This window comes from Janthinobacterium sp. 344 (genome assembly GCF_900112025.1).
GTDB lineage: Bacteria > Pseudomonadota > Gammaproteobacteria > Burkholderiales > Burkholderiaceae_D > Janthinobacterium.
In genome coordinates this window covers 288078-401170 of record NZ_FOKL01000007.1, presented here as the reverse complement: position 1 = coordinate 401170, position 113093 = coordinate 288078, and the positions used below count along the sequence as shown (strand labels likewise).

At 65.0% G+C, this 113093-nt stretch carries 107 protein-coding genes and 2 tRNA genes (2 of these 109 cut by a window edge); 53 read left to right on the top strand and 56 right to left on the bottom strand.

Features of this window, described 5'->3' with window-relative positions; translation table 11 throughout:
* A protein-coding gene (locus BM193_RS20290; RefSeq protein WP_254786330.1) for a FecR domain-containing protein crosses the window boundary here: on the bottom strand, positions 1-259 show its 5' portion. It extends 737 nt beyond the left edge of the window; only the first 259 of its 996 coding nucleotides appear in the window; it begins with the start codon at positions 257-259; the stop codon falls past the left edge of the window.
* Positions 260-266: 7 nt separating this feature from the next.
* Positions 267-779 (bottom strand): sigma-70 family RNA polymerase sigma factor, encoded by a 513-nt coding sequence (locus BM193_RS20285; RefSeq protein WP_092799258.1) that lies wholly within the window; start codon positions 777-779, stop codon positions 267-269.
* A 315-nt stretch (positions 780-1094) separates the two neighbouring features.
* Here BM193_RS20285 and BM193_RS20280 point away from each other — a divergent pair, with 315 nt between their 5' ends.
* The 4 genes from BM193_RS20280 (at position 1095) to BM193_RS20275 (ending at position 4990) form a co-directional block, all read left to right on the top strand.
* Positions 1095-3638, top strand: a complete 2544-nt coding sequence (locus tag BM193_RS20280) for a PepSY domain-containing protein (protein WP_092799260.1) — start codon at positions 1095-1097, stop codon at positions 3636-3638.
* Between the two features lie 127 nt (positions 3639-3765).
* Entirely contained in the window at positions 3766-3951 is a 186-nt protein-coding gene (locus tag BM193_RS28485) for a hypothetical protein (RefSeq protein WP_139176193.1), read from the top strand.
* Between the two features lie 163 nt (positions 3952-4114).
* Entirely contained in the window at positions 4115-4270 is a 156-nt protein-coding gene (locus BM193_RS28830; protein WP_175533361.1) for a hypothetical protein, read from the top strand.
* A 321-nt stretch (positions 4271-4591) separates the two neighbouring features.
* Positions 4592-4990 (top strand): bacteriohemerythrin, encoded by a 399-nt coding sequence (locus BM193_RS20275; RefSeq protein ID WP_092799262.1) that lies wholly within the window; start codon positions 4592-4594, stop codon positions 4988-4990.
* Between the two features lie 15 nt (positions 4991-5005).
* On the opposite strand, the gene BM193_RS20270 is transcribed toward BM193_RS20275, so the two are convergent.
* A complete protein-coding gene (locus BM193_RS20270) occupies positions 5006-5899 on the bottom strand; it encodes a hypothetical protein (RefSeq protein WP_175533360.1) in 894 nt (297 codons plus the stop codon).
* Positions 5900-6233: 334 nt separating this feature from the next.
* On the opposite strand from BM193_RS20270, the gene BM193_RS20265 reads away from it, so the two are divergent.
* Both BM193_RS20265 and BM193_RS20260 read left to right on the top strand, forming a co-directional pair.
* Positions 6234-8480: a TonB-dependent siderophore receptor gene (locus BM193_RS20265; protein WP_092799266.1), complete on the top strand. Its 2247-nt coding sequence runs from the start codon at positions 6234-6236 to the stop codon at positions 8478-8480.
* A 182-nt stretch (positions 8481-8662) separates the two neighbouring features.
* Entirely contained in the window at positions 8663-10498 is a 1836-nt protein-coding gene (locus BM193_RS20260; protein ID WP_092799268.1) for a carbohydrate binding domain-containing protein, read from the top strand.
* 3 nt (positions 10499-10501) lie between these two features.
* Here the strand turns inward: BM193_RS20260 and BM193_RS20255 are convergent, their stop codons facing one another.
* Positions 10502-11263 (bottom strand): nucleotidyltransferase domain-containing protein, encoded by a 762-nt coding sequence (locus BM193_RS20255; protein WP_139176197.1) that lies wholly within the window; start codon positions 11261-11263, stop codon positions 10502-10504.
* A 110-nt stretch (positions 11264-11373) separates the two neighbouring features.
* On the opposite strand from BM193_RS20255, the gene BM193_RS20250 reads away from it, so the two are divergent.
* On the top strand, positions 11374-11940 hold the full coding sequence (locus BM193_RS20250; RefSeq protein ID WP_092799272.1) for a methylated-DNA--[protein]-cysteine S-methyltransferase: 567 nt from the start codon (positions 11374-11376) through the stop codon (positions 11938-11940).
* A gap of 59 nt (positions 11941-11999) precedes the next feature.
* Complete coding sequence (locus tag BM193_RS20245) at positions 12000-12374, top strand: DUF1294 domain-containing protein (protein WP_092799274.1); 375 nt, start codon at positions 12000-12002, stop codon at positions 12372-12374.
* Positions 12375-12387: 13 nt separating this feature from the next.
* Here BM193_RS20245 and BM193_RS20240 read toward each other — a convergent pair whose 3' ends face one another.
* Positions 12388-13110 carry a hypothetical protein gene (locus BM193_RS20240; RefSeq protein ID WP_092799276.1) on the bottom strand — a complete coding sequence of 241 codons (723 nt, stop codon included), beginning with the start codon at positions 13108-13110 and terminating at the stop codon, positions 12388-12390.
* A gap of 175 nt (positions 13111-13285) precedes the next feature.
* Between BM193_RS20240 and BM193_RS20235 the strand changes: the two genes are divergently transcribed.
* On the top strand, positions 13286-13465 hold the full coding sequence (locus BM193_RS20235; RefSeq protein WP_092799278.1) for a hypothetical protein: 180 nt from the start codon (positions 13286-13288) through the stop codon (positions 13463-13465).
* Positions 13466-13596: 131 nt separating this feature from the next.
* Here BM193_RS20235 and BM193_RS20230 read toward each other — a convergent pair whose 3' ends face one another.
* Complete coding sequence (locus BM193_RS20230; RefSeq protein ID WP_092832477.1) at positions 13597-14565, bottom strand: IS1595 family transposase; 969 nt, start codon at positions 14563-14565, stop codon at positions 13597-13599.
* 181 nt (positions 14566-14746) lie between these two features.
* On the opposite strand from BM193_RS20230, the gene BM193_RS20225 reads away from it, so the two are divergent.
* A complete protein-coding gene (locus tag BM193_RS20225; protein ID WP_034757471.1) occupies positions 14747-14971 on the top strand; it encodes a hypothetical protein in 225 nt (74 codons plus the stop codon).
* Between the two features lie 70 nt (positions 14972-15041).
* On the opposite strand, the gene cydX is transcribed toward BM193_RS20225, so the two are convergent.
* The 5 genes from cydX to cydD all read right to left on the bottom strand — a co-directional run bounded on the left by cydX (position 15042) and on the right by cydD (position 21424).
* The gene (gene cydX / locus BM193_RS20220; protein ID WP_034757467.1) at positions 15042-15158 is read right to left on the bottom strand and encodes a cytochrome bd-I oxidase subunit CydX; all 117 of its coding nucleotides are present in this window, start codon (positions 15156-15158) and stop codon (positions 15042-15044) included.
* Between the two features lie 20 nt (positions 15159-15178).
* A complete protein-coding gene (cydB, locus tag BM193_RS20215; protein WP_092799282.1) occupies positions 15179-16333 on the bottom strand; it encodes a cytochrome d ubiquinol oxidase subunit II in 1155 nt (384 codons plus the stop codon).
* A gap of 13 nt (positions 16334-16346) precedes the next feature.
* Positions 16347-17924: a cytochrome ubiquinol oxidase subunit I gene (locus BM193_RS20210; RefSeq protein WP_092799284.1), complete on the bottom strand. Its 1578-nt coding sequence runs from the start codon at positions 17922-17924 to the stop codon at positions 16347-16349.
* A 120-nt stretch (positions 17925-18044) separates the two neighbouring features.
* Positions 18045-19727, bottom strand: a complete 1683-nt coding sequence (locus tag BM193_RS20205; protein ID WP_092799286.1) for an amino acid ABC transporter ATP-binding/permease protein — start codon at positions 19725-19727, stop codon at positions 18045-18047.
* The gene (gene cydD, locus BM193_RS20200; protein WP_092799288.1) at positions 19724-21424 is read right to left on the bottom strand and encodes a thiol reductant ABC exporter subunit CydD; all 1701 of its coding nucleotides are present in this window, start codon (positions 21422-21424) and stop codon (positions 19724-19726) included. The genes BM193_RS20205 and cydD overlap by 4 nt, the downstream gene beginning before the upstream one ends.
* Positions 21425-21563: 139 nt before the next feature.
* On the opposite strand from cydD, the gene BM193_RS20195 reads away from it, so the two are divergent.
* From BM193_RS20195 to BM193_RS29135, 4 genes are all read left to right on the top strand, one after another.
* The gene (locus tag BM193_RS20195) at positions 21564-22115 is read left to right on the top strand and encodes a GbsR/MarR family transcriptional regulator (protein WP_170909696.1); all 552 of its coding nucleotides are present in this window, start codon (positions 21564-21566) and stop codon (positions 22113-22115) included.
* 305 nt (positions 22116-22420) lie between these two features.
* Positions 22421-22987, top strand: a complete 567-nt coding sequence (locus BM193_RS29140; RefSeq protein WP_092799290.1) for a PEP-CTERM sorting domain-containing protein — start codon at positions 22421-22423, stop codon at positions 22985-22987.
* Positions 22988-23146: 159 nt separating this feature from the next.
* Positions 23147-23317, top strand: a complete 171-nt coding sequence (locus BM193_RS28825) for a hypothetical protein (RefSeq protein WP_175533359.1) — start codon at positions 23147-23149, stop codon at positions 23315-23317.
* 90 nt (positions 23318-23407) lie between these two features.
* A complete protein-coding gene (locus BM193_RS29135) occupies positions 23408-24280 on the top strand; it encodes a PEP-CTERM sorting domain-containing protein (protein ID WP_254786329.1) in 873 nt (290 codons plus the stop codon).
* A gap of 52 nt (positions 24281-24332) precedes the next feature.
* Here BM193_RS29135 and BM193_RS20180 read toward each other — a convergent pair.
* The 6 genes from BM193_RS20180 to BM193_RS20155 form a co-directional block, all read right to left on the bottom strand.
* A tRNA-Arg gene (locus BM193_RS20180) sits at positions 24333-24407 on the bottom strand.
* A gap of 94 nt (positions 24408-24501) precedes the next feature.
* Positions 24502-24578: transfer RNA gene (locus tag BM193_RS20175), tRNA-Pro, on the bottom strand.
* Positions 24579-24659: 81 nt separating this feature from the next.
* Positions 24660-25997 carry a phosphoglucosamine mutase gene (gene glmM, locus BM193_RS20170; RefSeq protein WP_092799294.1) on the bottom strand — a complete coding sequence of 446 codons (1338 nt, stop codon included), beginning with the start codon at positions 25995-25997 and terminating at the stop codon, positions 24660-24662.
* 40 nt (positions 25998-26037) lie between these two features.
* Positions 26038-26871, bottom strand: coding sequence for a dihydropteroate synthase (folP, locus tag BM193_RS20165; RefSeq protein ID WP_092799296.1), 834 nt, complete (start codon positions 26869-26871; stop codon positions 26038-26040).
* A gap of 114 nt (positions 26872-26985) precedes the next feature.
* Complete coding sequence (ftsH, locus tag BM193_RS20160; protein ID WP_092799298.1) at positions 26986-28866, bottom strand: ATP-dependent zinc metalloprotease FtsH; 1881 nt, start codon at positions 28864-28866, stop codon at positions 26986-26988.
* 202 nt (positions 28867-29068) lie between these two features.
* Positions 29069-29752, bottom strand: a complete 684-nt coding sequence (locus tag BM193_RS20155) for an RlmE family RNA methyltransferase (protein WP_092799300.1) — start codon at positions 29750-29752, stop codon at positions 29069-29071.
* Positions 29753-29794: 42 nt separating this feature from the next.
* Here BM193_RS20155 and BM193_RS20150 point away from each other — a divergent pair, with 42 nt between their 5' ends.
* The gene (locus tag BM193_RS20150) at positions 29795-30265 is read left to right on the top strand and encodes a YhbY family RNA-binding protein (protein WP_010397237.1); all 471 of its coding nucleotides are present in this window, start codon (positions 29795-29797) and stop codon (positions 30263-30265) included.
* Positions 30266-30387: 122 nt separating this feature from the next.
* On the opposite strand, the gene BM193_RS20145 is transcribed toward BM193_RS20150, so the two are convergent.
* From BM193_RS20145 to BM193_RS20120, 6 genes are all read right to left on the bottom strand, one after another.
* Positions 30388-30831, bottom strand: coding sequence for a DUF4149 domain-containing protein (locus BM193_RS20145; protein WP_175533358.1), 444 nt, complete (start codon positions 30829-30831; stop codon positions 30388-30390).
* Positions 30831-31307: a transcription elongation factor GreA gene (gene greA / locus BM193_RS20140; RefSeq protein ID WP_034757428.1), complete on the bottom strand. Its 477-nt coding sequence runs from the start codon at positions 31305-31307 to the stop codon at positions 30831-30833. Before greA ends, BM193_RS20145 begins: the two co-directional genes overlap by 1 nt.
* 168 nt (positions 31308-31475) lie before the next feature.
* On the bottom strand, positions 31476-34712 hold the full coding sequence (gene carB / locus BM193_RS20135) for a carbamoyl-phosphate synthase large subunit (RefSeq protein WP_092799304.1): 3237 nt from the start codon (positions 34710-34712) through the stop codon (positions 31476-31478).
* Positions 34705-35883 (bottom strand): glutamine-hydrolyzing carbamoyl-phosphate synthase small subunit, encoded by a 1179-nt coding sequence (gene carA / locus BM193_RS20130; protein ID WP_092799306.1) that lies wholly within the window; start codon positions 35881-35883, stop codon positions 34705-34707. Before carA ends, carB begins: the two co-directional genes overlap by 8 nt.
* Before the next feature lie 459 nt (positions 35884-36342).
* Complete coding sequence (locus BM193_RS20125) at positions 36343-36747, bottom strand: GlcG/HbpS family heme-binding protein (protein WP_092799308.1); 405 nt, start codon at positions 36745-36747, stop codon at positions 36343-36345.
* Between the two features lie 74 nt (positions 36748-36821).
* Entirely contained in the window at positions 36822-37730 is a 909-nt protein-coding gene (locus BM193_RS20120; RefSeq protein ID WP_092799310.1) for a patatin-like phospholipase family protein, read from the bottom strand.
* 173 nt (positions 37731-37903) lie between these two features.
* On the opposite strand from BM193_RS20120, the gene BM193_RS20115 reads away from it, so the two are divergent.
* The 4 genes from BM193_RS20115 to BM193_RS20100 all read left to right on the top strand — a co-directional run bounded on the left by BM193_RS20115 (position 37904) and on the right by BM193_RS20100 (position 42671).
* A complete protein-coding gene (locus BM193_RS20115) occupies positions 37904-38566 on the top strand; it encodes a hypothetical protein (protein ID WP_092799312.1) in 663 nt (220 codons plus the stop codon).
* On the top strand, positions 38563-38850 hold the full coding sequence (locus BM193_RS20110) for a barstar family protein (protein WP_092799314.1): 288 nt from the start codon (positions 38563-38565) through the stop codon (positions 38848-38850). The genes BM193_RS20115 and BM193_RS20110 overlap by 4 nt, the downstream gene beginning before the upstream one ends.
* Positions 38851-39202: 352 nt before the next feature.
* Complete coding sequence (leuA, locus tag BM193_RS20105; RefSeq protein ID WP_092799316.1) at positions 39203-40909, top strand: 2-isopropylmalate synthase; 1707 nt, start codon at positions 39203-39205, stop codon at positions 40907-40909.
* 169 nt (positions 40910-41078) lie between these two features.
* Positions 41079-42671 (top strand): methyl-accepting chemotaxis protein, encoded by a 1593-nt coding sequence (locus tag BM193_RS20100; RefSeq protein ID WP_254786328.1) that lies wholly within the window; start codon positions 41079-41081, stop codon positions 42669-42671.
* On the opposite strand, the gene egtB is transcribed toward BM193_RS20100, so the two are convergent.
* Positions 42668-43909 carry an ergothioneine biosynthesis protein EgtB gene (gene egtB / locus BM193_RS20095; RefSeq protein ID WP_092799320.1) on the bottom strand — a complete coding sequence of 414 codons (1242 nt, stop codon included), beginning with the start codon at positions 43907-43909 and terminating at the stop codon, positions 42668-42670. The genes BM193_RS20100 and egtB overlap by 4 nt on opposite strands.
* Before the next feature lie 150 nt (positions 43910-44059).
* Positions 44060-45013, bottom strand: coding sequence for an L-histidine N(alpha)-methyltransferase (gene egtD / locus BM193_RS20090; protein WP_254786336.1), 954 nt, complete (start codon positions 45011-45013; stop codon positions 44060-44062).
* A gap of 399 nt (positions 45014-45412) precedes the next feature.
* Here egtD and BM193_RS20085 point away from each other — a divergent pair, with 399 nt between their 5' ends.
* The 3 genes from BM193_RS20085 (at position 45413) to BM193_RS20075 (ending at position 52272) form a co-directional block, all read left to right on the top strand.
* On the top strand, positions 45413-46105 hold the full coding sequence (locus BM193_RS20085) for an ABC transporter ATP-binding protein (protein ID WP_092799324.1): 693 nt from the start codon (positions 45413-45415) through the stop codon (positions 46103-46105).
* A gap of 182 nt (positions 46106-46287) precedes the next feature.
* On the top strand, positions 46288-46575 hold the full coding sequence (locus BM193_RS20080) for a hypothetical protein (protein ID WP_092799326.1): 288 nt from the start codon (positions 46288-46290) through the stop codon (positions 46573-46575).
* A gap of 300 nt (positions 46576-46875) precedes the next feature.
* Complete coding sequence (locus BM193_RS20075; RefSeq protein WP_092799328.1) at positions 46876-52272, top strand: CHAT domain-containing protein; 5397 nt, start codon at positions 46876-46878, stop codon at positions 52270-52272.
* Positions 52273-52289: 17 nt separating this feature from the next.
* Here BM193_RS20075 and BM193_RS20070 read toward each other — a convergent pair whose 3' ends face one another.
* The 5 genes from BM193_RS20070 to BM193_RS20050 all read right to left on the bottom strand — a co-directional run bounded on the left by BM193_RS20070 (position 52290) and on the right by BM193_RS20050 (position 57606).
* Positions 52290-53054 (bottom strand): GNAT family N-acetyltransferase, encoded by a 765-nt coding sequence (locus BM193_RS20070; protein WP_092799330.1) that lies wholly within the window; start codon positions 53052-53054, stop codon positions 52290-52292.
* A 153-nt stretch (positions 53055-53207) separates the two neighbouring features.
* A complete protein-coding gene (fdhD, locus tag BM193_RS20065; RefSeq protein WP_092799849.1) occupies positions 53208-54026 on the bottom strand; it encodes a formate dehydrogenase accessory sulfurtransferase FdhD in 819 nt (272 codons plus the stop codon).
* A 75-nt stretch (positions 54027-54101) separates the two neighbouring features.
* Positions 54102-54797, bottom strand: a complete 696-nt coding sequence (locus BM193_RS20060) for a hypothetical protein (protein ID WP_092799332.1) — start codon at positions 54795-54797, stop codon at positions 54102-54104.
* Positions 54798-54890: 93 nt separating this feature from the next.
* A complete protein-coding gene (locus BM193_RS20055; RefSeq protein ID WP_092799334.1) occupies positions 54891-56348 on the bottom strand; it encodes a Ppx/GppA phosphatase family protein in 1458 nt (485 codons plus the stop codon).
* Positions 56349-56523: 175 nt separating this feature from the next.
* Positions 56524-57606, bottom strand: a complete 1083-nt coding sequence (locus BM193_RS20050; RefSeq protein ID WP_092799851.1) for a calcium:cation antiporter — start codon at positions 57604-57606, stop codon at positions 56524-56526.
* A gap of 280 nt (positions 57607-57886) precedes the next feature.
* On the opposite strand from BM193_RS20050, the gene BM193_RS20045 reads away from it, so the two are divergent.
* Positions 57887-58261, top strand: a complete 375-nt coding sequence (locus BM193_RS20045) for a hypothetical protein (RefSeq protein WP_139176199.1) — start codon at positions 57887-57889, stop codon at positions 58259-58261.
* A gap of 4 nt (positions 58262-58265) precedes the next feature.
* Here the strand turns inward: BM193_RS20045 and BM193_RS20040 are convergent, their stop codons facing one another.
* Positions 58266-59417 (bottom strand): GGDEF domain-containing protein, encoded by a 1152-nt coding sequence (locus BM193_RS20040; RefSeq protein ID WP_092799338.1) that lies wholly within the window; start codon positions 59415-59417, stop codon positions 58266-58268.
* A 37-nt stretch (positions 59418-59454) separates the two neighbouring features.
* On the bottom strand, positions 59455-59730 hold the full coding sequence (locus BM193_RS20035; protein WP_092799853.1) for a hypothetical protein: 276 nt from the start codon (positions 59728-59730) through the stop codon (positions 59455-59457).
* A 218-nt stretch (positions 59731-59948) separates the two neighbouring features.
* On the opposite strand from BM193_RS20035, the gene BM193_RS20030 reads away from it, so the two are divergent.
* The gene (locus BM193_RS20030) at positions 59949-60719 is read left to right on the top strand and encodes a spermine/spermidine synthase domain-containing protein (RefSeq protein ID WP_092799340.1); all 771 of its coding nucleotides are present in this window, start codon (positions 59949-59951) and stop codon (positions 60717-60719) included.
* A gap of 153 nt (positions 60720-60872) precedes the next feature.
* Positions 60873-63752: a bifunctional diguanylate cyclase/phosphodiesterase gene (locus tag BM193_RS20025; RefSeq protein WP_092799342.1), complete on the top strand. Its 2880-nt coding sequence runs from the start codon at positions 60873-60875 to the stop codon at positions 63750-63752.
* Between the two features lie 61 nt (positions 63753-63813).
* On the opposite strand, the gene BM193_RS20020 is transcribed toward BM193_RS20025, so the two are convergent.
* The 6 genes from BM193_RS20020 to BM193_RS19995 form a co-directional block, all read right to left on the bottom strand.
* Complete coding sequence (locus BM193_RS20020; RefSeq protein WP_254786327.1) at positions 63814-66255, bottom strand: membrane-bound PQQ-dependent dehydrogenase, glucose/quinate/shikimate family; 2442 nt, start codon at positions 66253-66255, stop codon at positions 63814-63816.
* Between the two features lie 519 nt (positions 66256-66774).
* Complete coding sequence (locus BM193_RS20015; RefSeq protein WP_139176201.1) at positions 66775-66999, bottom strand: hypothetical protein; 225 nt, start codon at positions 66997-66999, stop codon at positions 66775-66777.
* A 24-nt stretch (positions 67000-67023) separates the two neighbouring features.
* Entirely contained in the window at positions 67024-67905 is an 882-nt protein-coding gene (locus BM193_RS20010) for a LysR family transcriptional regulator (RefSeq protein WP_092799346.1), read from the bottom strand.
* Positions 67906-67995: 90 nt separating this feature from the next.
* The gene (locus BM193_RS20005; protein WP_092799348.1) at positions 67996-68613 is read right to left on the bottom strand and encodes a PAQR family membrane homeostasis protein TrhA; all 618 of its coding nucleotides are present in this window, start codon (positions 68611-68613) and stop codon (positions 67996-67998) included.
* Positions 68614-68713: 100 nt separating this feature from the next.
* Positions 68714-70195, bottom strand: coding sequence for an NYN domain-containing protein (locus BM193_RS20000; protein WP_092799350.1), 1482 nt, complete (start codon positions 70193-70195; stop codon positions 68714-68716).
* Between the two features lie 112 nt (positions 70196-70307).
* Entirely contained in the window at positions 70308-71402 is a 1095-nt protein-coding gene (locus BM193_RS19995; protein ID WP_254786326.1) for a dienelactone hydrolase family protein, read from the bottom strand.
* 261 nt (positions 71403-71663) lie between these two features.
* Here BM193_RS19995 and BM193_RS19990 point away from each other — a divergent pair, with 261 nt between their 5' ends.
* Positions 71664-72035, top strand: a complete 372-nt coding sequence (locus BM193_RS19990) for a flagellar basal body protein (RefSeq protein ID WP_092799354.1) — start codon at positions 71664-71666, stop codon at positions 72033-72035.
* Between the two features lie 25 nt (positions 72036-72060).
* Here BM193_RS19990 and BM193_RS19985 read toward each other — a convergent pair whose 3' ends face one another.
* The gene (locus tag BM193_RS19985; protein WP_092799356.1) at positions 72061-72660 is read right to left on the bottom strand and encodes a TetR/AcrR family transcriptional regulator; all 600 of its coding nucleotides are present in this window, start codon (positions 72658-72660) and stop codon (positions 72061-72063) included.
* 140 nt (positions 72661-72800) lie between these two features.
* Between BM193_RS19985 and BM193_RS19980 the strand changes: the two genes are divergently transcribed.
* The 3 genes from BM193_RS19980 to BM193_RS19970 are packed head-to-tail and all read left to right on the top strand — an operon-like array spanning position 72801 to position 75708.
* Complete coding sequence (locus tag BM193_RS19980; protein WP_092799358.1) at positions 72801-73862, top strand: sugar phosphate isomerase/epimerase family protein; 1062 nt, start codon at positions 72801-72803, stop codon at positions 73860-73862.
* Positions 73863-73897: 35 nt separating this feature from the next.
* A complete protein-coding gene (locus BM193_RS19975; protein WP_092799360.1) occupies positions 73898-74782 on the top strand; it encodes an alpha/beta fold hydrolase in 885 nt (294 codons plus the stop codon).
* Positions 74779-75708 (top strand): alpha/beta hydrolase, encoded by a 930-nt coding sequence (locus BM193_RS19970; RefSeq protein WP_092799362.1) that lies wholly within the window; start codon positions 74779-74781, stop codon positions 75706-75708. Before BM193_RS19975 ends, BM193_RS19970 begins: the two co-directional genes overlap by 4 nt.
* A gap of 57 nt (positions 75709-75765) precedes the next feature.
* On the opposite strand, the gene BM193_RS19965 is transcribed toward BM193_RS19970, so the two are convergent.
* Positions 75766-76305, bottom strand: coding sequence for a molybdopterin-dependent oxidoreductase (locus tag BM193_RS19965; protein ID WP_092799364.1), 540 nt, complete (start codon positions 76303-76305; stop codon positions 75766-75768).
* A gap of 30 nt (positions 76306-76335) precedes the next feature.
* Positions 76336-78330 carry a TonB-dependent receptor plug domain-containing protein gene (locus tag BM193_RS19960; RefSeq protein ID WP_092799366.1) on the bottom strand — a complete coding sequence of 665 codons (1995 nt, stop codon included), beginning with the start codon at positions 78328-78330 and terminating at the stop codon, positions 76336-76338.
* 270 nt (positions 78331-78600) lie between these two features.
* Here BM193_RS19960 and BM193_RS19950 point away from each other — a divergent pair, with 270 nt between their 5' ends.
* The 8 genes from BM193_RS19950 (at position 78601) to BM193_RS19915 (ending at position 86793) form a co-directional block, all read left to right on the top strand.
* Positions 78601-79425, top strand: a complete 825-nt coding sequence (locus tag BM193_RS19950) for an IclR family transcriptional regulator (RefSeq protein WP_092799857.1) — start codon at positions 78601-78603, stop codon at positions 79423-79425.
* Between the two features lie 44 nt (positions 79426-79469).
* Positions 79470-80624 (top strand): acyl-CoA dehydrogenase family protein, encoded by a 1155-nt coding sequence (locus BM193_RS19945; protein ID WP_092799370.1) that lies wholly within the window; start codon positions 79470-79472, stop codon positions 80622-80624.
* Positions 80625-80635: 11 nt separating this feature from the next.
* Entirely contained in the window at positions 80636-82174 is a 1539-nt protein-coding gene (locus BM193_RS19940; protein ID WP_092799372.1) for a class I adenylate-forming enzyme family protein, read from the top strand.
* Between the two features lie 104 nt (positions 82175-82278).
* Positions 82279-83445 (top strand): ABC transporter substrate-binding protein, encoded by a 1167-nt coding sequence (locus BM193_RS19935; RefSeq protein WP_092799374.1) that lies wholly within the window; start codon positions 82279-82281, stop codon positions 83443-83445.
* A 110-nt stretch (positions 83446-83555) separates the two neighbouring features.
* Positions 83556-84428 carry a branched-chain amino acid ABC transporter permease gene (locus BM193_RS19930; RefSeq protein ID WP_092799376.1) on the top strand — a complete coding sequence of 291 codons (873 nt, stop codon included), beginning with the start codon at positions 83556-83558 and terminating at the stop codon, positions 84426-84428.
* Positions 84425-85393 (top strand): branched-chain amino acid ABC transporter permease, encoded by a 969-nt coding sequence (locus BM193_RS19925; protein ID WP_092799378.1) that lies wholly within the window; start codon positions 84425-84427, stop codon positions 85391-85393. Before BM193_RS19930 ends, BM193_RS19925 begins: the two co-directional genes overlap by 4 nt.
* Complete coding sequence (locus BM193_RS19920) at positions 85386-86099, top strand: ABC transporter ATP-binding protein (RefSeq protein ID WP_092799380.1); 714 nt, start codon at positions 85386-85388, stop codon at positions 86097-86099. The genes BM193_RS19925 and BM193_RS19920 overlap by 8 nt, the downstream gene beginning before the upstream one ends.
* The gene (locus BM193_RS19915; RefSeq protein ID WP_092799382.1) at positions 86092-86793 is read left to right on the top strand and encodes an ABC transporter ATP-binding protein; all 702 of its coding nucleotides are present in this window, start codon (positions 86092-86094) and stop codon (positions 86791-86793) included. The genes BM193_RS19920 and BM193_RS19915 overlap by 8 nt, the downstream gene beginning before the upstream one ends.
* A 41-nt stretch (positions 86794-86834) precedes the next feature.
* Here the strand turns inward: BM193_RS19915 and BM193_RS19910 are convergent, their stop codons facing one another.
* A complete protein-coding gene (locus tag BM193_RS19910; RefSeq protein ID WP_092799384.1) occupies positions 86835-87818 on the bottom strand; it encodes an HDOD domain-containing protein in 984 nt (327 codons plus the stop codon).
* 161 nt (positions 87819-87979) lie between these two features.
* Here BM193_RS19910 and BM193_RS19905 point away from each other — a divergent pair, with 161 nt between their 5' ends.
* Positions 87980-88564, top strand: coding sequence for a DinB family protein (locus tag BM193_RS19905; RefSeq protein ID WP_092799386.1), 585 nt, complete (start codon positions 87980-87982; stop codon positions 88562-88564).
* A gap of 1 nt (position 88565) precedes the next feature.
* Here BM193_RS19905 and BM193_RS19900 read toward each other — a convergent pair whose 3' ends face one another.
* Positions 88566-88958 carry a VOC family protein gene (locus BM193_RS19900; protein ID WP_092799388.1) on the bottom strand — a complete coding sequence of 131 codons (393 nt, stop codon included), beginning with the start codon at positions 88956-88958 and terminating at the stop codon, positions 88566-88568.
* 84 nt (positions 88959-89042) lie between these two features.
* On the opposite strand from BM193_RS19900, the gene BM193_RS19895 reads away from it, so the two are divergent.
* The 6 genes from BM193_RS19895 to fghA all read left to right on the top strand — a co-directional run bounded on the left by BM193_RS19895 (position 89043) and on the right by fghA (position 92910).
* Entirely contained in the window at positions 89043-89582 is a 540-nt protein-coding gene (locus tag BM193_RS19895; protein ID WP_092799390.1) for a GNAT family N-acetyltransferase, read from the top strand.
* 147 nt (positions 89583-89729) lie between these two features.
* Complete coding sequence (locus tag BM193_RS19890) at positions 89730-89981, top strand: hypothetical protein (protein ID WP_092799392.1); 252 nt, start codon at positions 89730-89732, stop codon at positions 89979-89981.
* Positions 89978-90223, top strand: coding sequence for a hypothetical protein (locus BM193_RS19885; protein ID WP_092799394.1), 246 nt, complete (start codon positions 89978-89980; stop codon positions 90221-90223). Before BM193_RS19890 ends, BM193_RS19885 begins: the two co-directional genes overlap by 4 nt.
* 177 nt (positions 90224-90400) lie before the next feature.
* On the top strand, positions 90401-91072 hold the full coding sequence (lepB, locus tag BM193_RS19880) for a signal peptidase I (RefSeq protein ID WP_092799396.1): 672 nt from the start codon (positions 90401-90403) through the stop codon (positions 91070-91072).
* Positions 91073-91120: 48 nt separating this feature from the next.
* Positions 91121-91984 (top strand): NAD-dependent protein deacetylase, encoded by an 864-nt coding sequence (locus BM193_RS19875; protein WP_092799398.1) that lies wholly within the window; start codon positions 91121-91123, stop codon positions 91982-91984.
* Between the two features lie 56 nt (positions 91985-92040).
* Positions 92041-92910, top strand: coding sequence for an S-formylglutathione hydrolase (gene fghA, locus BM193_RS19870; RefSeq protein ID WP_092799400.1), 870 nt, complete (start codon positions 92041-92043; stop codon positions 92908-92910).
* 9 nt (positions 92911-92919) lie between these two features.
* Here fghA and BM193_RS19865 read toward each other — a convergent pair whose 3' ends face one another.
* The 4 genes from BM193_RS19865 to BM193_RS19850 all read right to left on the bottom strand — a co-directional run bounded on the left by BM193_RS19865 (position 92920) and on the right by BM193_RS19850 (position 97882).
* On the bottom strand, positions 92920-93585 hold the full coding sequence (locus BM193_RS19865) for a dienelactone hydrolase family protein (protein WP_092799402.1): 666 nt from the start codon (positions 93583-93585) through the stop codon (positions 92920-92922).
* A 179-nt stretch (positions 93586-93764) separates the two neighbouring features.
* The gene (locus BM193_RS19860) at positions 93765-96086 is read right to left on the bottom strand and encodes a xanthine dehydrogenase family protein molybdopterin-binding subunit (RefSeq protein WP_092799404.1); all 2322 of its coding nucleotides are present in this window, start codon (positions 96084-96086) and stop codon (positions 93765-93767) included.
* Positions 96079-96546: a (2Fe-2S)-binding protein gene (locus BM193_RS19855; RefSeq protein WP_092799406.1), complete on the bottom strand. Its 468-nt coding sequence runs from the start codon at positions 96544-96546 to the stop codon at positions 96079-96081. Before BM193_RS19855 ends, BM193_RS19860 begins: the two co-directional genes overlap by 8 nt.
* Positions 96547-96571: 25 nt before the next feature.
* The gene (locus tag BM193_RS19850) at positions 96572-97882 is read right to left on the bottom strand and encodes a cytochrome c (RefSeq protein WP_092799408.1); all 1311 of its coding nucleotides are present in this window, start codon (positions 97880-97882) and stop codon (positions 96572-96574) included.
* A 199-nt stretch (positions 97883-98081) separates the two neighbouring features.
* Between BM193_RS19850 and BM193_RS19845 the strand changes: the two genes are divergently transcribed.
* The 7 genes from BM193_RS19845 to BM193_RS19815 all read left to right on the top strand — a co-directional run bounded on the left by BM193_RS19845 (position 98082) and on the right by BM193_RS19815 (position 104137).
* A complete protein-coding gene (locus tag BM193_RS19845; protein WP_092799410.1) occupies positions 98082-99734 on the top strand; it encodes a Na+/H+ antiporter in 1653 nt (550 codons plus the stop codon).
* 182 nt (positions 99735-99916) lie between these two features.
* Positions 99917-100522, top strand: coding sequence for a regulatory sequestration protein YfiR (locus tag BM193_RS19840; RefSeq protein ID WP_254786325.1), 606 nt, complete (start codon positions 99917-99919; stop codon positions 100520-100522).
* A gap of 8 nt (positions 100523-100530) precedes the next feature.
* Positions 100531-101784 carry a diguanylate cyclase DgcN/YfiN gene (locus BM193_RS19835; protein ID WP_254786324.1) on the top strand — a complete coding sequence of 418 codons (1254 nt, stop codon included), beginning with the start codon at positions 100531-100533 and terminating at the stop codon, positions 101782-101784.
* A gap of 17 nt (positions 101785-101801) precedes the next feature.
* Positions 101802-102305, top strand: a complete 504-nt coding sequence (locus tag BM193_RS19830) for an outer membrane lipoprotein YfiB (RefSeq protein ID WP_092799414.1) — start codon at positions 101802-101804, stop codon at positions 102303-102305.
* Positions 102302-102808, top strand: a complete 507-nt coding sequence (locus BM193_RS19825) for a gluconokinase (RefSeq protein WP_254786323.1) — start codon at positions 102302-102304, stop codon at positions 102806-102808. The genes BM193_RS19830 and BM193_RS19825 overlap by 4 nt, the downstream gene beginning before the upstream one ends.
* Before the next feature lie 70 nt (positions 102809-102878).
* Positions 102879-103196: a DUF3144 domain-containing protein gene (locus tag BM193_RS19820; protein ID WP_092799418.1), complete on the top strand. Its 318-nt coding sequence runs from the start codon at positions 102879-102881 to the stop codon at positions 103194-103196.
* Complete coding sequence (locus BM193_RS19815; protein ID WP_139176203.1) at positions 103196-104137, top strand: acyl-CoA desaturase; 942 nt, start codon at positions 103196-103198, stop codon at positions 104135-104137. Before BM193_RS19820 ends, BM193_RS19815 begins: the two co-directional genes overlap by 1 nt.
* On the opposite strand, the gene BM193_RS19810 is transcribed toward BM193_RS19815, so the two are convergent.
* From BM193_RS19810 to BM193_RS19790, 5 genes are all read right to left on the bottom strand, one after another.
* Positions 104110-104652 carry a gamma carbonic anhydrase family protein gene (locus BM193_RS19810; RefSeq protein WP_092799863.1) on the bottom strand — a complete coding sequence of 181 codons (543 nt, stop codon included), beginning with the start codon at positions 104650-104652 and terminating at the stop codon, positions 104110-104112. The genes BM193_RS19815 and BM193_RS19810 overlap by 28 nt on opposite strands.
* A gap of 31 nt (positions 104653-104683) precedes the next feature.
* On the bottom strand, positions 104684-105415 hold the full coding sequence (locus tag BM193_RS19805; RefSeq protein WP_092799420.1) for a CPBP family intramembrane glutamic endopeptidase: 732 nt from the start codon (positions 105413-105415) through the stop codon (positions 104684-104686).
* Between the two features lie 84 nt (positions 105416-105499).
* A complete protein-coding gene (locus BM193_RS19800; protein ID WP_092799422.1) occupies positions 105500-106678 on the bottom strand; it encodes a benzoate/H(+) symporter BenE family transporter in 1179 nt (392 codons plus the stop codon).
* Between the two features lie 135 nt (positions 106679-106813).
* Positions 106814-108289, bottom strand: a complete 1476-nt coding sequence (locus BM193_RS19795; RefSeq protein ID WP_092799424.1) for a MocR-like pyridoxine biosynthesis transcription factor PdxR — start codon at positions 108287-108289, stop codon at positions 106814-106816.
* Positions 108286-109227 carry a hypothetical protein gene (locus tag BM193_RS19790; RefSeq protein WP_092799426.1) on the bottom strand — a complete coding sequence of 314 codons (942 nt, stop codon included), beginning with the start codon at positions 109225-109227 and terminating at the stop codon, positions 108286-108288. The genes BM193_RS19795 and BM193_RS19790 overlap by 4 nt, the downstream gene beginning before the upstream one ends.
* Before the next feature lie 150 nt (positions 109228-109377).
* Between BM193_RS19790 and BM193_RS19785 the strand changes: the two genes are divergently transcribed.
* Positions 109378-109833: an META domain-containing protein gene (locus BM193_RS19785; RefSeq protein ID WP_175533357.1), complete on the top strand. Its 456-nt coding sequence runs from the start codon at positions 109378-109380 to the stop codon at positions 109831-109833.
* A gap of 19 nt (positions 109834-109852) precedes the next feature.
* Here the strand turns inward: BM193_RS19785 and BM193_RS19780 are convergent, their stop codons facing one another.
* Positions 109853-110272 carry a hypothetical protein gene (locus tag BM193_RS19780; RefSeq protein ID WP_139176205.1) on the bottom strand — a complete coding sequence of 140 codons (420 nt, stop codon included), beginning with the start codon at positions 110270-110272 and terminating at the stop codon, positions 109853-109855.
* A 124-nt stretch (positions 110273-110396) separates the two neighbouring features.
* Between BM193_RS19780 and BM193_RS19775 the strand changes: the two genes are divergently transcribed.
* Complete coding sequence (locus BM193_RS19775) at positions 110397-111107, top strand: HAD-IA family hydrolase (protein ID WP_092799432.1); 711 nt, start codon at positions 110397-110399, stop codon at positions 111105-111107.
* Here the strand turns inward: BM193_RS19775 and BM193_RS19770 are convergent.
* The 3 genes in view from BM193_RS19770 to ssuD are tightly spaced (at most 17 nt apart) and all read right to left on the bottom strand, a layout consistent with a single transcriptional unit that may run on beyond the window.
* Entirely contained in the window at positions 111067-111894 is an 828-nt protein-coding gene (locus BM193_RS19770) for an ATP-binding cassette domain-containing protein (protein WP_092799865.1), read from the bottom strand. The two genes, BM193_RS19775 and BM193_RS19770, sit on opposite strands and share 41 nt — an antisense overlap.
* Before the next feature lie 17 nt (positions 111895-111911).
* Positions 111912-112712: an aliphatic sulfonate ABC transporter permease SsuC gene (ssuC, locus tag BM193_RS19765; protein WP_092799434.1), complete on the bottom strand. Its 801-nt coding sequence runs from the start codon at positions 112710-112712 to the stop codon at positions 111912-111914.
* A gap of 1 nt (position 112713) precedes the next feature.
* Positions 112714-113093 carry the final stretch of an FMNH2-dependent alkanesulfonate monooxygenase gene (gene ssuD, locus BM193_RS19760; protein ID WP_092799436.1) on the bottom strand. 781 nt of this gene lie beyond the right edge of the window, so the window shows 380 of its 1161 coding nt (coding positions 782-1161); the start codon falls outside the window, past its right edge; it ends in the stop codon at positions 112714-112716.

The following is a 113093-nucleotide window of genomic DNA, read 5'->3' as shown; positions in this document are numbered from 1 at the left end:
GGCGGCGGCGCGCGGCGGCGCTCTGGCGCGGACCCGCATCGTCGAGCGCCTGGCGCGCCGGCTCGCCGGGCAAGTGCCGGAATTCGGCGCTGACGGCTTCCACCCGGCGCCAGGCGGCGCGATGCGCGGGCGACATGGCGTGCCAGCGCTCCCAGGCCTGCTGCTCGGCAGGCCCCGCGTCGTCGCCGCGCAGCACGGCGAACCATTCGGCCGCCTCCTGCAAGATGGCGTAGTCGGCGGAACGCTGCGCTTGCGGCATGGCTGGATCAGCCCGCATCATCCATGCACAGCATGCATTGCAACATCGCTTGCGCCATGTATTTCTTCACCATGCGTTCGGACACCTCCAGCTGGCCGGCGATCTGCGCATACGTCAGGCCGTCGATCTGCGCCAGCAGGAAGGCCTGGCGCGCGCGCGGCGACAGGGTATCGAGCATGGCGTCGATGCGGCACAGCGCTTCGACCACCAGCGCCCGCTCTTCCGGCGATGGCGCCGTCAGTTCGGGCCGGCTGGCCAGGGCGGCAAGAAAGGTGCGCTCCAGCGTCAGACGGCGCCAGTGATTGACCAGCAAGCCATTGGCGACCGTGCTCAGGTAGGCGCGCGGCTCGCGCAGGCTGTCCGCCGACTGCGTGGCCAACATGCGCACGAAGGTGTCCTGCGCCAGGTCCGCCGCGCCGTCGCGGCAGCCCAGCTTGCGCCACAGCCAGTGGTATAGCCAGCCATGGTGGCTGCTATATAGATCACTGAAAACGTCGAGGGAGGGAGAAATGGTGGACACGGGCGCACGAGCAAAGTGGCTGCCAAACTTGCCTGCCAAGTGGGTCAGCCTGTATCAGGATAGATCAAGGATTCTTGTTCCAGCATGCATGATCAAACCGCAGGATCACGAATGAGAATGATTTTCATTTTCACACAATTTTACTGCGATGTAAATTATCAAGCGCATCATTTTTGAATTCCGTGGTCATTTTGCGCAACAAATGATGGCCGACCATCATTTGCGAATGATTCTCGTTTGCGATACTATGTCAGCCTTCCCTCTTCCCCGCCATGCCTGACACGCCTGCATGGCGGCGCACTCGAAAGCCGATTCATGACGATCTCCTCTCTTCCACAAGCCCACCTGCGCGCCAGCGCCGACGAGGCATCGGCACCCCATCAGCAACGCCAGCGCGCCGCCACGCCACGGCGCTGGCACTGGTGCTGGAAGCAAGTCTGGTTCCAGCTGCACTGGTTCATCGGCATCACGGCCGGAACGGTGCTGGTGATCATTGGCTTGAGCGGCGCCACGCTGGCCTTCAAGGATGAATTGCTGGACGTCATGAACCCCGGCGTGCGCCATGTGCCCGTGGAAACGCGCGCGCCGCTGACGCCTGGGCAGCTGGCTGGCATCGCGGCGGCCGAGCACGGCCAGCGCGTCGCCTCCATCACCGTGTACGCCGAGGCGGGCGCGGCGCCCCGTTTATTCTTCGCGCCAACTGCAGGCGAGCGGCGCGGCGTATCCATTTATATGCACCCGTACACGGGCGCCACCCAGCCCGCATTGGTGGGCGCGGCATTTTTCGAGTGGACGGAGTCGCTGCACCGCTGGCTGCTGCTGCCCCGCGATCCGGGCCGGCAAGTGGCGGGCGCGCTGGCCCTGTGCCTGCTGGGCCTGGCATTGTCCGGCCTGTACCTGCGCTGGCCGCGCCGCCCGCTGGACTGGCGCACCTGGCTGACCTTTGATCCTGTCTTGAAAGGCCGCTCCTTCCTGTGGAACCTGCACGCCGTGGCCGGGACCTGGTGCCTGGTGGTGTACGTGGCGCTGACCCTGACGGGGATTTACTGGAGCTATGACGTGGTGCGCGACCACATCGACGCGTGGGCCGGCAAGCCGCCGCGCACGGCGCAGGCGCCAGGCAAGAAAGGCCCATCGAGGGAGAAACAGGCCACACCGGCCGTCGACATCAGCCTGGCCTGGAGCAGCTTCCAGCAGCACGCCCCCGGCTGGACCCTGGCCAGCGTGCGCCTGCCCACGCGCCCCGGCGAAGCCGTGCAATTCACGTGGCTGGCCAGCGACGCGCCGCATGAACGGGCGCGCAGCCGCCTGTCGATCGCACCGGCCGACGGCAGCATCACGGAAAACGCCCCGTACAGCCAGCAGGGCCTCGGTGCGCGCCTCGTCAACATCATTTATCCGCTGCACATGGGCACGTATTTCGGCTTGCCAGGCCGCATCATCGTCACCCTTGCCAGCCTGGGCCTGCCCCTGTTCGCCATCACGGGCTGGATGCTGTACCTGGGCCGCCGCAAGGCGAAACGCGCTGTAATGGCGCAGCGGGCCATGCTGGGCGCCGGCGCGCCGGGCACGGCGGATGCAGGCTTGCCGACGCTGGTGGCCTACGCCAGCCAGTCGGGCCAGGCCGAGCGCCTGGCGCTGGAAAGCGCGCGGGCCCTGCAGCAGGCGGGCGTGGCCGTCGACGTGCAGTCGCTGGACCAGTTCGACCCCGCGCAATTGCGCCAGTATGAACGGGCCCTGATCGTCGCCAGCACCTTTGGCGAAGGCGAGGCGCCGGACGGCACGCGCCGCTTCGCGCGCCTGCTGCAAGCCACGCCGGGCACGCCGCTGGCCGGCGTGGAAGTCGGCATGCTGGCCCTGGGCGACCGCCAATACAGCGCGTTTTGCGGCTTTGGCCATGCGCTGGAGCGCCAGCTGCGCGCGCTGGGCGCCACGCCGCTGTTCCCGCTGATCGAGGTCGACAAGCACGATCCCGCCGCCCTGGCCGCCTGGTCGCAGGCGCTGGCGCGCTGCAGCGGCAGCGCCATCGACGCCATCGGCGTGCAGGAAGTCGCGTCGTATGAGAGCTGGCGCCTGACGCGCCGCGTGCTGCTCAATCCGGGCAGCCTGGGCGGCGAACTGCATGAAATCACCCTGGCCGGCCCCGCCGGCGCAACGTGGGAAGCGGGCGCGCTGGCCGAGATCATTCCCTGCAATGCCGATGGCAGCGATGGCGAGGGTGGCAGCCCAGGCAGCGCCCAGCATGCGCCGCGCAGCTATTCGATCGCCTCGCTGCCGTCCGATGGCGAGCTGCAATTGCTGGTGCGCCAGGAGCGCCATGCGGGCGTGGAGAATCAGGGCCATGGCCTCGGCTCCGGCTGGCTCACGCGCTTCGCCCCGCTGGGCGACAGCATCCGTTTGCGCCTGCAAGCCAATCCCGCCTTCGCGCCCGCCCTGCGGGACGTGCCCTGCATTTATATCGGCAACGGTTCCGGCCTGGCCGGCCTGCGTTCGCACTTGCGCGCGCGCCAGCGGGCGGGGCTGGCCCGCAACTGGCTGCTGTTCGGCGAGCGCCAGCAAGCGTTTGACAGCGTCTGCGACGCGGAGTTGCAAGGCTGGCTCGACGCCGGCCACCTGGCGCGCCTGGACCGCGTCTTTTCGCGCGATGGCGAACCTGGCCAGCGCGAATACGTGCAGGATCGCCTGCGCGCCAGTGCCGGCGAGCTGCGCGCCTGGCTGGAACTGGGCGCCATCGTCTATGTGTGCGGCAGCCTGCACGGCATGGCGGCCGGCGTCGATGCTGTGCTGCAAGAATTGCTGGGCCAGGATGGCGTCGACGCCTTGCTGGCAGCGGGACGCTATCGCCGCGACGTGTATTGATACGCATCAAAGTGTCTTGCATACCGCCGCCCTGTGTGCGGCGGCGAACGGTCAGCAACAGCCAAGCGCTTACAGTGGGGACATGGCGGCAAACGCGCCATCCCACTCACACACTGCGAGGCTTCCCATGAAAAACCCCTGGATGAGCATGTACCTGAGCGCCGCCAACCGCATCGCCAACACGGCGCGCGGCCACGCCACAGCCGCCGTCAAGCGCGAAGCGGCGAAAAATACGCGGCAGTTGACGCAAGTCTGGTTCGACTCCTTTCTGCCTGCGGCGGGCCAGCCGCGCAAGCGCAGGAAGGCCAAATAAGGCCATGCCGCAAGGCGTGCTGGTGCAGTGCACCACAGCAACTAGTTGAAATTTCAAACAAGTGGGCTAAACTGCAAGCATGGTAATAAAGATATGTGTACGTGATTGAGTGACCGGCAGGCGCCGCATCCCCGCGCCGCCACCGGCTCATCAGGAGACGACCATGTTGACGCTCAAAGTGCTGACCTGCCTTGCCCTCTCGGCCCTGCTGCTCGTCCCGCTGATCCTGCGCGACGCGATGCAGACGTCGGCCGGACAAACGCTGCAAGTGCCGAATGTGGACGGCCAGGCGCTGTGGGCCCATTGGCCCAAGCACTGATACGCGCGGCTGAGGGCAGTTGAACAAGCGCAGCGCTGGGCGGCCTTGCAGTGACTTGCCGCACCAGAATACGGTCAGCGTCAACGACGCCTCGCCAGCGGCGTTTGTCAGCGGCGCCCGGTAACTGCCCGCATCGTGTAACAACCGTTTTTTGACGGGAGGGAAACCGTTCCCTTATTTATCACTTCCCCGCCAACATTAGCCAAGCAGCGTTCCCCCTCTTCACCACACTCTTGATCCAGATCATGGATTTACCGCTTCGCTGCGCCCACACTGGAACAGCCTGCTTCGCATCGGGGCGGGCTTAACGGGGAGTTCGGTATGCATGACTCATATTGGAAAGAGGAGATGGCGCTGGGGGTGCCCGCCATCGACGAGGCGCATGAGGCGCTGTTTCTGGAACTGGCGCGGCTGTCGCAATTGAGCGACCAGCATTTCAGCGTGGGCTTCCGCGACCTGATCGCGGCCGTCGAGCGCGATTTCCGCGAGGAGGAAGAGTTGATGGAGGAAATCGGCTTTCCCTCCTTGGCCAACCACCGCGAACAGCATGCGCGCGTGCTCAGCGGTTTGCACCACGCCTGGGCCGCCGTCGATGAAGGCGACCTGGAGCAGGGACGCCACGCGCTGTCGCTATTGCCGCAATGGCTGGTGTTCCACCAGGCCACCATGGACCTGGCCCTGGCGGCGGCACTGGAGATGCTGCAGCGCCAGCCCAACTAAGCGCAGCTAACGCAACTACAGCAGCAGCACGGTGGCCTGTTCGGGCAGCACCACGCGGTAGTGGCCCGGGTATTTGTCTTCGCCATCGAAGATCTTGCAAAACACGGGCTGGTTGATATCATTGACGGCCGGCTCGCTCATGGGCAGGGTGGCGATCAATTGCTCGCCATCCATCAAGCGCAGCGCGCTCCCCGTTTCCGCAGCGCAAAAAGCCAACGACTGCACTTCGTTGGCGAAAGGCCGCTTGTACCATGGCGTGATGGCCCGCACGGCGCGCCGCGCATCGCGCAAGACCTGGCCCACGCGCGTGACATTCCACGCATCGCGCGCCACGGCGGGCTGGATGACGATATTCGCCGTCAGTTCGCCCTTGCCCTTGTTCACCAGAAACGTGCCATCCTGCGCGGCGATATCGTCATTGAGCGGCACGACAAAGACGCCCCCTTCCGATACCTTGATGGGGATCGGCGCGCCATTGCCCTGCAGCGCCACGCGCACATCGTCGATGGTGGCGCTGAGCTTGGCAGGGATCAGGCGCAAGGCCATGACCACGCTGCCACTCGACACTTGCCAGACTTTCTTGGCCGTCAGATAGCTTTCACGATAGGCCGTAAAGCGCACGCGGGGCGGCTTGGCATCGGCATTCGCCGTGATCGTCACCGTTTGCGGCGGCAACGGCTCCGCTGCCGGGGCTGGCGCAGGAACGGAGGTGGCGGCGGCGGGCGGCGGCGTGGCATCGGTCGCGGCAACCTGTGGGGACGCTGCCACGGCAGACGGGGCGGCGGTGGCCGCCGCCGGTGCGCTGGCGCTGTGCTGCGGCGCGGGAACAGCCGGCGGCGGCGCGTGCTCCTGGGCCTGGCCCAGCGAGACGACACACCACCACCCTGCACAGGCTATCCATGTACGCATGCATTTCTTTCAATTAGGAAAATATTTTATCAGCTGCATTATCGCAGAAGCCTGCAAAAAACGCCGCGACCGGCCTGGCCCCCGGCCCATGCACTCAATTGGTGCGCACGCTTGCCAAATTGGCAAAGACGCCTTATATTGATAATGATTCTTATTCACGATGCCAGCATCAGGACGTGACAGGAATCGCATGCCCCACTTTTCCATCCTGGCAACTCGGTGGAACTGCTATCCGAGCCAGACCACGGGCCAGCCGCACGCCATCCCTCCAGCCACTGCGCCATCCGCGAGACGAGATAGGAATACTCACGACTAAAAATATTTCAGGATAATAATGCAATCGACTCCAGAACGCCTCTTCGCCGGCCAAGCCACCTTGCGCCCCCTGCCCCGCTTGTTACACATTGCCCTGCTGAACCTTGCCGCTGGCGTGGCCGGCGCCTGCCTGTCCCTGCCGGCCCAGGCGGCCGAGGCCGTTGCAGCCGACGTGACCATGCCCGCCGTCACCGTGCTGGGCCAGTCCACGGCCAGTCAAGGCACGGGCTCCTACACGGCGGGCGAGGCGCGCAGCGCCACGCGCATGGACCTGTCGCTGCGCGAGACGCCGCAATCGGTCAGCATCATCACGCGCCAGCTGCTCGATGACCTGGGCGCCGTGCGCCTGGACCAGGCGCTGGCGCAGGCGACGGGCATCCAGGTCGGCCAGAACGATACGGAACGCACGCGCTTTTATGCGCGCGGCTTCGGCATCGACAATCTCCAGATCGATGGCATGGCGCGGGGCGGCAATGCGCCGCTGCAAGACACCATCCTGTATGACCGCATCGAAGTCGTGCGCGGCGCCACCGGCCTGATGGGCGGCAAGGGCGACCCGTCGGCCACCATCAACATGATACGCAAGCGTCCGACGAAGACATTCCAGGCCAGCGCCGGCCTCAGCATGGGCCGCTGGGATGACCAGCGCCTGGAAGCGGATATCTCCACGCCGCTGAACGCGGAAGGCAGCGTGCGCGCCCGCGCCGCCCTGGCCTGGCAAAGACGCGATTCCTACCTGGACATGTATCACGAGCGCAAGACGGTGGGCATGGTCATCCTGGAGGCCGATGTGCGCCCAGGCAGCACGCTGACGGCCGGCGTCGACTTCCAGGACAACCAGCCCACGGGCGCCACCTGGGGCGCCGTGCCCTACTGGAATGCGGATGGCAGCCTGGCGAACTTGCCGCGCAACACCAGTCTCACGACGCCGTGGAGCACCTGGGCCAACAAGCAGCACACGGTGTTTACCTCGCTGGAGCAGCGCCTGCCCGGCAACTGGAATATGCACCTGGGCTACGCGCGCACGGAAAGCACCAACCGCACCACGGTCGCCTATGCGGGGGGCGGCCACCCCGACCCGGCCACCGGCGAAGGCATGCTGCTGTGGACGGGTGCCTATGGCCCGGGCAAGACCACGAATGACAACTTCGACCTGTACGCCAGCGGCCCATTTACCTTGCTGGGTCGCAAGCACACGGCCATCGTCGGCTGGAACGGCGGCAACCAGCGCGCCCGTTCGCTCGGTGGCGAAGCGGAAATCGCCTACCCCAGCTTCGTTCCCGACTACCGCAGCTGGACAGGCAGCATTCCCCGCCCCGTCTTTCATCCTGACGGCTCGCACACGGAAACCGTCACGCGCCTGGCGGGCGGCTATGTCGCCACGCGCCTGAGCCTGGCCGATCCGCTGCACCTGATCATCGGCGCGCGCAGCAGCACCTACCGCACGGAGACGCGCAACTACGATACGCAGGGCGTGTACACGGGCAGCGGCGACTTTGCCGAGACGCGCAATGAAGTGACGCCCTACGTGGGCGCCGTCTTCGATATCAACAAACAATATTCCGCGTATGCCAGTTTCACGCAGCTGTTCAACCCGCAGACGAGCAAGGACCGCAATGACAAGTTCCTGCCGCCGGAAACAGGCGACAATGCCGAACTGGGCGTCAAGGGTGAATTCTATGAAGGCAAGCTGAACGCGTCGGTGGCCCTGTTCCACACGAAGAAAAAGAACCTGGCCGAACTGGACCGCACGGTGCCGCCCGGCTTCCTGCTGCCCGACGGCGGCCAGGCCATGGTGGCCAACGGCGCCGGCATCACGGCCAAGGGCATCGAATTCGATGTCGCCGGCCAGATCACGCCAGCGTGGGAAGCGAATGGCGGCTACACCTATCTGCATGCGGCCGAGGCCGATGGCCGCCGCGCCGCCACCACGCAGCCGCGCCATTTGCTGCGCCTGGCCACCAGCTACCGTTTCGACGGCCAGCTGGCGGGACTGAAGGTGGGCGGCAGCATGACGGCGCAAAGCGCCACCTACAGCGAATCGTGGTACGGCCGCCCGCCATCGGGCGCGATCACCGACATCCCGCAGGCGGGCTACGCGCTGTACAACGCCATGGCGGTATATGCGCTCAACAAGCATGCCAGCGTGCAACTGAACGTGAACAACTTGCTGGACAAGAAGTACTACCGCAACGTGGGCTTCTTCGACGGCGTCTTCTGGGGCGAACCGCGCAACATCAGCCTGGCCGTGCGCGCGGCGTTTTAAATAATCTCATCACAAGTGCCAGCACGGCGGACGAGGCCATATCCGCCGTGCCTTCAGTGGTAATGAGCTGCGCGATAGCGCGTTCATCGAAATGGAATGGACATCGGCAACAATCATCGATGAAGATGTCCCTGCATTAATGTTTTTTTGATATTATCAAAAATTTAAAACAGGGATACCCGATGAACATGAAAAGGACGACGCTGTGGACGGCACTCGCGCTGTTTTGCGCCAGCGTGCTGCCCCTGGTTTCCGCAAACGCGGCAACGCCAGCTTGCACGAACTGCTTTGAAAAACGCTGGATTTATTTTGGCGGCAATATCACGACGGCGCCAGCTTCCGCGGATGCCCGTTACAAGAAGCTGATCGAGCTGATCCACGTCGCCAAGGCAGAAGGCTACAATGGCATTGCCTTCAATCCTGGTGCCAACGGGTCGTTCGCCAGCATGCTGAGCGAAACAGCCCTTCCCCCTGATTATTATCCGAACTATGCCGAAATCGTGCGAGTCGCCAAAGAAAACGGCATTGAACTGATACCGGTGGGCGGTGGACTGGAAATGCCTGTCACCCTCGCTCCCGAGCTGATCGAGGCATTGCCTGTCAACGACACCCTCTTCATCGTGCAGGATGGGGTCGCCGTGCCAACGGGACAGGCCTTGATCAGCGACAGCAGCTTTGAAAACCAGGATACGGCATGGCAACTGATCGAGGAAAAGCAGGGCGGCCTCGCTTACGACACGGAAAACAAGCATTCTGGCCATAGCTCCATCAAATTCAAGCAGAAAAGTAGCACCGGGAACGCGCGCCTGCGGCGCACATTGTCGAATCTGCGGCCGCATGCGGCATATCGCCTGTCGTTCTGGATGGCATCAAAAGATTACGATGCGCCACTTGGCATCCGCATTTATGGCGAAGGGGCGACGCCCATGTACCTGAATGTGAATGCGCGCCTGGGATGGGGCACCACTGGCGGGACCTGGAATAGCAAGCCGAATGTTCTGGAAACAACGCAAGAATGGAAACAATACAATCTTGATTTCAATACAGGAAATAATTCAACGTTAAACCTGTATTTCATGAGCGAAGGCAATGGCAAAAATCCCGAAGGCACTGCCTGGCTGGATGACGTGGAACTCAGGGAAATCGGCCTTGCGCATACCATCCGGCGCAAGCCGCAAACGCTGCCGATATCGGTAAAATCGGCCGACGGCAGCATCAGCTACGCAGAATGGCAGGACGATCAGCGGATGCCGGCCGATTACATCGTCGGCGTGGAATCGTTGACGATTCCTGCCACCAGTATGATACGCGAAGGCCAGGTTCTGCGGGTTTCCTCCTATCAATCAGGTGAAAACATGACTTCGCGGTGGTCGACGCCGGCCAGCGCCTGCCACGAGAAATTCTTTGATATTCAAAAAAAATACTTCGACAAGACTTACGCGCTCTTGTCGGCGCCACAAAAGTTCTTTCTTTATTACGATGAGAACCGGGTCATGAACTGGGACCCCGCTTGCGGCAATATCACAGCCGGAAGGTATCTGGCCAATACGGTCGCACGGCATCAGCAAGTACTGCAAGATGCCTACCCCAACGTCGAGCTGTACGTCTGGAATGACATGTTTGACAGAAAAATGAATGCCGTCCCGAACTATTGGGTAGTCAACGGGGATTTGACCGAGTCGTGGAAAGGATTAAAACCCAGCACCGTCGTGGTCAACTGGACAGGAGGCTCGAATACAGAATATACGAAAATGCTGGCACTGAAAAAAGCGTCGCTGGAATTTTTCCATGCCTTGGGCCACCAGCAAATGATTGCTGGCTACTATGATGACAAAAGCACGGAACTCGATAGCATCACATCATGGCTCGATGCGTTGACGGCAGCGCAAGCCAATGGCGTTAACAGCGTTATTGGCTTCATGTATACGACGTGGGAAGGCGTTGACGGCTACGCCAACGTCAAGAAAGTCGCTGACTTCATCAAGAGCAGGCAGCCACAGCGCTGGCCACAGCAGTAAGATTCACTCCCGTTCGCTGCGCCAGTGCGCGGGCGCCGGCAAGGTGAAGCCTGCGAGCAAGGGACCGCCCACGGGCGCCAGCACGGCGGCGCTCACTTGCTCGAACGCCTGCTGGCCGGCCGGCAAGTCGCTGGCCACCAGGCGCAACGCACCGTCAAGCTGGGTGGCGATGGCGGCGTCCCACGCCTGCAGGCGGCGGAACAGGTGCTTGCCGCTGCCGCTCCACTGCCCCGCTGCGCGCAAATGCAGGTCGGCCAGCCATTCATATAGCTGGCAGGCGACGGCCAGCGCCTCGCCCGGCTGCGTGCTGTCGACCAGGTCTTCCAGCGCGGTGGTGATGGCGTAGCGGCGCCGCTGCAAATTCTCCACGTCGAGCACGGGCGGGCCGGCGGCGTCGATGGCGTGCGCCAGCGCATGCAGCCGTGCAGACGGTTCGCCGGCCGCGAGGATGTTTTCTCCTTCGACCACCATGCGCACCAGCGGCACCTTGCCGTCGGGCGCATCGATGTCAGCGCAAAAATACGTGAACGTGGCCAGGTCGTGCGCGAACAGCTCCACCGTGCGCCCTTCGGCCACGAGGGTGTCGCGCCAGGCGCAGTCGACGTGGTCGAACAGCAGCAGCAAGTCGATATCGGAACTGGCCGTCTGCCGGCCGCTGGCGAACGAGCCACCGATGATGGCCACGACAGCCGAGGGATAATGTTCCTGTACCAGCCGCACGGCAATCGCGCGGATGGCGTCGTAGGTGGGGATTGTTGTTGTCACAGCCAGCTCTCCATGCCGAAACACGCTATCCTACACGCGATAGGCGACATGCCGGCATCCTGCTACACTGGCGCCCATCTCATCGTCCACGGCGTGCACAAGGAACGGCAATGGAATACGTATATAGTGTGGTGCCCTCGCCCGTCGGCGAGCTAACCCTGGTGGCGCGCGGCGCGGCCCTGGCCGCCATTTTGTGGGAAAACGACAAGCCCAACCGCGTGCGCCTGGGCCAGATGCGCGTCGATGACAGCTGCGCCGTGCTGCAGGAAACGGCGCGCCAGCTGCGCGCCTATTTCGCCGGCACCTTGCAAAGTTTTGACGTGCCGCTCGATTTTTCCGGCACGCCATTCCAGCAGGAAGTCTGGCGCGCGCTGCTGACCATCCCCTACGGCCAGACGCGCAGCTATGGCGAGATCGCGCGCCAGATCGGCCGCCCCGCCGCCGTGCGCGCCGTCGGCGCCGCCAACGGCAAGAACCCCATTTCCATCATCGCGCCCTGCCACCGGGTCATCGGCGCCACGGGCGAGTTGACGGGCTTTGCGGGTGGCCTGCATGCCAAGGAAACGTTACTGGCGCTGGAAGGCATTTCCCTCTCCAGCGACCGCGAAGCGCTGAAAACGGGCCATGCGCGGCGCCGCGCCAGGCAGATCGATACGGCCCAGGGCTGCCTGTTCTAGGCTGCGGTATCGCGCCCCTTGTGGGATACTCTCGCCCTCCCCTCAAGCCAACCCATCCTATGCCCTACCTTGCCATCCTGTTCTTTATCGTTCTGTATTTGCTGGCCACGTTCTTTTTCCACATTCCCGCCCTGGTCGCCCTCGTGTATGGCGTGCTGAGCCTGAGCTGCTTTGCGGCCTATGCGATCGACAAGTCCGCCGCCAAACAGGGCCGCTGGCGCACGTCGGAACGCACCTTGTTGCTGCTGGGATTGTTATGCGGCTGGCCTGGCGCCGTGCTGGCCCAGCAATGGCTGCGCCACAAGTCGAGCAAGCGCTCGTTCCGCATCGTGTTCTGGATCACGGTCGCCCTGAATATCGGCGCCTTCGTGTACTTCAGCATGCATTACGCGGCGCCAGATATCGGCACCGAAGTGGCGCCCATCGAGCTGTAATGTTCCTGGCCCCTCACTCGCCCAGCAGGCGCAGCGATTCCAGCCAGTCCGCCTTCCACTCGCGCAACAGCGGCTGCGTGGCGAAGGCCTTCTTCAGGTGCGCCATTGGCACGCGGTGCACGTCATGCAGGCCGAAGGCCAGGGTGACGGGATGCCACAGGTGGCTGTTCTTGCCGCCCCGTGAATTCTTGCGCACGCGGGCGCCATCGTCGCCAAAGATGCCCACGCCGCTGGCTAGCCCCTGGTCCAGGTCGACCTTGCCCACGCCGGCAAAGGCGAGCAGGATCTGTTCGCGGCCCAGGCCCTTCAAGGCGCTGGGCAGCACGACGGGCGCGGCTTTCTCAAGATCGGACTCGGCGGGCTGCGGCTGCCGCAGTTCCTTGAGTAGACGCAACAGATCGCGCTCCTGGAAATGCAAGCCATCCAGCGGCGCGCGCAAGCCATCCCCCTTGAGTTCGATGGCCAGATTGCCCGAGTCGCGCGTGAAGCGCAGCCACACATCCTCTGCGCCCGAGGCCAGGTGCTGCTTGTCGCCGATGAACACGACGGGCGCCGCATAGCGCGTCACCCCGTCGTGGAACAGCTCGGCCCACGCTTCGCTGTAGTCGAGCCAGACATAGGGCAAGCCGCCCTGCTCCAGCAGGCGCGCCAGGGTCCACGGCGTGCCCGTCTGTTCCGCCAGCCAGGCACATGCTTCGTTGGCGGTAGCGCGGTAGGGCAAAGGGAGAGAAGTCATGGCGGTTCCGTCGGTCAAAGTGGAGCGCAGTGTAGCAGACGCCGCCCTGCCAGCGCCGTTGCGGGCGCGGCGGGCGCGCTGTTTTCGCGCGATGTGCTAGGCTGGAAGCAGCCGTCGCGTCATGGCCATCCCGGCAGCATGGCGTTGCCGACCTACTTATTGCGAGGGGATCATCATGCATTCCAGCACCAACGCCGCCACCGCACCCGCCCCGCCACCGGAGCGCGATTCGCCCACGCCGGCCAGCGAAAGCCATGCCGAGGAAGCCCTCGATGAAGCGCTGAAGGAAAGCTTTCCGGCCAGCGACCCGATCGCCATTGCCACGCCCAGGCCGGCGGGCAAGGCGCCTGCCTGAACAAGCCCGCCTGCACGCCACCACCGTGGCAGCCAACAATATTGTCGGATTAGCGTGGCCTTTGCCCCGCCGATCCGGCTTGGCAAAGGCCACAAGCTCCTCCCAGCCACCGCCACGGTGGTTTTTTTAGGCTATGTCACCGTCAGGTGTGGGAATTCTCCCAGCGTTGCTTTCAGTAATGCTTCGGGCGAGCGGATGCGCCGCGCATCGAGTATCCAGCGCCACCCCAGGTAGTGCGGCAGATAGCGGCTGGCGACACCATGAAAGCGCTGCAGCCAGCCGCGCAGGCGGCTGTGATAGGCATTCACATGCTGGACGTGGACAGCGCCGCGCACGCGGATGCCGGCGCGCACGTTGACGGCCTGGTGGCTGATGCCCGCCTCCTTGGCAAAGGGCGGATAGGCGGCATGGCCATGCGTCACCAGCAACACATCCTGATCCATCACGGGCCGCAAACAACGGTGCAGCTGCGCTTTCGTCAATTGCCCTCGGCCCGTGACGAACGCGAGCGTCTGCCCGGTGCGGTCGCGCGCCACCAGGATGCACTCGTGCTCATTGCAAATGCCGCGCAGGCGCGCGTGGCCGCCCCGGCGGCGCGCGGGACGCGTCAGGTGGCGTGCGCCCTTCTGCGACGCCAGCACATACAGTTCATCGGCCTCGGCAATGCCATGCAGGCAACGCGGCCGGTCCGTTGTGGCCAGGCTGAGAAAGCGGTGGCGCCAGCGAAATGTCGTGTTGCGGTGCACGCCCAGCTGGCTGGCCGCCTTGCGCACCGAGCAGGAATCCAGCAGGCAATCGGCATAGTCCAGCCACATGGCTTTGTGGCGCAAATGCGCCAGCGGCGTGCCCGTCAGGGCATTGAAGGTGCGGCCGCAGGGTACGCAGCGGTAGCGCTGCAGGCCGTGCGCGTGGCCATGCCGGTGCAAGTGTGCCGAATGACAGGCCGGACAGTGCAAGCGCTGCCGCGCCACATCCTCGATCAAGGCGATGCTTGCGTCCTGCTGCGCGTTGCCGCGCAACACGGCGATACATGCCTGGCGCTGGCGCTGGCTCAAGTGGGGGAATTGCGCCATCAAGCTCGTCCATTCTGCTGGCTGCATGATCAGCTCCCTGTAGATGCGTATGTAGAGTCAGACCACCCAGCCACAGGAAGATTCCGGCTTTTTCCCTATTTAACAGTGACAGAGCCTTTTTTTATGCCTGCACCGCATCCAAATGGCGCTCCCGTGCGTAGATGGCTATGCCATCACCTGATTAGTTGCCACGCGGAAAGGAAAAGCCATGCAGCATTACAGCAAAAAGACGGATCCCATGGATCAGCGCCTGTACCTGGCCCAGCGCATCGACCGTGCCGATGCGCGCCTGCGCCGGCTGAACGAGGCGCTGGCCGATGCGGCGGCGCGCGAACGCTGTGCGCGCTGGATTACCGCCTGGGCCGTGGCGGCCGGCGCCGACGCGCCGCGCGGCATGAAGCTGCGCATCCGTGGTGAATTCATTTTGCTTTGATGAAAGCAAAAGCCCCGCCCGTGCATGCGCAGCGGGCGGGGCTGGTCCATCCGTCACGCGACTGGCGTGACTAGTCGCGGTACTGCTCGGGCGTCGTATCGCCATCGGCGATTTCGTACCACATCGCGTTGAGCACGGCGAAGGTCGCCGCCAGCGGCAGACCCAGTATCCAGGCGAAATACCACATAATGATTTCCTTTCTTAAACTTAGTAAGCGTGACCGCTGTCGTCCTTGATTGCTTTTGCATCGACCTTACCCCACAGCACCTTGTACACCCAGGTCGTGTAGGCCACGATGAGGGGGATGAAGACGGCCGTGACCACCAGCATGATGAACAGGGTCAGGTGGCTGGACGAGGAATCCCACACCGTCAGGCTGGCGCGCGGGTCGATCGACGATGGCAGGATGAACGGGAACATGGCCGCGCCCACGCTGAGGATGATGCCGGCGATGGCCGCCGCGCTGGCCAGCAAGGCGGGCACTTCGCGGCGCGCGCGCAGGAAGGCGAAGGCCAGCAAGGGGCTCAGCAAGCCCAGCGCTGGCGCGATCCACGTCCATGGATGCGCGGCAAAATTGAGGAACCAGGCGCCCACGTGCACTTCCGCCGTTTTCAGCATCGGGTTCGACGGACCATCGACCATCACCGTGCTGGTGAAGCGGTAGCCATCGACCCACAGCCACAGGGCCACGCCGGCCAGCGCGTACAGCACCACGGTGGCGATGGCCGCCACGCTGCCGTAGTTGCGCGAACGCTCGGCCACGGCACCGTCGGTTTTCACTTGCAGCCAGGTGGCGCCATGCATCACCAGCATGGCCACCGAGACCAGGCCGCACAGCAGGGCGAACGGGTTGAGCAGCGCGAAGAAGCTGCCGTCGTAGAAGATGTGCATGTCTGGCGAGAAACGGAACGGCACGCCCTGCAGCACGTTGCCAATCGCCACGCCGCAGATCAGCGCCGGCACGAAGCCGCCCACGAACAGGGCCGCATCCCAGCGGGCGCGCCAGCGGGGATCTTCGCGCTTGCTGCGGAACTTGAATGCCACGGGACGGAGGATCAGGGCCACCAGGATGACGAACATGGCCAGGTAAAAGCCCGAGAACGAGACGGCGTACAGCTGCGGCCAGGCGGCAAAGATGGCGCCGCCGCCGAGGATCAGCCACACCTGGTTGCCTTCCCACACGGGACCGATGCTGTTGATGATGACACGGCGCTCGAGGTCCGTCTTGCCGGCGAACGGCAGCAGGATGCCCGTGCCCAGGTCGAAGCCGTCGGTGATGGCAAAGCCGATCAGCAGCACGCCGATCAGCAGCCACCAGATCAGGCGCAGGGTTTCGTAAGAAATCATTTCATGCAAAATCATGGTCTGGCCCTCCTCAGGCGTGTTGGGTACGAATGGCTGGGGCGGCAGGCACGGGGGCCGGCGCCGTCTCTTCCGGCCCCTTGCGGATGACCTTGAGCAGCAGCTTCATTTCGATAATCAACAGCACGGTATAGATGGCGGCAAAGCCGGCGATCGTGAGCAGCAAGGTCGTCGCGCCCAGGTTGGAAACGGCCACGGCCGTTGGCAGCACGCCCTCGATGACCCACGGCTGGCGGCCCACTTCGGCGACGATCCAGCCCGCCTCGATGGCCACCCACGGCAGCGGGATGGCGAACACGGCCAGTTTCAGCAGCCAGCGGTGCTTGTCCAGCGTGCGGCGCGTCGACAGCACGAAGAAAGTACCCATCAGCAAGATGAAGAACATGCCCAGGCCGACCATCACGCGGAACGACCAGAACAAGGGCGCCACGGGCGGCACGGTGTCGAGCGCGGCCTTGCGGATCTGCTCCGGCGTGGCCTGGCGTGGATCGTCGACGTAGCGTTTCAGCAGCAAGGCATAGCCCATGGACTGGCCCTTCGACTCGAACATGTCTTTCGCCTCCTGCGGCACGGGGCTGCCCGGCGCCACGCCGCGGATGGTCTGCAGCGCGTCATACGCCTTGATGCCATCGCGTATCAGCAGCTCGCCACGGTCGACCAGCTGCTCGATGCCGGGGATTTCCGTCGTCAGCGAGCGCGTGCCGATCAGGCCCATGACCATCGGGATGTGCACGGCGTAATGCGTCTCGCGCGCTTGCGCGTCGGGAAAACCGAAGGCCGTGAAGGCGGCCGGGGCCGGCTCCGTGGTCCACATGGCTTCGATGGCGGCCAGCTTCATCTTCTGGTGTTCCGACGACAGGTAGCCGCTTTCATCGCCCAGCACCACCACCGACAGCGAGGCGGCCAGGCCGAACGAGGCGGCCACCGTCATCGAGCGCTTGGCCAGCTGCACGTGGCGGCCTTTCAGCAAATACCAGGCGGAAACACCCAGCACGAACACGGCCGCCGCCGTATAGCCGGCCGACACCGTGTGCACGAATTTCGCCTGTGCCACGGGATTGGTCAGCACGGCGCCGAAATCGCTCACTTCCATGCGCATGGTCTGCGGATTGAAGGCCGCGCCGACGGGATTTTGCATCCAGCCGTTGGCGATCAGGATCCACAGGGCCGAGAAGTTCGAGCCGATGGCCACCAGCCAGGTTGTCACCAGGTGGCCCCGCTTCGACAGCTTGTCCCAGCCGAAGAAGAACAGGCCGACGAAGGTCGCTTCCAGGAAGAAGGCCATCAAGCCTTCGATTGCCAGCGGCGCGCCGAAGATGTCGCCCACGTAATGGCTGTAATAGCTCCAGTTCATGCCGAACTGGAATTCCATGACGATGCCCGTCGCCACGCCCATGGCGAAGTTGATGCCGAACAAGACCCCCCAGAACTTGGTCATGTCGCGCCAGATGGTGCGGTTCGTCATCACATAGACCGTCTCCATGATGGCGAGGATCACTGACAGGCCCAGCGTCAGCGGAACGAATATAAAGTGGTACAGAGCTGTCAGCGCAAACTGCAGCCTGGATAAAGCGACAATATCGAAGTCCATATGATTTCCTTGGTGTTTCCCTGCTGTAATTGTAAACTTGGTATCTATCTGATGCTGTTCGATTGGCGCCGGTGTTGTAAAGTTGTCAGGCAGCGCCGCCTGCGTCTCCCCTATTCTTCTTCAATCGTTGCGCAAGCCGGCCAGCGCCGCCTCGAAGGCCGCGGTGCCGCGCCGCGCGTCGCCCACGATGCGGCCGTCGCGCAGTGTCAGCAGCCGGTCCGCCAGCGCCGCCTCGCGCCGCAAGTGGGTTGCGATCAGCAAGCTGCGTCCGGCGCTGCGCGCGCGCAGGCGCTGCAGGACGTCAAGCGCCGTCTGCGCATTGAGCGCCTCGGTCGCCTCGTCCAGCAGCCATACATTCGATTCATGCAGGAACAGGCGCGCCAGCGCCAGGCGCCGCGCCTGCCCGCCCGACAAGCCCAGGCCGCCTTCGCCCAGCATAGTGTCGAGGCCGCCCGCAAACGCGCGCACCTCGTCCTCCAGTCCGGCCGCATGCAGCGCTTCCCACAGTTGTTCGTCGCTGGCGCCAGGGTCGGCCAGGCGCAGGTTGTCGCGCAGGCTGTCCTGGAACAATTCCGTTTTCTGCGTAAACAGGCAGGCGCGGCCCGCATGCACCGTGCCCGCCAGCGGCGCCAGCTCGCGCGCGGCGATGGCCAGCAAGGTGGACTTGCCCGCGCCGCTGGGACCGATCAAGGCCACGCGCTCGCCTGCGCCGATATGCAGGGAAATGTCATGCAGGATGGCTGCCTGGCTGCCCGCGTGCGCGGCGCTGACGTGGTGCAGAGACAGGCCGGGCGCGCCAGCGGCCGCTGCTGGTGTTTGCGCATCGCCTTCGAGCCGCGGCGCCAGGCGGCGCATGGCCAGCAGCATGCGGCCCGCCTCCAGCGCGCCGCGGCGCAGTCCCGCAAACGGTTCCACGGCCGTCAGGGCGATCAGCAGGGCCAGGGCCGCCAGCGGCACGTCCAGCGCCTGCTGCTGCACCAGCGCGGCCACGGCCAGCAGCACCACCGCCAAGGTCACGCTGCCAGCCACGCCATAGGCGGCGCCGGCGGCCGTTTCCAGACGCAGCAAGGCGACATCGGCTTGTGCCAGCGAACGGTCGATCTGCGCCAGCGCGGCGCGCTGGGCGTCGATGCGGCCGGCCATCACCAGGTCCGTCTGTCCCGCCACCAGGTCGATGGTGCCGGAACGCAGTTTTTCGATGGCACGTGTGCGCATGATGGCAGGGCGCTGCGCGCGGCGCGCGACGATCCAGCTGATGCCGCCGCCGGCGGCCAGCAGCCACACGGCCAGGCCCAGGCCCAGCTGCCACTGCATGAAGCCCAGCGCCACGCCGGCCAGCAAGGCGGCGCACAACGCCGTGAAGGCGGGCACCAGCAGGCGCAGGTACAGCGATTCGAGCGCGTCGATATCGGCCGTCAGGCGGAACAGCAGCTTGGCGGGCTGGCGCAGCAGTCGGCTGGCCGCCTCGGGACGCGACCAGCCACGGAACAATCGCACGCGGATGCTGGCCAGCGCGGCAAACGTGGCGTCATGCGTGACCAGCCGCTCCGCATAGCGCGACCCCGTGCGGCCGATGGCCAGCAAACGGATGCCGGCCGACGGGCCGAACACGTCGAAGACGATGGCGGTGGACGCGTGCAGGCCGGCCACCGAGGTGGCCGTGATGAACCAGCCGGACAGGCCCAGCAAGGCCATGCCGGCCACCACCGTCAGGGCGGCCAGCATGGCGCCGCCGATCAGTTTGCCCGGCTGGGCCAGCAGCAATTGCCGCAGGACGGGATTCACGATGCGGGAAGGTTTCATGCGCGCGCCTCTTGCTTGCGCTCCGCTGCCTGCGCATCGACGAGCACCGTGCGCTGCAGGCGGCCCGCCAGCACGGGGTCGTGCGTGGCGACCAGCATCGTCTTGCCTTTCGCCAATTCCAGCAAGGCGTCCGTGACGCGCGCCGCCGTTTCGCTGTCCAGGTGCGCCGTCGGCTCATCGACCAGCAGCAGGTCGGCATGCGGATGCAGGGCCACGCGGGCCAGCGCCAGGCGCACGGCTTCGCCGCCGGACAAGCCCTGGCCGCCATCGCTGAGCATGACGGCCGGCTGCGCCTGCGCCACGCCGGCCAGGTCGGCCAGGTGCAGCGCCTGCGTGACTTGCGCGGCGCTGGCGCTGGCGCCGCTGCGGCCCAGGGTCACATTCTGGCTGACGGACGCGGCGAACACGTGCGGGCGCTGGCCCATCCAGGCCATGCGCTGGCGCAAGGTGTTCACGCTGCCGTCGTTCAGGCGCACGCCGCCGATGCGCATTTCGCCGCCGCTGGCGGGCAGCAGGCCGGCCAGCAGCGACAGCAAGGTGGTCTTGCCGGCGCCGCTGGCGCCCAGCAGGGCCACGTGCTCGCCCGCGCGCACGTGCAAGTCAAACTGCGCGAATACGGGCGCTTCGCCGGGGTGGGCAAAGCGCAGTTGCCGGATCTCCACGGCGGGCGGCGCTGCCACCGCCATGGCGGCGGCGGACACGGCGGCGGACGCCACGCCCGCGCCGGGCAAGGGCACGCCATCCGCAGCCAGGTCGTGCAGGCCGGCCAGGCCCGCTTCGCCGGCCGCCTTGTCGTGCCAGACGCCGGCCAGTTCGCGCAACGGCTCGAAGAACGCGGGCGCCAGCAGCAGGATGAACAGGCCCTGCCCCAGGCTCAGTTCGCGGCCCCAGGTGCCGAAATGAATGCTGCCCAGGAGCGAGAAGCCGATGAAGGCCGCCACCATGGCGACACCGAGCGCGGAAAACAGTTCCAGCACGGCGGACGACAGAAAGGCGATGCGCAGCACCACCATCGTGCGGCGGCGCACGGATTGTGACGCGGCATCGAGCCGCTCGGCCGTGGCATCGACGGCGCCCAGCGCGCGCAGGGTGGCCAGGCCGCGCAGGCGGTCCAGCAGGAAGGCATTCATGCCGCCCATTTCCACCATCTGCGCCCGGCTGGCCGCCTGCGCCCCCATGCCGACCAGGGCCATGAAGACGGGAATCAAGGGCGCGGCGATGAGCAGGATCAGGGCGGCGATCCACGACAGGGGCGCCACCACGGCGAGGATCACGAGCGGCACGATCATCACCTTCCAGCGCGCCGGCCGGTAGCGCACCAGATATGGCACGATCGCCTCGGCCTGCTCAGCCATGACGCTGGCCGCCTGGCCCGACTGCGCGCGCTGGCGGTCCAGCGGCGAACGGCGCGCCAGCGCTTGCGCCACGTGCGCGCGCAGGGTCGACAGGTGCGCGCGCGCCGCCGCGTACATGCGCCGCGCGCCCCACGCCTCGCAAGCGGCGCGCAGCACGCCCAGCAGCAGCACGCCGGCCGCCGGCGCCAGGGCGGCACGCCATCCGGCGCCATCGAGCATGGCTTGCACGGCCCAGGCCAGCAAGGCCGCTTGCGGCAGCCACAGCAAGGCGGCACCCCCTTGCACCAGGCTGGCGACACGGGGAAGGCTGAAACGGGGCAAGGACAATGGCGTGGTCGGCATCTGTATACTTTTTTGAGTTTTCAGAAATTTCTGTAAATTCGATTTTTTGTATAATACTGCGAAACATGACATTTATCAATTGACCCCGCCAGTATGCCGTGAAAAAATCCAAATACTTATGAAAACTCAACATATCCAAATGACGCCGCTGATCCTGACCTTCGTCAGCCATTTTGGCGAGATGGGCAGCCGCTGGGGCTTTAACCGCACGGTGGGCCAGGTGTACGCGCTGTTGTTTGTCGCGGAGCACCCGCTGCACGCGGATGAAATTGCGGAGCACCTGAGTTTTTCGCGCTCGAACGTGAGCATCGGCTTGAAGGAATTGCAGGGCTGGGGCCTGATCCGCCAGTCGCGCATTCCGGGCGACCGGCGCGAGTATTTTTCCTCGCTGGGCGATGTATGGCAAATCTTCCGCGTGGTGGCCGCCGAGCGCCGCCGCCGCGAGGTGGCGCCCACCCTGACGGTGCTGCGCGAATCGCTGCTGGCGCCGGCCACGGAACCGGTGGACCAGTATGCGCAGGAGCGCATGCGCGAAATGTATGAACTGGTCGACCTGGCCAATACCTGGTTCGACGACCTGCAGCGCCTGTCGCCCGAATCGATGGCTCAGCTGATGAAGATGGGCGCCAAGGTGCAAAAACTGCTCAATGCCAAGGATCGCCTGTTTGGCGTCAGCAACAACAGCGACTGAGGCATCCGCCTGCCCTTCCCCTGACAAGCCGAGACCGCGCTAGCACAAGCTGGCGCGCCTTGTCACGCCATTTCCCAACGCCATGCTGGCGATCGCTGGCACATCCATACATAGCCGCATGCGATGTTATCAACTAAACCAATAGTATTATTTAAATTGTATTAATTTATATCAAGAGTAAGCTTTCATTTGCGTACTCAGTGCGCGTGGAAAATAGCGAAAAACGGCAATGGGATGACTTCCCCGGCATGCAGGGACGCATCCTCAGACGATGAAGCAACTGTCTCAAGCACAAGGGGATTTTCATGAAAAGCATAAAGAGCATCGCCATCCAGGCAGCCATGCTGGCCGCCATGACGGCATGGGCAGGTGCGGCACAGGCCGCGACCTGGATCGATGTGGGACCGGCCAGCGGCTTCACCATCGATGGCAGCAGCGTCACATATTCACCATCGCCGGCTTTGATGGTGAAATATTATGATGGCAACCTCACACCACAAAGTCCCGCCGATATCCAGGGTTACATCAATGGCGCCTTCGGCACCAGCCTGGGCGCGGCCGTCTCCTATTGCGACAGCGCCACCTCGGGCTGCACCGCCGGCACCACGGCGGGACTGAGCGGCGGAGTCAATTCCTACACGAGCGCGGCCGCCTATGACTACCTGGCCATCCACTTCGGCCAGGGGGAACTGGTGTTCCACTGGGCCGCGCCCGTGGCAGCCGGCACCACCTTCACGGTAGCGGGCCTGCCCAAGGATCTGAGCAATTACAGGGCCTTCATTTCCGCCGTGCCGGAACCTGAAACCTATGCCATGCTGCTGGCCGGCCTGGGCCTGCTGGGCTTCCTGGCACGCCGCCGCCAGGGAAAGTAAGCATCACCAGCGGCAGCGGCGCAACGGCGCCCGCTGCCGCCTCCATGCCAGCCGCATCTTTACGCCGCGCTTGCGGCGCCAGGCCCACTGTTTACACCATTTTTAGACCCCCCTCGCTATGCTGAACGGCATCACCAGCCACTTTGCGAGGAGTCCTTCATGCATCAACCGCATCTGCGCACGCGTCGCCCCGGCATCCTGCGGCGCCACCTGCCGGCGCGTGAACGCTTGCGCCTGGCGAACAGGAAGCGTGCCCCCCTGGTCGTGGCCATGCTGAGCGCGGCCCCCATCCTCTACCTGCTGTCAGTGGTACTGTCCGCGCAACCATAGTCCCTCACGGCGCGCATCGCCGCACCATGATAGTAATAAAGTGACAATTGAAGCATTTCTCTCAATTCGATAAGAATATGATAACGACTCTTGTGCCGGCGCCGCTGGCAAAGTCACGGGCGAGAATACGCGCCCAAGGGGAAAGAAATGCATCGAGTCCGACTGTATCTGGCCGCCAGCATCTTGACATTGTCATCCATGCAGGCTTCCGCGCAGAGTAATACGTGGCAGGAAACCCATGCCTTTACCTTCCTGGCAAGCGGAACACAAAGTAGCTGGGCGGACTATCTGGCATCGGACCAGCCGGGCGTCAGCCGCATCGCCTTTGGCAGTTACGACGAAAACAACGCCCTGCAGTCATGGGATGACGCGCTGCCCTACGAGCCGCGCCCTGCACCGAAAACCCTGCCGTATGGCGATACCATGCAGATCAGCGTAAAGGATGGCTACCGCATCACGGGATACAGCCTGCAGAGCAATGTATTCAGCGCCCACCTGGTCGCTCTGGGATGGGAGAATTACAAGGAGTACGATGAAATCTCGCCAGGATACGCCTACTCGTCGGCGACCCTGGCCGTCGAGACGCGCCTGGCCGACGGCAGCGCAATTGGCGCCGGCCAGTCGAAAACACTCTTCAATTCCAGCGGCGAGCTCCTGGTGGGCGCTTCCGGCCTGTCGCTGACACAGGATTTTTCCATCCGCTTCGATGCCATGCTGACGACGGATGCAAAGGCACAATGGGCGCACATCCGCGATCCCGATCCCTATCTTTGCTGTCATTACATCTCCAACCCCTCGCTGGCCCATGTCAGTTTGCGCGATATCATGTTGACGATTTATTCCGAACCCATCCTGTCAGCAGTGCCGGAGCCGCAGACGCATGCCATGCTGCTGGCGGGCTTGGGCTTGATCGGCTGGCGCTGGCGCAGGAAGGCCACGGCACGGGAAAAGGGGAACAGGTAGAGGATAGAGCGCGGGCATTGCGCCGCTGATGGCATTACTGGCCAGTACATACTGGTCCGCCCAGAGGGAATCGAACCCCCATTCACGGTTTAGAAGACCGTTGTCCTATCCGTTGAACGATGGGCGGAAAGGTGCAGCATTTTAGTCTATGCGCGCCAGCAATGCCAAGGCGTCGCACAATAGAAAACGGGCTGTCATTTCTGACAGCCCGCTTATGACTTTGGTCGGAGTACAAGGATTCGAACCTTGGACCCCCTGGTCCCAAACCAGGTGCGCTACCGGGCTGCGCCACACTCCGAAGACAAGATAATAACGCCCCTACTCAATTTCGTCAATTGCCATAGACGAATTAGATGGAAATAACTATCGGCGCTGGCCTTTACCCAGCCACTTTATCGGCGATGCGGCGCGCCATCGACTCGGCCTTTTCCTTATCCTTCGCCTCGACCATCACGCGGATCAGCGGTTCCGTGCCCGAAGCGCGGATCAGCACGCGGCCCGTGTCGCCCAGTTCGGCTTCGACCCGCTCCTTCTCGGCCACCATGGCGGCGTTTTTCTGCCAGTCGAAACCGGGCGCCACGCGCAGGTTGATCAGGGTTTGCGGGAACAGCACCAGTTCGGCCAGGCATTGCTGCAGGCTCTGACCACTACGCTTGAGCGCGGACAACACTTGCAACGCAGAGACGATGCCGTCGCCCGTCGTGTGCTTGTCCAGGCACAGCAAATGGCCCGAGCCTTCCCCGCCCAGGATCCAGCCCTTTTCCTTCATGACTTCCAGCACGTAGCGGTCGCCCACCTTGGCGCGCGCGAAGCCGATGCCCTGCTGCTTGAACAGCACTTCCAGCGCCATGTTGGTCATCAAGGTGCCCACGGCGCCGGCCACGGGGCCTGTCGCCACGCGGTCCTTGACCACCACGTACAGCAATTCATCGCCGTTATACAGCCGGCCCGTGGCGTCGCACATGATCAGGCGGTCGGCATCGCCGTCGAGGGCGATACCCAGGTCCGCGCCATGCTCGACCACGGCGGCGGCCATGGCCTTTGTCGCCGTGGCACCAAAGCCCGCGTTGATGTTGAAGCCGTCCGGCTTGTTGCCGATGGCAATGACTTCCGCACCCAGTTCATGGAACACGTGGGGCGCGATATGGTAGGCGGCGCCATGGGCGCAATCGACGACGATCTTCAAGCCGCGCAAATCGAGCTCGTTCGGGAAGGTGCTCTTGCAAAATTCGATGTAGCGGCCCTGGGCATCGTCGAGGCGCTTGGCGCGGCCCAGTTTTTCCGGCGCCACGCAGGACATGGGTGCGTCGAGCGCCGCCTCGATTTCCAGCTCCACGCTGTCGGGCAGCTTGGTGCCCTGGCCGGAAAAGAACTTGATGCCATTATCCTGATACGGATTATGTGAAGCGGAAATGACCACCCCCGCCGACAGGCGCAGCGCCCGCGTCAGGTAGGCGATGGCCGGCGTCGGCATGGGGCCGGCCAGCATCACGTCCACGCCGGCGGCCGACAGGCCCGCCTCCAGCGCCGCTTCCAGCATGTAGCCGGAAATACGCGTGTCCTTGCCGATCAGCACCGTCGGGCGCGCCTTGCCGCCTTGCGACTCGGCCAGCACCTTGCCGGCCGCATAACCGAGGCGCATGACGAAATCGGGCGTGATCGGGGCCGTCCCCACCAGGCCGCGGATGCCATCGGTACCAAAATATTTACGCGTCATAGTATTTCTCTTTTATTGTGTATATTATAATATTACAGGATCACTGGGCCATGCGCCAGACCTTCAGCGCATCGACGGTTTCAGCCACATCATGCACACGGATAATTTCCGCACCTTGCGCTACCGCAGCAAGGGCACCGGCGACGCTGCCAGCCAGGCGCTGCTCGACGGGGCGTCCCGTGACGGCGCCGATCATCGACTTGCGCGACAGGCCGGCCAGCACGGGCAAGCCCAGCTCGCTGCGCAACTGGCGCGTGGCGCGCAATAAAGCGTAATTCTGCTCCACCGTCTTGCCGAAACCGAAGCCGGGATCGATGCACAGGCGTTCGCGGTCGATGCCGGCCGCCGTCATGGTCTCGACCCGCTCGCGCAGGAATGCGATGACCTCGCGCACCACATCCTCGTAGTGCGGCTGGGCTTGCATGGTTTCAGGCACGTTTTGCATGTGCATGATGCACAGGGCGCAGTCGCTATCCTGCACGGCCGCGATGGCGCCCGGTGCGCGGAACCCATTGATGTCATTGATCATGTCGGCGCCGGCCAGGATGGCTTCGCGCATCACTTCAGGCTTGTAGGTGTCGATGGAGAGGGGCTTGCCGCAGTCGCGCAAGGCGTACAGCACGGGCATGACGCGCGCAAGCTCGTCCTGCAGCGGCAGCGGCGGCGCGCCGGGGCGGCTCGACTCGCCGCCGATGTCGATGATGTCGGCGCCGTCGGCAATCATCTGCTCGGCGCGCGACAGGGCAAATTCCAGGTGCTGATACTGGCCCGCATCGGAAAACGAGTCCGGCGTGATGTTCAGGATGCCCATCACCAGCGCCTGCGCGCCCGACAGGTTGAAGCCGAAACGGCCGAATTGCAAATAGTGTCGCATGTGAATCTTTGTAGTCGTCAGGGAAAGCTGGCGCGGCAACGAAAAAGGGCAAGGATCGCTCCTTACCCTCGTTCTTGCCTTACCCTTGTGCGCCGCTCGTCAGGGCGGCCGTTATCAGGCTGGCGCCGTCACGTTCGGCGAAATGCCGCCCGTGCCGCTGTCGCCCGCATTGCGGCGTGGCGGGATGACTTTCGGTGGACGCGGCTCCAGGCCGGCCATGATGTCATTGATTTGCTCGGCGTCAATGGTTTCCCATTCCAGCAAAGCCTTGGTCATCATTTCGACCTTGTCGCGATTGTTTTCCAACAAGGTGCGCGCCAGGGCGTATTGCTTGTCGAGGATGTTGCGGATTTCAGCATCGACCTTTTGCTGGGTCGCTTCCGAGATCGTCTTCGTCGCGCCGCCGAAGAAACCTTCGTTTTCACTGTCTTCGTACACCATCACGCCCATGCTGTCGGACATGCCGAAGCGGGTCACCATGGAACGGGCCAGCTTGGTGGCGCGCGAGAAATCGTTCGATGCGCCCGTGGACATCTGCCCGACGAAAATCTCTTCGGCGATACGGCCGCCGAACAGGATGGAAATTTCTTCCAGCATCTTGTCCTTGTAGGCGGACAAGTTGTCGTGTTCCGGCAGCTGCCAGGTCAGGCCCAGGGCCCAGCCGCGCGGCATGATCGTCACTTTGTGCACGGGATCGGCCTTCGGCAGCAGCTTGGCGACGACCGCGTGGCCGGACTCATGGTAAGCCGTATTGCGACGCTCTTCCTCGCGGATGATCATCGATTTACGCTCGGGACCCATGTAGATCTTGTCTTTCGCATCTTCGAAGTCCGCCATTTCCACCAGGCGCTTGCTGCGGCGTGCGGCGAACAGGGCCGCCTCGTTGACCAGGTTGGCCAGATCGGCGCCCGAGAAACCGGGGGTGCCGCGGGCCAGGATATCGGCTTTCACGTCGGTACCGATAGGCACTTTACGCATGTGCACGTTCAAGATCTGTTCACGGCCGCGGATGTCGGGCAAGCCGACGGACACCTGGCGGTCGAAACGGCCCGGACGCAGCAAGGCTTTGTCGAGCACGTCGGCGCGGTTGGTGGCGGCCACGACGATGACGCCGGAGTTCGCTTCAAAACCGTCCATCTCGACCAGCAACTGGTTCAAGGTCTGTTCGCGTTCATCGTTACCGCCGCCCATGCCGGCACCGCGGTGGCGGCCGACAGCGTCGATCTCGTCGATGAAGATGATGCACGGCGAATGCTTCTTGGCGTTTTCGAACATGTCGCGCACGCGGCTGGCACCCACGCCGACGAACATTTCCACGAAGTCGGAACCGGAAATCGAGAAGAATGGCACCTTGGCTTCGCCGGCGATGGCGCGCGCCAGCAGGGTTTTACCCGTGCCCGGAGGACCGACCATCAGCACGCCGCGGGGAATGCGGCCGCCCAGTTTCTGGAATTTGCTGGGATCCTTGAGGAAGTCGACCACTTCGTTGACTTCTTCTTTCGCTTCGTCGCAACCGGCGACATCGGCGAAGGTGACGGTGTTGCTGGCTTCATCCATCATGCGCGCCTTCGACTTGCCGAACGAGAATGCCCCGCCCTTGCCGCCGCCTTGCATCTGACGCATGAAGAAGACCCAGACGCCGATCAACAGCAGCATGGGGAACCAGGAAACAAAAATAGTTTGCAGGAAAGACGCTTCCTCGGGCGGACGCACATCGAAATGCACGCCATTGTCGCGCAGGTCGCCGATCAGGCCCTTGTCGAGGCTGGTGGCGGTGGTACGCACCTTGGTGTCGTCCATCAGCTTGGCGGTGATCGACGAACCTTCGATCACGACATCCTTGACGCGCTTGGCTTTGACTTCATCCAGCAAATCGGAATAAGCGATGGCCTTGCTGCCGCCTGTGGCGCCATGACTGTCGAATTGCTTGAACAGCATGAACAACAGCAGCAATACGACTACCCAGATGGCAGATTTGGAAAACATGTTATTCACGAAGACTCCTTGGATGCAGTGCGCATCTCTTTACCTATAGCTAGAAACACGATTTTACTCGCAATAAGCGGGCCGTGCCAAAGCCCGCCGATCCGTGCGCGCGAAAAAAATCGCGTTCACGCAAAAAAATGCAGTATAAACAATTTAGGCTTTTATGCTATTGCTCGTACAGCACTTCTCGTTCCCATGTGCGGATTCCGCCTTAAATATCAAGAGCGGAATCATCTTCTTCCACGGCATTTTTCAGCGGATTCTTGATTCCACGGCCCAGCAGGAAGATTTCCGAGGATTTATCGCGGCTGGCCTTGGGCTTTTTCTGCACCACGACCTTGAATTCGGCGCGGAATTTTTCCACGATCTGGCTGAAACCCATGTCTTTAAAGCATTTCACCAGCAAGACGCCCGATGGTTTCAAATGCAATTGTGAAAATTCGATGGCCAGGTCGATCAAGTGCTCCATGCGCGCGGCGTCCGCCGTGGCGATGCCCGACAGGTTGGGCGCCATGTCCGACAGGACCAGGTCGACCTTGCGGCCCTGCAGCACCACCTCCAGCTGGCGCAGCACGCGCGCTTCGCGGAAGTCACCCTGGATGAAGTGGAAATCGGCAATCGGTTCCATTTCCAGCATGTCCAGGCCAATCAGGGTACCATTGACCCCGCCGCCATCCTTGCCGGCCAGCTTGCGCCGCGTGTACTGGGCCCAGCTGCCGGGAGTGCAGCCCAGGTCGACGATCACCTGGCCAGGTTTGATCAGTTTTTCGTCTTCATCGATTTCTTTCAGCTTGTATGCTGCCCGGGCGCGGTAGCCCTCTTTTTGCGCCAACTTCACATAAGGATCATTTATGTGGTCGTGCAACCAGTTTTTGTTTAATTTCTTCTTTGCCATTCGCGTAGAATACTGCTTTTAAGGGAATTACTAAATATTATTATGCTAAAACTTACACCCGTAGAGCGCAGCGCACTGCGCGCCGAAGCACACGCGCTGAAGCCTATCGTCATCATTGGCGAAGCGGGCTTGACACCTGCTGTCCTCAAAGAGATCGACCTTGGCCTGGATTCGCACGGCCTGATTAAAGTCCGCGTGTTCGGCGACGACCGCGAAGCCCGCGTCGGAATGTACGATACGATTTGCGGCAATCTCGGCGCCGCCCCGGTACAACATATTGGCAAACTGCTGGTAATCTACCGTCCGAAAAAAGAAGTGGTTAAGGAGAAGGTCAGCGCCGGCAAAGGCATGCGCGAAGTGACCATCGTCAAGGCCAGCGCCAGCGGCACCAAGCGCCCCAGCGTGACGAAAGTCATGATCAAGGGCAATGAGCGCGTTACCGAAGGCGGTTCCATCAAGCGTGCCAAGCCACGTCAGAAGAGCGCCAAGAAAAGCGCACTGGGCAGCAAGTAAGCCTGTTCACCCGGCCACCGCAAGGCGGCCGGGCTTGAAACAAGAAGCGGAGCACGGGATATCCCCTGCTCCGCTTTTTTTTGGGGTCAGACCCGGCGGGTCTGACCCCGGCGGTTAACACTTTACTGCTGTTTCCAGATCAATACGCCCGCCAGCAGGCTCTGCACGGCGAAGATCACGGTCGACACGCCATGCAGCAGGCCGAAGCGGCTGCGCATGGCCTCGTCCATGAGGCCAGCCGGCACCTGCGCCTTGAGCTCGGCCATCAGCGGCGTGATGCCGAAATGACTGAGCAGCGCGCACACCAGCATGGACAGCACCAGCGCGCCCAGCAGGCGGCGGCGCTTCAGTTCCAGCACGCCAGGCGCCCATTGCAGCAAGGCCAGCAGGACCAGCGCGCACGCGATGGAGAGCCACGCTTCGGCACGGAACATGCTGCCGGCGATATTACCTGCCAGCACACGGTCGCTCAAGGTGCCGAACAGCGTGGGCGCGACAACGAAGCCGATGGTCCACAGACTGCCAGCCCACAGGGTGGCAACGAGGATGCGCAGGCGGCTCAGCATCAGATGTACAGCACTTCCAGGATTTCGTATTCGCGCGGGCCGGACGGCGCCTGCACTTCCACCACGTCGCCGGCGTACTTGCCGATCAGCGCGCGGGCGATCGGCGACGTCACGGACACCTTGTTCATTTTCAGGTCGGCTTCATCGAGGCCCACGATCTGGTACGTGACTTTCTGGCCCGATTCCAGGTCTTCCAGGTTCACGGTCGAGGCAAACACCACGCGGCCTTCCGCGTCGAGCGCGGTCGGGTCGATGATCTGCGCGGCACCCAGCTTGCCTTCGAGTTCGGCAATGCGGCCTTCGACGAAGGCCTGGCGCTCCTTGGCGGCATCGTATTCGGCGTTTTCCGACAAATCTCCGTGCGAACGCGCTTCGGCGATCGCATCGATGACGATGCGGCGTTCCTTGGTCTTCAAATGATGCAGCTCTTCCTTCAAGAGTTCTGCGCCGTATTTGGTCAATGGGACTGAGGTCATGTTATCTCTACTATCTGCTAGTTATCGGCGTCGTTGGCCATGTTTTGTCACGGTAACGGACTTACCAAGTGAAAACCACAGAGGCCGCGCGCTGCTCTGCACGGAACTCTGTGGTTGATAAGCATGCAGTGTACCGCCTAACGGCGGCCACTGCAAATGACACGCGGACTATGCTTGCTGCAGGGTCTTGTGCAAACCTTGCAGATCGTACACACGCAACTCATCCAGATGACGGATGCCTTCGACGGCCGCTTCCGCGCCGGCGATGGTCGTATAGGTCGTCACGCGCGACGCCAGGGCCGAGGTGCGGATGGCCCGCGAATCGACGATGGCGCTGCGTTTTTCTTCCACCGTGTTGATCACCAGCACGATTTCGTGGTTCTTGATCATGTCGACCACGTGCGGACGGCCTTCGATCACCTTGTTCACCGGCGTGACGGCGATGCCGGCGGCGGCGATCACGGCGGCCGTGCCCTTGGTGGCGACCACGGTAAAACCGGACTCGACCAGGTCGCGCGCCACTTGCACGGCGCGCGGCTTGTCCGATGCCTTCACGCTGATGAAGACCTTGCCCGACTTCGGCAGGTTGACGCCGGCGCCCAGCTGCGATTTCACGAACGCTTCGCCGAAGGTCAGTCCCACGCCCATGACTTCGCCCGTCGATTTCATTTCAGGGCCCAGGATGGTGTCCACGCCCGGGAACTTGACGAACGGGAACACGGCTTCCTTGACGCTGAAATACGGCGGCACGACTTCCTGCGTGATGCCTTGCGAGGCCAACGATTGGCCGACCATGCAGCGGGCGGCGATCTTCGCCAGTTGCAGACCCGTGGCTTTCGAGACGAAAGGCACGGTGCGCGAGGCGCGCGGGTTGACTTCCAGCACGAAGACGACGTCTTTCATTTCGCCGTCGATCTCTTGCTTCTGGATCGCGAACTGCACGTTCATCAGGCCGACCACGTTCAAGCCCTTGGCCATCAGCGCCGTCTGGCGTTTCAGTTCTTCAATGGTTTCCGGTGCCAGCGAGTATGGCGGCAAGGAGCAAGCCGAGTCGCCCGAGTGCACGCCAGCCTGTTCGATGTGTTCCATCACGCCGCCGATGAAGGTGGTTTCGCCGTCGGAGATGCAATCGACGTCGCACTCGATGGCGTCGTTCAGGAAGCGGTCCAGCAACACGGGCGAATCGTGCGAGACCTTGACGGCTTCGCGCATGTAGCGCTCGAGGTCGCGCTGCTCATGGACGATTTCCATGGCGCGCCCGCCCAGCACGTACGATGGACGCACCACCAGCGGGTAGCCGATTTCCTGCGCCAGCGCCAGGGCGTCGGCTTCCGTGCGCGCGGTGCGGTTAGGCGGCTGGCGCAGTTCCAGGGTGTGCAGCATCTGCTGGAAACGCTCGCGGTCTTCGGCCGCGTCGATCATGTCGGGCGAGGTGCCGATGATGGGCACGCCATTCGCTTCCAGGTCCAGCGCCAGCTTCAAAGGCGTCTGGCCGCCGTACTGCACGATCACGCCCACCGGTTTTTCGATGGCGACGATTTCCAGCACGTCCTCCAGGGTCAGCGATTCGAAGTACAAGCGGTCCGAGGTATCGTAGTCGGTGGAAACCGTTTCTGGGTTGCAGTTAACCATGATGGTTTCGTAGCCGTCTTCGCGCATGGCGAGGGCCGCGTGGACGCAGCAATAGTCAAACTCGATACCCTGGCCGATACGGTTCGGGCCACCGCCCAGCACCATGATCTTTTTCTTGTCGGTCGGATTCGATTCGCACTCTTCGTCGTAGGTGGAATACATGTACGCCGTGTCGGTCGAGAACTCGGCCGCGCACGTGTCGACGCGCTTGTAGACAGGACGGATGTTCAGCGCATGGCGCTGCTGGCGCACGGCCGTGTCGGTCGTCTGCAGCAAAAAGCCCAGGCGGCGGTCCGAGAAGCCCTTCTGCTTCAACTTGTACAGGGTGTTCTTGTCCAGGTTTTCCAGCTTCTGCGTGTCCAGCCACAGTTCCAGGTCGACGATTTCCTTGATCTGGATCAGGAACCATGGGTCGATCTTGGTCAGCTGGTGCACTTCTTCCAGCGTGAAACCCTGGGCAAACGCGTCGCCCACGTACCAGATGCGCTCAGGACCAGGCTCGCCCAGTTCTTCTTCGATCTTTTCGCGGTCCTTGGTCTTTTCGTTCATGCCGTCCACGCCCACTTCCAGGCCGCGCAAGGCTTTCTGGAACGATTCCTGGAAGGTACGGCCGATGGCCATCACTTCGCCCACGGATTTCATCTGCGTCGTCAGGTGGTGGTCGGCGGTCGGGAATTTCTCGAACGTGAAACGGGGGATCTTGGTGACGACGTAATCGATCGACGGTTCGAACGATGCCGGCGTGGCGCCGCCCGTGATTTCATTGCGCAGCTCGTCCAGGGTGAAGCCGACGGCCAGCTTGGCGGCGATCTTGGCGATCGGGAAACCCGTCGCTTTCGAGGCCAGGGCCGACGAACGCGACACGCGCGGGTTCATCTCGATGACGATCATGCGGCCATCGACAGGGTTGATCGAGAATTGCACGTTCGAGCCGCCCGTGTCGACGCCGATCTCGCGCAGCACTGCCAGACTGGCATTGCGCATGATCTGGTATTCCTTGTCCGTCAGCGTTTGCGCAGGAGCGACGGTAATCGAGTCGCCCGTGTGCACGCCCATCGGATCGAGGTTTTCGATCGAGCAGATGATGATGCAGTTGTCCGCCTTGTCGCGCACCACTTCCATCTCATACTCTTTCCAGCCCAGCAGCGATTCTTCGATCAGCAGCTCTTTCGTCGGCGACGCTTCCAGGCCGCGCTTGCAGATGGTTTCGAATTCTTCTTCGTTGTAGGCGATGCCGCCGCCGGAACCGCCCATGGTGAACGATGGACGGATGATGGTCGGGAAGCCCAGCGTGCGCTGCACGGCCCACGATTCTTCCATCGAGTGCGCCACGCCGGAGCGTGCCGAACCGAGGCCGATCTTGGTCATCGCGTCCTTGAACTTCGAGCGGTCTTCCGCCTTGTCGATGGCTTCCGGCGATGCGCCGATCAGCTCGACGTTGTATTTTGCCAGCACGCCATTGTTGAACAGGTCCAGCGCGCAGTTCAGCGCCGTCTGGCCGCCCATCGTCGGCAAGATGGCGTCAGGACGCTCCTTGGCGATGATGCGCTCGACGACCGACCAGGTGATCGGTTCGATGTAGGTGACGTCGGCCATTTCCGGGTCCGTCATGATGGTCGCAGGATTGCTGTTGACCAGGATGACTTTGTAGCCCTCTTCGCGCAGGGCCTTGCACGCTTGCGCGCCGGAATAATCGAATTCGCAGGCCTGGCCGATCACGATCGGGCCAGCGCCAATAATCAGAATACTTTTAATATCTAAACGTTTAGGCATTTTTCTTTTTCTCCTCCGCAGCCATCAGGTTGATGAAGCGGTCAAACAGGTAAGCAACATCCATCGGGCCCGGCGACGCTTCAGGGTGGCCCTGGAAGCAGAAGGCCGGCTTGTCCGTGCGGGCAAAGCCCTGCAGGGAGCCGTCGAACAGCGATTCATGGGTCACGCGGCAGTTCGCGGGCAAGGTTGCCGCGTCGACGGCGAAACCGTGGTTTTGCGAGGTGATCAAGACCTGTTTCGTTTCCAGGTCTTGCACCGGGTGGTTGGCGCCGTGGTGGCCGAACTTCATCTTCAGCGTCTTCGCGCCGGAAGCGATCGCCATGATCTGGTGGCCGAGGCAGATGCCGAAGGTCGGGATGCCCTTCTCGATCAGCTCCTTGGTCGCCGCGATGGCGTAGTCGCACGGCTCCGGGTCGCCGGGACCGTTCGACAGGAAGATGCCGTCCGGATTCAGTGCCAGGGCGTCGGCGGCCGTCGCTTGCGCCGGCAGCACGGTGACTTTGCAGCCGCGTGCCGTCAGCATGCGCAGGATGTTGCGCTTGACGCCGTAGTCGAAGGCGACCACGTGGTATTTCGCATCGGCATCGGCCAATTGGCCGTAGCCTTCGCCCAAGGTCCATTCCGTTTCGCGGTATTCATACGCCGCCTTGGCCGAGACCACCTTGGCCAGGTCCATGCCGGCCAGGCCGGGGAAGGAGCGGGCCAGTTCCAGCGCTTGGGCGCTAGATGGCTCGTTGCCTTGCGTGCCTACCAGGATGGCGCCGCCCTGCGCGCCTTTTTCACGCAGGATGCGCGTGAGCTTGCGTGTATCGATGCCGGCGATGGCGACGATATTTTCAGCTTTCAGGTAATCGGACAGGGAGAGAGTGGAACGGAAATTGGATGCCAGCAATGGCAGATCGCGGATGATGAGGCCAGCGGCGTGAACCTTGGAAGATTCGACATCTTCCGGATTGACGCCCGTATTGCCGATATGGGGATAGGTCAGGGTGACCATCTGGCGGCAATAGCTTGGGTCGGTAAGGATTTCCTGATACCCGGTCATGGAGGTGTTGAAAACAACCTCACCCGTGGTATGACCGGCGGCACCGATCGAAAAACCTTTGAAAATCGTTCCATCAGCAAGCGCTAATATGGCTGGAACGGCAGGGCCAGAAAAAAATGGCGGCAAGGGCAACTCCTGATAAAGTTACCGTAGCTGCGCCACGTCAGACCGACCGCCTAGTTACCCGAGCAAGATGCACTCAGGGCGTTTCAACGGTCATTTTGAATGAGGGGATGGGTAGTCGCTACGGTATATGTGTGATTGGCTAAACCTTTGAATTATAACCAAAAGGAAGCTTTTCCACAAGGAAGAAAATTCAGAAAGCCCGGCAATTTTTTGCGCAGCAGCATAAATCCGGCGCCCCATGAAAAAGCCGCCCGGCTTGCGCGGGGCGGCTGGTTCATTCTTCTGAATACACAATTGCGGTTATTACTTACATCACATAAATCACAGTTGACGTCACGGCACCTGGCAACACCGTAGCGGGCGGCAGTGATTTGTGGCCGGGAAGCGCAACCGTACTACAGTACGGTGAGCATCGCCGGCCGCCAAGCGCGCCGCGCAGCAGGTTTGGCCAGGCGTCCATCACACCAGGGCGGCGATACCCGCTTTGGCGATCTGCGCATCTTCCGTCGACTTCACGCCCGACACGCCGACGGCACCCAGGTGGTGTCCTTCGAACACGATGGGCACGCCGCCTTCCAGCATGCCTTCGATTTCCGGCGCGCTCAGGAACGACACGCGGCCGCCATTGATCAGCTCTTCATAGATGCGCGATTCGCGGCGGCCCAGCGCGGCCGTCTTGGCTTTGGCCGGCGCGATGTGCGCGGAAATCGGCGCCACGCCATCGAGGCGCTGCAACCACAGCAGGTGGCCGCCGTCGTCGACGATGGCGATCGTGACCGCCCAGTTGTTCTTGAGCGCTTCCGCCTCGGCGGCGGCGGCGATTTTCTTTACGTCATCCAGGGTCAAAACCGGTTTCGATTGCATGAGGCATCCTTGTTATGTTGAAGCAAAATTGTATACGAAATGCAGGACCAGAATCGCAGGACCAGCATCAGCGCCTACTGCTCGCGCTTGGCTTTCAGCTTTTGCTTGAGCTGCGCCATCACGGCAAAGGTCGCCTGCTCGCCCGCCAGGATGGCCTGGTTGCGGCTGTTGAAATCGTTGCCCTTCATGGTGCCCAGGCTGGGCTGGATGACCACGTCCGCATCCTTCAATTCAAACTGGTTGATGCGCTGGCCCATGATGGCGAAGGTTTGCATCAGCACCTCCATCGAGCTGATGGCCTTCTGGGTATCCGTTTGCGACGAGATATTCACGGCGATGATGAAATCGGCGCCCATGTCGCGCGCAAAGCGCACGGGCACGGGCGCCACCAGGCCGCCATCGACATAGGTATGGCCGGCGATCGTCACGGGCTGGAACACGCCCGGCACGGCCGACGAGGCGCGCACGGCCATGCCGGTGTTGCCGCGCTGGAACAGGATCGGCTGGCCATTTTTCAGATCGGTCGCCACCACGCCGAATGGAATTTTCAATTTTTCCAGCGGCACGCCGCCCACGGCCTTGTTGACATAGCTTTGCAGCGCTTCGCCTTTCAACACGCCGGACGACTTGCCGAACAGGGGCAAGGCCCAGTCGGAAATGGCCGCCTCGTCCATGTCGAAGGCCATCTTTTGCAGGGCGAAACCGGAGTTGCCGGCCGCGTACAGGGCGCCCACCACGCTGCCAGCGCTGGTGCCGGTGACGATGTCGGCGACGATGCCCTGCGATTCGAGCGCCTTGATCACGCCGATGTGCGCGAAGCCGCGCGCCGCGCCGCCGCCCAGCGCCAGCCCGATCTTGATCTTGCGGGGAGCGACGACGGGCTCGGGCGGCGTCAAAACTTGTACGGGTTTCGGGGCGGTGGTGTCGCAGCCGGCCAGCACGAAGGCGGCCAGGGCAAGCAGGGTCAGGCGTTTAGGGAACATAGTGGTGAAGAGAACCGCACGCGGCAGTGGCAAACAAAGGAGAGCCGATTGTAGCGCAAGCGGGACCGCCGGCACTGAAGACTGTCTTAAATGTTTATAGTGACAATTTTCACGGGAACGTGCGGCCCTGCCCTGCTGCTACACTGGCGTTTGACCCTTGCCTTCCGACCCACATGCCAGAACAATTGCAATTTGCCGACAGCCGCGCCTTGAGCGAACCATTTGCGCAACAGTTATCGCAGCAGCCGCCCGACGGCGCCCTCGCCTGGCTGACCGCCATCCTCGCCACGCAGGCGCCCGCGCTGCGCTCGTCGAACGCCATCCTGCTGGCCTACACGGGCAACCCGGCCGCCATCACCTGGATCGACGCCAATATCGGCTCGCCTGTGGCGGGGCAATGGGGCGTGGCGTCCGCCCTGCTGGCCACGCCGTGGCCACAAATCGTTGACTGGCTGCAACGCGGCGGCGCACACCGGCTGATGGCGCTCGATACCCTGCTCGCGTACCGCAAGCCCGCCGTCAACATGTCGCCATTGGAACAGATTGCCGCCCCCGTGCTGCCGCAAGCGCCCGCGCGCGCCGAACTCGACGCCGCGCTGGCCGCCTGCCTGGCGGCATCTGCCACGCCGCGCATCCAGGCTGCCGTCGCCTCGATCGACAAGCACGTGGACGAGATCCTGCGCGGCGGCCCGCGCGGCGTGGCCGTGGCCGACTTGCCGCGCCTGTACCTCGATCCGGCACCATTCCAGCATGCATCCGCCATCCTGGAACAGCACGAGGCAGTGGTCGGCGGCATGCGGCACAACCTGCAGAACTTGCTCAAGGGCATACTGTGAATCGACCGGCCCTGGTGACGATCGACTTGAGCGAGATCAACACCGCGCGCCAGCTGCACGCGGCCCTGGCGGCCGCGCTGGGATTTCCAGCGTTTTACGGCATGAACTGGGATGCCTTCTGGGATGCCATCACGGGCCTGGTGGACATGCCGCAACAGCTGGAACTGCGCGGCTGGCCAGCCTTCGCGGCACGCCTGCCCCGCGATGCGGCCCTGTTGCGGCGCTGCCTGGAACGCGCGCGGCAGGAAATGCCGAACGAGGCGGCGCATGTGCACTACATGTAAAACGGAAACGCTTGACAGCCCCGCCCCACTTCCCTTACATTGAGTGCATGTCCTCCTTCAATCATCCATCCCCTTCCCTGCTGTCGCTATCGCGACTACTACTAGCACGCGCATAAGTTTGCCGCATTGCTTCGCCTGGCCACACGCCGGCGTGTTTCAAAAACCCTGGAAGGTTTGATGATGTTTGCACCATTCCCATACGTACACGTACTCCCCGCTGCGACCGCCCCTGCCGGCATCGCGGCCGCACTGCTACCGCTACCGATCGCTTGCCTGGCCTAGTGTTGCGTGGCCGCCCGGCAAGCTTGCGCCACAACCCTTGATTTCCCCCTATCTTCAGGAGTACCCGATCATGATGTTGCAGAACCCAGCTTCCAAATACCGCGCCTTTCCTCCCGTCAAATTGACCGACCGTCAATGGCCGAACCAGATCATCAGCAAACCGCCTATCTGGATGAGCACCGACTTGCGCGACGGCAACCAGTCCTTGATCGAGCCGATGAGCGCGGAAAAGAAGCTGCGCTTCTTCGAGATGCTGATCGCCATCGGCCTGAAGGAAATCGAAGTGGGTTTCCCATCGGCATCGCAGACGGACTTCGACTTCGTGCGCAAGCTCGTCGATGAAGGCCGCATCCCGGACGACGTCACCATCATCGTGCTGACCCAGTCGCGCGAAGAGCTGATCCGCCGCACGGTGGAATCGGTCGTCGGCGCCAAGCGCGCCATCGTGCACCTGTACAACTCCGTGGCGCCCGTGTTCCGCAAGGTCGTGTTCGGCATGTCGCGCGAAGAAATCACGCAGATCGCCACCACCGGCACCACCCTGGTGAAGCAATTGGTGGCCCAGCATCCGGAAACGGAATGGGGCTTCGAATACACGCCGGAATCGTTCTCCACCACGGAACTCGATTTCTCCAAGCATATCTGCGACGCCGTCAGCGCCATCTGGAAGCCGACGCCGGCCAACAAGATGATCATCAACCTGCCATCGACCGTGGAATGCAGCACGCCCAACGTGTATGCGGACCAGATCGAATGGATGTCGCGCAAGCTGGCGCGCCGCGATGCCATCATCATCAGCGTGCACCCGCATAACGACCGCGGCACGGCCGTCGCCTCGGCCGAACTGGCCGTGATGGCGGGCGCGGACCGCGTGGAAGGCTGTTTGTTCGGCAATGGCGAGCGCACGGGCAACGTCGACCTGGTGACCTTGGCGATGAATTTGTACACGCAGGGCGTGCACCCGGGCCTGGACTTCTCCGACATCGACACGGTGCGCAAGTGCGTGGAAGAGTGCAACCAGCTGCCCGTCCACCCGCGCCACCCGTATGCGGGCGACCTGGTCTTTACGGCATTCTCCGGCTCGCACCAGGATGCGATCAAGAAAGGTTTCGCCAAGCAACAACCGGACAGCATCTGGGAAGTGCCGTACTTGCCGATCGACCCGGCCGACCTGGGCCGCAGCTACGACGCCGTGATCCGCGTCAACAGCCAGTCTGGCAAGGGCGGCATGGCGTACTTGCTGGAACAGGAATACGGCCTGGTCTTGCCGCGCCGCCTGCAGATCGAATTCTCGCGCGCCGTGCAAGCCGTGGCCGACGCCACGGGCCGCGAAATCGCCGCGCAGGATATCCATGAAATCTTCCAGAAGGAATACCTGGAGCAGACGGCGCCGTACGCCTACGCTTCGCACCGCATGGTGGAAGACACGAGCAGCGATGAATCCGTGCAAATCGACATCAGCCTGTCGCACCGCCAGGCGCCGCTGGCCCTGCAAGGCGGCGGCAACGGCCCCATCGACGCCTTCGTCAATGCGCTGGGCCTGGACATCAAGCTGATGGACTACCATGAGCACTCGATCGGTTCCGGCGCCAATGCCCAGGCCGCCTGCTACGTGGAATTGCGCCTCGACAATGGCCCGACGCTGTTCGGCGCGGCCATCGACAGCAATATCGTCACCGCCTCGTTCAAGGCCGTGCTGTCGGCCGTGAACCGCCGCATCGGGCAGACGGAAGCCGAAAAAACAACAGTAGCCGCCGTGGCAGCCAGCGCCGCCTGAGCACTCTGCGGACCTCCCGCATAGGGAAAAAAAGCGGTACGGCTTGATCGCCGTGCCGCTTTTTCATTTCTACAAGGCAATTAGTGGTGCAAATCAGGTATCGCCGATCGTATAATCGTTTCATAACAAGACCAGCGGAGACAGATCATTAGCTACCGAGGGAATCAGCATGAAATTGACGGATATGAAGATAGGCGCGCGCCTGGGTGCGGGCTTTGGCGTGGTGCTGCTGCTGATGGCGGTGCTGGTCGGCACGGGCCTGTTGCGCCTGGACAGGATCGGCGCGCTCAGCGATTCCATCATCGAGCGCGACTGGGCCAAGGCCGACGCCATCGCCACCATCCGCAGCACCACGCGCTCGAACGCGGCCCTGGTGCTGGAACTGTTCATCCATGAAGATCCGGCCCGCGCCAGCGCCATCCACGGCGAAATCGACGCCAACAAGGCCACCATCACCGATGCGCTGGCCATCCTCGACCGCCTGGTCGTGATGCCGGAAGGCAAGGAACTGCTGGCGACCCTGAAGCAGCAGCGCAAGGCCTATGTCGTCTCGTTCAGCCAGGCCGACCAGCTGCTGGTGGCGGGACAGCGGGCGCAAGCGGCCAAGCACGTGCGCGACGATACCCTGCCCGCCCTGACGCGGCTGCAGGCCACCGTCAACCGCCTCAACGACATCCAGCGCGAAGTCGTGCTGAACGGCGGCCGGCAAATCCACCAGCATATTTCCACGGCCAATATCCTGATGGCCAGCCTGGGCACGGCCGCCCTGCTGCTGGGCGTGCTCTTTGCCTGGCGGGTCACGCGTTCGATCACCACGCCCATCGCGTATGCGCTGCGCGTGGCGCAAGCCGTGGCCGCGGGCGACTTGAGCAGCAAGATCGTGGCCGAAGGCAAGGATGAAACGGCCCAGCTGCTGCACGCGCTGCGCGACATGAACGACAACCTGGCCACCCTGGTGGGCCAAGTGCGCAACGGCACGGGCACGATCGCCGTGGCATCGAGCCAGATCGCCAGCGGCAATGCCGACCTGTCGGCCCGCACGGAGGCGCAGGCCAGCGCCCTGGAAGAGACGGCCTCGTCGATGATCGAATTGACGGGCACCGTGCGCAGCAACAGCGACAACGCGCGCCAGGCCGATACGCTGGCCCGCTCGGCGTCCGCCATCGCCCAGCGCGGCGGCACGGCCATGGCGGAAGTCATCGGCACCATGGACGCCATCAATGCCTCGTCGCGCAAGATCGTCGACATCATCGCCGTCATCGACGGCATCGCCTTCCAGACGAATATCCTCGCCTTGAATGCGGCCGTGGAAGCGGCGCGCGCCGGCGAACAGGGGCGCGGCTTCGCCGTCGTGGCGTCCGAAGTGCGCAATCTGGCCCAAAGGTCCGCCGGCGCAGCGCGGGAAATCAAGGAACTGATCGCCGACTCCGTCAGCCGGGTCGGCCAGGGCGCCCAGCTGGTCAGCCAGGCGGGCGCGACGATGGATGAAGTGGTGGCCAGCGTGGGCCGGGTCAGCGCCATCGTCGGGGACATCAGCGTGGCCAACCACGAGCAGAGCGAAGGCATCGAGCAGATCAATGCCGCCATCATGCAGATGGACCAGACGACGCAGCAAAACGCGGCCCTCGTCGAGCAGGCGGCCGCGGCGGCGGCGGCCATGCATGCGCAGGCGGGCGAACTGGAAACCCTCGTCAGCCAGTTCAAGCTGGAGCGGCCTGAACCCGGCAGCGCGAAGACCTCCTCCGTGCCGCGCCTGAATTAACTCAACGCTTCCACCTGGCGCGCCAGGCGGATGCCGGCAAATTGCCAGCGCGCCCCGGCCGGGAAGAAATTGCGGTAGCTGGCGCGCGCATGGCCGGCCGGCGTGGCGCACGACGAGCCGCGCAGCACATACTGGTTCAGCATGAACTTGCCGTTGTATTCACCGAGCGCGCCGGGCGCCGTGCGGTAGCCCGGATACGGCGCATAGCTGCTGCTGGTCCACTGCCAGCAGTGGCCGAACATCTGCCGCAAGCCTGCGCCCGGCGCGCCGGCGGCCGGATGCAACTGGCCCGTTTCCATGGCGACGCCCTGCGCCGCCACTTCCCACTCGGCTTCCGTCGGCAGGCGCGCGCCGGCCCAGTGCGCATACGCGTCCGCCTCGAACAGCGACAGGTGCGTGGCCGGCGCCTGCGGGTCCAGCGGGCGCAAGCCGAATAAGGTGAATTCCTGCCAGCGGCCGGCGTCATCGCGCTGCCAGTACAGCGGGCATGTCAGCTGCTGGCTGCGCACCCAGTCCCAGCCTTCGGCCAGCCACCAATGCGCCGTGCGGTAGCCGCCCGCCTCGATGAAGGCGAGAAATTCGGCATTCGTCACCAGCGCGCTGGCCAGCTGGAACGGCGCCACGTATTGCGGATGGCGCGGTAATTCATTGTCGAAGCAAAAGCCGTCGCCCGCATGGCCGATCTGCGTCAGGCCGCCGTCAAAGGCGATCCAGGCAGGCGCTGGTGCAGGCGCCGCCGGTGGCGCCGCCGCGCCTTCCCCATACGCGGGAAACAAGGGGCTTTGCGCCAGCAGGTGTTTAACGTCCGTCAACAGCAATTCCTGGTGCTGCTGCTCGTGCTCGAGGCCCAGCGCCAGCAGCATGGTCAGCCGTTCGCGCGCGTCGCGCGTCAGTTCCCCAGCCAGCAGGCGGCCGATGCGCGCATCGACATCGCTCCGGTAGGCGCGTACGACGTCCATGCCGGGCCGTGTCAGCAGACCCCGCTGGGCGCGCGGGTGCTTCTCGCCCACGCCGTTGTAATACGAGTTGAACAGGACGCGGAAGGCCGGGTGGAACGGTGCGAACGCCGTTTCCATGCTTTCCAGGATAAACGTTTCAAAAAACCAGGTGGTATGCGCGAGATGCCATTTCACGGGACTGGCGTCCGGCATCGACTGGGCGCCGCAATCCTCGTCGGACAGCGGTTCGGCCAGCCGCAGGGAATGTGTGCGCACTTTATTGTAATGATCGATCAGCATGGTGTTTTTTGTCTTGTGTTGGCATCTTGAACGCCTGAAAAAACCGCAGCGAGCGGCAGTGATTGGTGGCGGAGAAGCGCAACCGTACTGTGGCACGGTGCGCATCGCAGGCCGCCAAGCGCGACGCGCAGTCGGTCTGGTCAGGCGTTGTCAGTCTCGGATCACTCTGGCGTACATCACGGCAAACCACTGCTGCGGATCCGTCCAGACTTGTGCGGCGGCAAACCCGGCCTGCTCCAGCAAGCCGACGAAACCGGCGCGCGTGTATTTATAGCTGTCTTCCGTGTGGATGCGCTCGCCTTTCGCGAAGCGCCGCTGCCCGCCCTGCCAGCGCACGAGCTGCTCGCTGCGCGCTTCCAGGTGCATCTCGACGCGGCTTTCATCGGCGTTGAAAAAACCGTGGTGGCGCCAGGCGCGCACGTCGAAATCGGCGCCGATGAGGCCATTCACGTGGCGCAGCATGTTCAGGTTGAAGGCGGCCGTCACGCCCAGCGCGTCATCATAGGCGGCATCGAGGATGGCGGCGTCCTTGATCAGGTCGACGCCGATCAGCAGGCCGCCATCGCTGTCGGCATTCGCGCGCAAGCGGCGCAAAAAGGCAATCGCTTGCTCCGGCGCAAAATTACCGATCGACGAACCTGGATAAAAGAACAGGCGCCGCGCGTCGCGCACGCTGGCCGGCAAGTCGAGGCGGCTGGAGAAATCCAGGCCCAGGCCCGTCATCTCGATATGCGGAAAACGCTGCTGCAAGCGGCCCAGCGATTCGCTGAGGAAATCGTAGGAAATATCCACGGCCACGTATTGCGCCGGGTGCAGCAGGGGAAACAGGCTGGCGGCCTTGGCGCAATTGCCCGCGCCCAGGTCGATCAGGGTGCTGCCCGGCCCCACCGCATGGGCGATGTCCGCGCCGTGGCGCGCGAAGATGGCCGCCTCGGTGCGCGTCGGGTAATACTCGGGCAAGGCGCAGATGGCTTCGAACAGCTTGGAGCCGAGGGTATCGTACAGATACTTGGGCGAGGTGCTGGCCTCGCGCTGCAGCAAGCCGCTACTGAGCTCGGCAAGGGTGGCGGCAGCGGCCAGCCGAGCATCGCTGGCGGCGGGCATATCGGAGTGTTGCTGGGCAAGTGGCATGGTCATGGGCTGGCGTCGTCTATCAAGGTTCACGAAGGGCTTGCTCGGCTTGCAGCGGGCATCGGGCAGCGGACAGGCAACGCGCGCCGCCAACCGCGCTGCAGCCGGCGGCAGGCGCCTTTACCTGGGATGACCGATGATTTTTTTCCATCATAACGGAATCCGGCCGAGCCAGCCGTGCGGCAGGTAACTTAAGGTCAGCGCCCGGCCGCGCCGTGTCCGCACACGCAAAAGTGGTATTGCCAGCAAAAATGATAAGGCTGTCGTATACTACACATTGCCGGCCAAACAATCCGCGCGCCATTGCAGTCCCAGGCCCCCCTCTCCCCCGCGTGCCTCCCTTTACGATAGCCGTTATTAATCAAGATCACCATGCTCGAATTGCGCCATCTGTCGAAGTCCTACGCCAATGCACGACCCGTGCTGGCCAACCTTTCCTGCCGCTTTGCCGCGGGAGAGTTCATTGCCATCATGGGCGACTCCGGCGTCGGCAAGTCGACCTTGCTGAACCTGATCGCCGGCCTCGATACGCCCGATGCGGGCACCGAAGCGCACCCTATCCTGGTGGACGGCATTGCCATGTCCAGCCTCGATGACGCCGCCGCCACCCGGCTGCGCCGCGCCCGCATGGGCTTTATCTTCCAGGCCTTCCACGTCTTGCCGCACCTGACCCTGCTGCAAAACGTGGCCCTGCCGCTGTTGCTCAACGGCCTGCCCCAGGAGCGTGCCGCCAGCATGCTCGAGGCGGTCGGCCTGGGCGGACGCGGCGGCGATTTTCCGCAGCAACTGTCGGGCGGTGAAATGCAGCGCGTGGCGATCGCCCGCGCGCTCGTGCACAAGCCGGCGCTGGTGCTGGCCGACGAGCCCACCGGCAATCTCGACCCCGATACGGCGCACAGCATCCTGCAATTGCTGCGCGCCGAAATCAAGGCCAACGGCAGTTGCGCCATCATGGTCACGCATTCGCTGGCCGCCGCTGAAATGGCGGACAGGACCATGATCCTGACGAAATCGGGCTTACAAAATACAACAAACGTCAACCGAATTGATCAAACAATCAGTTAATTTAACTGACCATGTATCACAAGTTTTGTTATCGTAGTATTATTGAAAACACTTGCCTGGTTATCAATGTTGTAACGCGAATGTTGTACTACGTCACCCAGACAGCCGTACTGCGATGACGAAATATAGCCGGGACCGTTTTCAACAGGTCCCGTCCCTTGCATAACCTGAAGGAGGAGTAAATGAACGTTCGGCAAAAGAAGCTGGAAATGATTGAAGCGATGAACCGGGCGCGCGCGCTCGAACCATCGAGTTTTGTGCCCAACAAGCTGCTCGATACCCTGATCGAGAAAATGAACCTGAAAAATGATGCGGAACTGTGCCGGGTACTGGAAGTGCAGCCCCCCATCATCAGCAAGATTCGGCACGGCAAACTGGCGGTGGGAGCGACGATTTTATTGCGCATGCATGAAAAATCGGAGATCACCATCCGCGAACTGAAGGAACTGTCCGCCACCCCGGTCCATTGAAACGCTCCGCTGTTGTCTTGCCCTGCCAGGCACCCAGGTTCCCGGCGCCATGAACTTTTGCCATGAAATTCGCGTAGTTCGCTCAGCCCAGAGCACCCGAGCACGATAGCGAAGAAGCCCAGCCCAAACCTTGCTGACCGTTTCTGCCGCCACTTGCCACCACGCAGCCCCTCCCCGCCTTTCCCGCCTTTCCCTTGCACCGCCCTCCGCCAGCAACAAAGCCATGCTTGCTTGATCTGACGCAACACGCCTTGCCGCCTGCCGTATCAAGGTCTGCTTTTAGCCCATCCATTCATCCGCATGCCCAGCGAGCCCATCGCGCCGGCCGCGCCACCCGTGCTGCGCCTGACGCTCACCCGCGATCCCCTCGCCAGCGCCGGCGACTGTCCCGCCGCGCCCGGCTGGCACAGTGAAAGCCATGTGCTGTCGGGCGCGCGCGGCATCGGCGCCAGCCGCATCACGCTCGATATCGGCCCGGCCGACGTGGTGCAGCTGCTGCTGAGCGACGGCAGTTCGCTGCTGGCCAACAGCCTCGACCTGCCGCGCTACCTGGGGCCGGCCACGCAGTCGCGCGATGGCGCGCCGGCCGCCATCGAAGTGGGCCTGGCCCTGCGTCCGCAAGCGGCGCGTCGGCCACCGGGCGCCAGCCGCGACGGCCTGGGCGCGTGGATGCTGCGCGCCGTGCGCGTGTACCGCAGCGGCGCCGGCGCCATGACGGCGCTGGCCGCCGCGGGCGCCTTCCAGGACCGCCAGCTGGAGCAGCGCCTGGGCCTGTACCGCTGCGGCATCGAGCAACCGAGCATGAGCGCCGTCGCCAGCCTGCCGGCGGGAACGGAACCGCTGCTGCTGCTGTTGCATGGCACGGCTTCGTCGACGCCGCGCAGTTTCGGCGGCCTGTGGCGCAACGGCCTGGCGCCACGCCTGGCGGCGCAATACGGCAACCGCATCTTTGGCTACGAACACCGCAGCCTCAGCGAAAGCCCCCTGCAAAACGCGCTGGCGCTGGTGCGCCAGTTGCCGCAGGGCGCCGTGCTGCACCTGCTGGCCCATTCGCGCGGCGGCCTGGTGGGCGAACTGCTGGCGCGCGCGCAGCGCATCGACAGCCGCGGCGCCGTCGACCTGGCCGGCGACGGCCTGGCGCGCCAGAGCGAAAACACGGTGGGCGGCGAAGCATTCAACGGCCACGATATCGAGCACTTCACGGCGCAGTCACGGCTGTGCGGACGCCTGGGCTATGCCGACGACGCGGCGCGCCTGCGCGAACTGAGCATGGAACTGAAGACGCGCGCCATCCGCATCGCCCGCTTCGTGCGCGTGGCCTGCCCCGCGCGCGGCACCACCCTGATGTCGGGCCGCCTGGACCGCTGGGCCAGCGTCATGCTCAATCTGCTGCAGGACAGCGGCACGCCGGATGGCGCCCTGGCCTTTTTGCTGGCCGTGGTGCAGCAGCGCTGCGACGCGCGCATCCTGCCCGGACTCGAAGCGATGATGCCCGACTCGCCGCTGGTGGCCCTGCTCAATGCACCCGATGTGCGCGTGGCCAGCCCGCTGCACGTGCTGGCGGGCGACTGCAGCGGCGACAGTTTGCTGGGCTGGCTCGGCGACTGCGTCGGCGAGATTTTTTATGGCGGACAAAGCGACCTGGTGGTCAATTGCGCGTCGATGGCGGGCGGCGCCACGCGCAGCACGCCCGTGCGCCAGCTGCTGCTGTGCGGGCCCCAGGTGCACCACCTGAACTACTTCGAGCGCATGCCGTCCAGCCTGGCGGCGCTGCAGGCGCTGGCGGGCGACGATGCGGCCTGGCCGCCGCTGGCGGGCCTGGACCATGGCTTGCTGGCGCGCGGCGGCGAAGTGCCGAAGCGGCGCGAGCACGCGCCCATCGTGCTGCTGCTGCCCGACATCATGGGCAGCCACCTGCAGGTGGGCAGCAACCGCATCTGGTTCGATCCCGTCAACCTGGTCGAGGGCCGCATCGAACGCCTGGCCGTGGGCCAGCCGCACATCGTCAGCGCCGGCTGGCTCGAGTCCTGCTACGAACCGTTCGCCCGCTTCCTCGCGCAAAGCCAGGAAGTGCGGCCGTTCACCTATGACTGGCGCTTGTCGCTGCAGGACGCCAGCGCCGCCTTCCTGCCCGTGCTCGACGCGGCCATGCACGACGCCGAGCAGCGCGGCCAGCCGCTGCGCATCCTCGCGCACGGCATGGGCGGGCTGGTGGCGCGCCTGGCCCTGAAAGACCGCTGGCCGCGCTTTGGCGCCATCGCCGGCAGCCGCCTGCTGCAGGTGGGCACGGCCAACCAGGGCACGCAGGCGATGGTGCAGGTGCTGCTGGGACGCGATCCGCTGGTGCGCATGCTGGCCAGCTGGATCAGCTGGAAGCATGCGCAGCGCCAGTTTCTCGGCTTCGTGCGCGCCTTTCCCGGCGTGCTGGAGATGCTGCCCTGGCCGCAGACGCAGGACGCCATCGATTATTTCGATCCCGATGCCTGGGCCGGGCTGGCCGCCGGCGACGCGCAGGCGGGCCTGCCCGGCGGCTGGCAAGCGCCCGCGGCAGCGGCGCTGGCCGCCGCGCGCGCCACCGTGGCCCTGCTGGCCGCCGCGCCGCTCGACGCGCGGCGGTGCAGCTACCTGGCCGGCTGCGCCGACACGCCGGTGGCGCTGCGCCTGCACGGCGGCGGCATCGAGGTGGCCTGGTCCATGGATGGCGACGGGCGCACGCCGTGGCAAGGCGCGGTGCCGCCCGGCGTGGCGGCCTGCTACCTGCCCGTGGCGCATGGCGATTTGCTGCTGCAGAAAGCGTACTACGCCGACATGGCCCAGCTGCTGGACACGGGCCAGGCCGGCGCCCTGCCACAGCGGCCACCGCACGCGCCGGGCAGCGTGCCGCCGCGCTTTCGTCCGTACACGCCCGACGTGCCGCCGCTGTACCCGCAGCCGCAGGAATTGCTGGACGCGGCCATCGGCGCCGCGCGCCCCGTCACCGCGCCGCAGCCCCATGCGCCGCGCCTGAGCATTTCCGTCATCCACGGCAGCATGGCCTCGGCCGACGCCCCCGTCATGAGCGGCTGCTACGCCTACGAATCGCTGCGCGGCAGCATGAGCTTTCTCGACCGGCTGCTGGCCGGCAAACTGCAGGAAATCCACGCGCTGGGGCGCTTCCCGCAGCGGCCCGACTCCGCGCTGGTGGTGCTGCAACCCGACGCGGCGCGGCGCCCGGGCGGCGCCATCGTCATCGGCCTGGGCCCGCTGGGCGAACTGACGCCGGGCGAACTGGCGCGCGCCTTTGCCGGCGGCCTGCTGGAATACGCGTGCGTCTGCCTGCAGGTGCGCGCCGCCGGCCACGTGACGGCACCGGCGATGGGCGAGCATGGCTTGCGCGTGGCCAGCCTGCTGTCCGGTTCCGGCTATGGCGGCTTGAGCATCGCCCTGTGCGCGCGCGCCCTGATCGATGGCGCGCGCAGCGCCAACCGGCGCCTGGAAGACGCGGGCATGGCCTGCCGCATCGGCCATATCGGCATCTACGAGCAGTCGGAGGCGCGCGCCATCGCCGCCGCCGTGGCCATCGAACAGATCATGGCCGAGGCGCGCTACCAGGACAGTTTCACGTTCGAGCGGCGCATCCGCCACAGCCCTGGCGGCTACCGGCGCATCCTGCCCGCCCTGAGCGGCGACAATGGCTGGCGCCGCGTGCAGATCGTCGCCGCCGACCTGTCCGGCGCGCTGCGCTTTACCTTGCTGACGGACCGCGCGCACAACAGCGTCGATGAAGAACCGAACCAGCGGCAGGCCGTCGATGGCCTGATCATGGACGCCACCGACAACACCACCGACCAGCCTGGCCTGTCGCGCGCGCTATATGAACTGATGCTGCCCAATGGCCTGAAGGCGGCCATTCCCGAGATGCGCGGCCTGATCCTGGCCGTCGACCAGAGCGCCGCCATCTACCCGTGGGAACTGATGCGCGACGAGGCGGACGGCGAGGAAAGCCCCCTGTCGACGCGCATCGGCATGGTGCGCCAGCTGGCCAGCCTGCGCGAACAGCCGCCCGCCATCAGTCCGCCCAGCAGCAACGTACTGGTGATCGGCGACACCGACTCCGGCCTGCCCGAGCTGCCCGCCGCCCAGGCCGAGGCGCAGGACGTGGCGCGCATGTTCGGCGCCTACGGCTACCAGGTGCGCGAACTGCTGCGGCCACAGGCCCAGCGCGTGCTGGTGCACCTGTTCGACGAGCGCTATTTCGCCATCCACCTGGCCGGCCATGGCGAAGTGGCCGGCCCCGGCATCGCCCATACGGGACTGGTGCTGGGACCGAAGACGCGCCTGACGGCGGCGCAGGTGAGCAAGCTGAAACGCGTGCCGCAATTCGTCTTCATCAATTGCTGCCACCTGGGCGACATGCGCCCGGACGCCATCGCGCCGTGGTCGAAACTGGCCGCCAGCCTGGCCAGCGCCTTCATTTCGATCGGCTCGCAGGCCGTGATCGCGGCCGGCTGGCGCATCGACGACCAGGCGGCCAGCATCTTCGCGCACAGCTTTTATCACGCCATGCTGAGCGGCGAATATTTCGGCGACGCCGTGCGCCTGGCGCGCGAGGCGGCGTACCTGCAGTTCCCCGCCTCGAACACCTGGGGCGCCTACCAGGCGTATGGCGACGACCATTACCGCTTCCCGAACACGCAAAGCCGCCCGTGGCAGGCGCCCGACTACCGCTATCACGGCCATTTGCTGGCCGACCTGGAAACCCTGCACGCGCGCCTGGCGGGCGCCGATGCGGCGCGCCGCGCGGCCATCGAGGAAAAGCTGGCCAGCATCGAGGAAGCCGTGCGCACGCGCTTCTTCGGCTGCGCCGACATCCGCGAAAACATGGCCGCCACGCGGGCCGGCCTGGGTGGCCTGGACAACACCCTGCGCGCCATCGAGCACTACCGGGCGGCGCACAGCGCGGCCGACGGCAAGGTGGCGCTGCGCGCGCTGGCGCAATGGGCCGAACTGGAAATGCGCCAGGGCGCGGCCCTGTGCGGCGTGGACGCGGGCGCCGGCATCGAGGTGCCGGCCACGTGCGACCCGGTGCAGGGACGCCAGCTGCTGCAGGATGGCAAACGGCATATCGACCTGCTGGTGGCGCTGGCACCGACGGCGCAGCGCCTGGCGCTGCTGGGGAGATATTGGGCCTTGCAGGCATTGCTGGCCTGCCGCGCGGGCGGCGCGGGCCTGGCGGAACTGCGCGCCATGAGCGCGGCCTGCCTGGCGGCGCTGGAAGAAGCGCGACTGCGCAGCGGCGTGGCCGACTGCGACCTGATTTTTCAGGTGCTGGCCGGCGCCCTGCTGCTGGCAGCGCATGGCGACGACAGCGCCTGGCAAGCCCTGCACCCGCAACTGGGCGACTTGCTGCACGACGCCATCGCCTATGCGCGCCAGCGCCACGCGGACGAACACCGCGCCATCGACGCCGGCGCCCCCGTGCGCGCGGCCCTGCTGGCGGCACTGTGGCAGGTGCCGCACGGCCAGCCCTTCGACGCCCAGGCGCTGGCCGCCTTCCTGGCGCTGTACCGCGACGCCGTGCGGCGCCACGGCAGCATCGGCGAACCGGAAGCCGTCATGGCGCCGCTGCGTTTCCTGCTCGACCTGCTGCCGCCCGATGGCGCCGATGGCGGCTTGCGCGGCGCCGTGCAGGCGCTGGTGGGCGCGCTGCGGGCATGATGCCAGGCCGGCGCGCGTCAGTTGCCCGGCACGACGCCGTAATGGCGCGCATAGCGTTCATCGAGATTCGCCAGCGGCATCATCATGAACATGTCGGCGCTTTCAAAATCAGGGTCCCAGGCCGGTTCGCCGCAAATCCACGCGCCCGAGCGCAGGTAGCCCTTGATCAGCGGCGGCACTTGCGGCTTGTGCGCCGCCTCCACCTGGTGGATGGGGAACGGCAGGTGCGGCGTGACGCGGTATTCGGCTGGCGCCATGTGCTTTTCGGCCAGCGCCTGGTAGACGGCGACGGCATTGTGGCCGCCATCGGCCAGGCTGATGCTGGCGCAACCGACCAGGTAGTCGCAGCGCTCGCGGCGCATGTATTCGGCCAGGCCGGACCACAGCAGCATGATCACGCTGCCGCCCCGGTACTTGGGATGGATGCAGGCGCGGCCCGCTTCGACCATGCGGCCGCGCAGGTTGTTCAGGCGGCTCAGGTCGAATTCATTTTCCGAATACAGGCGGCCGATCTTGGCCGCCTTCGCCGCGCTGAGCACGCGGTAGGTGCCCACCACTTTCAGGGTGTCGGCGTCGCGCACGATCAGGTGGTCGCAGTGCGCGTCGAATTCATCGCTGTCGAGGCCATCGGCATTGGCCAGCGAGCTCAATCCCATGGTCTCGATAAACACCTTGTAACGCAGACGCTGCACTTCACGCAACTCGGCGGCCGTGCTGGCCTGGCTCAGCACCAGTTGGACTGGCCGGGCCTTGGCGTCGTTTGATGCGATTATGTTTTGCATGGTTTCATCCCCTGTGATCAAGACGACTCCAGCGTACTTGTCTAATATGTCAGGAAAATGACAGCCGAATGTCATTTCCATGACGCAAGTCAATGCCAGGGGAAGAGCGTGCGCATTTACCACACTCGCCGGCGCCGTCGGTGACAGCGCCGCTTACACGGTGATGCCGGGCGTGTAATCGACGAAGGCATCCTGGCGGCAGAAGCCCACCAGCTTCATGCCCGCCTGCGTGGCGATGGAAATGGCCAGCGAACTGGGGGCGGAGATCGTCGCCAGCAAGGGGATGCCCATGCGCGCCGCCTTGCGCGCCAGCTCGTAGCTGCCGCGGCTCGACAGAAAGACAAAACCGCGCCGCATGTCGACGCCGTTCAAGGCCAGGTGGCCAATCAGCTTGTCCAGGCCGTTATGGCGGCCGATATCCTCGAACACCTGCACGATGGCGCCGTCGGGCGTGCACCACGCGGCCGCGTGCACGCCGCCCGTGGCCTGCATCAGCGCCTGGTGTTCGCGCAAGTCGCCCGATGCGCGCGCCAGCGCGGCGGGCAGGTCGACGTGGATCAGGGAAGGCGGCAGCGCCTGCGGCCGCAGGTCGAGCATCTCGATGCTGTCGATGCCGCACACGCCGCAGCCGCTGCGCCCCGTCAGCGCGCGGCGCCGGTCCTTCAGGCGCACGAAATCCTCCTGCGCGATGGTCAGCGCCACTTCGGCGGAATCGGCGCGCAAAAACACTTCGCAGTCGAAGATGGCGGCGGCGGAGCCGACTACGCCTTCCGTCAGCGCGAAGCCGTAGGCAAACGCCTCCAGGTCGCGCGGGGTGGCCATCATGACGACGTGGGAAATGCCATTGAAGACCAGCGCGACGGGGATTTCCTCGGCGACGTGGTCGATGGCGGAAAGGGCATCGCCCGCGCGGTGGCGGACGATGGCGCGCTCGATGAAGCCGGCGCGTTCGGCGGAGGTATCTTCAGACATGGCAACCATGGGGATCTATCACAGGCCCCATGGTAAACCAGAACGGCCGGGCGGGTGTTGATCCGGCCCGCGCCATCAATCCTTCTTCGGGCGGCCGGTCTTGAGCTGCGGCAGGCCGGCCAGCACGTTTTGCAGGGTCGCCAGGTCGATCTGGCTGATCAGCGCCACGCCGATGCGCAGCAATTCGCTTTTCTTGATCTCGAAGCCGGCCTTCAGGCACGCCTTCTTGACCTGGCCCAGCACCTCATATTCCGCTTCCGGCATGGTGAAGCTGTCGCGCACCAGCTTTGGCTTGCGGGCCTTTTCCTTGACGGCGGCGACCTTCGCGGCCGGCGCCTTCTTCACGGCGGCAGGCTTGGCGGCGGCCTTGGCCACTGGCTTGGCGGCGGCTTTCGCGGCTGGCTTGGCCGCCGGCTTGGCGACGGCTTTGACGGCCGGCTTGGCGGCGGCTTTGGCGGCCGGCTTGGCCACAGGCTTGGCAACGACGGCCTTGGCCGCCGGCTTGGCGGCGGGCGCCTTCGCCACGGCGGGCTTGGCAGCAACTGGCTTGGCCACGGCAACCTTGGCCACGGCAGCCTTGGCCGCCGCCGGCTTCGCGGCGGGCTTGACAGCAGCCTTGGCCACTGGCTTGGCGGCAGGCTTGGCCACTGGTTTCGCGGCAGGCTTGGCGGCCGGGGCGGCCTTGGCCGCCGCCGCATGGATCGATGCGCTGGTAGGGAACATCGATACGGGCGCGCTGTCGGCTTTTTTCGCAGGAACGGTTTTGGTCATGGATTTTCCAATCTAATAAATAATATAAACAATATATACTGTTTTTTGAAACCTTGCTTGCTGCACATCAAGTCATGCGCATGGCACGGCCAGTCAGGCACTGGCGCGGATGGTGAAATCGACCCCGACCTCATCCCAGAATTCCTGCTCCTTCTCGATCCAGAACGATACGGTGGGATGGTGCGCCACCCAGCCGCGCTTGATATCGAGTTCGATGCGGCTCTTCATGCGCAGGCGCAGTTCGCTGAAATCGGCCTCGATGCGCGCATGCATGAGCAGGATGGACAGGCGCAGCGCCAGCACGGCCTTGGCGAAATCGGGGTCGGACAGCACTTCGCCGATCTTGCGCAGATTGCCCTTTTGCGCCAGGATCAGGCGGCTCATGGTCTTCTGTTCGCGCGTGGTAAAGCCGGGCAGGTCCGCATTTTCCACGATGTAGGCCGCATGCTTGTGGTAGCCCGTCTGCGACACGGCCAGTCCCACCTCGTGCAGCAGGCTGCTCCAGCGCAGGCATTTCACCAGCGCCTCGGACGTCGGCTTGAGCTGCGCGTACATGGCCAGCGCCTGCTCGGCCACCCTGCCGGCGCGCTGCTGGTCGATATGGAATTTGTCCATGCAGCCCTGCACCGACTGCTCGCGGCGGTCGCGCTTGGTCGAACGCAGGTACAAGTCCCACATCACGCCCATGCGCAGGCCCGCCTCGATCGGCGTCATGGCGGGAATGTCGAGTTCGCGGAACAGGCCGATCAGGATGGCCAGGCCGCCGACGATGGTGCTGGCGCGGTCGGGCCGCAGGCCGGGCATGTCGATGCGGCTGGTATGACCGAGCTCGATGAAGCGCCGCGCCAGCGCGTCGAGGCTGGCGCCCGTCAGCAAGCCATCGCCGAGCTTGTTGCGGGCGATGATGTCGGCGATCGTGCGGATGGTGCCGGACGAGCCGTACGCCGTCTTCCAGTACTGCGGATGGTAGGGCGGCGCCGCATCCTCGAAATGGCTGCGCGCCGACAGGATGGCCGCCTCGAACGACGGCGCGTCGATGCGCCCGCCGATGAAGAACGACAGGCTTTGCTTGACGGTGCCCAGGCTGAACGACTCGACCCTTTCGATATCGTGGCCACGCCCCAGTATCAATTCGGTGGAGCCGCCGCCGATATCCATCACCAGCCGGCGTTCGCCGGGAATCGCCAGCGAATTGGCCACGCCCATGTAGATCAAACGCCCCTCTTCCTCGCCCGAGATGATCTCGATCGGATAGCCGATGGCTTGCTCGGCCAGCGGCAGGAAGACGGCGCCGTTGCGCGCCACGCGCATGGCCGACGTGGCCACCACGCGCACGGCGTCAAGCTCGTAGCCGGCGAGGATGGCGCGAAAGCGCTGCAGGCAGGCCAGCGCCGCCTGCATGGCCGCCTCGGTCAGGTCGCCGTTGGCGTCCAGGCCCGCGGCCAGGCGGATCGGGTCGCGCACGCTCTTGATGACGCGGATGGTGTCGCCATCATGCTTGCCGACGTGTAAACGAAAACTGTTGGACCCCAGGTCCACCGCTGCATACATACTGACCTCTTGTCTTGTCATTGCCATGCCAACCACTGAAACTTGTCAAACTGAGTTGGCAAACTATATAAATCATTTAAACGATTTAAACGATTTAAAAATCCTACCACACTACCCCCATCGTATGACAGCGGCGTGACAGGATTGTGACAAAACGGCGAGCGGCAATTGCGGTCTACGGGACGATGGTGGTAAACAGGTAGACGGCGAAAATCACCAGGTGCACGGTGCCCTGCATGACCGTGGTGCGGCCGGTGCCCAGCGACAGCGTGGCCACCATCAGCGACAGCAGCAGCAGGACTGTCGATTTGATATCCAGTCCCAGGGTGATCGTCAGGCCCGTGGCCAGCGACACCACCACCACGGCGGGAATCGTCAGGCCGATGCTGGCCAGGGCGGAACCGAGCGCCAGGTTCAAGCTCGTTTGCAGGCGGTTGGCGCGCGCGGCGCGCACGGCGGCCAGGCCTTCGGGCAGCAGCACGATGGCGGCGATGACGATGCCGACCAGGGTTTTCGGCGCGCCCATGGCGGCGATCGCCGTCTCCAGCGCGGGCGCCAGCGACTTGGCCAGCAGCACCACGGCGCCCAGGCACACCAGCAGCGCGCCGGCGCTGATCCAGGCGACGGTGGGCGTCGGCGGCTCGGCATGCACTTCCTCGTCGCCCACGGCTTCTTTGGGCAGGAAGTAATCGCGGTGGCGCACCGTCTGCACCAGCACGAAGGTGCCGTACAAGACCAGGGAAATGACGGCGATGAAAATCAGCTGGCTCGAATTGTAGTACGGGCCGGCGGCGCTGGAGGTGTAGTTCGGCAGCACCAGGGTCAGGATGGCGATGGCCGCCAGGGTGGCCAGCGACGCGCTCACGCCCAGCAGGCCGAAGGTCTGCTCCTTGTGCCGGCCAGCGCCCAGCAGCAGGCAGATGCCGACGATGCCGTTCAGGATGATCATGATGGCGGCGAACACGGTGTCGCGCGCCAGGCCCGTGGTTTCCGGCCCGCCCGCCAGCATCAGCGAGACGATCAGCGCCACCTCGATCAGGGTCACGGCCAGCGCCAGCACCAGGGTGCCGTACGGCTCGCCGATGCGGTGCGCCACCACTTCCGCGTGGTACACAGCGGCCAGCACGCTGCCGATCAGGCCGGCGACCAGCAGGATCTGGTAGGCGCCGCCCAAGTTGAAGCTGGCGCCGAACAGGAACAACCAGCCGGCAAGCGGCGCGGCAAGGGGCCATACAGGCAGGGATTTGAGACTTTTCATCATGGGCCTTGCAAGAGTAAGAAAGAGGAATGGCGGCGCGGACGGCACAGAGAGGCAAGCATCCGCCCCACAGCATAACTTGCTTTGCTTAAATGAAAGTTAGGGTATTCATATGCCGGGCAGACGCCAGGCGCCTGGGTAAACTTGCTGCGGCGCACCTGCTGGCCAGCTGTCACTATAGTCCCTTTGGTAACAAGCGCTTGCAATTTTCTGGTCTTTTTGCTGGCGCCTGCCGCCATACTAGCGGGCACGCCTTCGCGGCATCGACCAGGGACAGACCATGATTTCATTGAACACCACCGCCACATGCAGCGTCGTGCTGGCGTTCGCCGGCAGCTTGCTGTGCGCGGCCGCGCAGGCGCAGGCGCCGCGCGAGGACGCAGCCGCCGCCCACCCCGGCGCCGCGCAGGCGCGGCAGGTGGACGCCAACTGGGCCACGCCCCCGGCACCCGCCGCCGCCCCCAGGTGGCAAGACAGCCTGCCGCCCGCGCCGCCGGTGGCGCCGCGCGAAGAAAAGATCCTGCCCAGGAGTGAATGGCTGAGTGTCGAGCCGATGAAGGCGCCTGACCGGCGCTGCGATCCCGGCCTCGACGCCCTGTTCCTGAGCAAGGAATGCGGCAGGGAGCCCAGCTGGCTGGGCGCGCCCAGGAAATAGGCGTCTACACGTCCAGGGTGCTGGCGGCCTGCGCCTCGACCACCCTGTTGCGGCCCGCCTGCTTGGCCGCCTGCAGCGCCTCGTCGGCCCGCTTGAACAGGCTGACGGTGCTGTCCTCGGCGCGGATGGTGGTCACGCCCAGGCTGGCCGTCAGCTGCAGCACGGCGCGCTCCGTCTTGACGGGCAGCGCCTCGACGGCGGCGCGGATGCGCTCGGCCACCATCAGCGCATCGGCCAGGTTGGTGCGCGGCAGCTGGATGGCGAATTCGGCGCCGCCCAGGCGGCCCATCAGGTCGCTGTCGCGCAATTGCTGGCGGCAAGTGTCGACGATCGCCTTGAGCACGGCGTCGCCCACGGGATGGCCGTAACTGTCGTTGACGCGCTTGAAGTGGTCGATATTGAGCACCACCAGCGCCGTCGGCAGGCCGGGCCGGCGCGCCAGCGCCATCCATGGCGCCAGCGCCTGGTAAAAGCCGCGCCGGTTCGGCACGCCCGTGGCCGTGTCGATCACTTCCAGGCGCGCCAGTTCGCCGCCCAGTTTTTCACGCGACAGCAGCAGATAGCCGAACGCGTTCGTCAGCATCATCAGGTACAGGGCGCCGAAGCCGGCCAGCTGCATCAGCTCCGCATCGAAGGCCGGAACGGTGGCGGCCAGCACGCCGCGCGCGGCGATCAGCAGCGACAGGATGCCCATGCTGACGACAAGGAAGCGGCGCAGCATGCTCGCTTCGCGCCATTTCAGGCACAGCGCGGCCACGCCGGCGAGGAAGAAGCCGGCGACGATCAGCGAACCGCCCGCGCTGCGCAGCAGCGGCGCCACGTCGAACAGGTAGCAGGCGGCGAACAGCCCGATCGCCAGCCCCAGCGCCGGCAGCACATAACGGCGCCAGCGGCCGCGCCCGGCCGCCTGCCACAGCGCGCCCGCGTCCAGCGCCATGCCGGCAAACAGCAGGCTGTTGCCCAGCAAGATGGACAGCACATCGGGCAGCACGCCACGGAAATACAGCAAACACCAGGCGATGGCCTGGCATTGCTTGGCCACCGCCCAGGTGGACATGCTGAGCGACTTCTTGCGCTCGTACTCGAAGAAGAACAGGGCCGCGCACAGGCTCAGGTTGCCGAGCGCCAGGGCCAGTACCAGGGTCTTGATATCCATGGGCTACGCCATCGCCGCGCTGGCGCGGCACCTTGTGTCAGATTTCGTGTTCGACATTGGTGCTGCCATCGCCGACCTTGCTGGCCCAGGCTTGCACGAAGTACTGCTTTTCCGCCTCGCTGGGTGCCTCGTGCCAGAAGACGATGAGAGTGCCCTTGTGGTCGTGGATCTGCGCCACTTTTTCAATGAAATCGAAGTTGGCGGCCTGATCAGCCAGTGCCGCCGCGTAGCCATACACGCGCGTCAGCCGCTCGATGCGGTCCGGCTCGGTAAAACTATTTGTGGCCGTAATGATGGGGTGGTCCAAAAACATGCGTATCTCCATGGTGCCCGGCTGCGCGGCCTCGCCGGCGCCAGCCTTGTGATGCCGTGCGCCGCGCTCGAAACCACGCGTCAAATGGCAGGTGGCCAGCCCGCCGCGCCATTGCGCACACAGTGTGCGGATTACAATTCGGGTATGCTCTCGGGAGCTTATCAGATTTCTCTGAATGCAACAAAACATCCGCCCACGTTCACTCAGCGATTTCAGCCATGCCGGAAAGCCTGTCCTCTCCCCTGCCCGCGCCCCAGGTGCACACCTGCGGCGACCGGCGCCGCCTGGAATTCCGGCCCGGCATGATCCAGAGCGAAATGCTGCTGTCGCGCCCCGACCACCTGCTGCTGCGCTATGCGCGCGCCATGATGTGCTTTACCCTGTTCGTGCCGCGTCCGCGGCATATCCTGATGGTCGGCCTGGGCGGCGGCTCGCTGCTGAAATTCTGCCACCGCCACCTGCCCGAGGCGCGCATCACCGTGCTGGAGTTGCGCGCCGACGTGATCGCCCTGCGCGAGCAATTCATGCTGCCGCCCGACGATGCGCGCCTGCGCATCATCGAGACGGACGCCGTCAGCTATATCCGCCAGCATCCGGGCTGCGCCGACGTGCTGCTGCTCGACGGCTACGACGAGACGGGCTTGCCGCCGGCGCTGGGCAGCGCGCGCTTCTATGCGGACTGCCTGCGCGCCCTGCTGCCCGGCGGCGTGCTGGTGGCCAACCTGTTCAGCTATGACGAACACTACCCCGCCATGCTGCAGCGGCTGATGCTGACCTTCCGCGGCGCCGTGTGCAGCTTCGATGGCATCGCCGGCAACAACCGCATCGTCTTCGCCGCCAAGCCGGATCCGCACGGCGGCGGCCGCGCCATGCGTGCCGTGCGCCTGGTGCGCTGGCGCCGCATGGCAGGACTGTCCCTGCTGAACCGGCTGCTGCCCGCGTGGCAGCTGTGGCGCCTGCGCCGCCGGTCGGGCGCCGCCAGCGACTGATAGTCATTCTCCATGGGCCACTATATTGTTGCTTATTAGCAGCGAATTGGTGCAAAATCAGCCTGCTTGATGTGGTTTATGACAAACTATCGCCTTCGCGCGCCGGCAGGCGTTGCCGGATGATGCTCTCCATGAAGTGAAATAGGAAAACCCATGTTGCGTGGCCGCCTGCCATTGTCGATTTCCACCGCGGCTGCGCTGACCTTTGCCTGCGGCGTCAGCGTCACGGCCGTGCTGTTCGCCGCCATCAGCCAGCTCGAATACGACAAGATGAGCCTGAGCCTGCAGCAGCGCGCGGGCGCACGGGTGGCGGCCATCGAACAAGGCCTCGATGACGCGGTGGAAGTGCTGACGACCACCAACCAGCTGTTTGCCGCCGTCGTGCCCGTCACGCGCAGCCAGTTCCACGATTTCACCACGCCCCTGCTGCAGCGCCATCCGTTCATCCAGGCCTTCAATTTCCATCGCCTCGTGCCTCACGCGCAGCGCGCCGCGTTGGAGGCCGACCTGCGCCGCATCATGCCCGATTACGCCATGACGGAAATGCGCGACGGCGCCATCGTGCCGGCCGCCGCGCAGGCCAGCTACCTGGTGATCGATTACCTTGAACCGCTGCAGGGCAACCGCCCCGCCTTCGGCTTGAACGTGCGCCCCGATGGCTTGCTGGCGGGCGCGCTGGAGCAGGCGATCATCAGCGGCCAGACCACGGCCACCGGCCTGCTGGCCCTGGCGCAGGGACCGCAGCGCGGCTTCGTCATCCTGCGTCCCGTGTACCGCCACGGCGTGCCCCTGCAAACGGTGCAGCAGCGGCGCGCGGCGCTGGTGGGCGACACGGCCGCCGTCATCCGCGCCAGCGAACTGGTGCAGAAAATCCTCGAGGGCGCCGATCTGCTGGGCGACCCGCAGCTGGAAATCAGCGTGTATGCGGATGCCGGCGCCGATCCGGGCCAGCGCATCTTCCAGCACGGCCAGGCGTCGGCCGAGCAAGGGAAGAACGCCTGGGAATCGCTGCCGCCGTGGCTGCAATTCGCTTACCACAGCCATTACGACCGGGCCTTCTCGTCGGCGGGCCGGCCATGGCACGTGCGCGTGGTGGCCCATCCGCGCCCTTTCCTGGCCGACCATCTGGGCTCCCTGTTCACGCTCATCTGCGGCTTGCTGTTCAGCATGCTGACGGCCGCCTTCGTGCAATCGCTGACGCAGCGCTCGCGCCGCGTGCAGCTGCTGGTGGAGCAGCGCACGGCCGACCTGAAGCGCAGCAACGAGCTGCTCAGCGCAGACGTGCGCGCGCGCCAGCGCACCGAACGGGCGCTGCAGGAAAGCGAGAAGCGCTTCCGCCGCCTGCTGGCCCTGTCCTCGGACTGGTACTGGGAGCAGGACGTGCACTTTTGCTTCACCCATATCACCAGCGGTTTCACGGACAAGTCGAACATGCCGCTGGAACGCTTCATCGGCATGACGCGCTGGGACAATAACCCGGAGATGCGCAATTCACGCTGGGGCAAGCAGCATATCGCCACGCTGGAAGCGCACCTGCCCTTCAGCAACCTGGAGTACGCGATGCACGACCGCGACGGCCGGCTGCGCTGGTTCAGCATCAATGGCGAGCCGCTGTTCAATGAACTGGGCGAGTTCCGCGGCTACCGGGGCACGGGCTCCGAAATCACGGAACGCAAGCTGGCCGAGCAGCACATCCAGCATATCGCCCACCACGACGTGCTGACGGGCTTGCCCAACCGCGCCCTGCTGCGCGACCGCCTGACGCAGGCGATGGCCCTGTCGCGCCGCAAGAACCGCGCCCTGTGGGTGCTGTTGATCGACCTCGACCGTTTCAAGTTCGTCAACGACAGCCTGGGCCACAAGGCCGGCGACCTGCTGCTGAAAACCATCGCCACGCGCCTGCAGGCCAGCCTGCGCGAAACCGATACGGTGGCGCGCCTGTCGGGCGACGAATTTGTCGCCATCCTGTGCGAACAGGCCGACGAAGTGCTCAGCAGCGCCATCGTGCAGCGCGTGATGGACGCCGTGGCGCAGCCGGTGCTGCTCGATGGCAAGGAATTCTTCGTCACCTGCAGCATCGGCGTGGCCGTCTACGACATGTCGCGCTATGACGCGCCGGGCGACGTGACCCTGAATGGCGAGACGCAGAACCTGATCGAGCAGGCCGACATCGCCATGTACTGCGCCAAGAAGCAGGGCCGCAACAACATCAAGTTCTATACGACGGCGATGAACCAGGCCACGCTGGAGCGCCTGCGCATCGAGACGGCGCTGCGCAACGCGCTCGAACGCGAACAGTTCGTGCTGCACTACCAGCCGCAGGTGGAGCTGGCCAGCGGGCGCATCGTCGGCGTCGAAGCGCTGCTGCGCTGGCGCCACCCGGACCTGGGCATGGTGGCGCCGCAGCGCTTCATCGCGCTGGCCGAGGATACGGGCCTGATCGTGCCGATCGGCGCCTGGGTCATGCGCCAGGCCTGCGCGCAAATGCAGGCCTGGCATGCGGCGGGACTCGGTCCGCTGCGCCTGGCGGTGAACCTGTCGGCGCGCCAGTTCAACGAACCGAACCTGGTCGCCTCGATCGGGGCGGTGCTGGCCGAGACGGGCCTGGCGCCGGCCTGCCTGGAACTGGAATTGACGGAAAGCCTGTTCATGCACGACGTGGCGCTGGCCGTCAGCCAGCTGCACGACATGAAGGCGCTGGGAGTGCAATTGTCGATCGACGATTTCGGCACGGGCTATTCCAGCTTTGCCTACCTGCGCACCTTCCCCATCGACGTGCTGAAGATCGACCGCAGTTTTGTCGGCGACGTGGCGCGCGACGCGGACGACGCGGCCATCGTCGTTTCCATCATTGCCCTGGCGCACAATCTGAAACTGCGCGTGGTGGCCGAAGGCGTGGAAACGCTGGAACAACTCGACTACCTGCGCCAGCATGGCTGCGACGAGGCGCAGGGCTTTTACTTCAGCCACCCGCTGCCGGCGCAGGAAGTGGAGATGCTGCTGCTGGGCAGCGAAGTGGTCAGCGCGGCATGAAGCAGGCAAAAATAATCCCCAGCGCGTGGGGATTATTTGAGCGGATGTCTACAGCACCGGTCTATTTCCTGCTGACGCTGTCCGGCAAGGCATAGGCGATGATGTAATCGCCCACGTCAGGCGAGTGGCTCATGCCGCCGGCGGAAATGACCACGTACTGCTTGCCGCTGACGGGCGACTTGTAGATCAGCGGCGCGGCCACGGCGCCCACCGGCAGGCGCGCCTTCCATACTTCCTTGCCGGTGGCCGAATCGAGCGCCCGCAGATAATAATCCTGCGTGCCGGCAAAGAACACCAGGCCTGACGCCGTCGAGGTCGGGCCGCCGAGGGTCGGCATGCCCAGCGGGATCGGCAAGTGCGTCTTGATGCCCAGCGGGCCCGTATCCTTGACCGTGCCCAGCGGCACCTGCCACACCAGTTTTTGCGTATTCAGGTCGATGGCGCTCATGCTGCCGAATGGCGGGTTATTGCATGGCACGCCCAGCGGCGACTGCATGATGTCGATCTTCACGCCGCCATAGATGCCGGCCACTTGCGGACGGATGGTGCCCATGAAGCCAGGCACCTCGTCGGTCGAGACCTTGAATTTCTTCGTATTTTCCTGCGTCACCAGCGACATGCGCAGCGGCATGCGCATGTCGTTGACGAACATCATGCCCGTGTTTTCATCGATGGACATGCCGCCCCAGTTCATGCCGCCCAACAGGCTGGGCCATTCGATATACGGCTTTTCGCTCGGCGGCGTAAACGGTCCCACATAGACGGAATCCTTGAAGAGGATGCGGCAGTACAGCTGGTCGAAGGTGGTCACGCCCCACATGGATTTCTCCGTCAGGGGCTCGGCACCGATGACGGGCATGCCGACCGAATATGGCTGCGTCGGCGACAGATGCTCGCCATGGGCGGCCGGCGCGGTCGGCACGGCGCGTTCCTCCACCTGCGTAAAGGGTGTGCCGGTACGGCGGTCCAGCACGAAGATATGGCCCGTCTTGGTGGTCTGGATCAGCACCGGCGTCTTGCCGCCCTGGGCGTTCTTCATGTCATACAGCACGGGCTGCGACGGCAGGTCAAAGTCCCACACATCGTGGTGCACCATCTGGTAGACCCATTTGGCCTTGCCGGTGGAGGCATCGACGGCCACAATGGCCGAACCGTATTTCTCCTTGACGGCGTTGCGGTCGCCGCCCCAGTAGTCGGGCGGGCCGTTGCCGGTAGGCAGGTACAGCAGGTTCAAGGCCTTGTCATAGGTTGGCACGGTCCACACGTTCGGCGTATCGAGCGCGAACTGGTGCGCCGGCGCCGTGGTATCGGCGCTCTCCGGCGCGCCCACGTCCCAGGCCCACACCAGCTTGCCGCTCAGCACGTCGAATGCGCGCACGGCGCCGGACGGCTCGCCGGCGATGATATCGCGCACCCAGCCACCGACCACCGTCAGGTGGCCCATGACGACCGGCAGCGAGGTGGGGTGATAGCGCTTGCTGTTTTCCGTCGGCCCCATGCCTTTCTTCAGGTCGACATAGCCCTTGTCGCCAAAGTCCTGGCACAGGGCGCCCGTATGCGCGTCGAGCGCGAACAAACGGGCATCGACGGACGACACGAGGATGCGCTGGCGGCATTGCTGCTGCTGGGCATAGGAAGCCTTGACGGCCGCGTCCAGGCTGCTGTCCTTGTCGATATCGTGATAGCCCACGCCGCGGCACGTCACGTGTTCCGCGCTTTTGGCGTGCGGGTCGAATTTCCACAGCGGCTTGCCCGTGTCGCCATCGAGGGCCGTCACCAGGTTTTCCGGCGTGCACGAATACAGCACATTGCCGATTTGCAACGGGGTGTTTTCATCGACGCCGGCGCCGGCGCCGGTGGTGCGGCGGCCGGTCCTGTAGGTCCAGGCCACTTGCAGGTCCTTGACGTTGCCCGGCGTGATCTGCGTGTAGGGGGCGAAGCGGGTGCCCGAGGCATCGCGGCCAAAGAATTCCCAGTTCTCGGGCGCGCCGTCCGGCGCGGCGGAGCGGTCCGCCGTGGCGGCGGTGGCGGAAGGATCGAAGATCACGCCATGCGGGAAAAACGCGGCGACCAGGGTGGCGGCCAGGGCCGAGAACAGGCCCAGGCCGCACCAGTTCGCCAAGCGGCGCTGGCCCCGGGAACCGCCCGGCAAGGCCGCGCCCACCCACAGGCTGAACATCAGGATCACGGCCGGCACGACGACGCGCGGCAGCAGTTCCCAGTAGCTGAACTGGCCAACCTCGTACAAGGCCCAGGCACAGGTGGCGAGGAAGATGGCGACGGACAGCGGCGCGCCGCTGCGCTTTTTCAAGAAGAAGAGGATGGCCAGTGCCAGATAGGCGAAGCCGGCGATCAGGTAGTAGCTCGATCCGCCCAGCCCCACCAGCTTGCCGCCGCCATATAACAAGGCCAGCGCCACGATGGCAACGACCAGGGAGAAGACTATTCTGCCGAGATCCGCTGCTGAAAATTTCCCTGGTGTTGAATGAAGATCATTCATCATTTTATTTTGTACTCCGTTAGTCTATACGCAGCCATCCGAGCCATGTGCGGCAGGCTCAAGGTGACAAGAGAGATAACGGCAGTGCCGGCATGATCGAATGTTTTTGTGGGATCAGCGGATCAAGGTGGCGCTTGGGGCGGCGCCCGGGTCCAGGAGAAAGAGCACAAAAAAACGGCTCGGGGTCGGGGAGTCGCTCATCATTTGATCAGCACCACCGTCATGCGCCACACCGCGGCACCAGCGGAGCGGACGAAGAGGTCGTCGAGCACCGTGGCACGGCGTGCAGCACGCCGTACGGCATCCATACCCCGCATATCGACGGCAGCACCGCGCCTGGAATGCCATGCGGGGAGGCCGCCTCCCCTGACTGGCGCCGGTGCTGTCGTCAATATGCCGGATCAGGCATATTCCATACGAATGAATACTATACTCCTGAAATATTCATTTGTATTTACGTAGTACTACGGGATAGCGCACGCGGCATGCAGTGCCGGCAATGAAGAAGGAGCCATGCCGGCGCTATGCCGGGGGCACCCCTGGCCCCAGCTCAAGCTCGTCCCAGTCGTCGTCCAGGCCGGACCGCGCCAGCAGGGAAGCCACGTCCGTGGCGCGGGCCTCGTCGAAAGGCTGCCCCGGATGCGGCCACACGAAATCGCATTCCGCGCAGACGATCACCTGCTGCCCCGTCTTGCGGACCGTGGCGCGCAGCAGGTCGCCGTACTCGTCGCAGGTGGGACATTGCATGCCGGTCTCCTGCATGCTCAGGGCCTACAGCTTTTGCTGCAGGAATTCGAGGAAGCAGCTGATGCGCTGCGCCAGCTGCGTGTTGCGGTAGTACACGGCGTGGATCTGCTGGCGGTAGCCCGTGGAAAACGGCTGCAGCACCTTCACCAGGCGGCCGGCCGCGATGTCGTCCTTGGTCATGAAATCGGACAGGCAGACGATGCCCTGGTCGTGCAAGGCCAGCTGGCGCAGGGTTTCGCCGCTGGAGGCGGCCAGCGCGGGCACGATCTGCAGGCTGTTGCCCGCCTCGTGGCGCAGCGGCCAGTTGTTGCCCGGTTCGTACTGCGCAAAGCCCAGCAGCGCGTGGCCGGACAGCTCTTCCGGCGTGGCCGGCGTGCCGTGGCGCGCCAGGTAGGCGGGCGTGGCCAGCACGTGCAGGGGACTGGCGCTCAAGGCGCGCGCATGCAGGGTCGAGTCGACCAGGGCGCCGATGCGGATGGCGATATCGGTGCGGTGCTCGAGCAGGTCGGCGATCTGGTCGTTGCTGGTCAGCTCCAGGCGGATCTCCGGGTACATGGCGCGAAATTCCGCCACGTGGGGCACCACGCAATGCAGCATGAAGGGCGAGGCGGCGTCGACGGACAGGCGGCCGGCCGGTTTCTGGCGGCGGATGCGGATCGATTCCTCCACGTCCTCCATCGAGGCGAGGATGGCGCGCGCCTTTTCCAGGAACAGCTGGCCCTCTTCCGTCAGCTCCATGCGCCGCGTGGTGCGCGTCAGCAGCGAGGTGGCCAGCTTGTCTTCCAGGCGGGACAGGGCGCGGCTGACGCCCGAGGTGGTTTGTCCCAGATGCACGGCGGCCGCGCTCAGGGTGCCGCTGTCGATGACGGTGACGAAGATTTTCAGGTCGTCCGAATTGATATCCATTGTTGCCCTATTGTTGCTTATTCTTGCCTATACTTCACATATCGCGCCATTATAATGGAATCAGGGCAACAGTGAGGGCGACGGGCAACGTCAGGCAACGTAGAACAAAATGGCGACAAAATGGCAGCAACTGCCGGCCAGCACGAACAGGTGCCAGATACCGTGGCCATGGCGCAGCTTGTGGTCGGTGGCGTAAAAAACGATGCCGCCCGTGTAGCACAGGCCGCCCGCCACCAGCCATAAAAAACCGTTCCATTCCAGCGCCGCCAGCAGCGGCTTGATGCCGATGACGATCAGCCAGCCCATGGCCACGTAGATCACCAGCGACAGGATGCGCGCGCCCCTGGCGTACAGGTATTCCTGCGCGATGCCGATCAGCGCCAGGCCCCAGACGACGCCGAACAGCGACCAGCCCCACGGCCCGCGCAGGGTCACCAGCATGAAGGGCGTGTAGGTGCCCGCGATGAGCAGGTAGATGGCGCAATGGTCGAGGCGCTGCAGCACGGCCTTGGCCTTGCCGCGCACGCTGTGATACAGGGTGGAGGTGAGATATAGAGTCAGCAGCATGGCCGCGTACACGCTGCAGCTGACGATTTTCCAGGGATCGCCCGTGCGGGCCGCCACGACGATCAGGATCACGCCGCCGATGGCCGCCAGGGCGGCGCCCACCGTATGGGAAATGCTGTTGAAGCGTTCACCGTGGTACATGCTTAACACCGCTTTGCTAAGACGCAACAGACACCCGGGGTCAGACCCGTCGGGACTCGGCGTCCCCGTCTGACCCCAGCCTTCCGCTGCGAGCGGTCAATCAAGCCGCTTCCGCCTTCTTGCGCGCGGGACGGCGCGCCGGCGTCTTGCGCGGCGCCTTGGCGGGCTTGTCTTCGGCCACGACGGCCACTTCCACCGGCGCCGCTTCAACGACAGGCGCCGCTTCCGCCACCGCTTCCGCCTTCTTGGCCGGCTTCTTCGCCGCTGCCGCCTTGCGGGCCGGCGTGCGTGGCTTGGCCTTCGGCTTCGCTTCGGCGACGGCTTCGACGATCACTTCGGCTACCGGCTCGGGCACCGGTTCAGGCGCCGGCGCCACGTCGACCACCTCGGCGCGCGCTTCGCGGGCGCCATCGCCATTCTTGCGGCCGCCACGGCCATTGCGGCGCGAACCGCGCTTGGCGTTGCCTTCGTCGCCCGCCACTTCGGCAGGCGCTTCCGCCACTTCGTGCAGCTCTTCCGGCTGCGGCGCCGGCGCATACTGCTCGACGACGGCTGTTTCGGCGTCGGCCACCGGCACGAACGCCTGGGGCGCGGACTCGCCGCGGCGCTGCTCGTTCTGCTTGCGGCCGCCACGGCCATTGCGGCGCGAGTCGCGGCGGCTGCCGCCTTCGCGGCTACCCTCTTCCGCCGTCACGGCCGTCTCGCCGGCGACACTTGCCTCACTGGCCACGTCCGCGCTCACGGCGGCCGGCACGGCCACCAGGCCGCTGCTGCGGTAGACATAGGCGCCCGACTTTTCATCGCGGCCAAATTCCAGCAAGCCGCGCGTCTGCGCTTCTTCCAGCAGGTTGCCGAAGGTGCGGAAACCGTAGTAGGACTCGCTGAAGTCCGGCTTGCGGCGCTTGATCGCTTCCTTCAGCATCGAGGCCCAGATCTTGCCGCTGTCACCGCGCTCGGAAACGAGGGCGTCGAAAGTGGCGACGGCCATCTCGATCGCTTCCGTCTTGCGCGACTCGTATTTTTCCTTGCGGCGCACTTCCTCGTCGGGGGAGCGCTTGGCGGCCGGCGTGTCGCGCGCATCGCGCTTGCCGGCCGTGCGGCGGCTTTCGCGCACCAGGTCGTCGTAGAAAATGAATTCATCGCAGTTGGCCACCAGCAGGTCGGACGTCGACTGCTTGACGCCCACGCCGATCACCTGCTTGGCGTTTTCGCGCAGCTTCGACACCAGCGGCGAGAAATCGGAATCGCCGCTGATGATGACGAAGGTGTTGACGTGGGCCTTGGTGTAGCACAGGTCCAGCGCATCGACCACCAGGCGGATATCGGCCGAATTCTTGCCGGACTGGCGCACGTGGGGAATTTCGATCAGCTCGAAGTTCGCCTCGTGCATGGTGCCCTTGAAGCTTTTATAGCGGTCCCAGTCGCAATACGCCTTCTTGACGACGATGCTGCCCTTGAGCAGCAGGCGTTCCAGGATAGGTTTGATATCGAATTTTTCGTAATTTGCATCTCGCACGCCGAGCGCGACGTTCTCGAAGTCGCAAAACACGGCCATGCTGAGGTTTTCTGGGGATGACGCCATAGGGGTGAATTCTCGCTGGATGATAAGGGCGGACGGGAAGCGCAGCGCCTCCCTTTTCGCCTAGTATATTCGCCCGCCGCCCGTTTCGGCGACAACTATCGTGCGCGGGGGCTTATTCCGCTGCGCCGGCCGCCGCCGCACTGCCGCCGCCCAGAGGCCAGACCACGCTTTCGTCGACCGAATACAGGTGACAGGGGACGCTGCTGCGCCGCTGGCACGAGGTCAGCGCGCGCACATCGGGACTCTCGCCCTCCTCGGCCCAGGCCCAGGCGCCGCTGGCAGACAGGGCGAAGGCGCGCGGCGCCGTCTTGTCCAGGAAAGCGCGGTAGGCGGCGCGGCCCGGCGCCGCCAGGTAGGGTACGGCGGCGATATCATCGAGCAAGGCAAAATGCGTCTCGGGCGGCGCCGGCGGGTCGACCACGCTGACAACCTGGCGCACCGGCATGCCGATCTGTTGCAGGAAACGCTCGGTGGGCGGCAGCCAGACGGCCACGCCGTCGCGGCTGCCCAGGGTCAGGTGGGCATCGCGCTTGAACGGCCCATAGGCGAGCAGTTCCGCCTGGCCGCCGGAACCGCTGAAGGAATTGAACAGGCGCCGCACCAGCGCCGGTGAAAAGTAGGAGTCGTTCGCGCCATACAGCCACAGACTGGGGATGCGGTTGTAGGCGCCCAGGGTGGCGAAGGCCTTGGCCAGCGACGCTTGCCAGTCGCAGCCGGGCGCATCGACGCGCAAGCCGCCCGCGAAATTGAGCACGCCGCGCACGCCGGGCAGCGCCCTGGTGGCCAGCGCCAGCGCCGCCAGGCCGCCGTAGGACTGGCCCGCCACCACGATGCGCCCGGGGTCGACCCAGCTCTGGCGGCGCGCATACGCCAGCGCGGCCAGCACGTCGCGCGCCTGGCCATGGGCATTGCCCAGCATGTCGCAGCCAGAATCGCGGTAGGCGCCCGTGGACAGGGCATAGCCGGCGCGCATGGGCAGCATCACCGCATAGCCGCGGCGCACGAATGCGGTCGCCATATAGATGAAGCGCTCGCGCGCCTGCAGCTTGGCCGGCCCCGCCTGCTTGCCGTGGTTCATCAGCAGCAGGGGAAACGGGCCGGGACCGCTCGGGCGAAAGACGGTGGTTTCCAGTTCCTCGCGCAGGCCGTCGCCGGCCGGCACCATGATGATCTGCTCGTTCAGGCGCGAGTCGAGTGGCAGTGACACAGAAACAGGCTGGGCGTTCAGGGACAGGCAAGGCAGGCTGAGCATTAAACTCAGGCACAGCGGGCGTACGAGGGAGAAAATGGCGGGCTCCGTGGCAGATTTCCCAGCCAGTCTAGGCAGTGAAATGCCACAGGACAATATTAAAAAGTTACATGCCACAACTTTTTTTGTGGCCCGCCCGCGCGCAAAAAAATGTTGCCTTGCACCAACCACATGCTGCCCGCATGCGAGTAAACTAGGGATATTCTGAAGGAGCCCGCCATGTCCATCTCCGCCCTTACCACCGGCACCTCGGGGCTGACCGCCAACCAGCGCGCGCTGGACGTGTCCGCCAACAATATCGCCAATGCGAATACGCCGGGCTTCCAGCCGCAGCAAGCCCAATTCCAGGAAGGCAGCCCGGCCGGCACGGGCGTCACCCTCTCTGTCGAAGGGCGCAAGCTGGCCGCCGGCGACAGCGTCAGCGGCGCCAATGCGACTGCGGCCAAGGCGGCAGAAAGCCGGCCGAACGGCGTGGGCCTGGCGTCCGAACTGACCGATAACCTCGTCTACAAGGCCGGGTTCAACCTGTCGGCGAATGTCGTCAAGGCGGCCGACCAGGCCCTGGGCAGCCTGATCGACGTCAAGACTTAACTACGGCAACTATCGACACGATAGCTTACGTTTGCATTTCCAGCGCCAACGGCGCCATCGCCGGCGTGATCAATGCCAGCAAGCGTTCGGCGGGAATGCCGTCGCGCGCCTGCACCGACAGGCCATGCAGCAAGGCCGCATAATAGTCGCCCAGCGCCTGCACGTCCGCCTCCGCTTTCAACTCTCCCGCCAGCTGCGCCGCGCGCAGGCGCTCGATGACGGCTTGCGTGCGCGCGCGGCGGTGCTGCGCCAGCCAGTCGGCGATGCCGGCGTTTTCGGCACTGGTGTTGGTGGCGGCCGTGACCACCATGCAGCCTTGCGGCTGGCCGCTGCGCGTGTACAGCAGCACGGCTTCCTCCAGCATGCGCGCCACCGCGTCGCGCACATTCAGGCTGGCCGCCAGCGCGTGCACGGCAAAGGCGCCCTCGCCTGACTCGTACAATTCCACGGCTTCGCGGAACAGCTGCTCCTTCGAGCCAAACGCCGCGTAGATGCGCGCCGAGGCGATGCCCAGCGCCGCCACCAGGTCGGCCATCGACACGCCCTCGTAGCCGCGCGTCCAGAACGCGTCGCGCGCTTTTGCCAGCGCCAGCGCGCGGTCGAATTCCCTCGGTCTTCCTGCCATCTTGATCCTCTGCTTGCGAAGTGGCGGCCAGTATAACGCCTGGCGCCCGCGGCGCGTTCCCGATTTATTTTGCATGCACGTCTTGACCGCGCCAAGAATTTCGCCTATTCTTTGTCGATCGACAAACAATAGGAGCCGATATGAAAACCATCCAAGGACCAAGCCTGCACCTGGCACAATTCGCCGCCGACACGGCGCCCTTCAACACCCTGCCCGCCATCGCCGAGTGGGCGGCCGGCATGGGCTTCAAGGCCCTGCAGATTCCCGCCTGGGATGCGCGCCTGTTCGACGTGGCGCAGGCCGCGCACAGCCAGCAATACTGCGACGACCTCGTTGCCATGCTGGCGGGCCATGGTCTCGTCATCAGCGAACTGACGACGCACATCCTCGGCCAGCTGGTGGCCGTGCACCCGGCCTACGACGCGCTGTGCGACAGCTTCGCCCCTGCACATCTGCACGGCCAGCCGGCCGCGCGCACGGCGTGGGCCATCGAGCAAGTGAAACTGGCGGCCATGGCCTCGAAGCGCCTGGGCCTGACGGACATGGGCACGTTTTCCGGCTCGTTCGCCTGGCCGTATCTGTTCCCGTTCCCGCAGCGCCCGCCCGGCCTGATCGAAACGGCCTTCGATGAACTGGCGCGCCGCTGGCTGCCCATCCTCGACGTGTGCGAGGAACAGGGCATCAACCTGTGCTACGAAATCCACCCCAGCGAAGACCTGCATGACGGCATCAGCTTCGAGATGTTCTACGAGCGCGTGGGCCGCCATCCGCGCTGCAAGATGCTGTTCGACCCCAGCCACTTCGTGCTGCAGCAGCTGAACTACCTGGAATTCATCGACATTTACAAGGACCACATCCGCATGTTCCATGTGAAGGATGCGGAATTCAATCCGACGGGACGGCAAGGCATCTACGGCGGCTACCAGTCGTGGGAAAACCGCGCCGGGCGTTTCCGTTCGCTGGGCGATGGCCAGGTCGATTTCAAGGCGATTTTTTCAAAGATGGCGCAGAACGATTACGCGGGCTGGGCCACGCTGGAATGGGAATGCTGCCTGAAGGACCAGGAAGTGGGGGCGCGCGAAGGCGTGGCCTTCATCAATGCCCACATCATTGCCGTCACCGACAAGATCTTCGACGACTTCGCCGGCGCCCCCGTCAGCGCGCAGCAGATCAACACCCTGCTCGGCATCGAGCACAACTAATCAACTAATTAACTGAATCAATACAAGGACTTGACATGCATCAGAATGAAGACAGCTACACCCACGACTATGTGCGCATCGACGGCCAGCGCCTGCATTGCGTCATCGCCGGTCCCGCCACCGGCAAGCCGGTGCTGCTGATCCCCGGCTGGCCGCAAACCTGGTACGCATGGCGCCACGTGATGGCGGCCCTGGCGGCCCAGGGCTACCAGGCGATCGCCATCGATCCGCCCGGCAGCGGCCACTCGGAACGTCCGGCCGGCGGCTACGACACGGGCGCCGTTGCCGCCACCCTGCACCGCGCCATGCTGGCCCTGGGCCACGCGCAGTACGACATCGTCGGCCACGACATCGGCATGTGGGTCGGCTATGCGCTGGCCAGCGACTTCCCGCAAGCCGTGACGAAACTGGCGCTGACGGAAGCCGTGATCCCCGGCCTGGCGCCGGCGCCGCCGATTTTTGTCGCGCCATCGGACAACATCTTCCTGTGGCATTTTATGTTCAACCAGGTGCTCGATCTGCCGGAGATGCTCACGGCCGGCAAGGAGCGCGAATACATCCGCTTCATCCTGGACCGCTGGTCCTACCGCCGCGACAAGGTGGCCGTCGACGTGTATGCGGATGCCTACGCCACGCCGGGCGCCCTGCGCGCCGGCTTCGCCTACTACAGGGCGATCCCGGAAACCATCCGGCAAAACCTGGAGCGGGCGAAAACCAGCCTGGCCATGCCCGTGCTGGCCATCGGCGCCGACCACGCCACCAACGACGCGCCATTGCTGACCATGCAGGGCAAGGCGCATCACCTGCAAGGCGCCATCGTCGCCGAATGCGGCCACTTCATCATGGAAGAACAGCCGGAAGCGTTCATCGCCCATTTGCTGCCCTTCCTGGCGGCAGACAAGTCAGGAAACAACGCATGAGCCTCGATCCGCTGATCGCCGCCTGGCTCGATGAGAGCAAGGATGCGCCGCCGCCCGCCTCGCTGGCCGAGCTGCGGGCCGCCACGGAAACGGGCTTGCGCCAGCTGCATGGTCCGCTGGAAGACGTGAGTTCGATCAAGGATTATGTGCTGCCCGGCGAACATGCGCTCACCGTGCGCGCCTACGTGCCGGCCGGCGCGGACACGGGCCAGCCCATGCCGGCCATCGTCTTCGCACATGGCGGCGGATGGTGCCTGTGCTCGCTGGACCTGTACGACAACCCGTGCCGCACGCTGGCCAACGCCACCGGCTGCGTGGTGTTTTCCGTCGACTACCGGCTGGCGCCCGAGCACAAGTTCCCCGTGCCTCTGGACGATGTTTACCGGGCGCTCTGCTGGGTCGCGGAACATGCGGCGGCGCTGGGCATCGATGCGCAGCGGCTGGCCGTGGGCGGCGACAGCGCGGGCGGCAACCTGGCCGCGGCGGCGGCCCTGATGGCGCGCGACCAGGCCGGTCCCGCGCTGGCGCACCAGCTGCTGCTGTACCCGGCGCTTGATGTCGCCTTCGACACGCCGTCCTACCAGCGCTATGCGCAGGGCCATTCGCTGACGCGGGAAGCCATGCGCTTTTGCTGGTCCGCCTACCTGAACGACCCGGCCGACGGCGCGCATGCGTATGCGGCACCGCTGCGGGCGGCCTCGCTGAAGAACTTGCCGCCGGCGACGGTGCTGGTGTGCGAATTCGATCCGCTGCATGACGAGGGCGTGGCGTATGCGCAGCGCCTGCGCGACGCAGGCGTGGCGGCCGAGTGCGTGCAGCTCGATGGCATGATCCATGCGTCGATGCACATGCTGGGCTTGGCACCAAGGGCGCGGGGATTGTTCGATGTGGCGGGCCAGGCAATGAAAAGTGCCATGTTTGCGTAAATAGTCCACCAGAAAAATGCTGGAGTCTGACCCGGCGGGTCAGACCCCAGCATGCCTCTATTCCACCAATTTGCGCACCTCGATGCCGTTCAACCACTTCACATGGCGCGGGCCCGTGCGGATATCCTGCGCCGAGATCAGGGCGATTTCGCCGTCGTTGTCGTCGAGGGCCTTGCCGTTCTTCTCGTAGTAGACAATGATGCCCTCGCCGGCCGGCGAGTTATACAGCTCGCCCCAGGAAAACACCACCGCATAGCCATCGGTGGCGCTGGCGATGATGGCGATCTTCTTGACGTCGTTGTGGCCCGGCGCGTCGAGCACCGCCTTGTCAAGGATGTCGCGCAGGCGCACGCCCTTGTAGCTGGTGATGGTCTCGGCCTTGTCGCCATTGTGGCGCGTCACGGCGATTTCCCCGCCGCTGGCGGGCGGCAGCTTGCGCAAGTCCGCCAGCGTCAGGGTCAATGGCGTTTCCACCATGCCCGTCACGGCGAGCGCATGGCTCATGTTGTCGCGCGCGGCGGCGGGCGCCGCCCACGCGGCCGGTGCCGCCGCCAGCAGCGACGCCGCGGCAAAACCTGTGAATATTGTCTTCAACATGCCGTGTCCTTTCATTGAACGGTCAAAAAATCAGAACTGATACTGCGCATTGGCCAGCCACGTGCGGCCCGCGCCGGGAAAACCGTCGGCCAGCGCGTAATTGCGGTCGCCCAGGTTGCTCACGCCCGCTTCCAGGCTCAAGGCCGGCAACGGCCGATACACGGCCTTCAGGTCCACGGTGGTAAAGCCGCCCAGTTCCAGGGTGTTCGAGACCCAGCGGCCGCTGTTCGATTCCGCGATGGCCACCACGTCGACCTGGCGTGCCGCATGTAGCACGGCGTGCGCCGTCAGCTTGTGGCGCGGCACGTCCGTCAGGCGGATGGCGCGGTCGCTGACATTCTTCATGTCCGTGTACGTGTAATTGCCGCCGACATCCAGCCAGGCGCCGGCGCGCCCGCGCACACCGAGCTCCACGCCGCTGATGTGCGCCCTGCCCGCGTTGCGCATCTGCGAACGCACGCCCGCCACATTCGCCACGCTCTGGATCTTGTCCTTCACGTCGCTGTAGAACAGGGCGGCATCGAGCGCCAGTGCGCGCACGCTGGCCTGGTAGCCCACTTCATAATTGAGCGCTTCCTCGGCGCGCAGGTCCGGGTTTTCAATATACGTGCCCAGGCGCTGCGAGTAGCGGTCCTTCAGTGTCGGCAGGCGCGACTTGCGCGCCACGGTGGCATACACGCGCGCCTCAAGACCGGTCTTGTGGAACAGGCCCGCCTGCAGGTCGGTGGCCGCCTGATTGCCTGGCAAGGTGTAGGCATTGCCGGCGCTGTAGACGGTGTCCGGCCGCAGGGCGTTGCGCGACACGCCCAGCGACAGTTCCGTCGCCCCGCTCAGGGCGATGCTGTCTTCCGCGCCCAGGGTCCACAGGGCGTCCTTGTACCAGGTGTTGCGCACGCCCTTGGCGTCGAGTTCCTGGTGTTCGTCGGCCTTGTAGCTGGCAACGAAGCGCAGGCTGTGCGCGGCCAGGCGGAACGATTCGAGTTCCACCGCGCCGCCATTCGTGCGGTCGTTATAGATGCTGCGCCCGCCGCTGACGCTGCCCTGGCCGCTGGTCTTGATGGTGCTGTAGCTGTCATTGGTGAACGAGGTGATTTCATTGTCGTAGCTGTCGTGATACAGGCGCAATTTCAGGCGCTCGGCACCGCCCAGGCGCGTCTGCGAAACGACATACACGCTTTCCTTGTTCCAGTACGGCCATTGCCAGTAGCGCGCGCCGACGGGATTGGTCGATGGCGGCTGGCCCTTTTCGCCATGCTGCTTGTAGTAGCTGAGCGCATATTCATCACCGGCATGCGCGCCACCGGGCGTCAGGCCCACCTTGAACGACAATTTATGGTCCTTGCGGTACGCATTGTTGCGCGTGCCGCCGTCTTCCGTGGCCGTGGGACGAAAGTCGGACGACAGGGGAAAACCGTCGCTGTCGATGTAGGACACGCCCGCCTGCAGATACCACAGGCCCTGGTTGGTGCCCACGTTGGCCGACATCTGGCGCTCGCTGCCCGAGCCAAAACCGACGGAGGCATCGCCCTCCAGGCGCGCCGTCGGCTTGCGCGACACCAGGTTGATGGCGCCGCCCAGGGTATTGGCGCCATACGCCACGGAGCTGAAGCCCTTGGCCACCTGGATCGCCGCCAGGTCGCTGGTGGTGAAGCGGTTGAAATCGACGTAGCCGTCATACGGCACGTAGACGGGAATGCCGTCGATGTACAGGGGCACCTGGCGCGCATCGAAGCCGCGGATGGCCACGGTTTTCTCGTTGCGCGAATTGGTCGACAGCGACACGCCGGACAACAGGTTCAAGGCGTCGCCCACGTTGTCGCGGTTGAAGCGCCGCATCTCGGCGCGGCTCACCTGCGACCCCACCTGCTGTTCCACCTGCCCTGCCTGCTCGCGCTGGCCGATCACCGTCACGGTACCGAGCACGAACGGCGCCGCCTGCCCGTCGTCATTGGCCGTCATTTGCTGCGCCTGCGCCATCTGCGCCAATGCGAGCATCACGGCGCCCGCCATTACCTGTTTCAACATGGTCTTTCATCCCTCGTTATATATCGCCTTATATAGCGATATGCAAAAAGCGGCCGCGCATGCGGCGGCCGTCACCCAACAGCGCAATATACATAGGTATACAACGATGCTCAAGCGACAAGCGTCAAAACGCGTGCGCAGGTCAATTTTCCGCCCGGTTTTCCCGCAGCGCAGCATTCCGCTGTGCGAACGAATGTTTCACAAAACGATTGACAGCGCCATGCTGGCTAGGCAAACTGGATTTCAGGGAGCGTGACAATGAATGCCAATATGACCCATATTCAAGCCGCAGCGGATCCGGAACTCATCGTCTTCAGTGACGACGAGGAAGGCAAGGACCGCCAGTTCGTCAACGCGCTGGCGCGCGGCCTGGAAGTGCTGCGCTGCTTCCGCCCAGGCGAAGTATTCCTGTCGAACGCCGAGATGGCCAAGCGCACGGCCATCCCGAAACCGACGATTTCGCGCCTCACCTACACCCTCACCAAACTCGGCTACCTGAATTACTCGGACAGCCTGGGCAAGTACCAGCTGGGCGCCGGCGTGCTGGCCCTCGGCTACCGCATGCTGTCGAACCTGGACGTGCGCAAGATGGCGCGCCCGCTGATGGAAGAACTGGCCGAACATGCGCAGGCCTCCGTGTCGCTGGGCACGCGCGATCGCCTCAGCATGGTGTACGTGGAAACGTGCCGCAGCAGCGCCAACGTCACCCTGCGCCTCGACGTCGGCTCGCGCATTCCGCTGATGACGACGGCCATGGGCAAGGCCCTGCTGTGCATCCTGCCGCAGGCCGAGCGCGACTACCTGATGGACCACGCCAGGGTGCATGAGACGGAACGCTGGCCGCGCATCAAGGCCGGCATCGAACAAGGCTTCAAGGACTACCAGGACCGGGGCTTTTGCATCTCGGCCGGCGAATGGCAGAACGACGTGCATGCCGTGGGCGTGCCCATGCTGGGTGCCGACGGCGAACAGGTGATGGCCTTCAATTGCGGCGGCCCCGCCTTTCTGCTGTCGCGCGAAAAACTTGAAACGGACCTGGGGCCGCGCCTGGTGGCCCTGGTCAAGACAGTGGAAAAAAACCTGGGCCGCGGTTAGACTGCGCGCCCCTCTCAATCATAGTCATAGCCCCGAGGACCCCGATGATACGCGACGAAGAAACCCTGAACATCCTGCTGGGCAGCATCTCCCGCTTCGTGCGCGAAGTGCTGGTGCCGAACGAGGCGCTGGTGGCCGAAACGGACACGATCCCGCCCGCCATCGTGGCGCAGATGCGCGAACTGGGCCTGTTCGGCCTGTCCATCCCGGAAGCCTACGGCGGCCTGGAACTGAGCATGGAAGAGGAAGTGCGGGTCGCCTTTGAAATCGCCCGGACCTCGCCCGCCTTCCGCTCGCTGATCGGCACGAACAACGGCATCGGCTCGCAGGGCATCGTCATCGACGGCACGGAGGCGCAAAAACAATACTACCTGCCCAAGCTGGCGGCCGGCGAGATCATCGGCTCGTTCGCGCTGACGGAAGCCGGTTCCGGCTCCGACGCGGCCTCGCTGCGCACGACGGCCGTGCGCGACGGCGACTTTTATATCCTGAACGGCAGCAAGCGCTACATCACCAACGCGCCCGAGGCGAGCATCTTTACCGTCATGGCCCGCACGGACCCCGTCAAGCGCGGCGCCTCGGCCATTTCCGCCTTCATCGTGGAAAAGGACACGCCGGGCCTCTCGCTGGGGAAAATCGATAAAAAGATGGGCCAGCAAGGCGCGCATACCTGCGACGTCATCTTCGACAATTGCCGCGTGCCGGCCGCGAACATCATCGGCGGCAAGGAAGGCGTGGGTTTTAAAACAGCCATGAAGGTGCTCGACAAGGGCCGGCTGCACATCGCCGCCGTCTGCGTGGGCGCGGCCGAACGCATGCTGGCCGACGCGCTGGCCTATGCGATGGAGCGCCAGCAGTTCGGCCAGCCCATCGCGGAATTCCAGCTGATCCAGGCCATGCTGGCCGACAGCAAGGCGGAAATCTACGCGGCGCGCAGCATGGTGCTCGACGCGGCGCGCCGGCGCGACAACAAGGAAGACATCTCGACGGAAGCGTCGTGCTGCAAGCTGTTCGCCTCCGAAATGTGCGGCCGCGTGGCCGACCGCTCCGTGCAGATCCACGGCGGCGCCGGCTACATCAGCGAATACGCGGCCGAGCGCTTCTACCGCGACGTGCGCCTGTTCCGCATCTACGAGGGCACGACGCAGATCCAGCAGATCGTCATCGCCCGCAACATGATCAAGGCGGCGCAACAGTGAAGGAGGCCGCGATGGACATTCCCGCCCTGCTGGCCCACCTGCCGGCGCGCCTGTCGGCCATCCCCATCTATTGGGCGGCGCGCGCGCCCGACGCGCCGGCGCTGCATGAAGCTGACCGCAGCTGGACCTACGCGCAGCTGCAGCACAGTGTGGAGAGCGCCGCGCAGCTGCTGCGCGACCTCGGCGTGCGCGCCGGCGACCGCCTGATGGTGGTGGGCGAGAATGGCGCGCTGCAGGTGGCGCTGATCTTTGCGGCCGCCAGCATCGACGCGTGGATCGTCAACGTCAATGCCCGCCTGTCGGCGCGCGAGATCGACACCATCGCCACGCATTCCAGCGCGCGGCGCGTGCTGTTCCTGGCCGGCGCCTCGCCGGAAGCGGCCGCGCATGCGGCACGCCTGGGCGCGGCCAGCGCCACGGTCGACGGCATGGGCGAGCTGCTGGCAGGCGGCTTGAACGAGGCGGCCATCGCGGAAGACACGCTGCCCGGCAACGAGCAGGTGGCCGCGCTGATCTACACGACGGGTACCACCGGGCAGTCGAAGGGCGTGATGCTCACGCACCGCAACCTGCTGTTCATCGCCGCCGTCTCCAGCACCCTGCGCGGCTTGAGCAGCACCGACCGCGCCTACGGCGTGCTGCCCATCTCGCACGTATATGGCCTGGCGTCGGTGGCCCTGGGCACCCTGTATGCGGGCGCCGCGCTGTACCTGGTGCCGCGCTTTTCCGTCGACGGCCTGCTGGCCGCATTGAAAGACGATGAACTGACCATCGTGCAGGGCGTGCCCGCCATGTACGCCAAGCTGCTGCAAACCTTGGGCGGCGCGCAGACGCCCTTGCCCACGCGGCTGCGCTTCGCGTATGCGGGCGGCTCGCCGCTGGCGCCGTCGCTCAAGCACGACGTGGAAAAGCTGCTGGGCACCGCGCTGCACAATGGCTATGGCATGACGGAAAGCGCACCCACCATCAGCCAGACGCGCCTGGAAGCGCCGCGCCATGACGATTCCGTCGGCATGCCGATTCCCGGCGTGGAAGTGCGCGTCGTCAGCCTCGATGGCGAGGACGTGGCGCCGGGCGAGCCGGGGGAACTGTGGATACGCGGGCCGAACATCATGGCCGGCTACTACCGCGAGCCGGCCATGACGGCGGCCGCCATGCGCGATGGCGGCTGGCTCAATACGGGCGACATGGCGCGCCAGGACCCGGACGGCGCGCTGTTTGTTGTCGGCCGCACCAAGGAACTGATCATCCGCTCCGGCTTCAATGTGTATCCGCTGGAGGTGGAAACGGCGCTCAATGCACACGCTTCCGTGGTGCAGTCGGCCGTGGTGGGCCGCACTGTGGCCGATGGCAACGAGGATGTCATCGCCTACGTGGAACTGGACCCGCAGCACCCGGTGACGGTGCAGGCATTGCACGATTACCTGGCGCAGACCCTGTCGCCCTACAAATGCCCGTCCGCCATCATCGTCATGGAAGCACTGCCGGCGGCGGCCACCGGCAAGATTTTGAAGGGACAGCTGCGCCAGATGGCGCAGCGTGGGCAGTAAATTCGGCATTGCAGTTGGTTTCAAGAGACCCGACAATAAAACCCAAGCGGGTAGTTTTCCCGGCACCGATCCTGGCGCCGGAGTTTATCACCGGAGGAGACACGATGAAACGCACATACACACGCATCGCCATGGCAGCGCTGGTTGCCGGCGCCTGGATGACGCAGGCCAGCGCCGATGAATTCCTGGTCGGCGCGGAAATTCCCCTGACGGGCAACCTGGCGCGCGTCGGCGCCGGCATGCAGGAAGGCATCATGGTCGCGGCCGAAGTCTTCAACAAGAGCAACGGCAAGCACAAGATCAAGATCGTCACCGTCGACGACGAATCGGCGCCGGCCAAGGCCATCGCCGCCGTGGAAAAGCTGGCCAGCCAGGGCGTGGTGGCCATCACGGGCGGCTATGGCTCGAACAATATCTCGCCCGCCTCGGACACGGCCAATAAACTGGGCCTGGTTTACATCACGTCGGGCGGCGTGGACGACAGCCTGGTGGCCAGCGGGCGCAAGAATTTTTTCCGCATCAATAACACGGCCGGCTACGAAAAGGCCATGCTGGGCCTGCTTGCCGACGTGGGCGCCAAGTCCGTCTCCATCGTGTATTCGACCAAGGACGCCACCACGGGCCTGGCGAAGGACGTGGAAAAGGCCCTGGCGGCCAAGGGCGTGAAAGTGACGACGCACTCGTTCGACCCGGCGATCACGGACTTCAAGCCCATCATCAACAAGATCAAGCTGCAGGACAAATCGGAAGTGGTGGCCATGGTCGGCTATGAAAACGACTACGTGGGCATCATCCGCGCCGCGCGCGTGCTGAAACCGAAGATCAAGGCCATGGTGGGCGTGTGGTCGCTGGCCACGCCGAAGATGGCGGCCGACTTCCCGGACCTGATGCCGAACGTCTTCGGCACGGCATTGCTGCCCTTCCCCACCGAATTCAAGACGGCCGACGGCAAGGCCTTCAGCGACGCCTACAAGCAGCTGTACAAGAAGGAACCCGACTACCTGGGCCAGTTCGGCTACGTGCAGTCGATGCTGCTGTTCGAGGCGATCGCGCGCGCGGCCGACAAGGGCACCATCAAGAAAGGCGGCGTGGCCGAGGAAATGCGCAAGACGGACCGCGAAACGCTGATCGGCCGGGTGCAGTTTGCCGCCAACGGCGACAACCAGAACTTCGTGCACCGCATGGCGCAGCACCAGGACAAGAAGGTGGTGATCGTCTGGCCGAAGGAACACGCCACGGGCAAGCTGAACTATCCGGCCGTGCCCTGGTAAGCCGCAGCCTCCCGCTGCACACGCGCGTGCCCGCCCGGGCGCGCACCGATGAACGGCAGTCCTGCGCTTGCTTGTACACGCTGCGCCGGCCTGCCTGACGGGATGACGACATGACAGAATTAATCTTGCAAGCCCTGTATTCGGGCCTGCTGCAGGGCGGCTCCTATGCCCTGATCGCGCTGGGTCTGGCGCTGGTGTTCGGCACCATGAAAGTGATCAACCTGGCGCACGGCGAACTGGTGCTGCTGGCCGCCTACATCGCCTACAGCGTGGAGTCCGGCCTGGGCCTGGGGCCCATGTTCGCCATTCCCATCGCGCTGGTGATCGTCAGCCTGACGTCGGTGGGCGTCTACCTGATCGTCAGCCGCATCAAGAAGGACCGCGAAATCAACTCGCTGATCCTCACCTACGGCATCGGCGTCATCCTCACCAATTTCATTTTGCTCGTCTGGAAGGCCGACATCCGCTCGACCTCGTCGAGCTGGCTGCAGGAAGGTTTTGAAGTCGGCCCCTTCTTCAGCATGCGCAGCGAAGTGATCTTCTTCGGCGTCAGCCTGGTGCTGATGGCGGCGCTGTGGCGCTGGCTGTCCACCAGCTGGTATGGCCGCGCCGTGCGCGCCGTCTCCAGCAACCGCGACGCGGCCAAGCTGATGGGCATCGACCCGGGCCGCACGGAACTGGTGTCGTTTCTGGTCGCCGGCATCCTGGCCGCCTTCGCGGGCGTTGCCCTGTTCAGCTATGGCGTGATCCAGCCGGCCTACGGCGGCGCGCTGACGGTGAAAGCCTTCATCATCACCGTCCTGGCCGGCATCGGTTCGATTCCCGGCGTGCTGCTGGCCGCCGTGCTGCTGGGCGTGGCCGAAGCGCTGACCGTCACCCTGGCCAGCTCCGCGCTGCAGGAATTGTCCGGCATGGTGCTGTTCCTGCTGGTGTTGTTCATCATGCCGAACGGCCTGTTCGGCGCACAACGGAGGCGCGGATGAAGCGCTCGACATGGATATCCACGGCGGGCCTGCTGCTGGCCGCCTATATTGCCGTGCCGCTGGCGCTGGGCGCCAACCAGTACGTGATGAGCATGGTGGTGGCGGCGCTGATCATCGGCGGCGTGGCCATGTCCTGGGCCCTGCTCGGCAATTTGGGCGGCATGGTCAGCTTCGGCCATGCGGCGTTCTTCGGCGTGGGCGCGTATGTCTCCGCCCTGAGCACGGTGAAGCTGGGCGTGCCCGTGTTCCCCGCCATGCTGCTGGGCGGCGCTGGCGCGTCCATCGCCGCCGTCATCATGCTGCCCGTGCTGCGCCTGCGCGGGCCGTATTTCGCGTTGGCCATCCTCGCCTACGCGCACATCTTCCGCATCCTGGCCACGGAATGGAGCTCCGTGACGGGCGGCGCCGGCGGCGTGAACAATATCCCCCCACTGCCCACCGTCTTCGGTGTTGATCTGGCCAGCAAGACGGGCGCCTATATGGTGGTGCTGACCCTGGTGGTGGCGTGCGCCTTCGTCTACAGCCGCATCCGCGCCAGCCATTACGGCATCGCCCTGCGCGCCATGCACGACAGCGAAGACGCCACGCGCGTCGTCGGCGTCAACAGCACCTTGCTGAAGGGCGCGATGCTGCTGGTGTCGGCCTTCATGGCGGGCCTGTTCGGCGCCTTCAACGCCCACTACATCAATTTCCTGGAGCCGGACTACGCCTTCAACAGCCTGTGGGTCACGCTGCCGATCGTGGCGGCCATCTTCGGCGGCTACCGTACCATCCTCGGCCCCGTGCTGGGCGCCGTGGTGGTGTACCTGGTCGACCAGCTCATTTTCAAGTCGCTGATTCCGACCGGCCACCAGCTGGTGCTGGGCGTGCTGCTGGTGGCGATGATCGTCTTCAGTCCGAACGGCCTGCTGCCGCTGCTGCAGAAGCTCGTCAAGGGCAAAGCGAAGGAGAAAGCACATGCTTGAACTCGATAATGTCTGCGTGCGTTTCGGCGGCCTGACGGCCGTCGACAGCGTCACCTTAAAGGTGGGCAGCCACGACGTGATCGGCCTGGTGGGCGCGAACGGGGCCGGCAAGACCACCCTGTTCAACGCCATTTCCGGCCTGGTGCGTCCCACCGGCGGCAGCATCCGCTTCGAGGGGCGCGACATCATGGCCACGCCCATGTACCAGCGCGCCCGCCTGGGCCTGGGGCGCACCTTCCAGATCCCGCAGCCGATGCATGAATTGACGGTGCGCGAAAACCTCATCGTGGCGCAGCGCTTCGGCACGGGCAAGGTGGACCAGCGCAAGATCGACGAGATCCTCGATTTTACGAGCCTGGCGGACAAGGCGCAGCGCGACGCGGCCAGCGAACTGGCGCTGACGGAATTGAAAGCGCTGGAAGTGGCCAAGGCGCTGGCGACGAACCCGAAACTGCTGCTGCTCGATGAAGTGCTGGCAGGCCTGGAAACGAACGGCAAGCGCCGCTTCATGGGCATGCTGAAGGAGTTGCACGCGGCCTTTGGCGTGGGCATCGTCATGATCGAGCATGACATCGAGACCATCAGCAATCTGTGCCAGCGCGTGGCCGTGCTCAATTTTGGCCAGCTGATCGCCGACGGCACGCCCGATTGCGTCTTCCGCGACCCGGCCGTCATCCAGAGCTATACAGGAGCCGAGCATGCTTGACATAGAAAACCTGCGCGCCGGCTATGGCGCCATCAATGTGCTGTGGGATGTGTCGCTGTCGATCCGCAAGGGCAAGCTGACCACCATCATCGGCCCGAACGGCGCCGGCAAGACGACCCTGCTGCGCGCCATCATGGGCCTGCTGCCCGTGGACGCGGGCAGCATCGCGCTCGACGGCACGCCCATCAACGGCACGCCCACCTGGAAGATGAGCGATGCACGCGTGACGATGATCCCCGAGGGGCGCATGACGTTCCGCGACATGAGCGTGGAAGAAAACCTGATCATGGGCGCCTTCCCGAAGGCGCACCGCAGCCACATGCCGGCGCGCCTGGCCGAAGCCTACGCCATGTTCCCGCGCCTGCACGAGCGGCGCCGCCAGCTGGCCGGCTCGCTCTCCGGCGGCGAGGCGCAGATGCTGGCGATGGCGCGCGGGCTGATGTCGGACCCGTCCTTGTTGATCATCGACGAGCCGTCGCTGGGCCTGGCGCCGCTGGTGGTCAACGAGCTGTTCGAGATCCTCGCGCGGCTGAACGACGGCAAGCGCACCATCATTTTAGTGGAGCAGAACACGGCGCGCGCGGTGAAAGTGGCCGACCATGTCTACCTGATGCAAAGCGGCAGAGTGGCGCTGTCGCAGGCGGCGGCGGATGTCGACCTGGAGCACCTGCACGCGCTGTATTTCGCGCGCTGAGCGATAGCCGCCGCACGCCCGCCGTGCGCGGCCTGCGGCCGTCACTCCTCGTCGTCGGCCAGTTTGTCGAACACCAGCAGTTCGCTCTTGCCGAGTCCTGTCATCACGAAGGGATCGTCGGCAGGAAAACGGCCCGTATCGACCAGCATGCGCAGCTTGCTCAGGCGCTCGCCCAGCGCCAGCGCTTGCGCCTGCGCGTCGGCATCATCTTGTCCGGCCTGGCCGATCGCGCGCGTCACGGATGCGGGGAACTCCCATAATTCGGCGATGCGCACCGACAGGATGCGCGCCTGCGCAAACACCTGGGCAATGAAGGCGTCCGATTGTGGAAAGGCATCGGGCGCATGCATCTGGTCGATCAGCCGGAACGCCACCACCAGGCCGACATTGGCCATCAATCCCGCCAGATAGGCGTCGAAGGCGTTGGCCTGCAGCGCAGGCGCGACCAGGTTGGCCGCCAGCGCGCATTTCTCGGACTGGCGCCAGATCAGCGGCGCCGTGCGGATGGTCAGCCCACCGCTTTGCATGCTGACGATGGGACGGAAGGCGACGCGGGCGAGCAGCATGCGCATGCCGTTTTGCCCGAGCAGCATGATGGCGCCTTCCATGTTATTGATCGACGGGCTGGCGTTGTAGCGTGAATGGTAGCAGGGCCGGTTCGCTTCGCGGTAGACCTCGGCGACCAGCAGCACGTCCTGGGCCAGCTGGCGCGACAGCTCGGCCGCGCTCATGTTTTCATCTTGCAAGGTCCGCATCAACTGCGGAATGATGGCGGGAATGCGCGGTATCAGCGCAGCGCCGACGATCGGTTCACTGGCCAGGCGCGTCAATTCGTCCAGAATCTGCTGTTCCGCCTGCTTTGATGCCTGCGTCGCCCCCGCAGCCGCCAGCCAGCGGTAATAGATGGCATCGATTTCGGTGATGCCGGCTGGCTGCCGTGCCACCTCGGGCGATGCCGCTGCCGCGGCTGGCGCAGGCTTGTTTTTCCCGTCGCCGCCGTTCAGTAATTTTCCTATCCAACCCATTTTGCTTTTCCAGCCCTATATCCGTCACTATCGCGCAATCCGCGCCGCGATTTTACTTGATGACAGCCGCGCCGGTGCGATGGGCGTGGCGGGCCGGGTCCAAGCGACGCGACCTGCTAAAGTAACACTCTCGCAGGTTTCCCTGCTTTGCAAGGCACATCATGCACAATCCGCTGGCCCAATACCTTACCAGCCAGGCGTATAACAACGCCTGGTCCAACCACCGCCTGCTGAAGGCGTGCGGACAGCTGACCCAGGCCGAGTTCCAGGCCACGCGGGTCAGCTTCTTCCCCACCATCCAGTTCACCCTGAACCATATCCTGACGTGCGACTGGTTTTACCTCGATGCGCTCGAACGCGAACTGCGCGGCGACGCGCCGCATCCGGACTGCTACTCTTTCTTTGAACGGGACGAACCCTACACCGATTGCGCCGCGCTGCAGGCAGCGCAGCGCGCATCGGACGCGCGCCTGATCGCGCATTGCCGCAGCCTGTGCGACGCGGACCTGGCGCGGCGCGTGACAATCCTGCGCGACACGCCGCAAATCGACACGCGCCTGCGCCTGCTGGCGCATCTGTTCCAGCACCAGATCCACCACCGGGGGCAAGTCCACGCCATGCTGGCCGGCACGCGCGTGGCGCCGCCGCAGCTCGACGAATTCTTTTGCGCCGGCGAAGCGGAACTGCGGGCGCAGGATTGTGCGGAGCTGGGCTGGACAGAGGAAGAAATCTGGCAAGCGCGCTGAATCACTCCTCGGCGTGGCAGCAGACGCACAGCTTGTTGCCATCGAGGTCGCGGAAATACGCGCCATAGTAGTGGGCGTGGTAATGGGGACGCAAGCCCGGCGGCCCCTCGCACGCGGCCCCCAGCGCCAGCGCGAGCTGGTGGCAGCGGTCCACCTGCGCGCGGCTGGCCGCCAGCAAGGCCGTCATCTGCCCATTGCCGGGCGTGGCGGGCAAGCCGTCATGTGGCGCACCGAGCACGAACAGCGGACGCGGCGCCGTCTTCGCCATCCAGCCCGCCCAGGGCTTGGCGCCGTCATGGAATTTCTCGACCAGGTCCAGTTCACCCAGCAGTGCCGTATAAAAAGCGTAGGCGCGGGGAAAGTCGTTGGTGCCGATGCAGAGATGGGACAGCATGCCGCTCCTTCAGGGGTGGATGTAGGACGGGCGCCATGCGCCGCCGCCTGATTATAATGGCATATCTCTTTTTGACCAGCCGCCATGTCCGACCTCGACCGCCTTCAACTACTGCCGCCCGCCAGCACGGATACCGACGCCCTGCTGGCCTTCGAAGCGGCCAACCGCGCGTATTTCGAATCCTGGGTCACGGCCCGCGCGCCGTCCTACTATCACCGTGACGCCATCGCCGCCGCCATCGAACAGGCCGGGCGCGAGCGCGACAAGGACAGCGCGCATCAATACCTGGCCAAGCTGGACGGCCAGATCATCGGGCGGGTCAACCTGACGGCCGTCACGCGCGCCTATTTCAACAAGGCGACGCTGGGCTACCGCATCGGCGAACAGTTTGGCGGGCGCGGCTACGCCACGCGCATCGTCGCCCTGCTGCTGGAAGAGGCGTTCGGCAGCCTGGAACTGGGGCGCCTGGAAGCGACGGCCCGGCCGCAAAACCTGGGGTCGATCGCCGTCATGCAGCGCAACGGTTTCCATCAATATGGCAGGTCGGAAAAAGCCATGCTGTTCCAGGGCACGTGGTCGGACTTGCTGTACTTCGAGCGGCGCAATGACCGCCAGGCCAGCTGAAACCGGCAAAAAAACGGACACTTTGTTGCCAGGCACTCAGCGCGGCGTTTGTCGTATCGGCCGCGACTTTGTGACAGCGCAAAGCCGCGGCATGATGCCCTGATAACGTCAGGACTCGGGAATCTTGAATGGCTTGCCTAGTCCAATATGAAACTGCATCAACGCCTGTTCGCCCATGTGCTGCTGGTATTGGCATTGGCCATCGTCATCTTCGGCGCCGCCATCGTGCTGGCACGCATGACACAGTGGGCGGAACTGCAGGAATTGCCTGCCTACATCGTGCAGGGCATGCACCTGGTCGGCAAGGTGCTGTTTTTCCTGGACGGCTGCATCGTCATTGCCGTCAGCAGCATCCTGGCCGCCCGTCTGTTTCGCCTGCTCACCAAGGAGGATATATGATCGATCTACACTACCTGCTCACGCTCCGGCATCCGCGCCGTTTCTGGTGCGGCGCCATCGTCATCGCCATCGCTTCGGCGATCCTGCTCGGTCCCTGGCTCGACAGCACGCCCTGGCTGGTGGCGATACCGTTCGTGGCCGGCGGCTTGCTGGTGGCGCTAGGCGAACTGTGGGAAGAAATAGCCGGCAAGCAGCGGCCCAACGGCAACGGCGATGCGCACCCGCCATGCCAGCGTCCATGACAAGCACGATGTCGCGGATGGCGCAGGCATGCAACACCCGGCCCCCCCTCATCTGTGCCAGCGTACTCCAGCGTACCATTTAAGACTGGCTTCAGGCTCGCCATGCATTGTTGATACCACGCCAGCAACAGGCGTTTCCCCAACGATCACGGGCACAGGCCCAGCGAAAGAGCCGACATGAGCACATGGATGCGCGCCAACAAGGGCTTTTTGATGTTTATTCTGCTGTTCGGCGTGTTCCGCACCGCCGTGGCGGACTGGAATCCGATACCGTCAGCGTCCATGCGGCCCAACCTGCTCGAAGGCGACGTCGTCTTCGTCAACCGTCTCGCCTTCAACCTGAAAGTACCGCTGACCGATATCGTAGTGCAACGCCTGGGCGAGCCGGCACGCGGCGACATCGTCACCTTTTCCTCGCCCAGGGATGGCACGCGCCTGATCAAGCGCATCATCGCCCTGCCCGGCGACACGGTGGAAATGCGCGATGAACAGTTGATCCTCAATGGCCACCGCGCCCAGTACACGGCGCTCGACACGGCGCCCGAAACCATCGCCCATGTCGGCCAATTGACGGCGCAGCGCATCACCGAGCGCAACAGCACCGAACAGCACCGCATCCAGTTCCTGCCGCAAGTCACGGGCGCGGCGCGCAGCTTTGGCCCCGTGACGGTGCCGGCCGACCATTTTCTGATGCTGGGCGATAACCGCGACAACAGCGCCGACTCGCGCTATTTCGGCTTCGTGCCGCGCAAATTGCTGATCGGCAAGGCGGAGCGCATCCTCGTCTCGGCGAATATCCAGGAGCACTGGCAACCCCGCCTGCAGCGCTTCGGCATGAAGCTCGAGTAAGTCCCTCCCCGTGCAAGGCGCCCTGCTTTTCGGTTAGCATGGCGCATCATGTCCAACTTTTCCCTTGCCAGCCCCGGCGCCGCCAGCACGCACCATGCCCTCGAGCAGTTGGCGCAATTCCTGCAACGCCACCCGGACGCGCTGCTGCTGACGGGCGCCGGCATCAGCACGGCCTCGGGCATCCCCGATTACCGCGATGCGGACGGCGTGCGGCGCGGCAATGCGCCCGTGCAAGGTCCCGAATTCCGCCGCCACGACGCCGTGCAGCGCCGCTATTGGGCCCGCAGCATGGTGGGCTGGCCGACGCTGGCGCGCGCCGCCCCCAATCCCGGCCACCTGGCCATCGCCCGGCTGGCGCAGCGCCGGCAAATAGGCGGCCTCGTCACGCAAAACGTCGATGGCCTGCACCAGCAGGCGGGCAGCGGCGACGTGACGGAATTACACGGCAGCATACATGCGGTGGTCTGCCTCGATTGCCGTGCCGGCTATGCACGGCGCCTCGTTCAAGACTGGCTGGAACGCGACAATCCGCAACTGCGGGGCGCCACGGCCACGCCGGCGCCCGATGGCGATGCGCTGCTGGAGCCGATGCAGCTGGCCACCTTTCACGTGCCCCGCTGCCCCCGCTGCGGCGGCACCCTGCAGCCGGACGTGGTGTTTTTCGGCGATGGCGTGCCGCCGGCCTGCGCGGCCGAGGCCGAACGCAAGGTGGCGCAGGCCAGCGCCCTGCTGCTGGTCGGCTCGTCCGTCATGGTGTATTCCAGCTTTCGCCTGTGCCGCATGGCGGCCGAAACAGGCAAGCCCGTGGCCGCCATCAACCTGGGCAAGACGCGCGCCGACCATTTGCTGGCGTTCAAGACGGAAGCGCCGGCACAGGACATCTTGCCCGCATTAGCGGCCATGCTGGGCTGATCCCCGCTCGGCGGCGCGCCACTCTGGCTATACTGTGGGATTGACGAGGAGAATTCATGCTGGAACTGTTGAGTGAACACGCCTGTTTTGGCGGCGTACAACGTTTTTATCGCCACGACGCGCACGCCATCGGCTTGCCCATGCGCTTTTCGGCCTTCATTCCCGACACCGCACCGGGCGCCGCCCCCACCAGCCAGCGCCCCGCCCTGTTTTACCTGGCCGGCCTGACCTGCACGGAAGAAACTTTCATGGCCAAGGGCGGGGCCCAGCGCGTGGCGGCCGAAGAAGGCTTGATCCTGATCGCACCCGATACCAGCCCCCGTGGCGCGGGGATCGCCGGCGAGGCCGACAGCTGGGATTTCGGCGTCGGCGCCGGCTTCTACGTGGATGCCACCGCGGCGCCCTGGAGCGGCCACTACCGCATGTACAGCTACATCCTGGAGTTGCGCGCCCTGCTGGCACAGGAACTGGCGATCGATGCGCGGCGCACGGGCATCTTCGGCCATTCCATGGGCGGCCACGGCGCCCTGGTGCTGGCCTTGCGCAACCCTGAACTGTTCCGTTCGGTGTCCGCCTTCGCCCCCATCGCCGCGCCCAGCCAATGTCCATGGGGCAAGAAGGCGTTCGCGGGCTACCTGGGCGGCGACACGGCCGCCTGGCAGCAGTATGACGCCAGCGCGCTGATGCGCGGCCTGCAGGGCCAGCCGGCGCTGTTTCCCGCCGGCATCTTGATCGACCAGGGCCTGGCCGACAAGTTCCTGCCCGAGCAGTTGTACCCGGACGTATTCGAGGCGGCATGCGAAGCCGCGGCCCAGCCCTTGCAGCTGCGCCGCCATGCGGGCTACGACCACGGCTATTACTTCATCGCCACTTTCATGGAAGAGCATCTGCGCTTCCATGCAAGGAACCTGCGCGCCCTCGCCTGATCTTGCGCCCTATTGCAGCGAACTGGTATGCCCGTTGAAATGGCGCGTGTACCAGTCCGTTGCCAGCACGGCCGCCTGGTGGTGGACATCGGCTCCACTGGGCGCGGCGATCTGTTCCAGTTGTTTGTCGCAGCGCAAGGTGGCAAAGGCCATGCGGTTCAGGCCCGCCACGTCGGGATCGCGCCCGCCCACGATGAGCAACGATGGCACGCGCACGTTTTCCAGCGCCGCCTTGCCCGCCATTTCCACCTGGCCATCGCAGACGGCCAGCGCGGCGATATCCGCGCTGCGCCAGGCCGCCAGCTGCATCACGACGGCCGCGCTGGTACCGTAGCCGTACAGGCCGCAGGGCAAGCGCCGCGTGGAAGGGTCCACCTGCAGCCAGCCCAGGGCTTTTTCCAGCTGGCGCGCCAGCAGGACGATATCGCTGCGCACGAAATAGGCATGGCCATTGCTGCCGCCGCCAGGCTCGATGCCGGCCTGGTCAAAACGCAAGGTGGCGATGCCCGCTCGCAGGAAATCCTGGGCCGTGGCATGGCTGGAGGCGCCCAGATAATCGCTATCGGCGCCCGCGCCGTGGGCAAACAGGACGATGCCCACCGGGTGTGCTGGCATTTCAAGCACGCCGTCCATCTGCAGTTCATCGGCCGTAATGCTGACAAATTGTTCTTGCATGGCTGCCTCCGCTATCGAGCTGAAATCGAGCTGTTCACCTCCAGCTGCTGCTGAGCTGATCTTGCCGGGCCGGGCGCTGCCTGCATGCCCTGAGCGGCAGGCTTCAGTGTAGCAGCCTGCGACCGTTCCTGCGCGGGCGTTCGCGCCGCAGTGCACCACACGCAGCGGCACCGGCGGCGCTACACGGCGCCGTGCCGGTCGAGGCCCTTGAGCACGGCTTCCGGGCGGATCGGCAAATGCCGCACGCGTGCCGCCACGGCGGCAAAGATGGCATTGCCGATGGCCGGCGCCACGGCCGTGGTGGGCGGCTCGCCCATGCCCGTCGAGGTTGCCGTGCTGGCGATGAATTCGATGTCCAGCTCCGGCACGTCGGCCATGCGCAGGGGCGTGTAGGTATTCAGGTTGGTATCCCGGACTTCGCCATTCAGGAAGGCCGTGCCTTCATGGATGGCCATGCTCACGCCCCACAGGGCGCCGCCTTCCGCCTGCGCCAGCGCGCCGTCCGGGTCGACGATGGCGCCCGCATCGATCACCATGGTGAGTTTTTCGACTTTCACCATGCAAGTGCTGCGGTCCACTTTCACCCGCGCCACGCACGCCGTCCAGGTGGGCATGTCGCGCTCCTGGCCGAACGTGGCGGCGATGCCCAGGCCCGTGTCCGGCGGCATGGCCGTGCCCCAGCCCGCCTTTTCGGCCGCCCGGCGCAATACGTGGGCCAGGCGTGCGGCGCCGCCGACGGCGTTCGGCGCACTGCCCTCGTTGCGTCCCGTCGCCTGCAGCAAGGACAGGCGGAAGGCCAGCGGATCGACCTTGGCCGCCTGCGCCGCCTCGTCCATGAAGCTTTCCACAGCCCAATTCGTCCAGCCCGGCCCCACGGAGCGCAGCCAGCCAGGGCGGAAACTGCTGTTGGCCAGGTCGTTCGACACGGCCCGCACGCGCTGCGCACCCACCGTGTACCAGTGGTCGGCGCCGGCGATGGCGAACGGGTCATACGGATGGCCCTGCTTATCCTTGGCCAGCAAGGCGGGAATCATCGCCTGCGTGGGCCAGCCCGCGCTCGCCTCATGCACCATGGCCGACACCCTGCCATCCGCATCGAAAGCCATGCGCACGTGCTGCACCGAGGGCGATCGGGGCGAATCGAAGCGCGCATCGTCGGCCCGCGTGCAGATCATCTTGACGGGCCGCCCCACGGCCTGCGCCGCCAGCGCGGCCGGCACGCAGTAATCGCCATTCAAGCGCCGGCCGAAGCCGCCGCCCAGCAGGTAGGTATGCAGCATGACCTTGTCTTCCGGCACGTTCAAGGCCTTGGCCAGCACGGGCAGGATCAGGGATTGCCACTGGTTGCCCGCGTGAATGTGCCACACGCCGTCAATTTCCTGCGCCAGCGCGTTCACAGGTTCCAGCTGGAAATGCAGCACGGTGCTCGTCGTGTAGTGGCGCTCCAGTTTCAGGCTGGCATCCTTGAATGCCTGCTCCACGCCGTCATCATCGACCACGCGCGCACCCAGGGTGGCGTCGGCCAGCTGCTTGGCGCCATAATTGACGATATCCTGCTCCAACACGTGCGCCGCCGCGCCGGCCCGCCATTTCACCTGCACCAGCTCGGCCGCGCGCAGGGCGGCCGCAGACGTCTCGGCCACCACCATGACCCAGCCGGGCACGGTGCCGGTGGGGTCCTGCAAGGCCACCGAACGCAGGTAGCCCTTGACCTTTTTCGCGGCAGCGTCGTCGATGGACACCACCTTGGCGCCGTAGCGCGTGGGCGGAATCTTCGGCCGCGCATACAGCATGCCGTCGACCTGCGCATCGATGCCGTACACGGCCGTGCCATTCGTCTTCGCGGGAATATCCAGCGCCTGCACGGGCTGGCCGATCAGCCTGCGCTGCTGCGGCGTCTTCAGCACGATGGCCTGCAATTGCTCCGGCGTGTACTGGCGCGCCAGCTTGCCTCGACGCACGATCTCCGCATAAGAAATCGAGCGTCCCCGCCCGTGCACCGCACCCAGCCTGGCATGGCAGGCGGACACGGGCGCGCGCAGCAGACGGGCGCCCTCCTCGACCAGCGCGATGCGGCCGGCCGCGCCGGCGCGGCTGAGCGGATCGAAATTCTGCCAGACGGACCAGCTGCCGCCCGTCACCATCACGCCCCATTTCGGGTCCGTGTCCACATAATGCAGGCGCACCTTGCTCCAGTCCGCTTCAAGCTCGTCGGCCACGATGCGCGCCAGTGCCGTGCCGATGTGCTGGCCCATTTCCGCCTTGGCAATGTTGACCGTGACGATGCCGTCGCGGTCGATGGCGAACCAGATGCTGGGATCGAACACGGGCGCGGCGGCAGGCTTGGCGGCCGGCGCGGACACCGCCTTGCCGGCGGCCAGCGAGCTGTCCGCGCGCAGGAAGGCCAGGGTAAAGCCCGTGCCGGCGGCGGCGATCAGGAAGCCGCGCCGGCCCAGCGAGCTGGGGCGCGCGCCAGAATTTTCTTTGGGTAATTTAAACACCAGGCGCCTCCTGCATGCCGGCCGCCAGCTTGATGGCCTTGCGGATGCGCACGTACGCCATGCAACGGCACAGGTTGCCGCTCATGACGGCATCGATGTTCGCATCCGTCGGTTGCGGATAGTCTTTCAGCAAGGTGGCCGCCTGCATGATCTGGCCCGACTGGCAATAGCCGCACTGCGGCGCCTGCGTGGCGATCCATGCCCGCTGCAGCCGATGCGTGCCGTCCGGCGACAAGCCTTCGATGGTGGTGATGGCGCAGCCGGTGACGGCGGCAATCGGCGTGATGCACGAGCGCATGGCGCGGCCATCCACGTGCACGGTGCAGGCGCCGCACATGCCGATGCCGCAGCCAAACTTCGTGCCTTTCAAATTGACTTCATCGCGCAGCACCCACAGCAACGGGGTCTCGGCGTCGGCCTCGGTGCCGAAGGGCTGGCCATTCACGGTAATGTTATACATAAGAAAAACTTTCAGTAATTACTGGCTACTTGCCGGCGCCTGGCGTGGCACGCGCGCGCGCCACGGCCGCGTCCAGGTTCGTCCAGGCCGGCTGATGGCTGCGGCTGCGGCGCAGATAGGCCGCCAGCTGGGCCACGTCGTTATCCGTCAGCGAGGCGGCAAAGCCGGGCATCAGCACGCCAGGCATGGCCTCGTCCTTGCCGATGCCGTGCAGGATCACCTGGATCAGGTTGGCGGGGTCGGGCGCGCTGACGGCGCTGTTCAGGCTCAGTTCCGGGCGCAGGGCCGCGGGCTGGCCGTCGCTGTTCGAATGGCACGAGGCGCAGGCGGCCACGTACAGGCTGGCGCCACGGTCATTGTCGACCAGGCTGACCCGCTGCGAGCGTTCGATGCCCGCCTTGATCACGGCGTCCGCATCCACCTTGCGCCCGGCCGCGCCGGCCACGCCGGCAAAATACGTGGCCAGCGCGCGGATATCGGCATCGGGCGACGCGCCCATGCCTTCGTGCACCACGGCCGACATGGGCCCGGCCGCCACGCCGTGCAAGGCCGTGGCGCCCGTGCGCAAAAAGGCATACAGCTCGTCCTGCGTCCACGGCAAAGGGGCCGTGTTGGCGCTGGTCAAGGCGGGCGCATACCAGTGGTCGATCGCCGCGCCCAGGTAGGACGAGCCGGCGACCTCGGCGCCCAGCGCATTGCGCGGCGTGTGGCAGGCGGCGCAATGGGCCAGGCCTTCGGCCAGGTAACGGCCCCGGTTCCAGTCCAGTCCTTGCGCGGCATCGGGCTGGACGCTGGCTGGCTTGAAATACAGCAGCTTCCAGCCCGCCTGCAGGGGCCGCAGGTTCAGGGGAAAGGGCACGCTATTGGCGGGCGCCACCGCGTACACGGGCGCGCGCGTCATGCAATACGCGTACAGGGCCGTCAGGTCGGCCTCGGAGACGCCGTTGAAATGGGTGTACGGAAAGACCGGATACAGGTGTGCGCCATCGCGGCCCACGCCTTCGCGCATGGCCCGCTGGAAGGCGGCCAGCGACCAGCGGCCGATGCCCGTCTGCGGGTCGGGCGTGATGTTCGTGGCATAAATCGTGCCAAACGGGGTGGCCAGGCCATGCCCGCCAGCAAATTCCGCGCCCCCCTTGGCCGTATGGCAGGCGGCGCAATTGCCCATGCCGGCCAAGATGCGGCCCTTTTCCACCACTTGCGATGAAAACGCCGTGGCGGCGGGCGGATTGACGGGTGCCAGCGCGGGGCGCCAGTAATAGACATAGGCGGCCAGCGCCGCCAGGATGAGTAGCGCCAGCAACAGCAGCAGGCCGGTGAAAATCTTTTTGAACAAAACAGGGACCAGTGAAAGTAAAGGCGGAGTGACAGCAAGGCGAACCCTGCCGCCAGGGCATGACGGCGACAACAGGGCCACAATGACAATCTTACCGCGATTGTGACTTGTTGTATGTACGCAATGACACGCAGACGGCGCCGCGAGCGGGCTGCGCCTTATAATCACCTTTTCAGCACGGCCCCGCCCTCCGTCCCACATGCATACCGTTACCATTATTCTCATCCTGGTCCTGACCGTCGTCCTGTGCGGCTTCATCGCCCGTTCGCGCTGGGTCAAGCTGCCCCTGCCCCTGATCCAGATCGCCGGCGGCACGGGCCTGGCCATGTTCGGCGTGCAAGTGCCGCTCGATCCCGACATCTTTTTCCTGCTGTTCATTCCGCCGCTGCTGTTTCTCGATGGCTGGCGCATTCCCAAGGGCGCCTTCTTTTCCGACGCGCGCTCGATCCTCATGCTGGCCATCGGCCTGGTGCTGTTTACCGTGCTGGGCATGGGTTTCTTCATCGACTGGCTGATTCCCAGCGTGCCGCTGGCCGTCGCCTTCGCGCTGGGCGCCATCCTCTCGCCGACGGACCCCGTGGCCGTCTCGGCGATTGCCGCCGGCAACCCGATCCCGCCGCGCCTGATGCATATCCTGGAAGGCGAATCCTTGCTGAACGACGCTTCCGGCCTCGTCTGCTTCACCTTTGCCGTGGGGGCCATGATGACGGGCGGCTTCTCGATCGGCGCCGCCTCGCTGAGCTTTTTGCAGGAAGCGGGCGGCGGCATCGTCATCGGCCTGGCCATTGCGTGGGGCGTGGGCCTGGCGAATAAATGGCTGGTGAGCAAGGTCGGCGAAGAGCCTGGCCTGCAAATCCTGATCAGCATCCTGCTGCCGTTCGCCGCCTACCTGGGCGCCGAACAGATCCACGGTTCCGGCATCCTGGCGGCCGCCACGGCGGGCGTGTCCATGCATTACGCCGACCTGATCGGCCGCCCGCTGGCCGCCACGCGCACGCAGCGCAAGGCCGTGTGGGACACGATACAACTGGTCTTGAATGGCGTGATCTTCGTCATGCTGGGCGCGCAATTGCCCACCACCGTCGCCGGCTTGCCCGCCGCGTCCGCCGAAGTGGGCGCCGGCAGCGCGTGGAAACTGCCCCTGTTCGTGCTGGCCATCACGGTGGGCCTGACCTTCATGCGCTTCCTCTGGGTCTACATCTCGATGAAGCTGACCTTATTCAAGCACAACAAGAAGGTGGCCGGCGAATCGAAGGAGGCGGCCATGCTGGCGCGTCCCAGCCTGCGCCTGCTGATGGTGGCGTCGTTTGCGGGCGTGCGCGGCGCGCTGACCCTGGCCGGCATCCTGACCTTGCCCCTGTTCTTGCCGGACGGCACGCGCTTCCCCGCGCGCGACCTGGTCATCTTCCTGGCCATGGGCGTCATCCTGCTGTCGCTCATACTGGCCAGCGTCACCCTGCCCCTGCTGACCAAGGGCCTGGTGTTCGCGCCGCCCGCGCGGCGTTCGACGGAGGAGCGCAACGCGCGCGCCGCCGCCGCCGAGGCGGCCATCGCGCGGCTGGAAAAAGTCTGCGAGGGCATCGACAAGGAAGACAAGCAGCAAGTCGTCACGGAAGCGGCGAACCGCCTGATCGAAGCCTACCGGCGCCGCCTGGCGTATGGCGAAAGCAGCAACGATGAAGCCGTGCGCATGCAGGAGCTGGCCAAGGCCGAGCGGGCGCTGCGGCTGGAAGCGCTGAATGCGGAGCGCGATGAATTGTTCCGCCGCCGCATTTCAGGCGAACTGGACGACACCATCCACTTGCGTTTGCTGCGCGAAATCGACTTGCTGGAAGCGACTTTGGAAGAATAGAGACAGTCGGGCACGGCTTATGCAATGTAGTCCAGCAATTCTCATGGTAAAGAATGCAAGTTTTAACATTGCTGTTTATAATGCAAGGTTATATAACGCAGCAATTTACTTTCAGCACGCAGTTCCGTACAGTCTGTGTTGATGAGTAGCAATTTCTGACCTGACTAAAGATACGCCCAGCCGTGCTCTCCACCTCCTGCCACCGGCAGCGCACCGCGCCGCCCGCACTCTTCACTGCCCGGCTCGCCGTCGTGCTGCCGGCTTTGCTGTTCGCTGCGCTATTGGCGTGCTCCCTGCTGGCGCCACGCGCCGCCTGGGCGCAGGGCGCGGCCACGCCGGACGCCAAGCGTTCGGCCGATGTGGCGCAAGTGCTGTTCGGCATCATCAGCTATGTGCGCTGGCCCGTGAACCGGCCTGAAGTGCGCGTCTGCAAGGTGGGCGCCACCCGGCTGGACGCGGCCATCGTCGACACGCCCGCCTCAAGCGCGGGACAGCGCATCCGCGTCAAGATCCAGTCGGCCCTCGGTCCCGTCAGCGAATGCGATGTCGTCTACATGGGCCATCTGCCCGACAGCGAGCGCGAACAGCTGCTGGCCCAGGTCATTGGCAAGCCCATCCTGTCCGTCAGCGAACCGGGGACGGCCTGTCCCGTGGGCACGATGTTCTGCCTGCGCCTGCTCGACGCGCAGATCGGCTTTGACGTCAACCTCGACGCCATCGCCCGCAGCGGCCTGCGCGTGCATCCGAACGCCTTGCAAATTGCACGTCGCAAGGGACCCCAGCCATGAACGCCCGGATGAATAGCAAACTCGTCCGCAAACAGCGGCCCACGCTCGACAGCGTGCTGCGGCGCGCCCACCTGAGCGTGTCGCTGATCGCCGTGCTGGCCGCCGGCCTGACCCTGACGGCGGTGGCGCTGCTGGCCTTGCGCGTGTATTCCGACCAGAACCTGCGCCTGGTGGCCCGCTCGATGAGCTACACGGTGGAAGCGGCCGTCGTCTTCGGCGACTCCATGGCCGCGAAAGAAGCGCTGGCACTGATCGGCGTCAACGAAGACATCGACCAGGCGCTCGTCAGCGACAGGAATGGCAAGCTGCTGGCGCGCTGGGAACGGGGCGAACACGGCACCCGCTACTACATCGAGCGCACCCTGACGGGCTGGATGCTGCCGGACTCGCTGAGCTTTCCCATCAGCCACGATGAGCAGGTGATCGGCAGCATCAAGCTGATACCGCACAGCCGCAGCCTGCTGCCCTTCCTGCTCAGCGGCTTGAGCTGCCTGCTGGCCTGCCTGGCGCTGAGCCTGATCGTCGCCGTGCGCCTGTCGCGCCGCATGGAAACGGAAATCACGGCGCCGCTGCGCCACCTGGCGGAAACGGCGCACCGCGTGCGGCGCGACCGCTCCTTCGAATTGCGCGTGCCGCCGGCCAATATTGCCGAACTGAACCAGATCAACGACGACTTCAACGCCCTGCTCGACGAACTGGAAGCATGGCAAAGCCATCTGCAGAAGGAAAACGCCTCGCTGTCGCACCGCGCCAACCACGACAGCCTGACGGGCCTGTCGAACCGCGCCTTCATGGAAACGGAGCTCGAGCGCGCCATCATCGAAGCGCGCGTCGGCAATGGCAAGGTGGCCGTGCTATTCCTCGACAGCGACCGTTTTAAATACATCAACGATACCTTCGGCCACGCCTCGGGCGACCGCGTGCTGGTGACGATCGCCGCGCGCATCAAGCAGCAATTGCGCGAAGGCGACCTGGTGGCGCGCCTGGGCGGCGATGAATTCGCCATCCTGCTCAAGCCGCTGCGCAGCAGCGCCGACGCCATGCACATCGCCGATAACATCATCGCCGCCATGGCGCAAGCCATTGAGCTGCCGACCGGCAACAGCATCGTCAGTTCGCTGACCATCGGCGTGGCCGTCTTCCCCGACCACGCCATCGACGCCGCCTCGCTGGTGGGCGCGGCCGATGAAGCCATGTACCGCGCCAAGCAAGCGCAGCGCGGCACGCGCCAGGTGGCGCGCCTGCCCCACATTCACCCCTGACCGCAAGGAGCAACACCATGCAATTCCTCTACAAGCAATTACGCCTCGGCTTCCTCGGCCTGTTCTTCGTCGGCCTGCTGGCTGCCTGCCAAAGCACGCCGGAAGTGACATCCCCGTTCAATGCCGAACAGATCGCCGCCCTGAAGGAACAGGGCTTCCGCCAGACCGATGAAGGCTGGGAGCTGAGCTTCACGGACAAGCTGCTGTTCGAATTCGACGCCGCCAAGCTGACGCCGCCCAGCCGCAGCGCCATCCAGAAGATCAGCGCCGCCCTGCTGAAAGTGGGCATCACGCACATGCGCGTGGAAGGCCATACGGACAACGAAGGCACGGAAGCGTACAACGACAAGCTGTCGCTGGCGCGCGCCAACGTGGTGGCCGACGCCATGGGCGCGACGGGCATTCCACGCGGCAATATCGTCGTGAAAGGCCTGGGCATGAGCAAGCCCGTGGCATCGAACGCCAGCAAGGCGGGCAAGGCTGAAAACCGCCGCGTCACCATCATCGTCTCGGCCCCATGAGTGCAGGCGCGCCCGCCGCGCGCTGGGTCGTGATGGGCGTGTCCGGCTGTGGCAAGAGCGCCGTCGGCAGCCTGCTGGCCGAAGCATTGAAGGTGCCGTACGTGGAAGGCGACGACGTGCATCCGCCCGAAAACGTGGCGAAAATGGCCGCCGGCATCCCGCTCGACGATGCCGACCGGGCCGGCTGGCTGGCCGCCCTGCGCGCGCGCATCGCCACGGCCCGCGCGCAAGGCGGCGGCCTCGTCGTTTCCTGCTCGGCCCTGAAGCGCGCCTACCGCGACCTGTTGCGCGAAGGCGACCCTGCCCTGCGCTTCGCCCACCTGCATGGCCCGCGCGAGGTGCTGGCACGGCGCATGCAGCGGCCCGGCCACTTCATGCCGCCCAGCCTGCTCAACAGCCAGCTGCGCACCCTGCAGCCGCTCCAGCCCGATGAGGCGGGCATCGTGCTCGACATCGGCCAGCCGCTGGCCGTGCTGGTCGCACAGATCCTGCAAGCGCCCTGAAGCGCGGCGCGCGGCTGGACAGCCCGCGGCCCGCTGTGTAGACTGGCGCGCACTTTCATGAGGAATTGTTATGACCACACCCACCACCAAACCAGCGCCGGGCCCGGAATTCTGGGAACGCGCCGACCAGGTCATCGCCCTGGCCAACGAACAATGCATGCACAGCGGCGGCAATGAAGTGGCGACCTCGCTGCTGTACGCGGCGGCCCGCTTCAACGCCTTCCTCGTCGCCAGCAAAAGCAACGACGTGGTCAAGATGCAGGAAGAGAAGGAAGGCGCCGTGGCCTTCTTCACGGAACAGTACAAGCGCATGCTGACCGATAACTTCAACGACTACATCACCAATTTCGACAAGTACACGCAACCGTCGTCCGCCCCCCAGGGCTGATGTCCACAGCCAGCCTGGCCGGCCACCGCGCCAGCGCCGCCCATGCCGACAGCGTGCTGGCCGGTTCCGTGCGCTATGCACCGCTGGCCTCGCTGTGGCTGGCGGCCATGCTGGCCGGCGCCGTGCTTGGCGGCGCCCTCTTCTTCAGCTGGACGGGACTGGCCCTCTTCATCATCGGCACGGCCATCGTCCTGCTGTTCGGCCACTCGCTGGGCAGCCACCGCAAACTGATCCACGATAGCTACCAATGCCCCCGCTGGCTGGAATATGTGCTCGTCTACCTGGGCGTGCTGGTGGGCCTCAGCGGCCCGCTGGGCCTGCTGCGCCAGCACGAACTGCGCGACTACGCCCAGCGCCTGCCTGACTGTCACCCCTATTTGCGCCACGGCGCCCGCATCTGGCGCGATGCCTGGTGGCAACTGCACTGCCGCCTCGATCTCGACCACCCGCCGCACATCGCCATCGAGCCGCGCATCGCGCACGACCGCTTTTACCGTTTCCTGGAAAGCACCTGGATGCTGCAGCAACTGCCGTGGGCCGTGCTGTTCTTTGCCTGGGGCGGCTGGGGTTTCGTCTGCTGGGGTGTCTGCGCGCGGGTCAGCGCCGGTGTGCTGGGTCACTGGCTGGTCGGCTACTTCGCCCACAACCACGGCCAGCGCCACTATCACGTCGACGGCGCCGCCGTGCAGGGCCATAACATCCGCCTGACGTCGCTGCTGACCATGGGCGAATGCTGGCACAACAACCATCATGCGTATCCGGGCTCGGCCCGTCTGGGCTTGCAGCCGGGCGAATGGGACCCGGGCTGGTGGGCGCTGCTGTTCCTGCAACGCGTGGGCCTGGTGTCCGGCCTGCGCCTGCCGCACGACCTGGCGCCGCGGCCGGAACTGCGCCGCCTCGATGGCGCTGCAGCTCAGGCGTCGCCGCCGCCCGCCAGGTAATTGTTCTTCACGCGCACATAGTGCTCGGCCGAATAGCGCAGGTAGGCGATCTCGGCTGCCGTTAACGGGCGTACCTTGGCGGCCGGGCGGCCCACGTACAAATGGCCGCTTTCCAGCACCTTGCCGGGAGACACCAGGCTGCCCGCGCCCAGCATCACGTGCTTTTCCACCACCACGTCATCCATGACGATGCTGCCCATGCCGATCAGGCATTCGTCACCGATGGTGCAGCCGTGCAAGATGACGGAATGGCCGATGGTCACGTATTTGCCGATGGTCAAGGGCGAGCCGTCGGGCTTGGCGGCATTCCTGTGCGACACGTGGCCCATGGAAAAGTCCTGGATATTGCTGCCCTCGCCGATGACGATGCGGTTGACGTCGCCGCGCAGCACGCTGTTGCACCAGATGGAACAGTCGTCGCCGATCTGCACATCGCCGATCACTTGCGCCGTGTCATGCAGGTAGACTCGTTCGCCCAGCACGGGACGGGTATTCAGGTAGGAACTGACAGGCATCGCTTTCTCGCTTTTCATTAATAATCAACATTCACACCCAGCCGGCCGCCAGCGCAAAGATCGCCAGGCCATGCGCCAGCGACGCACCCAGCAAGCCGGCACGACAATATACCAGCCCCGCCACCACGCCTTCGATCACGGTAAACACGACGATGGGCGCACCCACCTGCGTGACGGTGGTGGCAAGGAAGGCATGGCACAGGCCAAACAGCAGGCCCGACACCAGCGCCGCGCGCCAGGCGGGCAGCCAGGCGCGCAATTGCTGCTGCAGCAAGCCACGGAACAGCAATTCCTCATAACAGTTGGCCGCCAGCGCAAAGGCCAGCAACAGCGGCAGCGTGGCCGGCGCGACGGACGGCAAGGACGGCAGGCCGGACACGGCTTTCAAGCCGATCGCCAGCGCCACGATCAGGACGGCGCCGGCCACGCCCAGCGGCACGGACAGGGCCGGCCGCGCGCCCACCCAGCGGATCTGGCGGCGCGCCTCGCCTTCCAGCCGGCACGTGCTGAAAACCAGGCCCAGCGACATGGCGCCCAGCGCCAGCAAGACCAGCGGCGGCGCCGTGAAGCGCAAGCCGCCCGCCGCCACCTGCCAGTAGCCGTGCGCCGTCATGGCGTCGCGCGCCAGCACGAAAAACAAAATATGCACGAGCACGCGCAGCAGCGGGACGGTGCGGGGCACGGCCAGCAGCAAGGCGGCGCAGACGAGGAAGGCGGGCGTGATCGCCAGCAGATACTGCGCCAGGGAAGTCAGGTCGGCCATCGCTCACATCGGGAAAAGTACGGTGCCAACGGGCACAGGCTGGCAATTGTATGCGCCGGCTGGCAAAACGGGCAACCTGTCTTGCTATGCCGCCTTGCGCCAGCCGTGCATCAGCCCATGCGCGGCCAGCCCCGCCACCAGTCCCCACAGGGCGCCGCCCACGCCCAGCAGGGTCACGTTCGCCGCCGTGGCGAGAAAGGTGATCAGCGCCGTCTCGCGCGTGCGCACGTCGGCCATCGCCTGCGCCAGGCTGTTGCCGATGGCGCCCAGCAGGGCCAGTCCCGCCAGGGTGGTGATGAAGGTGCGCGGCAAGACCATGAACAGGCTGGCCAGGGTGACGCCGAAGATCCCCACCAGGATGTACAGCACGCCGCAAACCAGCCCCGCGAGATAGCGCTTCGACGGGTCCGCATGCGCGTCCTTGCCGGTGCAGATGGCGGCCGTGATGGCGGCCACGTTGAAGGCATGCGCGCCGAACGGCGCCATGAGCAGGGAACCGAGGCCCGTCACCGTCAAAATCGGATTGGCGCTGACGCGGTAGCCGTCGTTGCGCAGCACCAGCATGCCGGGCATGTACTGGCCCGTCAAGGTGATCAGGAACAGGGGCAGCGCCACGCCCAGCAGCGCGGCCATGGAAAAGCGCGGCATCTCGACCACGGGGGCGGCCAGGGTCAGCTCGATGCCTTGCAAGTCCAGGCGCCCCTGCGCCAGCAGCAAGACCAGGCCGGCCAGCATGATGCCGGCCACGGCAAAGCGCGCCGTGAAACGCCGCAGCGCCGCATACGACAGCAGCAGCACGGCCACCAGCACGGGATCGGCGCTGGCGCCGCCAAACGCGTTCACGCCAAATTGCAGCAGGATGCCTGCCAGCAAGCCGGCCGCGATGCCGCCCGGGATCAGCCGCACCAGGCGCTCGAAGGCGCCGGACAGGCCCAGCAGGATGAAGGCAATGGCCGACAGCATGTAGGCGCCGATCACCTCCGCATACGGCGTGTGCGGCATGACGGTGGCGAGAAAAGCCACGCCCGGCGTGGACCAGGCCGTGATGACGGGCGCGCGGTAGCGGTAGCTGAGCCAGATGCCCGTGACGCCCACGCCGATGCTCAGCGACCAGACCCAGGACGCCGTCTGCGCCGCGCTCAGCTGGGCCAGCTGCGCTGCCTGGAACACCAGCACGAAGGTGCCGCCGTAGTTGACGAGCACGGAAATGCACGCCGCCATGGCGGGCGATGCGAGATCGCGCCAGCGCGGTCCGTCCGCCATGGCGGCGCCTGCAGTGCTTGTTGCCTTTGTTGTCATGCGGATACCCCCTGCCGTTGAAAGGAGGGGATCTTAGCGCTCGAATGGACTGCCAGAACAGGCCAATTCCAGCGCACACAGCAGACCACTTTCGCCGTATCACCCCAGCGCGCGGGCCAGCCGGGCGATGCCGTCGTCGATCTCGTGCGGGGTCAAGGCCGCAAAGCCCAGCAGCCAGCCGCCACGGGCCGGCGGCGCCGCATACAGCCGGCTCAGGCCCGGCAGCACGATGCCCGCCTGCGCCGCCAGGCGTAGCGTTTCCAGCTCCACCCTGCCCTCGTGCAGCCGGCACGGCATCTGCAAGCCGCCCGGCGGCAACTGCGCCGTGACGATGCGGGACAAATGCCGGTGCACGGCCTGCGCCATCGCATCGCGGCGCACGGCATACACTTTGCGCATGGCGCGCACATGCGCGGAAAAATGCCCGTCCGCGATGAAGCGGGCCAGGGTCAGCTGGTCCAGCTGCGGCGTGTGGCCATCGAGGATGCTGCGCGCATACGTCATCGGTTTCACCAGCGCGGGCGGCAGCACCATGTAGCCGATGCGCAGGCCCGGGTACAGCGACTTGGCGAACGTGCCCAGGTAAATCGTGCGCTGCCGCGCATCGAGCCCCTGCACGCAGGCCGTCGGCAAGCCCGCATAGTGAAACTGGCTGTCGTAATCGTCCTCGATGATCCAGCCCTGGCGTTCGGCGGCCCAGGCGACCAGGTCGAGGCGGCGCTCCAGCGCCAGGGTGGCGCCCGTCGGATACTGGTGCGACGGCGTGACGTACACGGTATGGGCGCCGCTCGTATCGGCGCGCAGGCTGGCCGTGCACAGCCCCTGCGCGTCGACGGGCACGGGCACCACGCGCAGCTGCGCCATCTCGAACGCCTTGCGCGCGCCGAAATAGCCGGGGTCTTCCATCAGGATGGGCCCGTGCGCGTCGGCCAGCACCTGCGCGCACAGGTACAGGGCCTGGCGCGTGCTGCTCAGCACCAGCACCTGATCGGCCGTGGCGCGCGCGCCCCGCTCCAGGTTCACATAGTCGGCGATGGCTTGCCGCAGCGGTTCGGCGCCTTGCGGGTCGCCATGCAGCAGCACGCTGGCACGGTGCTCGCCGGCGGCCTGGCGCCGCAGCCGCTCCCACACGTCGACGGGAAACGCCCGCGTTTCCGGCAAGCCCGTGGCAAAGGCTTTCACGCTCTGCTGGTCGGCCACGCCGCCGCTGGCGAGGATCTGCGCGCCGCGCGCGCTGAGCGCCGCGGGCTGCGGGGACCAGGGTTGCAGCGTCGTTGCGGGCCTGCCCAGCAAGCTGGCGCCGACCGTCGGCGAGACGAAACTGCCCGATCCCGCCTGCCGCTGGATGTAGCCATCGAGGCGCAGCTGCGCATACGCCAGTTCCACCGTGTCGCGCGATACCCCCAGCGATTGCGCCAGCGCGCGCGTGGCCGGCAGGCGCAGGCCGGGCGCCAGCACGCCGTCCAGTATCAGCTGGCGCAATATGCGCTGCACGCGCACGCGCAAGTCGAGCGCCGCCCACTGCGGGTCGGCCAGGCGGATTGCCAGGGTGTCGAATTCGAAGCGCGGCGTCATGTCGCCGCCGGCGCGGCGCCGGCGGCCGTCACGGCGGCCACGCTGCTGGCGTGCGAAAACCCATGCTGGCGCAGCACTTCCACCAGTTGTGCGCTGGCGCAGCCCAGGCGCAGGTTTTCCGCCACCCAGTCCTGCCATTCGCGGCTGATCTCCGGCATGGCCTCTTGTTCCAGCGTGAGACCGAGTATCCATTCGGCCAGCAGGCCGTTGATGCGCTTCGTGTCGATCAAATGCTGCACCACCGCGTGGCCGGAATGGGGAAACGGGTGCAGGGTGCAGCGGCCGAACGGCGCCAGGCGCTGCGCGTGCATGGCATCGAGGTTCACCGATTCGCTGGCACTGGCGCCGGCATGGGCCACGTCCGGCCGCGTGCCGAAAGCCAGGTGGATCTGCGTTTCATCTGTCGCCCTGGCGCGGCACAGGGCCGCCAGGTCCGGGTAGCCGGAGGGCGGCGGATCCTGCGCCAGCGATTCCATCACCGGCAGCCAGCGCAGCTCGTGATACAGGCGCGCCTGACGCACATCGAGAAAGGACAGCGGGCCGAAGGCGGCGATACGCTCCACGTCCAGCAGCAAGCCAAACATCACGGCCGCATACGCGCCCATGGACTGGCCGATGGTCGTGACCTCGCCGGGCGCGATGCGGCGCACCAGTTCGCGCAAGGCTTGCGCCGATTCGTCCACATGGCCGCCCAGCCCCGCGATGCGGCGGTGGTACCAGGCGTTGCCCGAATCGCGCACGAGGATCTTGTTCAGATGCTGGCCGCTGGCCTGCTCCAGCTTGCGCAGGCGCCCGTAAAAATCGAAGGCGGGGCGCGTGGTCCACGAGACGAAGCCGAAGGCGATCACCAGCGGCGCGCCGGGCACGATGCGGTCGACCAGCACGTCGTCGCCAGTGGTGGCGACCAGTCGATTATCCAGCGCTTGCGCTTGCAGCATCGGCCCGGCTCCCCGATCAAGGTTAAAACAATAGAAAGCATGAGTTTAATGCCAGGACTGGCAAAATGGAAACAATCGCCGCTGCCGTGCGCTGAACGGCACGGAAAACCTGCTAGTCTGCGGGCATTCCACCCCTCACAGGAGCCTTCCATGCTGCATCACCTCAAATACCTGTCCCTCGCCGCCGCCATCGCCATGGCCGGCGGCTGCGCCGCCACCTCCGACAGCGCCAGGCCGGACACGGGCCTGACGCCCACGTACAGCCTGACGAATACCTACTGGAAGCTGACGGAACTCGATGGCGCCCCCGTGACGATGGTGCCGGAGCAGGAGCGCGAAGTGCGCATCACGCTCACCGACGATGGCAAGGTCCATGGTTTTACGGGCTGCAACCAGGTCATGGGCGGCTACACGCTGGCCGGCACGGCCCTGCGCTTCACGCAGCTGGCCGGCACGCGCATGGCTTGCCCGCCGCCGCTGATGCAGCTGGAAAGCGCCGTGCTGGCCAATTTGAACAGCGTGACGGGCTACCGTTTCGATGGCGAATACCTGATCCTGCTCAAGGATGGCGCGCCCGTGGCCAGGTTTGAATCGGTCTACCTGTAGGCTGCCAACAGGCAGTTGCTCAGATGACCTTGAAGATTTCCAGTCCCCGCTCATTACGCAGGCAGTACACATTCTCGTATTGAAATGAGACGACAAATTTGCAGGGACTGGACTCGACCAGGCAGGCAACGACCTCGCGCAAGGTGTCACGGCAGGCATCGTAATGATCATTATTGTAGCGAAAATTGATCCTGTATTCCACCCGCCAGTCCTGCGGCGAAGGCAGAAATTCGGCAAGCACGCCTTCAGGGCTGGCGCTCCCCGCGTCTTGCCCGGCGCTCCTGATGCGGACATAAAAGTTCAAGCCCGACTCGGGAAAATAACCATTGAAACCGCTGTCGGTCGGCTCGATTTCCTGTGCCCCGCAGCGCGTCAATATGCCGACCAATACTTCCCGCTCCAGCTGCGCATCCGCTTCCAACGAAAACTCGAGTGCCACTATCTGTCCTTGTCCATGAAGCTAGCTTGCCGGCCAAGATGGCCGATGCGCTGAATGTAGCACAGCACGCACCTTGCGCTTTCACTTTACAATATGAATCACCCCACCCGCCTGGAAGGAAGCCATGTCCGCACTGCCCTCGCCGTCGTCATCCCCAACACCATCGGCCGCCGGCCGCTACCGGGCTTTTCTTTTTGACATGGACGGCACCGTCATCAATTCCATCGCCGCCGCCGAACGCATCTGGGGCACCTGGGCGCAGCGCCAGGGCCTCGACGTGGCGGCTTTTCTGCCCACCATCCATGGCGCGCGCTCGGTCGACACCATCGCCAAGCTGCGCTTGCCCGGCGTCGACGCGCAGCGCGAGTCGCAAGGCATCACGGATGCGGAAATCATCGATGTGGAAGGGATTATTGAAATCGCGGGCGCGCTGCGTTTTTTGACGTCGCTGCCGCCCGCGCAATGGGCCATCGTCACCTCGGCGCCGCGCGCGCTGGCCACGGCGCGCCTGAAGGCGGCCGGCATGCCGATACCGGCCATCATGATCACGGCCGAAGACGTCAAGGCCGGCAAGCCGAAACCCGATTGCTATTTGCTGGCGGCGGAAAGCCTGGGCGTGGCGCCCGTGGATTGCCTGGTCTTCGAGGATGCCTCGGTCGGCATCGAGGCGGGAGAAGCGGCCGGCGCGAAAGTCATGGTGGTCACCGCAACGCATGCGCACCCGCTGGCCACGCGCCACCCGGCCATCGCCAGCTATGAAGGCATCGTGGCGACCGTCGATGGCGATGGCTTTATTATCCTGGCCGAGACGGCTGCAGCACCCGCGACAAGATAGCCTGCTCCAGCGCGGCGAAGGCCGCATGGCCGCGCTGACGGGGGCGCGGCAAGTCCACCTGCACGTCCATCGTGATCTGGCCATCCTCGATCAGCAGCACGCGGTCGGCCAGCGCCACCGCTTCGGCCACGTCGTGCGTCACCAGCACGGCCGTGAAGCCGCGCGCCAGCCACAGCGACTCGATCAGCTGCTGCATCTCGATGCGCGTCAGGGCGTCGAGCGCGCCCAGGGGCTCGTCGAGCAGCAGCAGTTGCGGCTCGTGCACGAGGGCACGCGCCAGCGCCACGCGCTGTTTCTGCCCGCCCGACAGGGCCGACGGCCAGTCGTCCGCCCGCTCGGCCAGGCCCACCGTCCACAGCGAGGCGGCCGCCGCGCCGACGGAACGGGGCAAGCCCAGGGCCACGTTGTCGAGCACCGTCTTCCATGGCAGCAGCCGCGATTCCTGGAACATGATGCGGATGTCGGGCGCTCCGACACCGCTGCCGATGGCGACGCTGCCTTCATCGATGCTTTCCAGTCCCGCGATCGAACGCAGCAAGGTGCTCTTGCCACAGCCGCTGCGTCCCACGATGGCGACAAATTCGCCCGCTTCCAGCTGCAGGTCGACGTTTTTCAGCACGGGGCGGCTGGTGTAGGATTTGCTCAGCTTCGTCAATTCCAGCGGCACGCCCCTGCGCTGCAAGGGAGCCTGTGGAGCGGCCTTCGCCTGCGGCGGCGCGCTGGCCGGGTCGTATTGCACGAAATGCGACAAAAAGTCCGTTTCGATCTGGATGGGGGCAAGCAGCATGGTGTCCTCTTCAATCATTAGCGGTAAGCGGGATTCCAGCGCAGGCAGTGGCGTTCCAGCCGGCGCGAGAACAAATCGGCCAGCTTGCCCAGCAAGGCGTACAGCAGTATCCCCACCAGCACCACGTCCGTTTGCAAGAATTCGCGCGCATTCATGGTCATGTAGCCGATGCCGGCCTGCGCCGAGATGGTTTCGGCGACGATCAGCAGCACCCACACGAGCCCCAGCGAAAAGCGCACGCCGACCAGAATGGACGGCATGGCGGCCGGCAGGATCACGTCGCGGTACAAGGGCCAGCCGGACAAGCCATAGCTTTTCGCCATTTCGATCAAGCCCTGGTCGGCAGAACGGATGCCGTGGAAGGTGTTCAGGTAGACGGGAAAGAAGACGCCGACGGCCAGCAGGAAGAGTTTCGCCGTCTCGTCGATGCCGAACCACAGGATCACCAGCGGAATCAGGGCCAGTGCGGGGATATTGCGCACCATTTGCAAGGTCGTGTCGAGCAGGGTTTCCGCATGGCGGAAGCTGCCCGTCAATAAGCCCAGCAGCAAGCCCAGTCCCGCGCCGACGGCGAAACCGACCGTCGCGCGCCACAAGCTCGTCTTCAGGTGCAGCCACAATTCGCCCGACACGGCCAGGTGCCAGAAAGCCTTCGCCACGGCCCACGGTTCGGGCAGGATACGGCTCGACAGCCAGCCCCACTGCGCCGCCAGTTGCCAGGCCAGCAGCAGCGCCACGGGCAAGGCCCACGGCGCCAGGGCATCACGCCACGGCGTGCGCGGCGCCCGTTGGGTGGCGGCAGCGGTGCCGGCGGCCATCTCAGGCCGCCTTCTTCTGCGGCGCGGCCGGCACGATATTGCTGGCCATGACTTCGCCGAATGGCCCCGTCAATGACTGCTCACCGGCGGCCTTGCCCTTGCCCAGCAGCGGGAATGCCAGCTCGGCGAAGCGGTACGATTCCTCCAGGTGCGGATAGCCGGAGAAAATGAAGGTGTCGATGCCCAGGTCCGCGTATTCCTGCATGCGCGCCACCACCGTCGGACCGTCGCCGACCAGGGCCGTGCCCGCGCCGCCGCGCACCAGGCCCACGCCGGCCCACAGGTTGGGCGACACTTCGAGCTTGTCGCGCCGCCCGCCATGCAGGGCCGCCATCCGTTGCTGGCCCACGGAATCCATCTTGCCGAACGCCGCCTGCGCCT

What these genes read in the sequence shown, in the direction of transcription:
- BM193_RS20280 (WP_092799260.1), top strand. Translation starts at nt 1,095, where the DNA reads ATGACGATCTCCTCTCTTCCACAAGCCCACCTGCGCGCCAGCGCCGAC.
- BM193_RS28485 (WP_139176193.1), top strand. Translation starts at nt 3,766, where the DNA reads ATGAAAAACCCCTGGATGAGCATGTACCTGAGCGCCGCCAACCGCATC.
- BM193_RS28830 (WP_175533361.1), top strand. Translation starts at nt 4,115, where the DNA reads ATGTTGACGCTCAAAGTGCTGACCTGCCTTGCCCTCTCGGCCCTGCTG.
- BM193_RS20275 (WP_092799262.1), top strand. Translation starts at nt 4,592, where the DNA reads ATGCATGACTCATATTGGAAAGAGGAGATGGCGCTGGGGGTGCCCGCC.
- BM193_RS20270 (WP_175533360.1), bottom strand. Translation starts at nt 5,899, where the DNA reads ATGCGTACATGGATAGCCTGTGCAGGGTGGTGGTGTGTCGTCTCGCTG.
- BM193_RS20265 (WP_092799266.1), top strand. Translation starts at nt 6,234, where the DNA reads ATGCAATCGACTCCAGAACGCCTCTTCGCCGGCCAAGCCACCTTGCGC.
- BM193_RS20260 (WP_092799268.1), top strand. Translation starts at nt 8,663, where the DNA reads ATGAACATGAAAAGGACGACGCTGTGGACGGCACTCGCGCTGTTTTGC.
- BM193_RS20250 (WP_092799272.1), top strand. Translation starts at nt 11,374, where the DNA reads ATGGAATACGTATATAGTGTGGTGCCCTCGCCCGTCGGCGAGCTAACC.
- BM193_RS20245 (WP_092799274.1), top strand. Translation starts at nt 12,000, where the DNA reads ATGCCCTACCTTGCCATCCTGTTCTTTATCGTTCTGTATTTGCTGGCC.
- BM193_RS20240 (WP_092799276.1), bottom strand. Translation starts at nt 13,110, where the DNA reads ATGACTTCTCTCCCTTTGCCCTACCGCGCTACCGCCAACGAAGCATGT.
- BM193_RS20235 (WP_092799278.1), top strand. Translation starts at nt 13,286, where the DNA reads ATGCATTCCAGCACCAACGCCGCCACCGCACCCGCCCCGCCACCGGAG.
- BM193_RS20230 (WP_092832477.1), bottom strand. Translation starts at nt 14,565, where the DNA reads ATGCAGCCAGCAGAATGGACGAGCTTGATGGCGCAATTCCCCCACTTG.
- BM193_RS20225 (WP_034757471.1), top strand. Translation starts at nt 14,747, where the DNA reads ATGCAGCATTACAGCAAAAAGACGGATCCCATGGATCAGCGCCTGTAC.
- cydX (WP_034757467.1), bottom strand. Translation starts at nt 15,158, where the DNA reads ATGTGGTATTTCGCCTGGATACTGGGTCTGCCGCTGGCGGCGACCTTC.
- cydB (WP_092799282.1), bottom strand. Translation starts at nt 16,333, where the DNA reads ATGATTTTGCATGAAATGATTTCTTACGAAACCCTGCGCCTGATCTGG.
- BM193_RS20210 (WP_092799284.1), bottom strand. Translation starts at nt 17,924, where the DNA reads ATGGACTTCGATATTGTCGCTTTATCCAGGCTGCAGTTTGCGCTGACA.
- BM193_RS20205 (WP_092799286.1), bottom strand. Translation starts at nt 19,727, where the DNA reads ATGAAACCTTCCCGCATCGTGAATCCCGTCCTGCGGCAATTGCTGCTG.
- cydD (WP_092799288.1), bottom strand. Translation starts at nt 21,424, where the DNA reads ATGCCGACCACGCCATTGTCCTTGCCCCGTTTCAGCCTTCCCCGTGTC.
- BM193_RS20195 (WP_170909696.1), top strand. Translation starts at nt 21,564, where the DNA reads ATGACGCCGCTGATCCTGACCTTCGTCAGCCATTTTGGCGAGATGGGC.
- BM193_RS29140 (WP_092799290.1), top strand. Translation starts at nt 22,421, where the DNA reads ATGAAAAGCATAAAGAGCATCGCCATCCAGGCAGCCATGCTGGCCGCC.
- BM193_RS28825 (WP_175533359.1), top strand. Translation starts at nt 23,147, where the DNA reads ATGCATCAACCGCATCTGCGCACGCGTCGCCCCGGCATCCTGCGGCGC.
- glmM (WP_092799294.1), bottom strand. Translation starts at nt 25,997, where the DNA reads ATGACGCGTAAATATTTTGGTACCGATGGCATCCGCGGCCTGGTGGGG.
- folP (WP_092799296.1), bottom strand. Translation starts at nt 26,871, where the DNA reads ATGCGACACTATTTGCAATTCGGCCGTTTCGGCTTCAACCTGTCGGGC.
- BM193_RS20155 (WP_092799300.1), bottom strand. Translation starts at nt 29,752, where the DNA reads ATGGCAAAGAAGAAATTAAACAAAAACTGGTTGCACGACCACATAAAT.
- BM193_RS20150 (WP_010397237.1), top strand. Translation starts at nt 29,795, where the DNA reads ATGCTAAAACTTACACCCGTAGAGCGCAGCGCACTGCGCGCCGAAGCA.
- BM193_RS20145 (WP_175533358.1), bottom strand. Translation starts at nt 30,831, where the DNA reads ATGCTGAGCCGCCTGCGCATCCTCGTTGCCACCCTGTGGGCTGGCAGT.
- greA (WP_034757428.1), bottom strand. Translation starts at nt 31,307, where the DNA reads ATGACCTCAGTCCCATTGACCAAATACGGCGCAGAACTCTTGAAGGAA.
- carB (WP_092799304.1), bottom strand. Translation starts at nt 34,712, where the DNA reads ATGCCTAAACGTTTAGATATTAAAAGTATTCTGATTATTGGCGCTGGC.
- BM193_RS20125 (WP_092799308.1), bottom strand. Translation starts at nt 36,747, where the DNA reads ATGCAATCGAAACCGGTTTTGACCCTGGATGACGTAAAGAAAATCGCC.
- BM193_RS20120 (WP_092799310.1), bottom strand. Translation starts at nt 37,730, where the DNA reads ATGTTCCCTAAACGCCTGACCCTGCTTGCCCTGGCCGCCTTCGTGCTG.
- BM193_RS20115 (WP_092799312.1), top strand. Translation starts at nt 37,904, where the DNA reads ATGCCAGAACAATTGCAATTTGCCGACAGCCGCGCCTTGAGCGAACCA.
- leuA (WP_092799316.1), top strand. Translation starts at nt 39,203, where the DNA reads ATGATGTTGCAGAACCCAGCTTCCAAATACCGCGCCTTTCCTCCCGTC.
- BM193_RS20100 (WP_254786328.1), top strand. Translation starts at nt 41,079, where the DNA reads ATGAAATTGACGGATATGAAGATAGGCGCGCGCCTGGGTGCGGGCTTT.
- egtB (WP_092799320.1), bottom strand. Translation starts at nt 43,909, where the DNA reads ATGCTGATCGATCATTACAATAAAGTGCGCACACATTCCCTGCGGCTG.
- egtD (WP_254786336.1), bottom strand. Translation starts at nt 45,013, where the DNA reads ATGCCCGCCGCCAGCGATGCTCGGCTGGCCGCTGCCGCCACCCTTGCC.
- BM193_RS20085 (WP_092799324.1), top strand. Translation starts at nt 45,413, where the DNA reads ATGCTCGAATTGCGCCATCTGTCGAAGTCCTACGCCAATGCACGACCC.
- BM193_RS20080 (WP_092799326.1), top strand. Translation starts at nt 46,288, where the DNA reads ATGAACGTTCGGCAAAAGAAGCTGGAAATGATTGAAGCGATGAACCGG.
- BM193_RS20075 (WP_092799328.1), top strand. Translation starts at nt 46,876, where the DNA reads ATGCCCAGCGAGCCCATCGCGCCGGCCGCGCCACCCGTGCTGCGCCTG.
- BM193_RS20070 (WP_092799330.1), bottom strand. Translation starts at nt 53,054, where the DNA reads ATGCAAAACATAATCGCATCAAACGACGCCAAGGCCCGGCCAGTCCAA.
- fdhD (WP_092799849.1), bottom strand. Translation starts at nt 54,026, where the DNA reads ATGTCTGAAGATACCTCCGCCGAACGCGCCGGCTTCATCGAGCGCGCC.
- BM193_RS20060 (WP_092799332.1), bottom strand. Translation starts at nt 54,797, where the DNA reads ATGACCAAAACCGTTCCTGCGAAAAAAGCCGACAGCGCGCCCGTATCG.
- BM193_RS20055 (WP_092799334.1), bottom strand. Translation starts at nt 56,348, where the DNA reads ATGTATGCAGCGGTGGACCTGGGGTCCAACAGTTTTCGTTTACACGTC.
- BM193_RS20050 (WP_092799851.1), bottom strand. Translation starts at nt 57,606, where the DNA reads ATGAAAAGTCTCAAATCCCTGCCTGTATGGCCCCTTGCCGCGCCGCTT.
- BM193_RS20045 (WP_139176199.1), top strand. Translation starts at nt 57,887, where the DNA reads ATGATTTCATTGAACACCACCGCCACATGCAGCGTCGTGCTGGCGTTC.
- BM193_RS20040 (WP_092799338.1), bottom strand. Translation starts at nt 59,417, where the DNA reads ATGGATATCAAGACCCTGGTACTGGCCCTGGCGCTCGGCAACCTGAGC.
- BM193_RS20035 (WP_092799853.1), bottom strand. Translation starts at nt 59,730, where the DNA reads ATGTTTTTGGACCACCCCATCATTACGGCCACAAATAGTTTTACCGAG.
- BM193_RS20030 (WP_092799340.1), top strand. Translation starts at nt 59,949, where the DNA reads ATGCCGGAAAGCCTGTCCTCTCCCCTGCCCGCGCCCCAGGTGCACACC.
- BM193_RS20025 (WP_092799342.1), top strand. Translation starts at nt 60,873, where the DNA reads ATGTTGCGTGGCCGCCTGCCATTGTCGATTTCCACCGCGGCTGCGCTG.
- BM193_RS20020 (WP_254786327.1), bottom strand. Translation starts at nt 66,255, where the DNA reads ATGATGAATGATCTTCATTCAACACCAGGGAAATTTTCAGCAGCGGAT.
- BM193_RS20015 (WP_139176201.1), bottom strand. Translation starts at nt 66,999, where the DNA reads ATGCAATGTCCCACCTGCGACGAGTACGGCGACCTGCTGCGCGCCACG.
- BM193_RS20010 (WP_092799346.1), bottom strand. Translation starts at nt 67,905, where the DNA reads ATGGATATCAATTCGGACGACCTGAAAATCTTCGTCACCGTCATCGAC.
- BM193_RS20005 (WP_092799348.1), bottom strand. Translation starts at nt 68,613, where the DNA reads ATGTACCACGGTGAACGCTTCAACAGCATTTCCCATACGGTGGGCGCC.
- BM193_RS20000 (WP_092799350.1), bottom strand. Translation starts at nt 70,195, where the DNA reads ATGGCGTCATCCCCAGAAAACCTCAGCATGGCCGTGTTTTGCGACTTC.
- BM193_RS19990 (WP_092799354.1), top strand. Translation starts at nt 71,664, where the DNA reads ATGTCCATCTCCGCCCTTACCACCGGCACCTCGGGGCTGACCGCCAAC.
- BM193_RS19985 (WP_092799356.1), bottom strand. Translation starts at nt 72,660, where the DNA reads ATGGCAGGAAGACCGAGGGAATTCGACCGCGCGCTGGCGCTGGCAAAA.
- BM193_RS19980 (WP_092799358.1), top strand. Translation starts at nt 72,801, where the DNA reads ATGAAAACCATCCAAGGACCAAGCCTGCACCTGGCACAATTCGCCGCC.
- BM193_RS19975 (WP_092799360.1), top strand. Translation starts at nt 73,898, where the DNA reads ATGCATCAGAATGAAGACAGCTACACCCACGACTATGTGCGCATCGAC.
- BM193_RS19970 (WP_092799362.1), top strand. Translation starts at nt 74,779, where the DNA reads ATGAGCCTCGATCCGCTGATCGCCGCCTGGCTCGATGAGAGCAAGGAT.
- BM193_RS19965 (WP_092799364.1), bottom strand. Translation starts at nt 76,305, where the DNA reads ATGTTGAAGACAATATTCACAGGTTTTGCCGCGGCGTCGCTGCTGGCG.
- BM193_RS19960 (WP_092799366.1), bottom strand. Translation starts at nt 78,330, where the DNA reads ATGTTGAAACAGGTAATGGCGGGCGCCGTGATGCTCGCATTGGCGCAG.
- BM193_RS19950 (WP_092799857.1), top strand. Translation starts at nt 78,601, where the DNA reads ATGACCCATATTCAAGCCGCAGCGGATCCGGAACTCATCGTCTTCAGT.
- BM193_RS19945 (WP_092799370.1), top strand. Translation starts at nt 79,470, where the DNA reads ATGATACGCGACGAAGAAACCCTGAACATCCTGCTGGGCAGCATCTCC.
- BM193_RS19940 (WP_092799372.1), top strand. Translation starts at nt 80,636, where the DNA reads ATGGACATTCCCGCCCTGCTGGCCCACCTGCCGGCGCGCCTGTCGGCC.
- BM193_RS19935 (WP_092799374.1), top strand. Translation starts at nt 82,279, where the DNA reads ATGAAACGCACATACACACGCATCGCCATGGCAGCGCTGGTTGCCGGC.
- BM193_RS19930 (WP_092799376.1), top strand. Translation starts at nt 83,556, where the DNA reads ATGACAGAATTAATCTTGCAAGCCCTGTATTCGGGCCTGCTGCAGGGC.
- BM193_RS19925 (WP_092799378.1), top strand. Translation starts at nt 84,425, where the DNA reads ATGAAGCGCTCGACATGGATATCCACGGCGGGCCTGCTGCTGGCCGCC.
- BM193_RS19920 (WP_092799380.1), top strand. Translation starts at nt 85,386, where the DNA reads ATGCTTGAACTCGATAATGTCTGCGTGCGTTTCGGCGGCCTGACGGCC.
- BM193_RS19915 (WP_092799382.1), top strand. Translation starts at nt 86,092, where the DNA reads ATGCTTGACATAGAAAACCTGCGCGCCGGCTATGGCGCCATCAATGTG.
- BM193_RS19910 (WP_092799384.1), bottom strand. Translation starts at nt 87,818, where the DNA reads ATGGGTTGGATAGGAAAATTACTGAACGGCGGCGACGGGAAAAACAAG.
- BM193_RS19905 (WP_092799386.1), top strand. Translation starts at nt 87,980, where the DNA reads ATGCACAATCCGCTGGCCCAATACCTTACCAGCCAGGCGTATAACAAC.
- BM193_RS19900 (WP_092799388.1), bottom strand. Translation starts at nt 88,958, where the DNA reads ATGCTGTCCCATCTCTGCATCGGCACCAACGACTTTCCCCGCGCCTAC.
- BM193_RS19895 (WP_092799390.1), top strand. Translation starts at nt 89,043, where the DNA reads ATGTCCGACCTCGACCGCCTTCAACTACTGCCGCCCGCCAGCACGGAT.
- BM193_RS19890 (WP_092799392.1), top strand. Translation starts at nt 89,730, where the DNA reads ATGAAACTGCATCAACGCCTGTTCGCCCATGTGCTGCTGGTATTGGCA.
- BM193_RS19885 (WP_092799394.1), top strand. Translation starts at nt 89,978, where the DNA reads ATGATCGATCTACACTACCTGCTCACGCTCCGGCATCCGCGCCGTTTC.
- lepB (WP_092799396.1), top strand. Translation starts at nt 90,401, where the DNA reads ATGAGCACATGGATGCGCGCCAACAAGGGCTTTTTGATGTTTATTCTG.
- BM193_RS19875 (WP_092799398.1), top strand. Translation starts at nt 91,121, where the DNA reads ATGTCCAACTTTTCCCTTGCCAGCCCCGGCGCCGCCAGCACGCACCAT.
- fghA (WP_092799400.1), top strand. Translation starts at nt 92,041, where the DNA reads ATGCTGGAACTGTTGAGTGAACACGCCTGTTTTGGCGGCGTACAACGT.
- BM193_RS19865 (WP_092799402.1), bottom strand. Translation starts at nt 93,585, where the DNA reads ATGCAAGAACAATTTGTCAGCATTACGGCCGATGAACTGCAGATGGAC.
- BM193_RS19855 (WP_092799406.1), bottom strand. Translation starts at nt 96,546, where the DNA reads ATGTATAACATTACCGTGAATGGCCAGCCCTTCGGCACCGAGGCCGAC.
- BM193_RS19845 (WP_092799410.1), top strand. Translation starts at nt 98,082, where the DNA reads ATGCATACCGTTACCATTATTCTCATCCTGGTCCTGACCGTCGTCCTG.
- BM193_RS19835 (WP_254786324.1), top strand. Translation starts at nt 100,531, where the DNA reads ATGAATAGCAAACTCGTCCGCAAACAGCGGCCCACGCTCGACAGCGTG.
- BM193_RS19830 (WP_092799414.1), top strand. Translation starts at nt 101,802, where the DNA reads ATGCAATTCCTCTACAAGCAATTACGCCTCGGCTTCCTCGGCCTGTTC.
- BM193_RS19825 (WP_254786323.1), top strand. Translation starts at nt 102,302, where the DNA reads ATGAGTGCAGGCGCGCCCGCCGCGCGCTGGGTCGTGATGGGCGTGTCC.
- BM193_RS19820 (WP_092799418.1), top strand. Translation starts at nt 102,879, where the DNA reads ATGACCACACCCACCACCAAACCAGCGCCGGGCCCGGAATTCTGGGAA.
- BM193_RS19815 (WP_139176203.1), top strand. Translation starts at nt 103,196, where the DNA reads ATGTCCACAGCCAGCCTGGCCGGCCACCGCGCCAGCGCCGCCCATGCC.
- BM193_RS19810 (WP_092799863.1), bottom strand. Translation starts at nt 104,652, where the DNA reads ATGCCTGTCAGTTCCTACCTGAATACCCGTCCCGTGCTGGGCGAACGA.
- BM193_RS19805 (WP_092799420.1), bottom strand. Translation starts at nt 105,415, where the DNA reads ATGGCCGACCTGACTTCCCTGGCGCAGTATCTGCTGGCGATCACGCCC.
- BM193_RS19800 (WP_092799422.1), bottom strand. Translation starts at nt 106,678, where the DNA reads ATGGCGGACGGACCGCGCTGGCGCGATCTCGCATCGCCCGCCATGGCG.
- BM193_RS19795 (WP_092799424.1), bottom strand. Translation starts at nt 108,289, where the DNA reads ATGACGCCGCGCTTCGAATTCGACACCCTGGCAATCCGCCTGGCCGAC.
- BM193_RS19790 (WP_092799426.1), bottom strand. Translation starts at nt 109,227, where the DNA reads ATGCTGCAAGCGCAAGCGCTGGATAATCGACTGGTCGCCACCACTGGC.
- BM193_RS19785 (WP_175533357.1), top strand. Translation starts at nt 109,378, where the DNA reads ATGCTGCATCACCTCAAATACCTGTCCCTCGCCGCCGCCATCGCCATG.
- BM193_RS19775 (WP_092799432.1), top strand. Translation starts at nt 110,397, where the DNA reads ATGTCCGCACTGCCCTCGCCGTCGTCATCCCCAACACCATCGGCCGCC.
- BM193_RS19770 (WP_092799865.1), bottom strand. Translation starts at nt 111,894, where the DNA reads ATGCTGCTTGCCCCCATCCAGATCGAAACGGACTTTTTGTCGCATTTC.
- ssuC (WP_092799434.1), bottom strand. Translation starts at nt 112,712, where the DNA reads ATGGCCGCCGGCACCGCTGCCGCCACCCAACGGGCGCCGCGCACGCCG.